General features: G+C 56.7%; 120 protein-coding genes, 3 tRNA genes and 2 pseudogenes (1 of these 125 only partly in view). 82 read left to right on the forward strand and 43 right to left on the reverse strand.

Annotated elements, in window-relative coordinates; genetic code table 11:
• Positions 1-153 precede the first annotated feature (153 nt).
• The 11 genes from ACORQT_RS09585 to lysC all read left to right on the forward strand — a co-directional run bounded on the left by ACORQT_RS09585 (position 154) and on the right by lysC (position 4,633).
• A complete protein-coding gene (locus ACORQT_RS09585; protein WP_444859373.1) occupies positions 154-747 on the forward strand; it encodes a DUF1367 family protein in 594 nt (197 codons plus the stop codon).
• Positions 744-1,028 (forward strand): DUF1364 domain-containing protein, encoded by a 285-nt coding sequence (locus ACORQT_RS09590; RefSeq protein ID WP_060424662.1) that lies wholly within the window; start codon positions 744-746, stop codon positions 1,026-1,028. The genes ACORQT_RS09585 and ACORQT_RS09590 overlap by 4 nt, the downstream gene beginning before the upstream one ends.
• Entirely contained in the window at positions 1,028-1,426 is a 399-nt protein-coding gene (locus ACORQT_RS09595; protein ID WP_142075375.1) for an antiterminator Q family protein, read from the forward strand. The genes ACORQT_RS09590 and ACORQT_RS09595 overlap by 1 nt, the downstream gene beginning before the upstream one ends.
• A gap of 260 nt (positions 1,427-1,686) precedes the next feature.
• A tRNA-Ile gene (locus ACORQT_RS09600) sits at positions 1,687-1,763 on the forward strand.
• Between the two features lie 2 nt (positions 1,764-1,765).
• A tRNA-His gene (locus ACORQT_RS09605) sits at positions 1,766-1,846 on the forward strand.
• Between the two features lie 2 nt (positions 1,847-1,848).
• Positions 1,849-1,923 (forward strand) — tRNA-Gly (locus ACORQT_RS09610).
• A gap of 542 nt (positions 1,924-2,465) precedes the next feature.
• On the forward strand, positions 2,466-3,182 hold the full coding sequence (locus ACORQT_RS09615; protein WP_444859374.1) for a PACE efflux transporter: 717 nt from the start codon (positions 2,466-2,468) through the stop codon (positions 3,180-3,182).
• 123 nt (positions 3,183-3,305) lie between these two features.
• Positions 3,306-3,560 carry a phage holin gene (locus ACORQT_RS09620; RefSeq protein ID WP_197751875.1) on the forward strand — a complete coding sequence of 85 codons (255 nt, stop codon included), beginning with the start codon at positions 3,306-3,308 and terminating at the stop codon, positions 3,558-3,560.
• Positions 3,560-4,090, forward strand: a complete 531-nt coding sequence (locus tag ACORQT_RS09625) for a lysozyme (protein WP_213587103.1) — start codon at positions 3,560-3,562, stop codon at positions 4,088-4,090. The genes ACORQT_RS09620 and ACORQT_RS09625 overlap by 1 nt, the downstream gene beginning before the upstream one ends.
• Positions 4,087-4,473, forward strand: a complete 387-nt coding sequence (locus tag ACORQT_RS09630) for a hypothetical protein (protein ID WP_196018485.1) — start codon at positions 4,087-4,089, stop codon at positions 4,471-4,473. Before ACORQT_RS09625 ends, ACORQT_RS09630 begins: the two co-directional genes overlap by 4 nt.
• The gene (lysC, locus tag ACORQT_RS09635) at positions 4,373-4,633 is read left to right on the forward strand and encodes an Rz1-like lysis system protein LysC (RefSeq protein WP_422066967.1); all 261 of its coding nucleotides are present in this window, start codon (positions 4,373-4,375) and stop codon (positions 4,631-4,633) included. Before ACORQT_RS09630 ends, lysC begins: the two co-directional genes overlap by 101 nt.
• Positions 4,634-4,703: 70 nt before the next feature.
• Here lysC and ACORQT_RS09640 read toward each other — a convergent pair whose 3' ends face one another.
• Together ACORQT_RS09640 and ACORQT_RS09645 are read right to left on the reverse strand one after the other, a co-directional pair.
• A complete protein-coding gene (locus ACORQT_RS09640; protein ID WP_185742228.1) occupies positions 4,704-4,859 on the reverse strand; it encodes a hypothetical protein in 156 nt (51 codons plus the stop codon).
• Positions 4,860-4,940: 81 nt separating this feature from the next.
• Positions 4,941-5,174 carry a YnfU family zinc-binding protein gene (locus ACORQT_RS09645; RefSeq protein WP_311771921.1) on the reverse strand — a complete coding sequence of 78 codons (234 nt, stop codon included), beginning with the start codon at positions 5,172-5,174 and terminating at the stop codon, positions 4,941-4,943.
• Positions 5,175-5,380: 206 nt separating this feature from the next.
• Here ACORQT_RS09645 and ACORQT_RS09650 point away from each other — a divergent pair, with 206 nt between their 5' ends.
• Positions 5,381-6,403: a terminase small subunit gene (locus tag ACORQT_RS09650; protein ID WP_444859375.1), complete on the forward strand. Its 1,023-nt coding sequence runs from the start codon at positions 5,381-5,383 to the stop codon at positions 6,401-6,403.
• A gap of 208 nt (positions 6,404-6,611) precedes the next feature.
• Here ACORQT_RS09650 and ACORQT_RS09655 read toward each other — a convergent pair whose 3' ends face one another.
• Entirely contained in the window at positions 6,612-6,812 is a 201-nt protein-coding gene (locus ACORQT_RS09655) for a YegP family protein (RefSeq protein WP_286653145.1), read from the reverse strand.
• Between the two features lie 100 nt (positions 6,813-6,912).
• Between ACORQT_RS09655 and ACORQT_RS09660 the strand changes: the two are divergent.
• The 25 genes and pseudogenes from ACORQT_RS09660 to ACORQT_RS09780 all read left to right on the forward strand — a co-directional run bounded on the left by ACORQT_RS09660 (position 6,913) and on the right by ACORQT_RS09780 (position 26,991).
• Positions 6,913-8,531: pseudogene (locus ACORQT_RS09660) on the forward strand (TerL protein).
• On the forward strand, positions 8,531-10,075 hold the full coding sequence (locus ACORQT_RS09665) for a DUF1073 domain-containing protein (RefSeq protein ID WP_444859376.1): 1,545 nt from the start codon (positions 8,531-8,533) through the stop codon (positions 10,073-10,075). Before ACORQT_RS09660 ends, ACORQT_RS09665 begins: the two are co-directional and overlap by 1 nt.
• 40 nt (positions 10,076-10,115) lie before the next feature.
• A complete protein-coding gene (locus ACORQT_RS09670; protein ID WP_444859426.1) occupies positions 10,116-10,799 on the forward strand; it encodes a phage head morphogenesis protein in 684 nt (227 codons plus the stop codon).
• 3 nt (positions 10,800-10,802) lie between these two features.
• The gene (locus ACORQT_RS09675) at positions 10,803-12,128 is read left to right on the forward strand and encodes a DUF2213 domain-containing protein (RefSeq protein WP_444859377.1); all 1,326 of its coding nucleotides are present in this window, start codon (positions 10,803-10,805) and stop codon (positions 12,126-12,128) included.
• Position 12,129: 1 nt separating this feature from the next.
• Positions 12,130-12,612, forward strand: coding sequence for a structural cement protein Gp24 (locus ACORQT_RS09680; protein ID WP_444859378.1), 483 nt, complete (start codon positions 12,130-12,132; stop codon positions 12,610-12,612).
• Positions 12,612-13,640, forward strand: coding sequence for a DUF2184 domain-containing protein (locus ACORQT_RS09685; protein ID WP_444859379.1), 1,029 nt, complete (start codon positions 12,612-12,614; stop codon positions 13,638-13,640). The genes ACORQT_RS09680 and ACORQT_RS09685 overlap by 1 nt, the downstream gene beginning before the upstream one ends.
• A gap of 3 nt (positions 13,641-13,643) precedes the next feature.
• Entirely contained in the window at positions 13,644-13,988 is a 345-nt protein-coding gene (locus ACORQT_RS09690; RefSeq protein WP_164144117.1) for a hypothetical protein, read from the forward strand.
• A 3-nt stretch (positions 13,989-13,991) separates the two neighbouring features.
• Complete coding sequence (locus tag ACORQT_RS09695) at positions 13,992-14,462, forward strand: DUF4054 domain-containing protein (RefSeq protein ID WP_038875751.1); 471 nt, start codon at positions 13,992-13,994, stop codon at positions 14,460-14,462.
• Positions 14,463-14,942, forward strand: coding sequence for a hypothetical protein (locus ACORQT_RS09700; protein ID WP_142075392.1), 480 nt, complete (start codon positions 14,463-14,465; stop codon positions 14,940-14,942).
• Positions 14,939-15,304 (forward strand): hypothetical protein, encoded by a 366-nt coding sequence (locus ACORQT_RS09705; protein WP_195879960.1) that lies wholly within the window; start codon positions 14,939-14,941, stop codon positions 15,302-15,304. Before ACORQT_RS09700 ends, ACORQT_RS09705 begins: the two co-directional genes overlap by 4 nt.
• Positions 15,289-15,840, forward strand: coding sequence for a phage neck terminator protein (locus ACORQT_RS09710; protein WP_047730616.1), 552 nt, complete (start codon positions 15,289-15,291; stop codon positions 15,838-15,840). The genes ACORQT_RS09705 and ACORQT_RS09710 overlap by 16 nt, the downstream gene beginning before the upstream one ends.
• Complete coding sequence (locus ACORQT_RS09715; RefSeq protein WP_444859380.1) at positions 15,821-17,305, forward strand: DUF3383 domain-containing protein; 1,485 nt, start codon at positions 15,821-15,823, stop codon at positions 17,303-17,305. Before ACORQT_RS09710 ends, ACORQT_RS09715 begins: the two co-directional genes overlap by 20 nt.
• On the forward strand, positions 17,305-17,742 hold the full coding sequence (locus ACORQT_RS09720) for a phage tail fiber protein (protein ID WP_038875737.1): 438 nt from the start codon (positions 17,305-17,307) through the stop codon (positions 17,740-17,742). The genes ACORQT_RS09715 and ACORQT_RS09720 overlap by 1 nt, the downstream gene beginning before the upstream one ends.
• On the forward strand, positions 17,742-17,993 hold the full coding sequence (locus tag ACORQT_RS09725; RefSeq protein ID WP_444859381.1) for a hypothetical protein: 252 nt from the start codon (positions 17,742-17,744) through the stop codon (positions 17,991-17,993). The genes ACORQT_RS09720 and ACORQT_RS09725 overlap by 1 nt, the downstream gene beginning before the upstream one ends.
• A complete protein-coding gene (locus ACORQT_RS09730) occupies positions 17,993-18,145 on the forward strand; it encodes a hypothetical protein (RefSeq protein ID WP_444859382.1) in 153 nt (50 codons plus the stop codon). The genes ACORQT_RS09725 and ACORQT_RS09730 overlap by 1 nt, the downstream gene beginning before the upstream one ends.
• A 208-nt stretch (positions 18,146-18,353) precedes the next feature.
• On the forward strand, positions 18,354-20,288 hold the full coding sequence (locus ACORQT_RS09735) for a transglycosylase SLT domain-containing protein (protein ID WP_444859383.1): 1,935 nt from the start codon (positions 18,354-18,356) through the stop codon (positions 20,286-20,288).
• Positions 20,285-21,091, forward strand: coding sequence for a phage baseplate protein (locus ACORQT_RS09740; protein ID WP_444859384.1), 807 nt, complete (start codon positions 20,285-20,287; stop codon positions 21,089-21,091). Before ACORQT_RS09735 ends, ACORQT_RS09740 begins: the two co-directional genes overlap by 4 nt.
• Entirely contained in the window at positions 21,091-21,393 is a 303-nt protein-coding gene (locus ACORQT_RS09745; RefSeq protein ID WP_047730622.1) for a phage baseplate plug family protein, read from the forward strand. Before ACORQT_RS09740 ends, ACORQT_RS09745 begins: the two co-directional genes overlap by 1 nt.
• Positions 21,390-22,235, forward strand: coding sequence for a baseplate hub protein (locus ACORQT_RS09750; protein ID WP_444859385.1), 846 nt, complete (start codon positions 21,390-21,392; stop codon positions 22,233-22,235). Before ACORQT_RS09745 ends, ACORQT_RS09750 begins: the two co-directional genes overlap by 4 nt.
• Before the next feature lies 1 nt (position 22,236).
• Positions 22,237-22,923 carry a Gp138 family membrane-puncturing spike protein gene (locus tag ACORQT_RS09755; RefSeq protein WP_369783542.1) on the forward strand — a complete coding sequence of 229 codons (687 nt, stop codon included), beginning with the start codon at positions 22,237-22,239 and terminating at the stop codon, positions 22,921-22,923.
• Positions 22,923-23,279: a hypothetical protein gene (locus ACORQT_RS09760; RefSeq protein ID WP_369783541.1), complete on the forward strand. Its 357-nt coding sequence runs from the start codon at positions 22,923-22,925 to the stop codon at positions 23,277-23,279. The genes ACORQT_RS09755 and ACORQT_RS09760 overlap by 1 nt, the downstream gene beginning before the upstream one ends.
• Positions 23,276-24,523, forward strand: coding sequence for a baseplate J/gp47 family protein (locus tag ACORQT_RS09765; RefSeq protein ID WP_444859386.1), 1,248 nt, complete (start codon positions 23,276-23,278; stop codon positions 24,521-24,523). The genes ACORQT_RS09760 and ACORQT_RS09765 overlap by 4 nt, the downstream gene beginning before the upstream one ends.
• Position 24,524: 1 nt before the next feature.
• Positions 24,525-25,112 (forward strand): DUF2612 domain-containing protein, encoded by a 588-nt coding sequence (locus tag ACORQT_RS09770; RefSeq protein ID WP_442537101.1) that lies wholly within the window; start codon positions 24,525-24,527, stop codon positions 25,110-25,112.
• Between the two features lies 1 nt (position 25,113).
• Positions 25,114-26,586 (forward strand): hypothetical protein, encoded by a 1,473-nt coding sequence (locus ACORQT_RS09775; protein WP_442537100.1) that lies wholly within the window; start codon positions 25,114-25,116, stop codon positions 26,584-26,586.
• 3 nt (positions 26,587-26,589) lie between these two features.
• Positions 26,590-26,991, forward strand: coding sequence for a tail fiber assembly protein (locus tag ACORQT_RS09780; RefSeq protein WP_444859387.1), 402 nt, complete (start codon positions 26,590-26,592; stop codon positions 26,989-26,991).
• A gap of 36 nt (positions 26,992-27,027) precedes the next feature.
• On the opposite strand, the gene ACORQT_RS09785 is transcribed toward ACORQT_RS09780, so the two are convergent.
• Genes ACORQT_RS09785 through ACORQT_RS09795 form a run of 3 tightly spaced genes read right to left on the reverse strand, consistent with a single transcriptional unit; the run spans position 27,028 to position 28,567 of the window.
• Positions 27,028-28,080, reverse strand: coding sequence for an acyltransferase family protein (locus tag ACORQT_RS09785; RefSeq protein WP_444859388.1), 1,053 nt, complete (start codon positions 28,078-28,080; stop codon positions 27,028-27,030).
• 13 nt (positions 28,081-28,093) lie between these two features.
• The gene (locus ACORQT_RS09790) at positions 28,094-28,357 is read right to left on the reverse strand and encodes a helix-turn-helix domain-containing protein (protein ID WP_099782366.1); all 264 of its coding nucleotides are present in this window, start codon (positions 28,355-28,357) and stop codon (positions 28,094-28,096) included.
• 36 nt (positions 28,358-28,393) lie between these two features.
• A complete protein-coding gene (locus ACORQT_RS09795; RefSeq protein ID WP_153860755.1) occupies positions 28,394-28,567 on the reverse strand; it encodes a hypothetical protein in 174 nt (57 codons plus the stop codon).
• Positions 28,568-28,675: 108 nt separating this feature from the next.
• Here ACORQT_RS09795 and ACORQT_RS09800 point away from each other — a divergent pair, with 108 nt between their 5' ends.
• From ACORQT_RS09800 to umuC, 4 genes are all read left to right on the forward strand, one after another.
• A complete protein-coding gene (locus ACORQT_RS09800) occupies positions 28,676-31,102 on the forward strand; it encodes a prophage tail fiber N-terminal domain-containing protein (protein WP_444859389.1) in 2,427 nt (808 codons plus the stop codon).
• On the forward strand, positions 31,102-31,929 hold the full coding sequence (locus tag ACORQT_RS09805; RefSeq protein WP_444859390.1) for a hypothetical protein: 828 nt from the start codon (positions 31,102-31,104) through the stop codon (positions 31,927-31,929). The genes ACORQT_RS09800 and ACORQT_RS09805 overlap by 1 nt, the downstream gene beginning before the upstream one ends.
• 145 nt (positions 31,930-32,074) lie before the next feature.
• Entirely contained in the window at positions 32,075-32,497 is a 423-nt protein-coding gene (gene umuD / locus ACORQT_RS09810) for a translesion error-prone DNA polymerase V autoproteolytic subunit (RefSeq protein WP_033637997.1), read from the forward strand.
• Positions 32,497-33,765 carry a translesion error-prone DNA polymerase V subunit UmuC gene (gene umuC, locus ACORQT_RS09815; RefSeq protein ID WP_444859391.1) on the forward strand — a complete coding sequence of 423 codons (1,269 nt, stop codon included), beginning with the start codon at positions 32,497-32,499 and terminating at the stop codon, positions 33,763-33,765. The genes umuD and umuC overlap by 1 nt, the downstream gene beginning before the upstream one ends.
• Positions 33,766-33,836: 71 nt before the next feature.
• On the opposite strand, the gene ACORQT_RS09820 is transcribed toward umuC, so the two are convergent.
• Complete coding sequence (locus ACORQT_RS09820) at positions 33,837-34,310, reverse strand: hypothetical protein (protein ID WP_444859392.1); 474 nt, start codon at positions 34,308-34,310, stop codon at positions 33,837-33,839.
• A 250-nt stretch (positions 34,311-34,560) separates the two neighbouring features.
• Here ACORQT_RS09820 and ACORQT_RS09825 point away from each other — a divergent pair, with 250 nt between their 5' ends.
• On the forward strand, positions 34,561-35,463 hold the full coding sequence (locus ACORQT_RS09825) for a hypothetical protein (RefSeq protein WP_164057144.1): 903 nt from the start codon (positions 34,561-34,563) through the stop codon (positions 35,461-35,463).
• A 607-nt stretch (positions 35,464-36,070) separates the two neighbouring features.
• Here ACORQT_RS09825 and ACORQT_RS09830 read toward each other — a convergent pair.
• Positions 36,071-36,724, reverse strand: a complete 654-nt coding sequence (locus ACORQT_RS09830; RefSeq protein WP_042784228.1) for a hypothetical protein — start codon at positions 36,722-36,724, stop codon at positions 36,071-36,073.
• A gap of 282 nt (positions 36,725-37,006) precedes the next feature.
• On the opposite strand from ACORQT_RS09830, the gene ACORQT_RS09835 reads away from it, so the two are divergent.
• Positions 37,007-37,411: a hypothetical protein gene (locus ACORQT_RS09835; RefSeq protein WP_164057143.1), complete on the forward strand. Its 405-nt coding sequence runs from the start codon at positions 37,007-37,009 to the stop codon at positions 37,409-37,411.
• Here the strand turns inward: ACORQT_RS09835 and ACORQT_RS09840 are convergent.
• On the reverse strand, positions 37,408-37,626 hold the full coding sequence (locus ACORQT_RS09840) for a hypothetical protein (protein WP_033640661.1): 219 nt from the start codon (positions 37,624-37,626) through the stop codon (positions 37,408-37,410). The genes ACORQT_RS09835 and ACORQT_RS09840 overlap by 4 nt on opposite strands.
• A gap of 74 nt (positions 37,627-37,700) precedes the next feature.
• Positions 37,701-38,045 carry a hypothetical protein gene (locus tag ACORQT_RS09845; RefSeq protein ID WP_033642719.1) on the reverse strand — a complete coding sequence of 115 codons (345 nt, stop codon included), beginning with the start codon at positions 38,043-38,045 and terminating at the stop codon, positions 37,701-37,703.
• Between the two features lie 248 nt (positions 38,046-38,293).
• Between ACORQT_RS09845 and ACORQT_RS09850 the strand changes: the two genes are divergently transcribed.
• Positions 38,294-38,644, forward strand: a complete 351-nt coding sequence (locus ACORQT_RS09850) for a DUF4377 domain-containing protein (RefSeq protein WP_004940949.1) — start codon at positions 38,294-38,296, stop codon at positions 38,642-38,644.
• A 50-nt stretch (positions 38,645-38,694) separates the two neighbouring features.
• Here ACORQT_RS09850 and ACORQT_RS09855 read toward each other — a convergent pair whose 3' ends face one another.
• Both ACORQT_RS09855 and ACORQT_RS09860 read right to left on the reverse strand, forming a co-directional pair.
• Positions 38,695-38,997, reverse strand: a complete 303-nt coding sequence (locus ACORQT_RS09855) for a hypothetical protein (protein ID WP_042784229.1) — start codon at positions 38,995-38,997, stop codon at positions 38,695-38,697.
• Entirely contained in the window at positions 38,997-39,611 is a 615-nt protein-coding gene (locus ACORQT_RS09860; protein WP_164057142.1) for a DUF4225 domain-containing protein, read from the reverse strand. The genes ACORQT_RS09855 and ACORQT_RS09860 overlap by 1 nt, the downstream gene beginning before the upstream one ends.
• Before the next feature lie 442 nt (positions 39,612-40,053).
• Here ACORQT_RS09860 and fabV point away from each other — a divergent pair, with 442 nt between their 5' ends.
• The 6 genes from fabV to ACORQT_RS09890 all read left to right on the forward strand — a co-directional run bounded on the left by fabV (position 40,054) and on the right by ACORQT_RS09890 (position 43,990).
• A complete protein-coding gene (gene fabV, locus ACORQT_RS09865; protein ID WP_033642722.1) occupies positions 40,054-41,253 on the forward strand; it encodes an enoyl-ACP reductase FabV in 1,200 nt (399 codons plus the stop codon).
• A 157-nt stretch (positions 41,254-41,410) separates the two neighbouring features.
• Positions 41,411-41,974 (forward strand): DUF2975 domain-containing protein, encoded by a 564-nt coding sequence (locus ACORQT_RS09870; protein ID WP_033642723.1) that lies wholly within the window; start codon positions 41,411-41,413, stop codon positions 41,972-41,974.
• Between the two features lie 7 nt (positions 41,975-41,981).
• Complete coding sequence (locus tag ACORQT_RS09875) at positions 41,982-42,197, forward strand: helix-turn-helix domain-containing protein (protein WP_025302459.1); 216 nt, start codon at positions 41,982-41,984, stop codon at positions 42,195-42,197.
• A gap of 637 nt (positions 42,198-42,834) precedes the next feature.
• Entirely contained in the window at positions 42,835-43,134 is a 300-nt protein-coding gene (locus ACORQT_RS09880; protein ID WP_033642724.1) for a hypothetical protein, read from the forward strand.
• Between the two features lie 61 nt (positions 43,135-43,195).
• Positions 43,196-43,621, forward strand: coding sequence for a hypothetical protein (locus tag ACORQT_RS09885; RefSeq protein ID WP_089191557.1), 426 nt, complete (start codon positions 43,196-43,198; stop codon positions 43,619-43,621).
• A 33-nt stretch (positions 43,622-43,654) separates the two neighbouring features.
• On the forward strand, positions 43,655-43,990 hold the full coding sequence (locus ACORQT_RS09890; protein WP_047575793.1) for a hypothetical protein: 336 nt from the start codon (positions 43,655-43,657) through the stop codon (positions 43,988-43,990).
• 37 nt (positions 43,991-44,027) lie between these two features.
• Here the strand turns inward: ACORQT_RS09890 and dcuR are convergent, their stop codons facing one another.
• The 3 genes from dcuR to ACORQT_RS09905 all read right to left on the reverse strand — a co-directional run bounded on the left by dcuR (position 44,028) and on the right by ACORQT_RS09905 (position 47,321).
• Positions 44,028-44,747 carry a two-component system response regulator DcuR gene (gene dcuR / locus ACORQT_RS09895; protein WP_033642727.1) on the reverse strand — a complete coding sequence of 240 codons (720 nt, stop codon included), beginning with the start codon at positions 44,745-44,747 and terminating at the stop codon, positions 44,028-44,030.
• Complete coding sequence (locus tag ACORQT_RS09900) at positions 44,740-46,353, reverse strand: sensor histidine kinase (RefSeq protein ID WP_164057140.1); 1,614 nt, start codon at positions 46,351-46,353, stop codon at positions 44,740-44,742. Before ACORQT_RS09900 ends, dcuR begins: the two co-directional genes overlap by 8 nt.
• A 125-nt stretch (positions 46,354-46,478) precedes the next feature.
• A complete protein-coding gene (locus ACORQT_RS09905; RefSeq protein WP_033642729.1) occupies positions 46,479-47,321 on the reverse strand; it encodes a class I fructose-bisphosphate aldolase in 843 nt (280 codons plus the stop codon).
• Positions 47,322-47,817: 496 nt separating this feature from the next.
• Here ACORQT_RS09905 and ACORQT_RS09910 point away from each other — a divergent pair, with 496 nt between their 5' ends.
• The 5 genes from ACORQT_RS09910 (at position 47,818) to ACORQT_RS09930 (ending at position 53,251) form a co-directional block, all read left to right on the forward strand.
• Positions 47,818-48,747, forward strand: a complete 930-nt coding sequence (locus tag ACORQT_RS09910) for a sugar ABC transporter substrate-binding protein (protein WP_033652022.1) — start codon at positions 47,818-47,820, stop codon at positions 48,745-48,747.
• Positions 48,748-48,822: 75 nt separating this feature from the next.
• Positions 48,823-50,307, forward strand: a complete 1,485-nt coding sequence (locus tag ACORQT_RS09915; RefSeq protein ID WP_033642731.1) for a sugar ABC transporter ATP-binding protein — start codon at positions 48,823-48,825, stop codon at positions 50,305-50,307.
• Positions 50,308-50,322: 15 nt separating this feature from the next.
• Positions 50,323-51,363, forward strand: a complete 1,041-nt coding sequence (locus tag ACORQT_RS09920) for an ABC transporter permease (RefSeq protein ID WP_033652114.1) — start codon at positions 50,323-50,325, stop codon at positions 51,361-51,363.
• Between the two features lie 65 nt (positions 51,364-51,428).
• On the forward strand, positions 51,429-52,349 hold the full coding sequence (locus ACORQT_RS09925; RefSeq protein ID WP_033642732.1) for a sugar ABC transporter substrate-binding protein: 921 nt from the start codon (positions 51,429-51,431) through the stop codon (positions 52,347-52,349).
• Positions 52,350-52,486: 137 nt separating this feature from the next.
• Positions 52,487-53,251: an SDR family oxidoreductase gene (locus tag ACORQT_RS09930; protein WP_089196937.1), complete on the forward strand. Its 765-nt coding sequence runs from the start codon at positions 52,487-52,489 to the stop codon at positions 53,249-53,251.
• Between the two features lie 46 nt (positions 53,252-53,297).
• Here the strand turns inward: ACORQT_RS09930 and metQ are convergent, their stop codons facing one another.
• Positions 53,298-54,113 (reverse strand): methionine ABC transporter substrate-binding lipoprotein MetQ, encoded by an 816-nt coding sequence (gene metQ / locus ACORQT_RS09935; protein ID WP_015377546.1) that lies wholly within the window; start codon positions 54,111-54,113, stop codon positions 53,298-53,300.
• Between the two features lie 236 nt (positions 54,114-54,349).
• Between metQ and ACORQT_RS09940 the strand changes: the two genes are divergently transcribed.
• The 5 genes from ACORQT_RS09940 to ACORQT_RS09960 all read left to right on the forward strand — a co-directional run bounded on the left by ACORQT_RS09940 (position 54,350) and on the right by ACORQT_RS09960 (position 56,831).
• On the forward strand, positions 54,350-54,868 hold the full coding sequence (locus ACORQT_RS09940) for a hypothetical protein (protein ID WP_033652024.1): 519 nt from the start codon (positions 54,350-54,352) through the stop codon (positions 54,866-54,868).
• Between the two features lie 147 nt (positions 54,869-55,015).
• Entirely contained in the window at positions 55,016-55,441 is a 426-nt protein-coding gene (locus ACORQT_RS09945; RefSeq protein WP_033642735.1) for a universal stress protein, read from the forward strand.
• A gap of 110 nt (positions 55,442-55,551) precedes the next feature.
• A complete protein-coding gene (locus tag ACORQT_RS09950) occupies positions 55,552-55,866 on the forward strand; it encodes an ArsR/SmtB family transcription factor (protein ID WP_033642736.1) in 315 nt (104 codons plus the stop codon).
• On the forward strand, positions 55,863-56,192 hold the full coding sequence (locus ACORQT_RS09955) for an SRPBCC family protein (RefSeq protein WP_164057139.1): 330 nt from the start codon (positions 55,863-55,865) through the stop codon (positions 56,190-56,192). Before ACORQT_RS09950 ends, ACORQT_RS09955 begins: the two co-directional genes overlap by 4 nt.
• Positions 56,193-56,237: 45 nt before the next feature.
• A complete protein-coding gene (locus tag ACORQT_RS09960; RefSeq protein WP_033642740.1) occupies positions 56,238-56,831 on the forward strand; it encodes an ATP-dependent Clp protease proteolytic subunit in 594 nt (197 codons plus the stop codon).
• A gap of 5 nt (positions 56,832-56,836) precedes the next feature.
• Here the strand turns inward: ACORQT_RS09960 and ACORQT_RS09965 are convergent, their stop codons facing one another.
• From ACORQT_RS09965 to ACORQT_RS09990, 6 genes are all read right to left on the reverse strand, one after another.
• The gene (locus tag ACORQT_RS09965) at positions 56,837-57,703 is read right to left on the reverse strand and encodes a hypothetical protein (RefSeq protein ID WP_089191561.1); all 867 of its coding nucleotides are present in this window, start codon (positions 57,701-57,703) and stop codon (positions 56,837-56,839) included.
• A gap of 44 nt (positions 57,704-57,747) precedes the next feature.
• Positions 57,748-58,500: a fimbrial biogenesis chaperone gene (locus ACORQT_RS09970; protein ID WP_239507467.1), complete on the reverse strand. Its 753-nt coding sequence runs from the start codon at positions 58,498-58,500 to the stop codon at positions 57,748-57,750.
• Positions 58,497-59,837 carry a fimbrial protein gene (locus ACORQT_RS09975; RefSeq protein WP_444859393.1) on the reverse strand — a complete coding sequence of 447 codons (1,341 nt, stop codon included), beginning with the start codon at positions 59,835-59,837 and terminating at the stop codon, positions 58,497-58,499. Before ACORQT_RS09975 ends, ACORQT_RS09970 begins: the two co-directional genes overlap by 4 nt.
• 27 nt (positions 59,838-59,864) lie before the next feature.
• Entirely contained in the window at positions 59,865-62,396 is a 2,532-nt protein-coding gene (locus ACORQT_RS09980) for a fimbria/pilus outer membrane usher protein (protein ID WP_444859394.1), read from the reverse strand.
• Positions 62,397-62,416: 20 nt separating this feature from the next.
• Positions 62,417-63,139 (reverse strand): fimbrial biogenesis chaperone, encoded by a 723-nt coding sequence (locus tag ACORQT_RS09985; protein WP_033642746.1) that lies wholly within the window; start codon positions 63,137-63,139, stop codon positions 62,417-62,419.
• Positions 63,140-63,228: 89 nt separating this feature from the next.
• The gene (locus ACORQT_RS09990; protein ID WP_042784243.1) at positions 63,229-63,762 is read right to left on the reverse strand and encodes a fimbrial protein; all 534 of its coding nucleotides are present in this window, start codon (positions 63,760-63,762) and stop codon (positions 63,229-63,231) included.
• 525 nt (positions 63,763-64,287) lie between these two features.
• On the opposite strand from ACORQT_RS09990, the gene ACORQT_RS09995 reads away from it, so the two are divergent.
• Positions 64,288-64,821, forward strand: a complete 534-nt coding sequence (locus ACORQT_RS09995) for a helix-turn-helix transcriptional regulator (protein ID WP_046688465.1) — start codon at positions 64,288-64,290, stop codon at positions 64,819-64,821.
• 1 nt (position 64,822) lies between these two features.
• Here the strand turns inward: ACORQT_RS09995 and ACORQT_RS10000 are convergent, their stop codons facing one another.
• The gene (locus ACORQT_RS10000; RefSeq protein ID WP_069100075.1) at positions 64,823-65,323 is read right to left on the reverse strand and encodes a winged helix-turn-helix transcriptional regulator; all 501 of its coding nucleotides are present in this window, start codon (positions 65,321-65,323) and stop codon (positions 64,823-64,825) included.
• A 166-nt stretch (positions 65,324-65,489) separates the two neighbouring features.
• On the opposite strand from ACORQT_RS10000, the gene ACORQT_RS10005 reads away from it, so the two are divergent.
• Positions 65,490-65,918, forward strand: a complete 429-nt coding sequence (locus ACORQT_RS10005; RefSeq protein WP_033642750.1) for a tautomerase family protein — start codon at positions 65,490-65,492, stop codon at positions 65,916-65,918.
• Positions 65,919-65,972: 54 nt separating this feature from the next.
• Here the strand turns inward: ACORQT_RS10005 and ACORQT_RS10010 are convergent, their stop codons facing one another.
• The 5 genes from ACORQT_RS10010 to pth all read right to left on the reverse strand — a co-directional run bounded on the left by ACORQT_RS10010 (position 65,973) and on the right by pth (position 74,183).
• The gene (locus ACORQT_RS10010; RefSeq protein WP_164057137.1) at positions 65,973-69,299 is read right to left on the reverse strand and encodes an efflux RND transporter permease subunit; all 3,327 of its coding nucleotides are present in this window, start codon (positions 69,297-69,299) and stop codon (positions 65,973-65,975) included.
• Between the two features lie 10 nt (positions 69,300-69,309).
• Positions 69,310-70,476, reverse strand: coding sequence for an efflux RND transporter periplasmic adaptor subunit (locus ACORQT_RS10015; RefSeq protein WP_239507466.1), 1,167 nt, complete (start codon positions 70,474-70,476; stop codon positions 69,310-69,312).
• A 918-nt stretch (positions 70,477-71,394) separates the two neighbouring features.
• The gene (locus ACORQT_RS10020; protein WP_042784251.1) at positions 71,395-71,979 is read right to left on the reverse strand and encodes a TetR/AcrR family transcriptional regulator; all 585 of its coding nucleotides are present in this window, start codon (positions 71,977-71,979) and stop codon (positions 71,395-71,397) included.
• Positions 71,980-72,277: 298 nt separating this feature from the next.
• Positions 72,278-73,369 (reverse strand): redox-regulated ATPase YchF, encoded by a 1,092-nt coding sequence (gene ychF / locus ACORQT_RS10025; RefSeq protein ID WP_025302489.1) that lies wholly within the window; start codon positions 73,367-73,369, stop codon positions 72,278-72,280.
• Positions 73,370-73,592: 223 nt separating this feature from the next.
• Positions 73,593-74,183 (reverse strand): aminoacyl-tRNA hydrolase, encoded by a 591-nt coding sequence (gene pth, locus ACORQT_RS10030; RefSeq protein ID WP_033652046.1) that lies wholly within the window; start codon positions 74,181-74,183, stop codon positions 73,593-73,595.
• 301 nt (positions 74,184-74,484) lie between these two features.
• Between pth and ychH the strand changes: the two genes are divergently transcribed.
• Complete coding sequence (gene ychH / locus ACORQT_RS10035; protein WP_108680531.1) at positions 74,485-74,763, forward strand: stress-induced protein YchH; 279 nt, start codon at positions 74,485-74,487, stop codon at positions 74,761-74,763.
• A 185-nt stretch (positions 74,764-74,948) separates the two neighbouring features.
• Here ychH and prs read toward each other — a convergent pair whose 3' ends face one another.
• The 3 genes and pseudogenes from prs to lolB all read right to left on the reverse strand — a co-directional run bounded on the left by prs (position 74,949) and on the right by lolB (position 77,556).
• Entirely contained in the window at positions 74,949-75,896 is a 948-nt protein-coding gene (prs, locus tag ACORQT_RS10040; RefSeq protein ID WP_004941061.1) for a ribose-phosphate diphosphokinase, read from the reverse strand.
• A 174-nt stretch (positions 75,897-76,070) separates the two neighbouring features.
• Positions 76,071-76,937, reverse strand: coding sequence for a 4-(cytidine 5'-diphospho)-2-C-methyl-D-erythritol kinase (gene ispE / locus ACORQT_RS10045; protein WP_164057136.1), 867 nt, complete (start codon positions 76,935-76,937; stop codon positions 76,071-76,073).
• Positions 76,934-77,556 (reverse strand): annotated as a pseudogene (gene lolB / locus ACORQT_RS10050) (lipoprotein insertase outer membrane protein LolB). The gene ispE and the pseudogene lolB overlap by 4 nt, the downstream one beginning before the upstream one ends.
• A 468-nt stretch (positions 77,557-78,024) precedes the next feature.
• On the opposite strand from lolB, the gene hemA reads away from it, so the two are divergent.
• Genes hemA through kdsA form a run of 6 tightly spaced genes read left to right on the forward strand, consistent with a single transcriptional unit; the run spans position 78,025 to position 83,399 of the window.
• Positions 78,025-79,287: a glutamyl-tRNA reductase gene (gene hemA / locus ACORQT_RS10055; RefSeq protein ID WP_019454778.1), complete on the forward strand. Its 1,263-nt coding sequence runs from the start codon at positions 78,025-78,027 to the stop codon at positions 79,285-79,287.
• Positions 79,288-79,318: 31 nt separating this feature from the next.
• The gene (prfA, locus tag ACORQT_RS10060) at positions 79,319-80,404 is read left to right on the forward strand and encodes a peptide chain release factor 1 (RefSeq protein WP_033652048.1); all 1,086 of its coding nucleotides are present in this window, start codon (positions 79,319-79,321) and stop codon (positions 80,402-80,404) included.
• Positions 80,404-81,237: a peptide chain release factor N(5)-glutamine methyltransferase gene (gene prmC / locus ACORQT_RS10065; protein ID WP_444859395.1), complete on the forward strand. Its 834-nt coding sequence runs from the start codon at positions 80,404-80,406 to the stop codon at positions 81,235-81,237. The genes prfA and prmC overlap by 1 nt, the downstream gene beginning before the upstream one ends.
• Positions 81,238-81,281: 44 nt before the next feature.
• The gene (locus ACORQT_RS10070) at positions 81,282-81,680 is read left to right on the forward strand and encodes a SirB2 family protein (RefSeq protein WP_033642758.1); all 399 of its coding nucleotides are present in this window, start codon (positions 81,282-81,284) and stop codon (positions 81,678-81,680) included.
• The gene (sirB1, locus tag ACORQT_RS10075) at positions 81,677-82,486 is read left to right on the forward strand and encodes an invasion regulator SirB1 (RefSeq protein ID WP_033642759.1); all 810 of its coding nucleotides are present in this window, start codon (positions 81,677-81,679) and stop codon (positions 82,484-82,486) included. Before ACORQT_RS10070 ends, sirB1 begins: the two co-directional genes overlap by 4 nt.
• A gap of 58 nt (positions 82,487-82,544) precedes the next feature.
• Positions 82,545-83,399, forward strand: coding sequence for a 3-deoxy-8-phosphooctulonate synthase (kdsA, locus tag ACORQT_RS10080; RefSeq protein WP_004941087.1), 855 nt, complete (start codon positions 82,545-82,547; stop codon positions 83,397-83,399).
• A gap of 45 nt (positions 83,400-83,444) precedes the next feature.
• Here the strand turns inward: kdsA and dauA are convergent, their stop codons facing one another.
• Complete coding sequence (dauA, locus tag ACORQT_RS10085) at positions 83,445-85,133, reverse strand: C4-dicarboxylic acid transporter DauA (RefSeq protein WP_147839163.1); 1,689 nt, start codon at positions 85,131-85,133, stop codon at positions 83,445-83,447.
• A 232-nt stretch (positions 85,134-85,365) separates the two neighbouring features.
• Complete coding sequence (locus ACORQT_RS10090) at positions 85,366-85,851, reverse strand: heme-degrading domain-containing protein (protein WP_164057135.1); 486 nt, start codon at positions 85,849-85,851, stop codon at positions 85,366-85,368.
• Positions 85,852-86,051: 200 nt separating this feature from the next.
• Between ACORQT_RS10090 and ACORQT_RS10095 the strand changes: the two genes are divergently transcribed.
• A complete protein-coding gene (locus tag ACORQT_RS10095; protein WP_444859396.1) occupies positions 86,052-87,152 on the forward strand; it encodes a GGDEF domain-containing protein in 1,101 nt (366 codons plus the stop codon).
• Between the two features lie 31 nt (positions 87,153-87,183).
• Here ACORQT_RS10095 and mfd read toward each other — a convergent pair whose 3' ends face one another.
• Together mfd and ACORQT_RS10105 are read right to left on the reverse strand one after the other, a co-directional pair.
• The gene (mfd, locus tag ACORQT_RS10100) at positions 87,184-90,657 is read right to left on the reverse strand and encodes a transcription-repair coupling factor (protein WP_164057133.1); all 3,474 of its coding nucleotides are present in this window, start codon (positions 90,655-90,657) and stop codon (positions 87,184-87,186) included.
• 192 nt (positions 90,658-90,849) lie between these two features.
• Positions 90,850-91,455, reverse strand: a complete 606-nt coding sequence (locus tag ACORQT_RS10105; protein ID WP_025302502.1) for a serine O-acetyltransferase — start codon at positions 91,453-91,455, stop codon at positions 90,850-90,852.
• A 136-nt stretch (positions 91,456-91,591) separates the two neighbouring features.
• Here ACORQT_RS10105 and ACORQT_RS10110 point away from each other — a divergent pair, with 136 nt between their 5' ends.
• From ACORQT_RS10110 to cobB, 6 genes are all read left to right on the forward strand, one after another.
• Positions 91,592-91,789, forward strand: a complete 198-nt coding sequence (locus ACORQT_RS10110; protein ID WP_139276940.1) for a hypothetical protein — start codon at positions 91,592-91,594, stop codon at positions 91,787-91,789.
• An 87-nt stretch (positions 91,790-91,876) separates the two neighbouring features.
• The gene (gene lolC / locus ACORQT_RS10115; RefSeq protein WP_004941116.1) at positions 91,877-93,079 is read left to right on the forward strand and encodes a lipoprotein-releasing ABC transporter permease subunit LolC; all 1,203 of its coding nucleotides are present in this window, start codon (positions 91,877-91,879) and stop codon (positions 93,077-93,079) included.
• Positions 93,072-93,776 carry a lipoprotein-releasing ABC transporter ATP-binding protein LolD gene (lolD, locus tag ACORQT_RS10120; protein ID WP_004941120.1) on the forward strand — a complete coding sequence of 235 codons (705 nt, stop codon included), beginning with the start codon at positions 93,072-93,074 and terminating at the stop codon, positions 93,774-93,776. The genes lolC and lolD overlap by 8 nt, the downstream gene beginning before the upstream one ends.
• Positions 93,776-95,023: a lipoprotein-releasing ABC transporter permease subunit LolE gene (lolE, locus tag ACORQT_RS10125; protein ID WP_004941124.1), complete on the forward strand. Its 1,248-nt coding sequence runs from the start codon at positions 93,776-93,778 to the stop codon at positions 95,021-95,023. The genes lolD and lolE overlap by 1 nt, the downstream gene beginning before the upstream one ends.
• A 53-nt stretch (positions 95,024-95,076) precedes the next feature.
• A complete protein-coding gene (gene nagK / locus ACORQT_RS10130) occupies positions 95,077-95,994 on the forward strand; it encodes an N-acetylglucosamine kinase (protein WP_164057132.1) in 918 nt (305 codons plus the stop codon).
• 91 nt (positions 95,995-96,085) lie between these two features.
• Positions 96,086-96,922 (forward strand): Sir2 family NAD+-dependent deacetylase, encoded by an 837-nt coding sequence (gene cobB, locus ACORQT_RS10135; protein WP_046899329.1) that lies wholly within the window; start codon positions 96,086-96,088, stop codon positions 96,920-96,922.
• Positions 96,923-96,966: 44 nt separating this feature from the next.
• On the opposite strand, the gene potD is transcribed toward cobB, so the two are convergent.
• The 5 genes from potD to ACORQT_RS10160 form a co-directional block, all read right to left on the reverse strand.
• The gene (gene potD / locus ACORQT_RS10140) at positions 96,967-98,010 is read right to left on the reverse strand and encodes a spermidine/putrescine ABC transporter substrate-binding protein PotD (RefSeq protein ID WP_096242159.1); all 1,044 of its coding nucleotides are present in this window, start codon (positions 98,008-98,010) and stop codon (positions 96,967-96,969) included.
• Positions 98,011-98,236: 226 nt separating this feature from the next.
• Positions 98,237-99,019, reverse strand: a complete 783-nt coding sequence (gene potC / locus ACORQT_RS10145; protein WP_033642769.1) for a spermidine/putrescine ABC transporter permease PotC — start codon at positions 99,017-99,019, stop codon at positions 98,237-98,239.
• A complete protein-coding gene (gene potB, locus ACORQT_RS10150; protein ID WP_164057131.1) occupies positions 99,016-99,876 on the reverse strand; it encodes a spermidine/putrescine ABC transporter permease PotB in 861 nt (286 codons plus the stop codon). The genes potC and potB overlap by 4 nt, the downstream gene beginning before the upstream one ends.
• The gene (potA, locus tag ACORQT_RS10155) at positions 99,860-100,975 is read right to left on the reverse strand and encodes a spermidine/putrescine ABC transporter ATP-binding protein PotA (protein WP_164057130.1); all 1,116 of its coding nucleotides are present in this window, start codon (positions 100,973-100,975) and stop codon (positions 99,860-99,862) included. Before potA ends, potB begins: the two co-directional genes overlap by 17 nt.
• Positions 100,976-100,983: 8 nt before the next feature.
• Positions 100,984-101,274: a hypothetical protein gene (locus tag ACORQT_RS10160; protein WP_127897190.1), complete on the reverse strand. Its 291-nt coding sequence runs from the start codon at positions 101,272-101,274 to the stop codon at positions 100,984-100,986.
• Positions 101,275-101,331: 57 nt separating this feature from the next.
• Between ACORQT_RS10160 and pepT the strand changes: the two genes are divergently transcribed.
• From pepT to ACORQT_RS10190, 6 genes are all read left to right on the forward strand, one after another.
• Complete coding sequence (pepT, locus tag ACORQT_RS10165; RefSeq protein ID WP_033642773.1) at positions 101,332-102,561, forward strand: peptidase T; 1,230 nt, start codon at positions 101,332-101,334, stop codon at positions 102,559-102,561.
• Positions 102,562-102,874: 313 nt separating this feature from the next.
• Positions 102,875-104,017 carry a phage tail fiber protein gene (locus ACORQT_RS10170; RefSeq protein ID WP_444859397.1) on the forward strand — a complete coding sequence of 381 codons (1,143 nt, stop codon included), beginning with the start codon at positions 102,875-102,877 and terminating at the stop codon, positions 104,015-104,017.
• 107 nt (positions 104,018-104,124) lie between these two features.
• Complete coding sequence (locus ACORQT_RS10175) at positions 104,125-106,275, forward strand: S-type pyocin domain-containing protein (protein ID WP_164057128.1); 2,151 nt, start codon at positions 104,125-104,127, stop codon at positions 106,273-106,275.
• Between the two features lie 2 nt (positions 106,276-106,277).
• Positions 106,278-106,535, forward strand: coding sequence for a bacteriocin immunity protein (locus ACORQT_RS10180; protein WP_042784274.1), 258 nt, complete (start codon positions 106,278-106,280; stop codon positions 106,533-106,535).
• A gap of 216 nt (positions 106,536-106,751) precedes the next feature.
• Positions 106,752-107,240 carry a colicin D domain-containing protein gene (locus tag ACORQT_RS10185; protein WP_239507465.1) on the forward strand — a complete coding sequence of 163 codons (489 nt, stop codon included), beginning with the start codon at positions 106,752-106,754 and terminating at the stop codon, positions 107,238-107,240.
• Positions 107,237-107,518 carry a colicin immunity domain-containing protein gene (locus tag ACORQT_RS10190; protein WP_033640608.1) on the forward strand — a complete coding sequence of 94 codons (282 nt, stop codon included), beginning with the start codon at positions 107,237-107,239 and terminating at the stop codon, positions 107,516-107,518. The genes ACORQT_RS10185 and ACORQT_RS10190 overlap by 4 nt, the downstream gene beginning before the upstream one ends.
• Positions 107,519-107,934: 416 nt before the next feature.
• Here ACORQT_RS10190 and ACORQT_RS10195 read toward each other — a convergent pair whose 3' ends face one another.
• The 3 genes from ACORQT_RS10195 to phoQ all read right to left on the reverse strand — a co-directional run.
• The gene (locus ACORQT_RS10195; RefSeq protein ID WP_147880708.1) at positions 107,935-108,720 is read right to left on the reverse strand and encodes an ATP-grasp domain-containing protein; all 786 of its coding nucleotides are present in this window, start codon (positions 108,718-108,720) and stop codon (positions 107,935-107,937) included.
• 271 nt (positions 108,721-108,991) lie between these two features.
• Complete coding sequence (locus tag ACORQT_RS10200; RefSeq protein ID WP_004941161.1) at positions 108,992-110,113, reverse strand: ribosomal protein uL16 3-hydroxylase; 1,122 nt, start codon at positions 110,111-110,113, stop codon at positions 108,992-108,994.
• 84 nt (positions 110,114-110,197) lie between these two features.
• Positions 110,198-111,226: the 3' portion of a two-component system sensor histidine kinase PhoQ gene (phoQ, locus tag ACORQT_RS10205; protein WP_033652118.1), read on the reverse strand. It continues 429 nt past the right edge of the window; only the last 1,029 of its 1,458 coding nucleotides appear in the window; its start codon lies beyond the right edge, outside the window — the gene reads right to left on this strand; it ends in the stop codon at positions 110,198-110,200.

Raw genomic sequence — 111,226 nt, forward strand, 5'->3', positions numbered from 1 at the left:
ACATAGCATCACTTAACGCGTTGATTGATTTAGCAAAATCCGCCGGTTATTCGATTGTAAGACCTGATGGAAACGCGCTATAATTAACGGGCTGGACTGAACACCCAGCCCGTTCGAATTCTGAGCAACTGCTGCGCTACTGGAGAACATTCAATGGCGCAGTATTCGTACATCAAAGCAGCAGGTGATCTGCTGGTACCCGCAACCCGGCATGCCAGGGATTTTTTACGATCAAAAAAAGTCGGCTCTGTTCTCTACGCCGATTTCAAACAGACCCGAAACCCTGCGTTTCATCGCAAACTGTTCTCACTGCTGAATCTCGGCTTCGACTACTGGCAGCCGACCGGTGGTGCCATATCGCCGACCGACAAAGAGCTGGTTACCGGTTACGTGAAATTCCTCGCATATTACGCCGGCGGTGAAGATGCGTTGCAGGCCGCTGCCGATGAATATTTTGCGGATTTAGCAGAAAAGCGAGCCGGGAATATCAGCGCCGCAAAGTCATTCGAAGCGTTTCGCGCCTGGGTAACCATTCAGGCCGGCTTCTACACCGAATTCATCCTGCCTGACGGAACCATTCGTAACGAGCCAAAGTCAATCTCTTTCGCAAAAATGGACGACATCGAATTCGGCGAATTTTACAAAGCTGTCCTAGATGTGCTCTGGAACTACATCCTGTTTCGCACTTTCCCCGATCAACAGTCTGCAGAAAACGCTGCCGCCCGGCTGATGGGGTACACGTCATGAGCAAATTAACCAAAGAGGCCCGCGGCCGAGAGTGTCAGGTGCGGATCCCCGGCGTATGCAATTTCAACCCAGAAACCACTGTGTTGGCGCATTACCGGTTGGCCGGAACCTGCGGCACGGCAATAAAGCCAGATGACACGCAGGCCGCTTGGGCCTGCAGCGCCTGTCACGATGAAGTAGACCGTCGCACACGGCTTATCGACGCGAACGACGCCCGGCTTATGCACGCCGAAGGCGTCATGCGCACTCAAGAAATTTTGAGAAAGGAAGGAAAATTATAATGCGCGATATACAGATGGTTTTAGAACGCTGGGGGCAGTGGGCGCAGGACAATAGCGGAGTGGACTACTCCCCAATCGCAGCCGGTTTTAAAGGACTGCTTCCGGATACCCGTAAGAGCAAACCCTCATGCTGCGATAATGACGGACTGATCATCGATGGTGCTGTCGGTAGGTTAAAGAAAGTTCGCGATGAGAGAGAGCTTGGCGTCATCATGCTGCATTATCGCTATGGGGTTTCCAAGTCAGCCATAGCTCGTCGTTGGAAGATTTCAGAGGGCAGTGTGCGGCAAAAACTAATGATGGCGGAAAGTTTTATTGAAGGCTGTCTGGCTATGACTGGGGCAGCGCTTGAGATGGATGCATGGACGAGCAGAACAGTAATTTCGGCAGTCGCATAGATTTCCGCTTTTCGTTACGAATTTTACTGGCTATTGTGATAAGAGTGGTTACGCAGTGACGTAGCTTATCAACTCTCAAAACCTCGCTCCGGCGGGGTTTTTTATTTCTGGTTTGTGAAGTGGGCGGCGGAGAGGGTATCGGTGAACTTCACTAGTAGTTGTCGGCGATGTAGGATACTCTCCGGTTGTGGTGAATTGCAGTCCTCCGAGACAAGCCGAAGATAAGCGCCGGCCGCCACTCAACATTTTATCCTCGCATCAGCCCTTTAGCTCAGTTGGTTAGAGCAGTCGGCTCATAACTGATTAGTCGCTGGTTCAAGCCTAGCAAGGGCCACCAAACCGCCATTAGCTCAACGTGGCAAGAGCATTGCTTCGTGACAGGAAGTAAGAGCCGGGGTTCGAGACCTCGATGGCGGACCAACGCAGTCATTGTATAATGGCTATTACCTCAGCCTTCCAAGCTGATGATGCGGGTTCGATTCCCGCTGGCTGCTCCAATATCAACGTCTTAATGCAGGCTGATTTTTTCAGGCGCCACACCTGGGCAGCGGACAGCGCAGTAAAGACTATGCTGTCACTTCACTCACTTTCCACCTTTATATCGAGACTAATATTGGTTATCACCATAAAGCGCTGGTGGCAAATTCGAACGCTTAAGCGTCAATGGAGCGATGATCGGTCGCTGCGTAAGGCGGCTATTAAAAAAGACTGGTTCGGTGTGTTGGAGGTATTTCACTTTGAAAGAAGCTACATGGAAATCAAGCGGGGAGCGCGTCTCATTGCCTTGAGCTGAAAATGAAATTTCTGGAAATCGCCAGGCTTTTTTGATCACAACAGTTAAGAGCATTGCAAGCGCTGGGTTTTATACAGAGCGGGAGCATGAGAAGCTATCGGGCGGGCCTGAGAAACCTAATTTGCTTGATAGCTGTTGAATAATGCAGTGTTCTTATCTGTGTGGTGCAACTCAATTCCCGTTTGCGGGTTAGATGGATAGAGTAAAGCATCAACCGGGCTATCTGGCAGGGAAGGCATGATGCTAATGCTGATCCTGAATGCGGGTTCGAGTCCCGCTACCACACCACATTCAAACCTCGCCATAGTGCGGGGCTTTTTGCATTTCAGCCCCAGCCAACGGACGACACACACGGCTCCCCCTCTTACCGGCTGTGTTTACGGCTGCTGGCTGAACTCTTTCAACTGTGGCACTCCCAATAAAAAAAACACGCTTCATAGTAATTCGTTATTAAGAAGTTTAATCATAGTCGTCTACAATGCGCGCCCATACTTCTTGAGAAACATAAAGTTAGGTAAAATGAAGATTGAGCTGAATAAAAGTCGTAGAGAAAGAGTTTTTCATGCAGTTCTATTCGAACTGTTAGCAAATGTTCTAACTGCTTGTTTTGTCGCATTTGCCCTACAAGTTCCCCTGATCCAGTCCGCATTGCTTTCTGTAACCTCTGCTTTGACAGCAACCATCTGGAACTACATTTTCAACAAATTTTTTGATGAGTTTCAGAATAGATATGGGTTTGAGCGGAGCTTCATGGTGCGTGTAGCGCATGCAGTGACATTTGAGGTTGGGCTGATTGTTTTGTTAACGCCGATGGCAATGATTCTGCTTGGGCTGCCTTTAGTTCAGGCTTTCGTTGTTGAGATTGGATTAGTCCTCTTTTTCCTGCCTTATACGATCATCTTCAACTGGTGTTACGACTACGCTCGTTGGATTTTGGTGACTAAGCGCGAGCCTACTAGCTAAGAGTATCGTATTTAAATTTCCGCACATTTTTCAATGTGCAATTGAAAGCCACCGGAAGGTGGTTTTTTTGTTTTTATCACCCGGTACCGGGACAGATCCCCGGAAGGGGGAAAGGTGAGATCCATGCCGGAAAAAATCGCAGATAGCGCCACGCATGGCGGCTGGCTGGTAGGCCTGCTGCTCGGGGCAATAAATTATTTCTCGCCCAGTGAGTGGATGGTGATCGGCATTTTTGTCGGCATCCTCAGTTCCGTTATTGGGTGCATCGTGGGTATTTGGTTCAGGTGCCGGCGAGAAAGGTTACTGAAAATGTACCTCATTGACCGCTCAAACAAGAACATCAGCGCGCGGGACGTTGACCTGTTAGGGGGCGAGTAGTGGCTTCGATAAAAACCAAACTCAGCGCCGCTATGCTGGCGTTGATTGCTGCCGGCGCATCGGCCCCGGTCATGATGTCGCAGTTTCAGGAAGAAAAAGAAGGTCAGCGCCTGACTGCATACCAGGACGGTGTCGGCATCTGGACAATTTGCGGCGGTGTGACGATGGTCAACGGCCAAAAGGTCGTTAAGGGGCAGCGCCTGAGCGCTGAGCAGTGCAAGCAGATTGACGCAGTCGAGCAGAAAAAGGCGCTCGATTGGGTGGATCGCAACGTCAAGGTAACGCTGACCGAACCGCAAAAAGTCGGGATCGCCTCGTTCTGTCCGTGGAATATCGGCCCTGCTAAGTGCTTCACATCCACCTTTTACAGAAAACTGAATGCCGGCGACCGCATCGGCGCCTGCAGAGAAATCCGTGGCTGGATTTACGATGGCGGCCGAGATTGCCGTATCCGTTCGAATAACTGCTACGGGCAGATCGTAAGGCGCGATCAGGAAGCCGAGCTGGCTTGCTGGGGATTAGACAAATGAGCGCCTGGCTCTTAAAACTGGCTGGCGGGGTAATGCTACTCCTGCTGGTGGCGTCAATTTGCCTCGGCGGTTACAGCTCGCTGTTGTCGCACCAGTTGGCGCTGGCGCGCCTGCAGACTGCTGAGCAGGAAAAGACGCTGGCGCAACAGGCAGGACTGATCACCACACTGCGCGCGGATGACGCCCGTAATCGCGCAATGATGGTCGAACAGCAACGGAGAGAGCAGCAGCTGCGCCAGCAGGGCGAAAACTACCAGAGAAAATATCAGGATGCCATTAAAAATGACGAGTGCGCCCGCCGCACTGCTCCTGGTGCTGTTATTGGCCTCTTGCGCGGAACGGACACCGCCGCCGCCGGCGCCGATCGTGTTGTTTCCCCCTGAGTCGGTGTTCACTCCCTGCGAGCAACCAAAATTGCAGGGTGATACCTGGGGGGATATCGGCAGCCACGCGCTGGCGCTTCAAACAGCTTTATCAATTTGCGTCGGCCAGGTGGCTACACTGAACCAGTGGCGGGATAGAATTGAAGGTACTAATCATTGAATGCCATCGATAGAATGAAAAAGCACCTCCGTGAGGTGAAAATAAACCAAAACACGCACAAAATAGTTTGTTAGGTTAACTTTTCATATTCTTGCGCCAAAAGTTCATACACTTTGCTAAAACGCTGCTGGATGATTAGTGGCTGACCCTCTCTGGCGGCTAAAACTCCAGAAAGAATCACGCATGTTTGGGCAAACAAAAAGATTTTCAGCTCATCATCAGACATTTTGAATGGTTCCGTATTTGCAGCTTTAAGTCCTAAACGATAAGGTCTTGAAAATAAGATAGGGAAGGGTAAAACGTCTTTTTACTCTTCCTCTGGTAAGAAGTAATGGCCACATTCAGGGCAGATTAGAGTGATGTTCTTACGAAGCTTTTGTGAACTTTGCTCAGTGACATAGGAACATTTTGGACAAGCAACTTTCACGGACGAGTCACTGAACATCTTTAGGGCATCGAAGATAGACATATCTTTCACCGGGTATGATGCATGGGTAATAACTATACTCCTCAAAAGTGGTAATAGCTCACGATAGTTCATTTTTTGCGCTATCGACGTTGGTTGTCTGAGGCCAACGGCAAGAATTAACAGAACATCGATAACGACCCGCTCCGGCGGGTTTTTTATTGCCCATCACAGAAGCATCTATCCAGGTGCTGCGTAATGCGCAAGCAAAGCCACAGGCGACACCCACCGATCACTCAGATCATGGTTGCCCGTGGCTTTTTTTATTCACGGAGAACGTTATGCCACAACCGGAAGAAAGATGCCTCGAGCGCGATTACTGTGCCGGTCAACTTTCACTCCGCGACCTGGCAGAGATATACGGCATCAGTGAAGGGGCAATCAGAAAGCGCGCTAAAAAGCATGGTTGGGTACGCAAAGGAAAGAGCGGTACGCAAAAAAGTACGCAGGTACGCAAAAGCGGTACGCAAAAAGGAAAGGTGCGTACCATCCTCAAAGCCAACATTGAAGCAGTCGCCCCGGATAATGACACCAATCCTTATGCCGATTATGGGGATGGCGGTACGCCAGGCCTAGAGCCGCGCAAATACGGGTTAAACGATATGCAGTGGCGTTTCGTGAATGAGTACCTCATCGATCTGAACAGGACGGCGGCATACAAACGCGCGGGTGGGAAGGGCGAAGGCAACACGGCCTATGTCAGCGCCAGCCGCATGTATAGAAACGCTAAGGTGAACAGGGCAATCAGCGACGCGCTGGCTGCTCGCGAACGTCGCACCCAGATCACCCAAGATGCTGTCCTGAAAATGTGGTGGGACATTGCCACGGCGGACGTCAACCAGATCACTGAGTACCGCCGGTTATGCTGCCGTTATTGTTGGGGCTTCGGCCACCAGTATCAGTGGATGGATGCGGTGGAGCACGAGGAGGCGGCGGTGAAGGCTAAAGCCGCGAATAAGCCTGAGCCATCCGACAGAGGTGGTTACGGCTTTGATGCGATGCTGGATCCCAATCCTGAATGCCCTCGCTGCAATGGCGCTGGCGTAGGCCGCGCGCACTTCCACGACTCCCGAGATTTGACCGGCGCCGCCCGGCGGCTTTTCGCTGGCATTAAGGAGGGCAAGTTCGGAATTGAAGTGATCACCCGAAATCAGGATGACGCGCTGAAGATGGTGGCGCAGCACCTGGGTATGGTGAGAAACAAGACTGAACTGAGTGGTCCGGATGGAGGCCCTGTCAAAACCGAAAGCGTCAATCTGACACCGGAAGAAGCTGCAGAGGCCTACCGCAAGCTGATGGGGTAAAACTGCCAGAAACAGCCCGAAAATCCAATTTTGGCACTATGCAAAAACACCCGTGTTTTATGCGCTGTTTATGCAGTCCGTTTTCAACGGATCTGGCTCGAAGATTGGCGGAAATAGGCGGTTGAAGGGGATTTGGTGATGAGTGCTATTACGGCGGTGCGGGTAACCATCATTATGTTAAAAAGGCTCCGAAGAGCCTAATTTTCTACTAACCAAACAAGCCAGGCGTTTCATCTCGAATATCTGTAGTTGGTCCATTTAACTGCACAGAAGCGATGCCGGCTTGTGCACCCTGTTTGGTGGCATACATTTCGCTCGTTGCAATCGTCTGGCCATTGTTAGCATGCAAGACGAAATAATAAGGCTGAGGTGTTTGTTTCTCTGATTTTCTAATGACGTAATAACCCATCGTAACCTCCTATCTTTTAGTGATTGAGCAAGCGGATTAATAATTATCCAGTCTGAAGATTTAAACAATAGCAAGTGTAAATAATGAGTTAGGTATTAATATGCCCATTCCATTCCCGTTCGACTTCAAAAATCCGGATTACACCCAGGTGTTCGAATGGAGGATGGAGCGCCTACAGCGCATCAGGGCTAATCCTGAATCGCTCCCAATCATGAAGGCATTTTATAAGGACAACCCGGCTCAGTTCATCATTGATTGGGGAATGACGGTTGACCCGCGCAACGTCGAGCGTGGCTTACCGGCGCGCATCCCATTTCTGCTGTTCCCAAAGCAGGAGGAGTGGATCCAGTGGTTTGTAGAGCACTGGCGGGCATCAAAACCCGGTATCACGGAGAAAACCCGCGACATGGGGATGTCATGGCTGACGGTAGGGATGGCGTCGTCGCTCTGCCTGTTTAACCGGGGCGTTTTCGCCGGCTTCGGCTCTCGCAAAGAAGAATACGTTGATAAAATCGGCTCACCGAAGTCGCTGTTCGACAAAGCCCGTAACTTCATTAGCCTGTTGCCGGTAGAGTTTCGCGGCGGCTGGAGTGCCAAACAGCACGCGCCGCACATGCGCATCCTATTCCCGGAAACCGAATCAGCAATGACCGGTGAGGCCGGCGACGGCATCGGGCGCGGTGACCGCACCAGTTTCTACATCGTGGACGAATCCGCGTTCCTGGAGCGGCCTTATCTGGTTGATGCGTCGCTGTCTGCCACCACCAACTGCCGGCAGGACATTTCAACGCCGAACGGCATGGCCAACTCCTTCGCTGAGCGCCGTCATAGCGGCAAGATCGACGTGTTTACGTTCCACTGGCGTGATGACCCTCGCAAAGACCAGACTTGGTACGACAAGCAGGTAGAGGAGCTCGACGCGGTCACCGTGGCACAAGAAATCGACATCAACTACAGCGCATCCGTCGAGGGCGTGCTGATCCCGTCTGCATGGGTGCAGGCGGCGATCGACGCTCACATCGCGCTTGGCATCGAGCCAACGGGCGTGCGCATGGGGGCTCTGGATGTTGCCGATGAGGGCAAGGACACCAACGCCTTTACGTCCCGTCACGGTTTCCTCCTAGAGGATATCGACGAGTGGTCGGGGAAGGGCGACGACATTTTTGGAACCGTTCAGAAAGCTTTTAACATTTGCGATCAGCAACTGCTTGATCACTTCAGGTTTGACTCAGACGGTCTGGGGGCCGGGGCGCGCGGCGACGCACGGGTAATAAACGAAAACCGTGAAGCTGAAGACATACCGACAATTGTCGCTGTCCCATTCCGCGGTAGCGGCGCGGTATTCGATCCCGAAGGCGAGGCCGTTCGTGGCGATAACGGACGGCCAGCCCGCCTTAACAAGGACTTTTTCGCCAATGCCAAAGCACAGGGGTGGTGGTCACTGCGTACCCGGTTCCAAAAAACCTACCGCGCAGTGACTGAAGGCATGGAATTTGATCCTGACGAAATTATTTCCATCTCTGGGACGATGAAAAAAAGGACAAGCTGGTTATTGAATTATCCCAGCCCACTTACACGGTGAATGGTGTGGGGAAAATCGTGGTTGATAAAAAGCCTGACGGCACCAAATCACCGAACCTCGCCGACTCGGCAATGATCGCCTACGCCCCAATGGAAATGCCAATGCTCATTTCCGACGACTTTTTGGAGAGTATTTGATGTGGCCCTTTAAGCGAAAAAAAACGAGTGACGAGGCGCCGCCAGTGCAGGAGGCGCCAAAATCGCCAGGGATTGCGATCAGCGACGAGATGCTCGCAGAGGTCGGACACAAAAAGCGGCGTGAGTTCGAGAAGTACGAACCGCCGGCCGGTGTTATCCCTGACGGTATCCGCAGTGCGATTCTTGCGATGGATGCAACGCCATACGATTCACTGAACGGCAGCTACCCCGATTACGTTTTCGGCGGCTTCCCTGGCTATCCCTATTTGGCGCAACTCGCCCAGTTGCCGGAATATCGCCGGATGGTGAGCGTGATCGCCGAGGAAATGACCCGCAAATGGATCAAGGTTAAAGCGGCCAGTGACGGGGATGAAAGCAAGGCTGACCGCATCGCGCTACTCGTTAAGGCGATGGAGCGCTACAAGGTGCAGGATGTTTTCCGCCTGGCTATTGAGCACGACGGATTTTTCGGCCGCGGCCAGATATACATCGATGTGCGTTCCCCGCGCGGTTTGTCCGCATGGACGGATCCGGAGGAGCTGCAATCCCGGCTGTTTCTGTCCAACAAAAAAATCACGCCCGGCTCGCTGGTGGGCTTTCGCGTGATTGAGCCGGTATGGACCTACCCAGGCATCTACAACGCCGATAACCCGCTGAGCGATGATTTCTACAAGCCGGCGGAGTGGTTCGTGATGGGTAAGACCGTACACGCCAGCCGCATGTTGGATCTGATTTCCCGGCCGGTGCCTGACATGTTGAAGCCGGCCTATAACTTCGGCGGCTTGTCGCTGACACAAATCGCCGAGCCCTACGTCAATAACTGGCTGCGTACCCGCGATAGCGTCGGCGATGTGCTTCATTCCTTTTCCCTGAGCGGCATCAGCACGAACATGACGAATGCGTTAAGCGGAAAGAACGATCCCAACTATGCCAAGCGCGCGGAGCTGTATAACCGCACGCGAGACACGCGCGGCTTGTTGATACTGGACAAGGCACAGGAAGAATTCTTCCAGTTCAACACGCCACTGAGCGGGCTGGACACGCTTCAGGCGCAGGCACAAGAGCACATGTTCTTTGTCAGTGCGATCCCGTCGGTGAAGTTCGCCGGCCTGAGCCCCACGGGGTTGAATGCCTCGAGCGAGGGCGAGATCAAGGTGTTCTACGACACGATAGCGGCCAGCGCGTCCAGGTTACTCAAGCACCCGATAAAGCGCGTGATGGACATTATCCAGCTGTCGGAGTTTGGCGACATCGATCCGGATATCACCTTTGAATTCGAATCCCTGCACGAAATGACGCGTGAACAGCAGGCCGCCATCCGCAAAACAGAAGCGGAGACGGACCAGATTTACGAGGCCATTGGCTCAGTGACGAATAACGAGGTGCGCGAAAAACTGGCATCTGATTCTAACAGCCCCTACAGCGGTCTGGATTTAAGCGGGGAGATCGAGATTGACGACGACGAAGACGACGAAAACTTCAACCTCGAGGAAAGTGCGCCGGAAAAAGACCCTCCGTCAGATCCGACCCAACGCGGGGATTGAGGCTTGGTACCGCCGGCAGCTGGATAGGGCGGTGCAGGAGCTGCACATCAGTACGCTTTATTGGCTGCGCGCCGAATACCGGCAGACCGGGCTGGCGCAGGATGCCTCACCGGCGATCATGATGCGCGATGCCATGCGTAAATTGTCGCGGCGCTGGCGAAAAAAATTCGATGTGCTGGCCGGGAAACTGGCTGAGCGTTTCGCTTCTGATGTGATGAAGAATAGCGATGCGTCGCTTTTCACTGCATTGCAGCAGGCCGGTTTCACGGTGCCATTCAAAATGACGGCGGAAATGAACAACGCGCTGCAGGCGACCATCACCGAGAACGTCAATCTGATCCGCTCCATTCCGCAGCAGTACCTCACGCAGGTCGAAACGCTGGTAATGCAGTCGGTATCCCGCGGGCGTGATCTCGGCACCCTTACCAAAGAGCTGCAACAGCGCTATGGCGTCACCCGGCGCCGGGCGGCTTTTATCGCGCTGGATCAGAACAACAAGGCAACGTCTGCCATGCAGTCGGCGCGCCAGCGTGCGCTTGGCATCCGCCGAGGGCGCTGGCGCCATTCCCACGCAGGGAAAGAACCGCGCATCTCCCATGTGAAAGCCGACGGAAAAGAATTCGATCTGGACAAAGGCATGTTTATCGATGGCGAATGGATCATGCCAGGGGAAAAAATTCATTGCAGGTGTGGATGGGAGGCGATTTTACCGGGACTGGAGTAATGAATGACGACTGAACGACTGGCATTTGACAGGGGTTCGGTGCGGCAAGTTGATAAGGTCGGACGGCTGCAGGTAGAACGCAGCAACATCAGCAAGGCCAACGTGTGCGGCTATTACGGGCGAGAAATCCCGAATTCCGAGGCGCTGGGACTTGAACCCGATCGGCTGTACATGCTGTACCGCGACCCCGACGAGCTGCGCAAGGCAGCGAAAACCTTCAATAACATCCCCATCCTTTGCCGACACAAGCCTGATTACCCAGGCGCGCCCGCGCGTGAGCTTCGGGTGGGGACAACGCACGCCAACAGTGATTTTGATGGCACCTACCTAACAAACGGATTGTCGATTTGGGACAACTCCGCCATCGCCGGTATCGAGACCGACGAGCAACGAGAACTGTCATCGTCGTATGCGTACGTCGCTGACATGACCCCAGGCGTTACCCCGGATGGCGTCAAATTTGACGGCGTGATGCGGGATATCGTCGGTAACCACGTGGCGCTGGTCGGTGACGGCCGGGCCGGATCCGATGTGCTGGTATTTGATTGTCTCCCGAAGGAGTTACAAAACATGAAATTAAATCGTAAGGGTGTCGCCATGCGCGCAGCGCTGGGCGCCTATCTTAAACCTCGCCTGGCGCAAGACGCCTCGCCGAAAGACCTCACGCAATTGGTGGGCCAGCATAAACGCCCCAACGCGATCGCGAATGCGGTCAAATCCGCGTTTTCCGGCCGCCTGGCGCAGGATATGGAAATCGAGCCGGCCGAGCTTGCCGAACTGATGGAGGCCGCCGAAGAAGTGGTCGAGCCGGAAGAGAACGGACCAGCGTTTGATACGGAAAACCCACTGGAAAGCATCCTGGCGCTGTTGTCCGACAAAGTGCCGGAGGAAGTGCTGGAAAAAATCAAAGCGGTACTGATGCCGGCTGCGGATGACACCCCGGCCGATCCAGCAAAAGACCCGGTAAAAACGAATCCCGATACGGTCAGCAAACCGGCGATGGATGCGGCTATCAGGCTGGCGGCTGACAACGCCACCAAGGCGGCTGCGAAAAACTTCCAGGCGGTTCGCACCGCTGAAAGTGAGGTGCGTCCTCTGATTGGTGACGTGGTGGCGATGGACTCCGCCGAGGAGGTTTACCGCACTGCTCTCGAACAGGCCGGGATCGATATCACCGACGTACACCCAAGCGCTTACCGCAGCATGGTGAAGTATGCCGTAGAGCAAAAACAGGCCGTCAAGGCGCCGAAACTGGCGCATGACTCCGCGGCTGCATCGTCTTTCGCTGCCGATTTCCCTACCGCCGGCAAACTTAAAAAAGGTTATTAACATGTCAAGATTTCAGATGAGCATTAACCAATACCCGGCTCCGGGTATTGAGGGGGCTTTTGCCAGTAACAACCCGTACACCAGCTATGTGGCCGGTGATGGGGCATTGGTCACCGGCGCCGACGGGTTAACCATTGGGCGATTTGCCTGGGTGGTGAAGGGCGTGGCATCGAACAAAGGCACTGGCGCGCCGTCGGGGTTTGTTCCTCGCGATGGCCAGGCGTCAATCGTTGAATGGCTGGGCGCGGCGTCTAATGTGATCCAGCCGGGGCGAGAGTGCACGCTGCACACCGGCGGTGATTACTGGGCGGTTACCACGACGGCAGCCACTGTCGGCCAAAAAGTGTTTGCGTCACTGACCACCGGCGAGATTGCTACCGGTGCCGCCGGCGCGACCATTGAAGGCTTTGCGGAAACGGCATTCTCGGTGGCCAGCGCCGCGGCGGCCAAAGAACGTATCAAAATCAGCACCTGGAGCAAGTGATGAATAAATTTAAGCAGCATTACGCTACCGCTAGCCGCGATTACGGCATCATCCTGCCGGGCGCGCAGGCTTACCTGCCGCCGGAGTACGCGAGCGATTTCGCGCTGGCGATGGATGCGCAGCCTAATCTGGTAACGGTCTCAAACTCCGGCGTGCCGGCCTATTTCACCAACTACGTTGATCCAGAATTAATTCGCGTGCTGGTGACACCGATGAAAGCAGCCCAAATCCTGGGCGAAACCAAAAAGGGCGACTGGACGACGCTGACCACTCAATTCCCGATCGTGGAATCAGCCGGTGACACCAGCTCTTACGGCGACTACAACAACAACGGCATGGTAACCGCGAACGCAAACTGGGTGCCGCGCCAGAGCTACCACTACCAGACGCACACCCGCTGGGGTGAACGCGAACTGGATATGTACGGCGCGGCGCGCATTGGCTGGGCGGCGGAGTTGAATGTCGCGTCTGCCTTGGTGCTGAACAAGTTCCAGAATAAATCCTACTTCTACGGCATCGAGGGCTTGCAGAACTACGGCCTGCTGAACGATCCATCGCTGTCGGCGCCGATTACCCCGATTGACGTCGGCGGTAAGTTGAAATGGGACGATAAGGACGCCGAGGCGATTTATAACGACATCGTCAAGCTGTACAAGCAGCTCGTCAGTCAGACCAAAGGGCATGTCGAGCGAACCGACGCGATGAAACTGAATATGTCTCCGTTGTCGGAAGCCAACCTGACGAAGACCAACCAATACAAGGTCAACGTTTCTGATCTTCTGCAGAAAAACTTCCCGGGGATGACCATCGAAACGGCGGTGGAGTATTCCAGCGCCGCGGGTGAAGTGGTTCAGCTGATTGCCGAGCGTCTGGGGGAGAACGACACCGGTTACTGTGCGTTCACCGAGAAAATGCGCGCGCACGCCGTGGTGACGGAGTCTTCAGCCTGGCACCAGAAAAAATCCGCCGGTACCTGGGGGGCGATCATTCGCCAACCGCTGGCTTACGTACAAATGTTGGGGGTTTAAAAGATGGCAGAGCAAGTAACAGTTGGCTGCAAATTGCCGAACGGTTTGGTGTTGGAAGTCGACGGCCATCAGCAGGCGGTCGCGGGTTACCGCGGCGAAGATGTACGCATTATCGGCGGCTATGGCCTCACACCGGTCGATAAGGAACTGTGGGACGCCTGGCTGAAGATCCACAAAGATCAGCCGTATGTAAAAAACGGTGTGATCTTCGCGCAGGACAATGGCAACAGCGCCCGTGCGCAGGCCAAAGAGCAGGAAAAGTTGAAGTCAGGCCTTGACCCATTGCCGCAAAACAACCCGGCACCGGGGATCAAGCGTGATGATGAAGCGATGAATAAAAAGGAGTAATGCATGGGCGCCGTGGTTTTCAACATCAAGGCATTTCGGGCGCTTTACCCGGCGTTTGCAACGGGATGCGGATCGGCGCCAAGTGATGACCTGCTCGAGGCGCTGTTCAATCAGGCCTCGACCCTCTACCTCGATAATACCGATGAAAGCAAAGTGCAGGATCTGAAAGAGCGCGAGCAGTTATTTTTCCTGCTTGTTGCTCATCTCTGTGCGTTGCGCGGATTTGGTTCAGGACAGTCGGGCGGTCAGGGAAGCGGCCTTGTTGGCCGCATTACCAGTGCCTCAGAGGGATCGGTTTCTGTATCGGTGGACAGCGCCGGCAGTAACGATCAGTCGTGGTGGTATCTGCAGACTCCCTATGGCGCGGATTATTGGCAAGCGACCGCGCCCTACAGGACGATGGTTTATCACCCGGGCTCATCGCCATCGCGCTACCCAGATCACTACTATCGGCCGGTCAGACGGGGGCGCTAAATGGGATCCAGTGTTCGCGGCGGTGCCGCGTTTAAAGCGCGCCTGGCGCAAATTGCCGACGGACTGTCTTCGGGCAAGAGCCTCAAGGTGGGTTTTTTGGCCGATGCGACCTATGAAGACGGGACCCCGGTTGCGCTGGTGGCCGCCGCGAACGAGTTCGGAAAAATGGTGATGACCAAGGCCGGGGAGTCCTATTTTCAGCTACCGCGGCCTTTTTTCCGCAACATGATTTCAGCCAACAGTACGCAGTGGCCCGGTGAGTTTTCGCAGCTTATCCGTTCATCAAATTATGACGCTCGGTTAGCGCTTGGATTGATGGGGGAGCGGATAAAAAGCCAGCTGCAGGATTCTATCCGGGAGCTCAATTCTCCGCCGTTGGCGGAATCGACCATTAAGCGCAAAGGGTTCGATAAACCGCTGGTCGACACTGGCCACATGCAGAACAGCGTCGATTATGCCGTTGATGGAGGTGATGAGTGAATTTGCACGGTATTGTTTCGCGCGCCGTCGGCGCAGTTAATCCCTTCGTTGAGGCGCAGATTTATCGATCGCTCGGTGCCGAAAAACGTGAGGATTATTCCCGGGCGCCGGCCTATGACGCGCCCATTTCGATGATGGTACAAAAACAGGCTGTTACCCAGGGCGATATCCGCCACCTGGACAACCTGAATATTCAGGGGGTGTTCACGTCCATCTATACGAACGGGAACTGGTGCGGTGTGAGCCGACCGAAGCAGGTCGGCGGTGACAAATTCGTCATCGCGGGCGAAACGTGGCTTGTGGTGGCGGTGCCGGAGAACTGGCCGGATTGGACGAGGGTTGTTGCATGTCTGCAAACGTAACGCTCTCGATCACTGAAAGCGATCTCTATAAAGCCCTTGGCGATTTTCTCCAGGGGCTTTTTGTTGATGCGCAGATCGAGCGCACTCAGCAAAACGGGGTGCCGATGCCACAGGGCGAATTTATCGCGATGACTTCGCTGAATTCCGCCGGTTTGTCTACGGCGGTGGTGAAGTACACGCCGCCACCGGCGGCCGGAATGGGTACGCAACACATCACGCGCACCACGCGCTGGGAATGTCAGCTTGATTTCTTTGGCGACAGCGCGGAGCGAAATTCCCTGATGTTCGCCACGCTGATCCGCTCGGAGTTTGGCACCTCCGCTTTTCGCTGCTCCGGGGGCGTCTTAACGCCGCTCTACTGTAGCGATCCCCGTCAGACCACGATGATTAACGGCGAGTGGCAATACGAACCGCGCTGGACGCTGGAATTCATCGCGCAAATCAAACCGGTGGTCAGTGCGCCTCTGGCGTTCTTCGACAACGTGACCATCAAAACGACCACAACGGAGTCCATCGATGGCAATTCCAATCAGTAAAGACATAAAAATCAAACCGGGCGTGCTATCCGCCGTGGGTAATGCGGTCGACCTCAACGGCCTGCTTTTAACCGACAGCCCTTACGTACCGATCGGCGACGTCCCTTCGTTTTCGTCACCCTCGAGCGTGGCCGATTATTTCGGTGGTGACTCTGACGAATACGTTATGGCATCCATGTATTTTCAGGGCTACAACAACGCGACAAAATCTCCGGGGGCGTTGCTGTTCGCCCGATTCAACCGCGCGCCGGCGGCAGCATGGTTGCGCAGCGGATCGTTCAAAGGGGTGACGGTCGAGGAGCTGAAAAAAATCTCCGGTACGCTTACGATCAGCATCAGCGGGAAGAATGCCAGTGCGGAAGTCAATTTCAGCGCGGTAACCAGTTTTGCGGAGGCGGCCGCCGCGTTGCAAACCTCATTGACGGCCGCCGTGGCGACGGTGGTATATGACACCACGCACAATGCCTTCATCATCACTGCTGCCGGCGCCAAGCCGGAAGCGACGACTATCGCGTATGCTACCGGCACCGCAGCGGCACCCATGAAGATGACCAGCGATCTCGGCGCCAAGATCTCCCAGGGGGCGCCGGCGGCAGTGGTTCCCGCGCTGTTCACGGCAATCATCGCCAAGTCGCAGCAGTGGGCCTCATTTTCGACCGTTTTCGAGTGCAAGGATGATGAACACCTGGCGTTGTCCGCATGGGCCAGCGCGCAGGAGGAGCGCTTTTTCTATGTGGCGTGGACCACCAACGAAAAAGCCCGAATTACGGGCAATCAGGATCACATCGCGTACAAGATCATCACCGTGAATAATTACGGGAGTGTCGTGCCGGTGTTCTGCACTGACGTGAAAAAACCTGCATCCGTATTGGGATATGCCGCTGCGCTGGACTTTACCCGCACAGAAGGGCGCGTGCCGTTCAAATTCCGCGAATACAACGGGCTGGCGGCCGATGTGACCAGCGGGGATGAGTACGACGTGCTGATCGCCAATGGCTATAACTTCTACGGCAAGTACGCCGCCAATAACATCGTCGAGGATTATTGGGCAGATGGCTCGATCACCGGCGATTTCAAATGGCTGGACAGCTTCGCCGGGCAAATTTGGCTGAACGCCAACCTGCAGGGCGCGGTGCTGGCGCTGTTCAAATCCAACAAGACGATCCCTTACAACAACGCCGGGCGCGCGCTGGTTGCAACCTCGATGACCGATGTGATCGAGCAGTTTAAAGCATGGGGCGGCATTCGTGCCGGGGTGACACTGTCCGCGGCGCAAAAACTGGAGATCAGCAACGCAGTAGGGGAAGACGTGTCGGCGACAATTTTCGCGACGGGGTACTACCTCTATGTCGGTGAAATGCTGCCGGCTCTTCGACCAGGTCGCACCAGCCCGAACTGCGCGTTGTGGTACAGCGACGGCGGCAGCATCCAGAAATTGAATATTGCATCGACGGAGGTTCAATAATGTCCAACACCATCACTTCTGCCGACGCCATCATTACGCTGTCGGTAATGAACCTGTACCCGTCAGGCGTGCAGCTGCAGGGATTCGCTGCGGATAATATCTACGGGACCGACGCGCTGAGCCTGGCAGAAACGGTGCGCGGCGCCGACGGCAAGTTATCGGCCGGCTTCATTTACGGCAACATCAACCAGACGATCTACATTATGCCGGATTCGGAAAGTCGGGACGTGTTCGATACCTGGGCTACCACATCGCGCGCCAGCGTGGCGGTGTTCCGCTGCAATGCAACGGTTATTTTGCCGGCGCTCAAGCGCAAATATAAATGCGTGAACGGCGTGCTGAAGCAGTGGAAGGCGCTACCGGATGCCGGCCGCATTCTGCAGGCCAGCCAGGCGATCATCGAATGGGAATCCATCACTCCGGAGGCGTTTAACTGATGGCACGTAAAGAGACGTTTATCACTATCGACGCCGCCGGGCGCGATCAGGGCAAGGTTTTCTATATCAAGGAAATGTCGGCTTCACAGGCTGAATGGTGGGCTTTGCGGGCGCTCATGGCGATGGGGCGCGGCGGCGTCGAGATCCCCGATAATTTACGCAGCATGGGGATCGCGGCGATGGCTGTTGAGGGCTTAAAGGCGATTTCGAAGATCCCCCGGATGAGGCCAAGCCGCTGCTTGATGAGTTGATGACCTGTGTTCAGGCCGTGCCGAATCCAGCGGATAAAACCGTGGTTCGCCCTTTGATTGAAGCCGATATCGATGAAGTGGCCACACGCCTTAACCTGCGCGCGGAGGTGTTCAAACTGCACGTGGATTTTTTCGCTACCGCCGGCCGCTAGATATCCCGCCTCGTTTTGCCAATCCTGACAGGCCGTTTGGGCTTGTCGATTACACCAATGTCCCGCACACCATCGCCACCGTGATTTCCGCCGGCAAAGCCTCCAAGGCTGAGCTGGATGCGGTGCTTGGTGTGCAGGACCTGTGGGATTTGTTGGAAATCATCCAGGTGGACGCCCATAACGCACGCGTAATGCAGGAGGGGAAATAGTGGCAATGGTACTTGACGAGCTCGTCCTCGCCCTGGGTATTGACGACAAAAATTTCAGCGCTGGCGAGCAGGCGGTAGTGGCCGGGCTTGACCGCCTGACAGCGGTCATGGAGAACGTTGCGCAGGCGTTCGACACCGGCGAGAAGAAAAGCAGCGAGGCGCTGGATAAAACCGGGAAAAAAGCCGACAAAACAGCCAAAGACATGGAAGCCAGCGGCAAAAAAGCGGCGTCGTTCTTTTCCAGTATTCGCGCCCAGGTGCTGGCGCTGGCCGGCGTCACGTTGTCGCTGGGCGGCCTCAAAAGCTTTGTTACCGGATTCACCAGTAACCTGAACCAATTGGCGACGGCGGCCGATGCCTTTGGCATGTCGGCCAAATCGCTGGATGGCTGGACCAAGGCGGGCGAGGCGTTCGGTGTCAGTGCCAACGAGATCGTGGGCGCGTTCTCTCGCATCAACGATGCAAAGGCACGCTTAAAATCTGGCCTTGGGCTGGATCCTCAACTTCAAAGTCTGCTGCTGGCCGCTAACCAGGCGGGCGCTAATATCGATCTGGGCCGGGATGGGACTGAAGATATTGTCCGCAAATTGGCAGCCGCGTTTCCAAACCTGAATAAGGATCAGCAGCAGGCCTATGGCAGTGAGCTGGGGTATGGCTACGCCGCGCAGCAATGGTTCGGCTCTGGCCATGCGTTGCGCGATGTTGACCGATTTACAGCGCGCTCAGGCGTTGACGATCAGTCCATCGCAGCGGCGCGGAAGTTTCGCCAGCAGTGGGCAGAGATCAGCCAGGCCTTTGAGAAAACGGGATACATCCTCTTTAACGCGCTGCTGCCTTACATCAAACAGTTCAACGCGTGGCTGAATGATCTGGCGAACTGGATGGCACAGCACCCGGATGAAATCAAAGCCGCGGTGCAGGGCGTGTTCGATGTTCTGTCGAGCATTGTCGGTATCGCCGGTGAAGCCGCCAATGCGGTAGGAGGCTGGCAGAACGCCATTCTGCTGCTGGTTAGCGCATCGGTGGGTGGCAAGCTGCTTTCCCTGTTTAAAGGGCTCAGCGGGGCGCTGATGGGGCCTGCCGGCCTTATTGCAGCTCTGGTGGCGCTTGAGGAGTTTGTCATTAAACCCCTCGAGGAAAAATACCCTGCGCTGAAAAATAACCCCGTTGCGGATGCCCTGAACAATCTGCCATTCAGTGACAAGGTAGAGGGGTGGGGAAAATCCGCTCACGATTGGGTTAAGGATACATTCGGGATCAATCTTCCGCGTGGTGATGGTTACGGGCAAGACCAGGCTCCGACGCAGTTTGCTCAATCTGTACGCCGCCCACAGCCAACAAAGGCCGGTGAGGAAATGCTGGCGTGGCTGCAGCCGAAACTCAGCAAGCTGGAGGAAACGTTTGGGCTCCCTGCCGGGCTGCTGCGCAGCATGGTGATCACGGAGTCAGGCGGCGATACTCAGGCTGTATCGAAAGCGGGCGCCAAAGGGCCGTTTCAGTTCATGCCAGGCACGGCGAAGGACTTCGGGCTGGTCGGCGATGACGTTTTTGATCCGGAGAAATCAGCCCATGCCGCAGCGCGCTACATGTCGCAGCTGCTGAAAATGTTCGATGGTGATCTGGGTAAGGCGCTGGCGGCGTATAACTGGGGCCAGGGTAATGTTGAGCGCAAAGGGCTCGGCGCGGCCCCGCAGGAAACGCGGGAATACGTGCCGAAGGTGTTGTCGAATTTGCCTCAGCCGGGCGCAGGCATGGCGGCGCAGGCGCGCCAGCCGGTCGGCGGTTCGCAATCCACGATCACCGAAACAACCCATATCGGCACTCTGCAGGTGAATTCGCCGGCGGACAGCACGAAAGGGATCATCGACGACGCAAGGCAAAAAATTAATCGCTCCAGCCTTGTGGGCGCGTATGCATCGGGAGTATCGACATGAGGTTTTCCCTGAATCAGGCCACTGTACTGAATGCTGTGCGGGGCGGTGGCCTGCTGTCTGTCGTTAACAGCGTGCTGGCACCGGGATACGGAATTTATTATGCCTCCGGCGCCAGTGTTGGCACGAAGCCCTTTTCGCCAACGTCATTTGTCGTTATCGAAGTGGGGGGCGAAGCGTCGATCACTACTGCACCGATCGAGCGAGGTGGTTACACGTCGTTCAACAAGGTGCAGCGGCCGGCAGAATTACACATTACGTTTACCGTGGAGGGCTGGACTGGGTTTTCAGGCGGGCTTCCGAACCTGACCAATCTCACGCTGACATCCCGCTCGGACGTGCTGGCCACCCTGGAGACGATGCGAACAACGGCGGAGGTTTATGACATCGAAACCCCCGACAAAACCTATTCGTCCTATGACCTGACCAAATACGATTATCGGATCCGAAGCGACGGCGGCCCGACGTTGCTTACGGTAACGGCGGTTTTTCAGGACGTGCAGGACGTGGCCGAGGTGACCGTCAGCAGCGAGACATCGCAGGCCGACACTACCAATAATCAAATCACCCAGGGAGCGAGCGCCAAAACGGAGCTCGTTACCTCTTCAACGAGTGGTTCCACCCTTTCTGATGTGAAGAAAGCGATCTCCGGCGTGCAGCGCTCGGCGTCGGAATTGGTTGGGAACATTGCCGATAAGGTTTCGTCAGCGGTCGAGGATGTGACCAAACCTCTCGGAGAGGTCACCGTCAGCGCGACGCAAAAGTTGGAAGCGGCGGTTAAGCAATTGGCGGGGAGTTTAACCTGATGCTGGAAATTGTACTCAAGCCCCTCAAGTCTCAACGATTCACCGTCTCCCTGAATAATCAGGCCTGTGAAATTCGTCTGGCACAGCGTACCACGGGGCTATATATCGATCTGACCGTTAACGGCACTCCCTGCCTGCAGGGGGTGTTGTGCCTGAACGGCAACAAGATCGTGCGTTACGGCTATCTGCCATTCGCCGGCGAATTATTTTTCGCTGACCTGGCGGGAAACGCGGATCCTGAATGGTCCGGCCTGGGTGAGCGTTTCAAACTTTACTACCTTGCGCCGGAGGAAATGCCGTGAGCTATCAACAACGGGATATCAGGGTGGAGTTTACCCTGGCAGAGGGGCGAACGTTTGACGATCGGGGTAACGTGCTTACCGTCAAGAATGCGCGCTGCTATATAAGCCTGGCGGCGTATGGCGGGATTGCCGGCACGCAAATTACCCTTTATCTGTGGGGGCTCGTGGCCCAGCAGATGGCGGCGCTGAGCTTCAAAGGGATTTGGATTGATGGGGCCAAGCCTAATCGGATCCGCGTATGGGCTGCTGACCGTCTGATTTTCGAAGGGTTTATCAGCGATGCATATGCGGATTACAACCAGGTTCCGGATGTGCCGCTGATTATTACGGCGAACATGATGTTTTATCTGCGGGCGAAAAAGGTGTCGCCATTCAGCGCGAAAGGCCCCGTCCCGATCGATGACATTTTGATGCCAATGGCATCATCAGTGGGGCTGAAATATGAGAATCAGGGCGTTAAACGCACGCTGCCCGATCCGTATTTCCAGGGAGATATCACGCAGCAGATGATCGAGGCGGCACGGGCTGTTGATGCCGAGATCGATATCAACGTGGAGAAGGTGACGATCTGGCCAAAGGGAGTATCCCGAAAAGAGCCGGCATTGCTCGTTTCTCCCGACCACGGATTAATCGGGTATCCCATTTTTACCAATGTTGGGCTGAGCATTTCGTGTCTGTTCTGTCCTGATATTTTTATTGGTCGCAAATTGTCGTTGGTGACTTCGCTCCCGAACGCCAGCGGCCGCTATGCGGTGCTCGGTGCAATGCACACGTTAACCTCATGGATTGAGGGCGGCCAATGTTCAACATCCTGCGAATTGTTGCGGCAACCCGGGGGCTGATATGGAAAATTTTCATGTAAACGGCTCCGATCTGAATGGTGATATCAACGCGCAGGACTTCGTTATGCGCCAGTTTCTTGGGCGTCATGCGTTTATCACGTTGGGTAGGGTGATCAATGCCAACGGGGAGCACGTGGACATTCGCCCTATGGTGATGGCCGTCGCTGGCGACGGCTCACCTATCCCGCATGAGGTAATTTACAACGTGCCGGTGTGGCGTCTACAGGGTGGTCAAAGTGCGGTGATCATGCCACCGAAAGCCGGTGATATTGGGTTCATAGCGATTTGCGATCGGGATATCAGCGGGATTAAAGCCACGCGCCAGCCCGCTATGCCGGGATCAAGGCGCACGCACAGCCTGTCAGACGCGATCTATCTGGGTGGTGTGCTGAATGGCGACCCGGTGCAATTTGTCGAGTTTGCTGATCAGCAGATCAATGTAACTTCACCCTGGAAAATCACGCTGAATGCGCCGGATGTTGAAACCAATGCATCGAAGCGCTTTGCCGTTAACTCGCCGGAAATCGCACTGAACGGCGCGACCGAGGTGAGCCAGAAGTTTACAGCCAAAGGCAAAGCGGACCTGTCCGCCGGCGCCATGATTGGTGGCATCGAGTTTGGTGACCACTTGCATGGTGGCGTGCAATCAGGCAGCGCGCAGACAAATAAACCGCAACAGGGGGCATGATGCAAACTCGCTCACTTCTTCTCGATACGAATACCTGGGATCTGATGCTGGACGACAAAGGCAACCTGGCGGTCACGGACAACCCTTATGCGGTGGCGCAGGATGTGGCGTGCGCCTGCAGCACTTTCCTTGGCGAGTGTTGGTATGACAACACGCTCGGGATTCCTTATTACCCGCGGATCCTCGGCCATTGGCCCGGCACGCAGCTGATTAACACCAAAATGCAGCAGGAGGCGATGAAACTGCCGACGGTCTCCAGCGCGCTGTGTACGGCAGTCTCAGGTGGCGATCGCCGCATTGGTGGCGTAATGACGATCACCGATACCAATTTCAACGATTACACGGTGCTGTTATGACGGATGAAAACACCAATTACACAACTGCGGTACCGGCGGTTACGTTTTCAAAAACGGGGCTGCTGGTGCCGGATGAGGTGGACATACTAAACGGCCGGTTAACCGATTTCTCCACCGCGCTGGGGAGCTCGATGGGGACCAGCCTGACAAGCCCACAGGGGCAGCTGGCGATGAGCGATTCGGCCATCATCGCCGATAAGAATGATCAGTTGCTGGCGATCGCGAACCAGGTGAACGCGGACTACAGCAGCGGCAGGTTTCAGGATGCGATTGGCCGGGTTTATTTCCTCGACCGCATCGGTGCCACCGGCACGACAGTAACCGGGACGTGCTCAGGGCTGGTGGATACGCTGATCCCTGCTGTAAGCCTGGCACAGGATGAAGCAGGGTATCTCTACGCCAGCCTGTCCGACGCCACGATCGGCGCCGCCGGTAGCGTTGATGTGGTTTTCCAGAACCTCACGACAGGCCCGATCGGTTGCCCCATTGGTGCGCTCAGCAAGGTCTACAAAGCGATCCCTGGCTGGTCTGGTGTGACGAACCGCGCCGCCGGGGTGCCGGGCAACAATGAGGAGAGCAGAGCCGACTTTGAGCACCGCCGACGCAATTCCGTTGCCAACAATGCCCGGAATACATTGAACGCGATCCGCGGCGAGATCCTCGCAAAAGTTCCCAACGTAGTGGATGTATACGTTACGCATAACCCGACCCCGGTAGACAGACAAGTCGGCTCATCCAAATATACATTGAAGAAAAACACGTTCTACGTTGGCGTATATGGCGGAAAGGCTGAGGATATCGCGGATGCTATCTGGCGCAAGGCGCCGCCCGGTGTCGACATGAACGGTGATTCCTCATACACGATTGCAGATACCGACGGCTATGAGCCGCCATACCCGGAGTATGTGATCACCTGGCAGGGGTTGAAGCCGGTGAGCGTGTCAGTGAGGGTTATCCTGAAAAAAAGCGAATATTTACCATCGGACATTACCGATCAGGTAAAGGGTAAAGTGATCGCGGCATTCAATGGCGCTGATGGTGGCAATCGTGCGCGTGCAGCGGCTGCGCTGGCCGCCGGGCGATTCTATGCGGGCATTTACAGCATTGACCCTTCAAACATCGATATTCTCAGCCTGGCGCTGAGCAGGGATGGTAACGCTTTTTCCTCATCCCTCCAGTTTGGAATCGACGAAATTCCGACGCTGGATCCGAACAATATCAGCGTAGAGCTGCAGGAGGTCTAAATTGCAGAATGTGGCCGCCACTGTGCTCGCACAGTACGCCGCCAGCCCCCGCCTTAACGCCCTGATTGGCAGCTTCAACGAAGCCGTTTCCCCCGACAAGTTCGTCGATGATTTTTACGATCTGATCTGGAACATCGAAACCGCAGAGACCTATGGCCTCGATGTGTGGGGAAAAATTGTGGACGTAAGCCGGCGGCTAACGGTCGACGATGACTTTAATTATTTGGGGTTCAGTGAGGCGCGGCTGGATACGCCAACGCGGACAGATCCCCGGCCATTTGACCAGGCGCCGTTCTATAGCGGTGAGAGCTCAACGCAGACCATTGAACTTGCGGACCCGATTTACCGCCGTCTGATCATGATGAAAGCCATGAGCAATATCACCGATTGCTCAATACCGAATATCAATCGGATGTTGCGTTACATGTTCGGCGATCGGGGGCGCGCCTATATCCAGAACGATGGCGGAATGAAGATGAGCTATGTGTTCGAGTTTGAACTGTCGACCGCAGAGCTGGCTATCGTCCAGTCCTCCGGCGCGCTGCCGGCGCCCCCAGGTATTAACGTTTCAATAATTCAGAAGGCATAAAATGAAACTGACAGATAAACCGCGTCAGATTGCAGTGCCGTTCGCCAGCGGTACGGCTGACAAAAACACGATCCCCAATAATGCCACGCAGGAAACCAAGGAGAAGGGCAACGCAGCCTATGACTCTGGTTTTCCTCCGCTGACTATGACGGCGATCGCGGCCGGCGGCATCCCGCCGCACGGGAAGGATTTCAACGGGGTGCTGAACGATATCACCGTGGCTATCCGCTTTTCTCAAGCCGGTGGTCATTACACCTTTGATTCGGCATTTGCCTCGGTGATCGGCGGTTATCCCCGTGGCGCGATGGTGTTGAGTGCTGATGGTTCGAAAATCTGGTGGAATACGGTTGATTCAAACACCACAGATCCGGATGGCACCAGTGCTGCAGGTTGGAAAAATCTATTGGCGGATCCGAATGGGCTGTTTCTTCAAAAGTCGCAGAACCTGGCGGATTTGCAAAATAAAGCGGAAGGGCGGAAAAACCTTGAGCTCGGTACTGCAGCAACAAAAGACGTTGGCGTCGCAGATGGAAACGTGATGGCCGTTGGCGCCTTCGGTTTGGGGATCGGACCTCAACATAAAGCCGATGCGTTCAGTAACATTGCGCAGATTTACCGTTTGAGCAACACCAGCACTGGTGCGCCAGGCAGCAGCACATATGGTGTAATTTGTCTGCCGTGCTCAGGCGAGCCATCTGCAACTTATCTTGCGGCCGGCAATAACGGTGAGTTTCACGTTGGTCGATCGTTTACTCCATCGGCGGGGGTGGCGTGGAATCGTGTTTACACCACGGCATTTAAGCCGACTGCGCAGGATGTAGGGGCGCTGCCGCTGACTGGCGGAACGCTAAGCGGCAATCTTAACGTAGACGGTGTCGACTTCATCAATAAGCGCAAATATGTTGAATTTAACGATGGTAGTGCGAACCACCGGCAAACGAGCGGGATCCATCTTCAGGGTGCGGGAGACCAATATGCAGACGTATTGTTTGATGAGGTTATCGGGCAATATGCGGCTCTACGAGTCCACACGCGCAGTGCTGGAAACGATGGATGGTATGAATTTCGGAATGATGGAACATTTAATGCCAGCGGCACAGTTGGGGCTGGTGGCGGAAACGGTTCAAAAATGCATCCCGACGGGAATATATGGGGAACAGCGTGGGGCGGATACCTGAAAGACTTTTTGAATAACAAGGTCAACAGGGATGAATTCCTATCAGGGGTTAATGGTAATGGGGCATGGACCAGGCTTCCGGGAGGGGGGCAATGGTGTAGAAAAAACTTTAGCATACCAGCGAAGCAGGCTTTAACATGGGTATTCCCACTATCATTTCCTGACACACCTGCTGTATTTGTTACAACAATAAACGGCGCCCCTACGGTATGGCTTAATGGTGCTGGAAATGAAAATGCCTCTTTTTATAATGACAGCACTAGCCCTGTAAACGTGAACGTCTTGGCTATATGGTGATTTATGACTAAATACTTTATTTCAGTTGATGCGGATGGGTATATTAGTGGTATGTATATCCCAAGAAATGAAAAGGATATGGCGCTACTTGATTCGGATGGTTTTTATGAGGTATCTGAAAGCGAATTTAAAAGCATAGGGAGTGGAAGTAAATACATTGGGGGAGCCATTGTTGATGGTGCTCCCAATCCACCAAGTTTAAATCATGATTTAAGAAAGCACTTGCACTCTTCAATGATTAGATCGGCAAGTGAAAAGATAAACTATCTCCAGGATGCGATAGATTTTGGCGTGGCAACGGATGAAGAAATCTATAGCATTGGAATGTGGCGTAAATACAGGATTGAACTCAACAGAATCGACCCTTCAGACAAAGATATAACGGAATGGCCTATTTCCCCATAAAAAGCAGTTACCACCTAATACAGGTGGTAACGTGGTTCATAATTTCTTTGAGATTTTTATGAATGGTTTTTCTATGTACTTTAGCGTGTACTTAGAGACGGAGATAGTTATCAAAATTGACAATATTGCCATGAATGAATTCAGAAGATTGTTTGATGACTTCAAGAATAAAAATAGATATATAACAGGAGTGTGCATTAAATAAATTGAAAAAGACCGCTGCCCGAGAATAGAAAGAATCTTGGAGTCTAAGAATTTAAATTCCGGAAGATCCATTAACCCAATTGTTGAGATGGCGAGGGCGATTAACGGGGTTGCAATTATATACTCTGTGACACTTAAATTAATAAATATGACTATTAAAACGATGGCTGCAAAGCCAAATGAAGATATGCAAATTGACAATTTCTTGTGTGACTTTAAGAAATCTAAATTTGCCACTGTGAGCTTGTAGGCCATAATCCCTATAGACATAGAAAAAAGACATCTAACAATCCCACCATTCACAAGAAATGCGTGATACTGAGGCCCTTCTGGAGGCGCGATATTAAATATAAAGAACAAGGTGGCAGAAATAAACACAAACAAAATAGGCATGGCCATAGTTAGGCAACTAACGTATATTAATATGGTTCCAATATACATTTCCACAGAAATCGACCAGCTTGGTTGGTTGCTAGAAAAATCAAAGCCAATCCCAATGGCATTCATTAGTAAAGAGTCACCAAAAATATTTTGGATCGTGGATTTACCTAGCCATTCGGGGTAGGGGGTTCCAATGCTGATAAAAAGACACAATGGCACAAGCAGTATTGTGAATAAATGTAATGGATACAACCTTAGCAATCTTTTAAGAAAAAATGATTGAGGACTTAGGGAGCCGTTTTTAATGTCAATAGCATGCGCATGGTAAAGAACCATGCCTGACAAGATAAAAAATACGTCCACAGAGAATGATACGTTCTTAAAAGGGTATAAACCTGATTCCCAGCCAGTAAAATGTCCGAATGAATGGGATAACGCGACGATAATAGCAAGCGCTCCTCTTATACCGTCTAATCCGGACAATCGAAAATTTTTATTCACCATGTACGAGTCCATTCTATTTTATTGTGGCTCCAATTGAGGCCATTTTATCGATGATTTTATCAAGCTCCTGCGGAGACAATGAAAGTTGCGCCGCCATAAAAAATAGAATGTGCGGTGACATTGCTCGCGGTTCGGCACCGCCAGTGTATTTTCGCCACTGACTATTGCTTGCCACACCCGCCAGATCTGCCATTTGCGTTCCGGTATATCCGAGCTCTGATTTTAGCTGCTCCAGATCCTCAGGGGTGGGAGGGGTGTATTCGTTTATCAGTCTCATTTTTTACCTGCGAAAAAGCCCCTTTCGGGGCTTCTCTTAAATAAATTTGATGATGATGGTTGTTACCGTAGCCACCGCACCGATTAAACCGGTTGCTACGGCTACCGGATACCACATTGTTTCCCGGTTAATCTTCGCCGTCTCAGCCATCAGCTTGGCGATTTCGGCGTGGATCTTTTCAAGCTCTGCGGTGGTCATGTCGTTTGTCATCTCTCTCTTCCTTTCGGGTTCGGGCTGCGGCCTTTCCGCTACCTCATGTAGTAAATGGTAGCCCCAATGGTGCTATCTGTCAATCGTTAGTCTGAGGTTATTCACCATATGATCAAAATATCCGGCGTATACCGCGATCCGGCCGGCGTAGCCATGCCTGGCGCTTTGATAGCTGTAAAGTCGAAAAACAACACACTTGAAACGTTCAAATGCTTGTGTGTAGAAACCGTGACAGGTCGCGGCGGAGAGTATGAATTCTCGGTCGTTCCCGATGATTATGAAGTATTCATCACCTATGACAATGGGATCCGCCAGCGGCTGGGCTTCATGCGCATCGAAGATGGAGCGGCGGATGGTTCCCTTAATGATTATCTGATTTATGCAGATCCGGAGCTGGCCCGGCCGCCGGTTTATTCTGACATTAAACGGATGTCCGAACGGGCAAGGAATGCAGAAATTGTATCCTCAGAATCAGCGCGTGCATCTGCGGGATATCGCGATGCTGCAATGGATGCCAGGGATGTTGCTGTAGCAGAAAGTAAAACGGCGAAAGCGAGCGCGCAATCGGCCATTGCCAGTGAAAAGGGTGCTACAGAATCAGCCGCATCAGCGGCAAATTCAGCTAAGGAGTCCAAAGCAGCAGAAGGTATGTCAAAAAAATATTCGGATGATGCCCGGGATTATTCGGAGATAACACAATCAGTATCTGATGCCTATCCAGATGAAATTGCCGCACAAAAAGCAGTAGATGACGGAAAGGAAACTCGTAAATATTTTTGGGTGCATTCGCAATCAACGAATGAATTAGCGCTGGAATACACAGTTTCGAACGGGAGGATTGTCCCAACTGGCAGATGGTCGATGGCTGGCGGGGCGGTAACTGACGCACTGAACGAAATGAAAACGCGGGTTAGCACTGTTCCCAACGCGCCAGCAGGGATCGCCGATAATATTGCTGCTGGGGTTGAGTTCGCAGATGGTCATTTTGCGCCGCTGATGCTGGATGACGGCCGACATGCCTTTATCGATAGCAATGGAATGCTGCGAGTTGTTGCTGCTGATTCTGACGTCGTGGTGCGGCCATACATCGAGGCGCAGCCGTATACCTTACCTGATGGTGCGGTGTGCACGAAAATTATTGTCGATCCCTATGAAAATATCACAGAGGCATGGACAGAGGATGGTGGATATTATTTTGCTACCCCAGACGGCCTAAAGCGTGTCGGTGATTTAAAACCAGCCGCCCAACAGATAAAACAGGCAACTGCCGTAAGCGACCTGGTGATGAATTACGGCGCAACACGTATCTCTGTTTCCGATGATCTGCGCCCTGTAATGTACATCCTGCCGACATTCGGCCAGTCGCTTGCAGAAGGCTGGAGCACTTACGATGATGACGTGTTGATCGCTACTACACAGCTATATCCAGAAAATGCGTGGATGTTCAAATCTGATCGCGGAGCAGGTAAAGAAAATCCAAACCGTGGCCCAAATCCGATTGATGAAATCGTGTCACTGAAAGACACCGTAAATGGAAACTGGAAAGAGACGTCGTGCTCATCGTCTGCTTCACACATTATCAGCGAAGTTGAGAAAATGACGGGTAAGCGGATCCATATTCTACGCTACGTGGCCGCGCAGGGAAGTATGGCGTACCGCAATTTGACAAAGGGAACTTACGCATGGTCTGTGTTGATTCAAGGATTGATTGACGCTAAACGGATTTGCGAGCGAATGGGGTTTAAACCGATTGTGCTGGGGATTGATGTAAAAGCAGGTGAATCAGATATTGATAAAACTGGTGGGATTTTCGCAGACCTTTACACTCGATTTCTGAAGAATTTTGACCGTAATATTAATTCTGAGGTTAAGCGTATATTTGGCGGTGACCATCCTGCTGTATCTATTTTCGTAGAGCAATGTAGCTGGTGGCCGTTCACAGAATGGGACATTAAAAATGTGCGACAGGGACAGCTAAGCGCCGATGGACATGGCAATATTCGATTCACCGGCCCCGGTTATCAATACCCGCACGTGGGCGATATTATTCATATCAACTCGAAAGGGCAAAATCAGCGAGGTGTATCACTAGCACGCGCAGTGGTTTTCGAATGCTTTGGTACAGGTTTTATTCCTGTTAAACCAATGGAGGTCTACTGGTCAGGTGCAAACACTATCGATATTATCTGTTCGTCATCTGTAGAGATTATCAAAGATACATCTGATGTAATTGTTAGCTCTATCGCTCTTGGCCCTGGTGCTGGGTTTGGTATCCGTGCGCGAGATAGTTCACCTATTAGCATCACCAGTGCTACCCCGTTTGGTAAAATTGGTATCCGTCTGAACGTGGACAATCCAACGAATACACGCAATGTGCAAATTAGCTATGCGCAGCGACGTACTGGAAGTGATAACCAATCCGGCCCGATTTATGGCGCACGCGGATTATTCCGTACAAAAGACGGCATAACAAATCTCTATACCGGTGAAATTGAATATCAATGGTTGCCAGCCTTTATATGGGAGCTAAATTAATGGCTAATGCTATGGTTGTTTTTAAAGCCGACCGACCGGCGAATAACCCAAATCTTCCGAAACTCGAAATAACTCAGCAAGAAATTGACATCCTGAATATGAACCCTTCAGCTTGGCTCGAAGCCAAAAGTGGAGTGGTTTCAAGCGGTGGTGATGTTTCTCTTGTTCGCGACAAAACCGGCCGCGCACGTTGGGTGCCGGTGGCTGCTCTGGCACCGCGAATTATTTCGGTGGGGAAAGGCTTTGCGCTTCGGTTTGGTCGTGCTGCTTCAAACTCAGGCACGCTAATCGCGCAGGGCGGTTACGAGTCCCTGCCAGCTGATGGGATTTACTCGCAGTTTATTTTGTACCGCATTCCGCTCCCTAACACAGAGGGATACGGCGGTACGGGCGGTAATATCTGCGGGAACTACACGACCGTGCCGGACTGGCTGCGCGTCAGGTTCGGGAATGATTCATTCCAGACGGATGCTGTTTGGATTAACCACGGCGGGACGGCGGTCAGTGACCCAAGCAACTACCCGATCAACACTGTTATTACGGGGTTCCGTGATAATCAGTGGCATATTGCGGCAATCGAGGCGACGAGCTCGCATCATCGCTGGGAACATGACGGCGCGCTGTTGCAGCAGAAAGATATCCCGGCCAAGCCGTTCGCAACGGCTGCATCGCGCCAGCTGATCGTCGGCGGTGCAGGCAACCCGTTGAGTAATGGTTTTCAGGGAGACATCGCCGCGAAAATTATCATCCCTGGCGTTCTGTCGGTTGACGCAAAAAACACGCTCTATGCGCGATTCAACGCGTTGAAAGCAGAACTGCAATCGTAAGCGGTCGCCGGGAGGGAACCCGTCCATTCATCAAAACTATCTTTCTTTACCGATCAATATCCTATCGTTCTAACAAAATTCCGAACTTTCCCCCGTCAAAATCTTGCGCATATACTGTATAAAAACACAGTAACAAGGCAACATTATGACTTTCTTTTATCCAACACCAAACCCAACCAAGCTCAAAATCCCGCTGTTCGCTGACAAGGTGCCGGCGGGGTTTCCCAGTCCAGCAGCAGATTACGTCAGCTCGCGCATCGATCTGAACGAGTATTGTATCAGCCATCCGAATGCGACCTATTTTCTCTATGCGACAGGTGACTCCATGCTTGAGGCCGGGATCACTGAGGGTTCTATGCTTGTGGTTGACCGCAGCATCAGTCCGGCCCATGGCGATATAGTGATTGCCAGCATAGCCGGCGAGTTCACCGTAAAACGCCTCTGTTTGCATCCTCGCGCGCAACTGGAACCTATGAACCCGAAGTATGAGCCGATCCTGCTCCATGATGGTGGCGACGACCTGGAGGTTATGGGCGTTGTTGTGTCGTCGATAACGAGGCTCAAGTGATGTACGCGCTTGCTGATGTGAACAGCTTCTACGCGAGCTGCGAAACGTTGTGGCGCCCAGATCTGCGAGGGCGCCCTGTTGTCGTTCTGTCGAATAACGACGGATGTGTCGTAGCCAGGAGCAAGGAAGCGAAGGCGTTAGGGCTAAAGATGGGAGAACCATATTTCAAAATTAAGCGGGAATTTGAGCGCGCAGGGGGCATCGCGTTCAGCAGCAACTATGAGTTATACGCAGACATGTCTCAGCGTGTGATGGCTGTTTTAGAAGAGATGGCGCCTCGCGTGGAAGTGTATTCAATTGACGAAAGTTTCCTTGATCTGACTGGCGTTCGTAACTGCATTGATCTGGATACTTTCGGTCGTCAGGTGAGGGCCAAGGTACTGCGCAACACAGGGCTAACTGTGGGCGTTGGCATTGCCCAAACCAAGACGTTAGCCAAGCTGGCAAACTTCGCGGCGAAGAAGTGGGACAAGACCGGCGGAGTAGTGGATCTATCAAATGAAGGGCGCCAGCGCAAATTGATGGGCCTCGTGCCGGTCGATGAGGTCTGGGGTATCGGACGCCGGATATCGAAAAAGCTCAACATGATGGGGATTGAAACAGCACTACAACTGGCCGATGCAAGCACTACGATGATCCGCAAGCATTTCAGCGTTGTGATAGAGCGAACGGTGCGAGAGTTGCGCGGCCAGCCTTGTCTCGAGTTGGAGGAGTTTGCGCCGACAAAACAACAGATCATCTGCAGCCGCAGCTTTGGTGACCGGATCACCGAGTATGACCAGATGCATCAGGCTATTTGCATGTATGCGACGCGTGCCGCTGAGAAGTTGAGGGAGGAACACCAGTATTGCCGGCACGTCAGTGCGTGGCTCAAAACCAGCCCATTTGCCATCAATGAGGAATACTACGGCAACACCGCAAGCATAAAACTGAGCACGCCCACACAGGATACTCGCGACATTATCGCCGCGGCTATGCGTTGTCTGGATGCGATTTGGCAACCCGGTCATCGGTATCAAAAAGGCGGCGTGATGCTGCAGGATTTTTACAGTCAGGGCGTGGCTCAGTTGGGGTTGTTCGACGAGTACAAACCACGGCATAACAGTGAGCAACTGATGGGGGTGCTTGATCGAATCAATAACTCTGGCAGGACAAAACTGTGGTTCGCAGGACAAGGGGCGCATCAGGTGTGGTCAATGAAGCGTGAGCTGCTGTCACCGGCATACACGACACGGTTGAGTGATCTGCCGCGTGCGCGCGTATATTAGCCTTTGTGATTGGGAGTGTTAGTACCTAAATTATTCCGAATTGTTCCGAGGGTTCTGGTAACTATCTGAAATTAAAAGCATGGAATGCAAGGTATAGCAAGGGATTGCAAAGACCAAAGGTTTGATAACACGTTGTTAAAAAAGGATATTTTCATTCTTATTCTTATAAAGGAATCGTATTCGGTCTTTTTTTGAGTTTTTGATTTTGAAGGATTTATTTTCGTTTGTCCGAAAATGTCCGAAATATGTCCGAATTTTGATATTCGGTCTTTTACAGCATCACGTACTCTTTCCCCCTCGTTTTGAGATATTTCAGCGTCATCATTTCCGTTGTATGCCCCAGCAGCTTTTTGAGCAAGTGCCTTGTCGTTCTGCTTTTCGTACAGGCGGCCGGACAGGCTTCGGAGCTCGTGGAACGTCGGCGGGCTTTCCTGAAATTCCAAACCTGATGCTTTCCGCGCGGCGACAAATTTTTTCGTTAGCCCGTCGGGATGGATCGAACTATCAGGGGGGTTTTTGCGGGTGGGGTGTTCTCCTGAAAGCATCGAGCTGGTGCTCCGCATGCTCCTCGATCGGGGGCTGCTTATCCTGAAGTCTCTGACGGTCGAATCGTGGGCATAAACCATGGCCGAGCAATTGTCATTGTTAAACTTGGATTTTCTACTTGCCAGTATAAACTCCGAGAGTATTTATTCTCTTCAGAAACTATGCTTTGGATGATTGATTGTTAACTAACTTAAAATTAAGATGTACCAAACATATGCATTTTATTGAGATAATTATTGAGGTAATAAAATGGTAAAAGAGAAGCGGGCTAATAATTCGAGTAATATAGAAGAAGTTGATTCGGATGACCAAGGGGTTAATGGTCAACCTATTTGCGGAATAATCATGCCAATAGCTAGCACTCCTGGTTATCCTGATAGGCATTGGGGGGATGTGTACGATATTTTATGCGAGGTCGCATCTAAGGCTAATTTCAACCCAAGAATGGTTAGCTTTGATGATGACATTGGCGTTATCCACAAAAGAATAGTTCAAAATATATACAGCAACCCAATTGTGATTTGTGATATCAGTTCACGAAACGCTAATGTCATGTTTGAGTTGGGTATGAGGCTTGCGTTCGATAAAGCGACCATAATTGTAAAGGATAATCAAACCCCATTCTCATTTGATATATCTGCAATTGAACATCTAGAATACCCATCTGATCTTAGATATCAATCTATTAACGATTTTAAGAAGAAGTTGGAAGGTAAAATATTGGAGACATATCGACGTTCTGTTGAAGATGCAGAGTATTCGACCTTCCTAAAACAATTCGGAACATTCAAAGTTTCAAAGCTTGACGAAAGGGAAGCGGGGTTTAATGAGGTATTACTTGAAGAGTTCAAAGATCTCAAGAAATCGATAGCTATGCAGTTAAATAAAAGTAGCAATAGTAAAATTACTGTCGGGGATAACGTAGGTAGATGGAATAAGCATGAAGGTAATAAAAACATCTACTTTAAAAGACCAGGGATAGGTAATAAAGGAAAGGCTGTTTTAGATATGTTTCTCGATCTAAGTGATTCATCTGGTATAGAAATACCTTCTATTCGTACTATGGATGAGAATATCATAGGGCTTCAATTCACGGTCACCCCGTCAGATGAAGAAATGGAAATAATAAAATCTTCGATAGAAAAACTGTGAGTGATTGAAATAGACCCGGATTATATTTAAAATTTATTGGGGTATTTGATTTTTCGCCTGTGAATGATGTAAATGTGAGTTATCTTAGTCAATGTGAAATTTACTACGAGACAAATGAATTTGTATTTAACATGAGGGCGCTATAGATTGACTTTTTTAACTGGGAGTGACGGTCGGGATAGATGTTGGCTTAAGTGGCCAGCGCATCTACCCAGAGGCTGTAGTTGCACGCTAAAGTGTTTCGAGCAGAGGTGATGTTGGTACGTGCTGCCAGGTGTATATGCCGTACAACTCAACGATTGAACACCGGCGCTACGTATTCGGCGACCCGCTGAGGTTCTCTACATAGAAGGCCCATTGATGAATTATGGCCAGCACTCGTCGGCCTGATAGCATCAATAACCTCGTAGCTTTTTGATGAGGCTGTCGCCGAGCCAGCAAATGATACAAAATATTGCTATTGTCGATAAAATGGCAACGACGCGCTGAGTTATCGTGTCGAAGCTAAAGAAAAAATAGATACACAATAAAAAACCAATTCCTCCGATTAACTGATAGAAAAATTCAAAGAAAAAAGAGAATATGCGGATATGGATGCTATCTTTTCTCATTTCATTTTTTCCTCAATGTTTTTCAGCAATCTATTAAACTCTGCATCACCTTGGTTTTTACGTACAGCCAAAGCCTCTATGAATGGATCAACATAGGGTTGAACTAAAAAGTATATAAAGTCCAAATTCCCGGCACTTCTAAGCTTGTAGTAAACGACACTATGCATACGTTCGAGACCGATTGATTTGTATATGCTTCGTTCTATCATTCCGCCAGCCATCAGCGTGAAGCTTGTAGCAACGCCTGCACCTCGGGTAATCATGGCCGCACCACCTGCTGATATGATGCTATTCACTATTCTGGATGAAATCAGAGAGGTGGTAAGCATTCTGCCGGCGGATGCGGAGCCTACGGCCCTAAATATTTTGTCTTGCGTCTCTTGTGGGATGTGCGCGGTGAATGCATCGATGATGATTTTAGTCGTCCTGATAACTTGATGATAGTTCAATAAACCGGACTTTATTGCCCGCATCATGCGAATGCGTTCGTCTTCCATCTTGCGACGATTGCTTGTGTCAAAAATGCCCAGAGCTAGATAGCCAAAATCGACAGGCACAGACATTGCGCCGTCAAGCAGCCCCACAACTGTCTCTGGGGAGGCAATGACTTTTACTATCCGTTCCACTATCTCTGTGTTGTTCACTTCCATCCCTCGAAATTTTTATGGTTGTAACATAACGGACATGGGGAGATGTTTCAATGCTTGGCCAGTGTGGTCGCCAGAGCGAAAATCACACTTTTGATCTGGCGATTACATCCCAACCCGATCTCCATTCCCCCCAACCGCACCTATCGCTAATTTGGCCGCACCAAAAGTCATTACGTCATCTATGGCGCTGATAAGCTTCGGCCATTGCTCCCATCAACGGTTTAACGAGAGTGTCATTATGGGAAATATCCCGGCATCAGGCGCTATAAAAGGTAACCCGCAGTGAACGAGCAACTGAGTCAATTAAAGATGATGTTGCCCGGCTATCTCGAGGCGTGGCGTGAGGGGGCCTTACCCTCTGACTGGGAGCAGGTGGCTAATCCTGAAGTGATCGCCGCCCTGTTGGCGGAGTGGGAGGCGCTCAGCGAGTTGGCCTCTCGGTTCGACACCGCCACTGAAACACGCGCCGATGCCACCGCGTTTTGGCAGTCGCGCGCCGAGCTGATGGCGCAGCGCAATCGTGATCTTATGGCCCAACTGGCGACGCCAATCCGTTTGCCCAGCGCACGGGTGGCCTTTTTTGGCTATGTGAAAACGGCCGTGATGGACGCCAGGCAGGTTAAGGCGGCGATTCGCGATGCCGGTTTTATCGTTGCGGGCGGCGCTCCCAATAAGAACACGGCTTAGCGCGGTTTCTTCTCAAATTTTTCGGCAAAAAAGAACCGCAGCAATTTATGGATCCACAGCAGGATGGCGCCGACCACCACCAGCGAGACGACGAAATGCGACAGATTTTTAGGCGCGGCGTAGCCGTGGGTAAAGGAGACCCCCGCGCCGCTGAGCAGCAGGGTGGCGATCCAGAAGCCGAGCAGCAGGCATAAGGTACGAAACAGTTTAAACATGGTTATCACCAAAAATACGGAAAGCACCGACCGAACGGAGAGGTTCAGCCGGGGCTTTGATTAATTAAAACCGCTTAGCGCGAACAGGTATTGCCGCCTTTATTGCTATTGCAGTTGCTGCCGCTGTTTTTGTTGCCGCCTTTCCCCATACCGACGTTGCCGCCGCCTTTGCTGCCTTCCTTGAAGCAGCCGCCGTTGAGCGCGCCCACCGCCAGGCCGCCAAGGCCGCCCAGAGAACCGGTGATCACGCCGTTAACGCAATCCGGCGAGGTGTGCTTGCCGTAGAATCCCTGATTGGATGACCCGCCCCCGTTCTTGTTGCCGCCGTTGTTGTTGACGCGGCCATTGCTGCCGCGGTTGTCGGCAAAGTTACCGGCGCCGGCGATCAGGTGAAAGTGTTTGGCATCGATCTCTTGCATAAAATTCCCTCTTTATCGATTCAGTTAAATTCAGTAAAGCTTGCGCAAGCCAGCTGTTTTTAACAGAAAAAATAGCGGGGGTAATTACCGGTTCGGATAAGAACAGGGGGTTTATTTTGCGATATTTTCCAGACTGATAGAGCACCGAGGAATGATATTTTGGGCGTGTGGATCCGTATCGCTATCCGTTCTCTTGAGCCGGTTAATTTGTTAGCATGGCGCCCCTGGATGACTATTGGTGCAGTACATTGAAAATTAAAGCGTTGTTATTTGTTGCGTTGGCCGCGCTGGCCGGCTGCAGCCAGGAGGGAACCTCGATGAATCAGCCCGCAAACGAGAAAGGCGGCCAAACGGAAGTGTTGTTGGTCAACAGCGCGCTGGTGGACTGCGTGGGCGTCGGCCCGATGAAGTGCATGCAGGTGCGCCGCTCCGCGCAGCAGCCGTGGGAGTTGTTCTATACCGGCATCGAGGGTTTCACCTTCGAACCAGGCTATCAGTATCGGCTGAAAGTGCGCGTCACCCCGGTGGAGAACGTACCGGCCGACGCCTCATCGCTGCGTTACACGCTGATCGAGCAGTTGGAAAAGAACAAAGCGTAATGGATCTACCTTGTCACCACCAAATGGCGTTTCATTTGGTGGTGACGTTTTCAGGAAAGTTTGTCTTTTTTCTTTCTTTTGGAGGATTCGAAAGTGGCGAAGGCATGTGCAAGAGCAAACCCCAGCGCACAGTAGCGTAGAGGCCAATTTTCTTTGGCCCATGTTTCAGAGTCAGCAATAAACATCGTGTTGCCGTTGGCAAAAAGGGTAAATTGCCAGCAAAGGATTAAAAAGCATATCGTAACCAGAACGACATAACCCTTGGAACCCAGAGACGGTCTGAAGACGTATTTCACGGCCAGACAGGCCGCGGCAGCGAGAGTAGAAAAAATATAATATAAAGTCGGTTCCATCACTGTTCCTGGCTGCTTTTATAAATGGAATTAAGGGTTGAGACATCTGCGCCACCTTCAAGCATCAAGCTGGCTCTTCCCATGTTCCTCCAACCGCGAATATAGTCTGTATTGATGTAACGAAATAATCGCCAGGCTTCGGGTTTCAGCGACAGTTTTAGTAAACCATAGCCTGATAACAGTAAGTCTACGCCACCTAACGCCATGTCTGCTGCGGAATGAGAATAGCCTAGCGTTGAAGCCGCAGAGCGGTACATCATTCGGCCTGGACCAATAGTATTCTTGCCAAATAATAGCGTATAACCGTTTTCGTAGACATTATTGATGCCATTGATTAAAAGTAACGTTCCTGGAATGGCACCGACGCCAGTCCAATCCAAGCCCTCGCCGAGTAAAATTTGTGCTATTCCCGAGAGGAAGCCAACGCCGGCTAACACGTAGGTCACTACGGCGTCATGATTGACTTTCTTTCTCATTACGGCATAAGGCGTCACGGCGTCAGTTCGCAATAAGCGCTCTTGCTCAGAAAGCGATTGATATTCTTGCTTCATTTCTCTCATTGCAACATTCGCCGCTTCACCTACTTGTTGGCATTTTTGCAATTTATCATTCACAAAGCAGTGCATCTCATGTCTGAAGGCATTACCGACTGTCCGATCTTTTAAAAAGTCCCTATTTATTAACGCGCTCTGAGAGTTCTAAAAGCATACGTCCTTGTTGACGAGCCATCGTTTGCGAGTAGGTATTTAAACGTTCCTTTAGTAACAGTGGATTATCCATTTTTCTTTGTTCCTCCCTGGATTTCGACCGAAAAACAGCCACACCATAACGCAACGCCAGAAGCATGATCAACTTTTGCTGATTTTAAGAGGGAAGGCTTGAACGCGCTGAGGGTGCGAAGCGTGGCGCGTGGAGGCATCACGATGCGGAGTTGGGCAACCCTGATCCCTCGACTAAACTGGTCTGTTCACTGCGCTTGTTTTCGCACTTTCTTAAGTATATCGAGAAAATCAGGTATATTGTCCTTCGGTTTTTAGCTACCAAGAAAAAATTACTATGATTATCAAACCTAAAATTCGTGGTTTTATCTGCACCACCGCTCACCCGGCAGGCTGTGAAGCCAACGTCCGTGAGCAAATCGCTTACGTTAAGTCGCGCGGCGAACTGAAAAACGGGCCTAAAAAGGTGCTGGTCATTGGTGCATCCACCGGTTACGGTCTGGCCTCGCGCATCAATGCCGCTTTCGGCAGCGGTGCGGCCACCATCGGCGTATTTTTCGAGAAGCCTGGCAGCGAAGGCAAAACCGGTTCCGCCGGTTGGTACAACTCCGCCGGTTTCGACAAGGCAGCTAAAGAAGAAGGCCTGTACGCGAAAAGCATCAACGGCGACGCATTTTCCAACGAGTGCCGTCAGACCGTTATCGATCTGATCAAGAAAGACCTGGGTCAGGTTGACCTGGTGGTTTACTCGCTGGCTTCGCCGGTGCGTAAGATGCCGGAAACGGGCGAAGTGGTGCGTTCCGCACTGAAGCCGATCGGCGAGCCGTACAAATCCGTCGCGCTGGACACCAACAAAGACGTGCTGGTTGAGGCCGTGGTCGAGCCGGCCAACGAGCAAGAAATCGCCGACACCGTGAAGGTGATGGGCGGCCAGGACTGGCAGCTGTGGATGGACGCGCTGGACGAAGCGGGCGTGTTGGCGGATAACGCGCAGTCTGTCGCTTACTCCTACATCGGTACCGATCTGACCTGGCCAATCTATTGGCACGGTACGCTGGGCAAGGCGAAAGAAGATCTGGATCGCGCGGCGCACGCCATCAACCAGAAGCTGCAGGCCAAAGGCGGCGCGGCTTACGTTGCGGTGCTCAAGTCGGTGGTGACACAGGCTTCTTCCGCCATTCCGGTGATGCCGCTGTATATCTCCATCGTGTTCAAGATCATGAAGGAGCAGGGCATTCACGAAGGCTGCATCGAGCAGATCCAGCGTCTGTTCGCCACCAAGCTGTACAGCGGTGCGGCGCCGGATACCGACGAGAAACACCGTCTGCGCCTGGATGACTGGGAACTGCGTGACGAAGTGCAGGAAACCTGCCGTGAAATCTGGAAGCAGCTGAACGACAGCAACATCAACGAACTGACGGATTACCAGGGCTACAAGGCGGAATTCCTGCGCCTGTTCGGCTTCGGTCTGCAGGGCGTTGATTACGATGCCGATCTGAGCGGCGAAGCCAACTTCGACGTGATCGAACTGGTCTAAGCGCGTCGAGCGGTCAAACAAGGTCGGGTTAGCCCGGCCTTTTTTATTGTGCGCGCGTTGGCGACCACTGCCTGACTCATCAGTCCACTTGATCATTGACAGCAATAAATTATCGTTTTACGATAATTTATTGCTGTTGATTAAGGGATAGAAAATTATGGGCGCTGCGCCAAGGATCCATCTGCCGCTGTATGTGCGTTGTCTGTGTTTGCTCATTATGGCGATGCTGATCGTCAGCACCGGCGTTGAGATGTTCATCATCGTGCGGGACTGGCTGCAGGGCGTAGCCTATCGCGATATCGTCGCCTCTTACCGGGAATATTACCCGGAGCTGCTCGCCTACGCGATCCCGCAGCAACGCTGGGCGCTGTTCGCCACGCTGGTTATCGACATGCTTGGTTATTTGCCCTATTACAGCGCGCTGCTGTGCGGCGCCGGGCTGTTTTATCAATTCTTCCGCGGCAACGTGTGGCATCGCAACAATATGGTGCTGTTGCAGATCATTGGCATCTTGCTGATCGTCGATGTGTTGTTCCCGTCGTTAGCCGGTCTGCTGCAGGTAATGGTATTGACCGCCGATGAAAAAATGCTGTTTATCCTTTATTATGGCGTCAATAGCGAGTCGGTGCGCTCGCTGATCGTAGGCTGCGCAATCCTGGTATTTAGCCGGGTATTTCTGGAAGCGTTGCGGCTGAATGAAGAACAGCTTTCTTTCGTGTGAGAATAGAGTGGCAATAATCGTAAGTCTTGATGTCATGTTGGCCAAAAGGAAGATGCGTTCAAAGGAGCTGGCGGAGCAGGTGGGGATCACCGAGCAAAACCTGTCTCTGTTGAAAAACGGCAAGGTCAAGGGAGTCAGGCTGGAAACGCTGGACAAGATCTGCCGCATTCTCGACTGCCAGCCTGGCGATCTGCTGGCCTGGCAGCCGGACGGCGAAGAGTAAGATCCCAGCGCACTCGGAAGTGCGCTGAGCCTGCTGGCCCATTTCTGCGATTAGCGTTGTCTTATTGAACGATATTTGTTTGATTCAGGTTAATTAAAATAACGGGTGATTAACACTTGCGTATTCTTTTTGTCGCAGGCGATTGCATGCGGCGAAAGTTATTAAACTAAATAAACTCGTTTTTCATTTACCGTCACTACCAATAGCGTTATTTTAAGGGAAATAGTATGACATGGCGTAATTCTCTTCTGGCATTGTGTCTTGTATTAAACGGATGCAGTGCCATTCACCCCACTGTTTCATCCTCATCCTCCTCCACGCACTGGGGGAATTGGGGAACACCGCAGCCCGCAACGCGAGAACAGAAACAGCGCATTATCGCCGGCGAATCCGCCGCTGCCGTGCTGAATGAAGGCCGGGTCGGTATCGGCGGTACGCTGGACTGGTCGAAAATAGGGGGGCGCTAACCGCCGCTCTTTATTCGGCGGGGCGGCAGACGTTATCTCAAAGATATTGTGGAACGGTTTATTATTAATTCGCTACTCTGTTTTTCCGATGCGTTATTTATCTTTAAACGATGAATCTCTGCTTGTTGAATATATATCAACATACCCAGACATCCTTACAGGAGTTTTCAATGGCAAAGCGTATTGTCGCCATGTTGATAATGTCGTTGTTGAGTCTGCAAGCAAATGCGGCCCGTTACGATCGGCAATGCGAGGGAATTTCTCCCGTGCTGTTTCAGAAGAAATTGAAAGAGCTGGCGCATGGCCTGCGACAAGAGATGGCTGAGCCGACCCCGCCCACGGAGAATGAGGCCGAAACCTTGGCGCGTCTGGCGGAATGCGATGCCGAAAACGCGAAAGCGCCGGCGACGGGAGGGCAACATGCGCCCGATCCCGCGGAGCCTCAGGTGTCTTCACTCAACGGCTGTTGAACGGTTCTCTGCGTCGTTTTTCGCGGCGCGCCCCAGTCGGCTTATTCATGGAGCTTGTGTATTGAAACTACCTTCGTTAATCGCTGCGGCGCTGGCGCTGCTGGCCTCATTTTGCAGTCAGGCGTTCATCGATCGCCATTCCTCGCCCGGCGCCTCGACGGAAAGTCCCTCTGCGGCGGGGTGTCCGGCGCGGCTGGATGGCTTGTTGCAGCATATTTGGTTGGCTGAACAGATTCAGGCGGAGCGCATGCAGCTGGCGCTGCTGCGTGCGGAGCGGGAAGCGTTGGAAATCCGGTTGCAAACGCAGGAAGCGGCGAGACCTTCCGCGCAGGGGCATCAGAGCGCCCGAACGGCCTGTGAGCAGGGTGCCGATATCGTCCGTTGCCTGTCGCTGCGTCTGCGGCGGACGTCTCTGACGGGGCCGCATCGGCCGTTTGTCGGCGTTTATTGCCGCGCCTGGCTGAATGGCCGGCCGCTGAATTGCTAAAGATGAGAACAGGGATTTGTCAGGAGTTTATCGATGAAAAGGCTAGTGTTGGCCGGCGTGGCCCTGTGTTGCGCCTGCTTTGCGCAGGCGCGGGTGGATTTGGAATACCACGCGGCGCCGCCGAAGGACAATAAAGTCCCCGAGGAGTACCAGAAAAAACGCAGCGCGCTGCGCCACAAGGTGTGGAATGTCGACAGCCTGACGCAGGCCAATGAGCAGGCGATTGCACGCGAACAGCAGCGCGAGGCCGCAGAAGCCGCCAAGCGGCAGCAGCGTCACCTGGAGCAACAGCAGAAAAAGCGGCGCTGCCTGCGGATACACTCGAAAGATCCTCACCGCGAGGCGAGGTGTTACATGTACAACTTCTAGCTTTCAACGTCCGGGCGCTTGCAGCGCCCGGCGTCGTTTATGCCGGGCGGCAATGCTCTTTCAGCATGGCGATCGCATCCGGCTTCAGCTGATACAGATAGACCGGGCGGCCCGTCGCGCCGTACAGAATGCGGGTGCCGAGAATGCCGCTTTCCGCCAGGTAGATGAGGTACTTGCGGCAGGACACCCGCGAAATGCCGATGGCGTTGGCCAGGTTGTCGGTGGAGAATTCGCTGTCGTGCTGCTGTTCTATCCACTCGCAGACCGTGCTCAGGGTGATGCTGGTCAGGCCCTTCGGCAGCTTTTTGCTCTCCTGGCCGCCGGGCTGGCGGCGCAGCAGGCTGTCGACGTCGGCCTGCGAGAACTCGCGCTGCGCCAGCAGCTGCGACTGTTGCCGATAGTGGCTGAGCGCCTCCTTGAAGCGGCTGAACTGGAACGGTTTGATCAGGTAATCCACCACGCCGTAGTGCAGCGCCTTTTGCACTGTGTTCACATCGCTGGCGGAAGAGATGATGATCACATCGGTCTTCTCGCCGAGCTCGCGCAGGCCGGGCAGCAGATCCAGCCCGTTCTCCTGCTGCATGTAGATATCCAGCAGCACCAGATCGATGCTGACGCTGGCGTCGGCCAGCAGGGCGCGCGCCTGGCCCAGGGTGGCGACCGTCGCCTGGCAGTGAAAACCGCCGATCTGGCTCAGGTAATATTTGTTCAGCTCCGCCACCATCGGGTCGTCGTCGACAATCAGTACGTTAATCATGGGTTCCGCTCTTGGCCTGATAGGGAAGGTGCACGAAAAATTGGGTCAGCTCGCCCGGTTCGGACTCGAAATCGATGCCGCCGCCCAGTTTCTCCAGATGGCTGCGGATCAGCGCCAGGCCGATGCCGCGTCCCGTTCCCTTGGTGGAAAATCCGTGTTCAAAGATGTGCGCGGCGATCTCCGGATCGATGCCGGGGCCGTCGTCGCTGACGATACAGTGTAATTGATCGTCGTGGTGATGGAAGCTCAGGCCGATCTCGTGGCCTTCAACGCCGTCGATGGCGTCGATGGCGTTTTCGATCAGGTTGCCGAGCACGCTGATCAGCACGTGCGTGGTTTCCGCGTCGTCGGTTTCCGGCAGCAGGCTGGTTTCCTCGATGGTCAGTTCGATGCCGGCTTCGTGGGCGCGGCTGATCTTGCCGATGAAGAAGCCCGCCACTTCCGGCGAGTGGATCTTGCGCAGCAGCGCACCGATCTCTTCCTGGTAGTTGCTGGCGGTATTGATGATGTAGTTTTCCAACTGCTGATAAGCCTTCATGTGCAGCATGCCGAGTATCACGTGCAGCTTGTTCATAAATTCGTGCGACTGCACCCGTAGGGCATCGGCGTAGTGCGCCATGCCGCTCAGGCGCTGCAGCAGCCGGCTGACCTCGGTCTTGTCGCGGAAGGTGGCGATGGCGCCGGTCACCTGGCCGTTGACGATCACCGGCACGGTATTGGTCAGCAGTTCGCTGCCGTTGAAGCTGATCTGTCGATCGCGCAGCGGCTTGCCGCTGGCCAGCACTTCCGCCAGATGCAGCTGCGCCGGCCAATGCTTGCTGGCGGCGTCCAGCAGCAGGTTTTCCACCGGGCCGCTCTGGCGCAGCAGGCGCTTGGCCTCGTCGTTGACGATGGTGATGCGGGAATCATTATCGACCGCGATCACGCCTTCTTTAATCGACTGCAGCATGGCGTTGCGCTGCTCGAACAGGGTGGAGATTTCGTAAGGCTCGAAACCCAGCATGATGCGTTTGAGCGCGGAGACCAGGAAAAAAGTGCCCAGGCTGCCGACCAGCGCGGCGAAGGCGATGGTCCAATAGATGATCCAGCGGCTTTCCGCCACCACCCGCTGCACGGTGTCCAGCGCGATGCCGAGCGCCACCACGCCGATTTGCCGCCGTTGCTCGTCATACACCGGCACGAACACCCGTAGCGCCGGGGCCAGCGTGCCGCGGTTGATAGCGCTGTTGACGTTGCCCTGCAGCGCCGGCGCCAGATCTTCGCCGATGAAATGTTTGCCGATCAGCCAGGGTTTGGGATGCGAATAGCGGATGCCCTGCATATCCACCACCACCACGAACAGCAGCTCGTTTTGATGGCGCACCTGCTCGGCGAAGCGCTGCACGGCGCCGCTTTGATCGCGTCGCTGCAGGCCGTCTATCACGGTGCTCGAGAGCGCCAGCGTGTTGGCGATAGCGATGGCTTTTTGCTGCAGCTGATCTTGCCCTTCGCGGCTCATCTGCACGAAAAACAGCGCGAACACCACCAGCAGCACCGAAGCGATGATGGCGGACACCATCAGCGTGATGGAGGTGCTCAGCTTGAGCGGCACCCGTTGTTTTGGCATGGCGGTTCTCCGAATGGCGATATCACGGTGTATTCTAGCGAGGAATGAGGCAAGCTGCAGTTACCGGCAGCAGGTTATAGCATGCTGCCGGGTCGCGAAGGGGTTATTTTAGTTACAAAAGCGGGTCACTGTTGGTGGTAGATCTCCAGCGCCTGTTGGCCGCTGGCGCCTTGATGGATGATCGCCATCAGGGCGCGCACCACCTGCGACGGATTGCTGTGTTGATAGACGTTGCGGCCATAGACCATGCCGGACGCGCCCTGGGCCATCAGCGCCGCGGATTTCTCCAGCACCGGGCCCAGCTCCCCCTTGCCGCCGCCGCGCACCAGCGTCGGGCAGCGCGCCGCTTCCACCACGCGGTGGAAATCTTCCACCCGTTCGGTCGGGTCGGCCTTGATGATGTCGGCGCCCAGTTCGCGCGCCAGCCGCACCAGCGGCACGATCTTTTCCACGTCGCCGAGCGACCCGTAGGCGGCGCCCTGGCCGGCCGGGGCCATCACCAGCGGTTCGATCATCAGCGGCATGGCGTAGCGATCGCAGGCGTGGCGCAGGCGGCCGATGTTCTCTACGCACTGGCGGAAAATGCCGGGTTCATCCGGGATCATATACAGATTGACCACCACCGCGGCGGCGTCCATTTGCAGCGCGGCGAGGATCGGCGCTTCCGGGTTGTGCAACACCGCCCACATCTCACGGTGGCGTGCTGCGTTATAGGCGTTGCCGACGTCGGTGCGCATCACCAGCGCCGGCTTTTCGCGCTGCGGCGCGCGCTGCAGCAGCTCCGCCTGGCCGTAGTTGACCTGAATGGCGTCGGGGCGCGCGGCGATCAGGTTGCCCATCACCCGTTCGATATCTTCCAGACCGATTAAGAAATCCGGTTCGTTGGCGATGCCGTGATCGATCGCCACATCCAGGCACTTGCCGTTATTGAACAGGCGGTTCATCCGCACCTTACTGCTGAGCTGCATGTCAGGTCCTCCTGAGATAGGGATATGTCCATTATTGCCGAGTAAGGATGGTCGGGAAACGCGGAAACCGCAAACTGCGCGCCCGCTCGCAGTTTTTGCCGACGCCCGGCGTGGCGCACGCGCGGGGCGCGTTACCCGATGGCTTTCACTGCATTTGTTAGATCCGTGTCATGTTTTTGTTAATAAGCCATTCCAAAACGCATGTTTCGCTTGTTTGGGTTAAAAAGTTTCAATAATCTCAATTATGAAATAAACATTTAAAAAAGCGGCGAAGACGCGGCTTGCTCTGCCAGGGGTTTATTTCAATTGATTGTTTTTAATCTGTTTTGAGATATCGATCACCATTTTGTTCACGGCCTTAATACGGGGATAACGCGGTAATTTCGCCGTATCAAAGGGATAATACCGACCGTAATGTTGTTTGAATGTAAAAAATATCTTTCATTAGCTGTCAATCAACAGACCACTTCATTCTAACGATTAAAGGGTAACGAACATGAAGCTGAAGAAACTGATCGCCGCCTCCGTACTGATGTGCATGCTGCCGGCCAGCGTGTTGGCGAAAGACATCAAGATCGGCGTTTCCATGGCTTACTTCGATGACAACTTCCTCACCATTCTGCGCCAGTCGATGCAAAACAAAATGAAAGCCGACGGCAACGTCAGCGGCCAGTTCGAAGACGCCAAGGGCGACATCGCGCAGCAAATTCAACAAATCGAAAACTTCGTCAGCCAGGGCGTCGACGCCATCATCCTCAACCCGGTGGATACCCAGGGCGTCAAGCCGATGATCAAATTGGCCGAGAACGCCAAGATCCCGCTGGTGTTCGTCAACCGCAAGCCGGAAGTGACGCTCCCGGCCGGCATGGCCTACGTCGGCTCCGATTCCAAGCTGGCCGGCAAACTGCAGATGGAAGCGTTGGCCAAGCTGATGAACGGCAAGGGCAACGTGATGATCCTGATGGGAGAACTGTCGAATGAATCGACCCGCGACCGCACCCGCGGCGTGGAAGAGGTGGCGGCCAACTATCCCGGCATCAAGATTGTCGATAAGCAAACCGCCAAGTGGACGCGTAAAGATGCGGTGGATATCACCACTGACTGGGTGCTGACCGGCCAGCAGATCGACGCCATCGCCTCCAACAACGATGAAATGGCCATCGGCGCCATCCTGGCGCTCAAGCAGGCTAAAAAGTCCGGCGTGCGGGTGGCCGGCGTGGATGGCACGCCCGATGCGCTGGAATTCATCAGAAAAGGCGATCTGGCGCTGAGCGTGTTCCAGGACGCCAAAGGCCAGGGCGAAGGCGCGGTGCAAACCGCCGTTCAGTTGGTGAAAGGCGAGAAGGTGGAGAGCAACGTGCTGATCCCTTATCAGTTGATCACCCAGGCCAATTACCAGCAATTCGCCGATAAAAACAAAAAATAAGCCTTGAAGCCTGCCGCAGGCGCTCCACCTGAGCGCCCGCGGCAGAAAACGTGGGTCAGTGCGGAGGTAAGCGGTATGTACCCTTATGTTCTTGAGGCCGAAGGCATCAGCAAGCAGTTCCCCGGCGTCAAAGCGCTGGATAAGGTCTCGATTAAAATCAAACCCGGCAGCGTGCATGCGCTGATGGGCGAAAACGGCGCGGGCAAGTCGACGCTGATGAAATGCCTTATCGGCATCTATCACCCGGATGAGGGCTCGATCAAAATCAAAGGCCGGCCGGTGACCTTCAGCGACACGTTGCAGGCGCTGCATTCGGGCATTTCCATGATTCACCAGGAGCTGAACCTGGTGCCCTACATGACGGTGGCGGAAAACATCTGGCTGGGGCGTGAGCCGGCGCGGCTGGGGTTCGTCAACCACGAACAGCTGAATGAACAAACCCGCGAGCTGCTGGCGCGGCTGAACATCAAACTGCGGCCGGAAACGCTGGTGGGCGAACTGAGCATCGCCAGCCAGCAGATGGTGGAGATCGCCAAGGCCGTATCCTACAACGCCGACGTGCTGATCATGGATGAGCCGACCTCGGCGCTGACCGAAGGTGAAGTGGTGCACCTGTTCGCCATCATTCGCGAGCTGCGCGAGCAGGGCAAGGGCATCATTTACATCAGCCACAAGATGGACGAAATCTTCGCCATCACCGACGAAGTGAGCATTTTCCGCGACGGCACCTTCATCGCCTGCGACAAAACCGAAAATCTGACCAAACAGTCGCTGATCACCATGATGGTGGGGCGCGAGCTGACGCAGATGTTTCCCAAATTCAACAACAACATCGGCGAGGAAGTGCTGCGGGTGGCCGGGTTGCGCCGCAGCGGCTGGTTCCACGACGTCTCGTTCAGCGTCAAACGCGGCGAGATCCTCGGCGTCGCCGGGCTGGTGGGCGCCGGACGCAGCGAAGTGATGGAAAGCCTGTTCGGCATGCACCCGGCGGACGGCGGCGAGATCTTTATCGAAGGCCAGGCGGTGAAGGTGGATTCCCCGGCGAAGGCGATCGAGAGCGGGCTGGCGTTTCTCACCGAAGATCGCAAGAAGTCCGGCCTGTTTCTGGTGCTGTCGGTGGTCGAAAACATGAGCATCGTCAACCTGTCGGAATACATCGGCAAGAACGGCTTCGTCAGCCATGTGCAGATGGCCAAAGACTGCATGGCGCAGATCAAGAAGCTCAACATTAAAACGCCGACCATGGATCAGATCATCAATAACCTCAGCGGCGGCAACCAGCAGAAGGTGCTGATCGCGCGCTGGCTGCTGGCGCAGCCGAAAATCCTGATCCTCGACGAACCGACGCGCGGCATCGACGTGGGAGCCAAAGCGGAAATCTACCGCCTGATCAGCGAGCTGGCCAACCGCGGCGTCGCCATCATTCTGGTGTCTTCGGAGCTGCCGGAGATCCTCGGCATGAGCGATCGGGTGATGGTGATGCACGGCGGCCGCATCACCGGCATTTTGGACAAAGACGACGCGGACCAGGAGAAGATCCTGGCGCTGGCCTCAGAATAACGAAGGGTGAACATCATGAGTAACGTAAAGATTGAGAAGCCGCTCTCCGCCGATTCAACGGGCAAGGGATCGCTGTTCTCCGGGCTGAGCGGCAAAATGCCGAAAGACACCGGTATTTTCATCGTGATGCTCGGCATTGCGCTGATCTTCGAAATCCTCGGCTGGTACATGCGCGATCAGTCGTTCCTGCTTAACCCGAACCGCCTGCTGCTGATCGTGCTGCAGGTGGCGATCATCGGCATCATCGCGGTGGGCGTCACCCAGGTCATCATCACCACCGGCATCGATCTCTCATCCGGTTCGCTGATTGCGTTGACCGCGGTGGTGGCGGCCAGCCTGGCGCAGACCTCGGACAGCATTTCGCCGATGTATCCGGGGCTGCTCGATCTGCCGGCGGCGATCCCGATCGGTGCGGGGATCGGGGTTGGCATCGTCTGCGGCTTTATCAACGGCTTCCTGATCACCCGCACCGGCATTCCGCCGTTCATCGCCACGCTGGGGATGATGGTATCGGCGCGCGGTCTGGCGCAGTACTACACCAAGGGCAACCCGGTCAGCTTCCTGTCGGATGGCTTCACGGCGATCGGCCAGGGCGCAATGCCGGTGATCATCTTCCTGGTGATCGCGGTGATCTTCCACATCGCGCTGAAGCACACCCGTTATGGCAAATACATCTACGCCATCGGCGGCAACATGACCTCGGCGCGGGTTTCCGGCATCAACGTCAATAAGTACCTGGTGACGGTTTACACCATCGCCGGCGGGTTGGCGGGGCTGGCGGGCGTGGTGCTGGCGGCGCGCGTCAGCAGCGGCCAGTCGAGCATGGGCATGTCCTATGAGCTGGACGCCATCGCCGCGGCGGTGATCGGCGGCAGCAGCCTGATGGGCGGCGTCGGGCGCATTACCGGCACGCTGATCGGCGCGGTGATCCTCGGCCTTATCAAAAGCGGCTTCACCTTTATCGGCGTCGATTCTTACATTCAGGACATCATCAAAGGCGTGATTATCGTCGCCGCCGTGTCGATCGACATGCGTCGCAACCGCAAAAAACACTGATTGCCGTGAATTGCCGCCGGCGCCAAGGTTGGCCGGCGGCGTTTTTTTACCCGGGGGGACACATCATGAACTTTCTGAAAGGGCTGTGGCTGGCGGCGGCGCTGTGCGCTTCTGCGCCGGCATGGGCGCAAACCATCGGCGTATCGATGGCCTATTTCGACCAGAACTTCCTCACCATTATCCGCCAGGCGATCGACAAGGAGGCCAAAGCGCGCGGCATTACCGTGCAGTTCGAGGACGCGCGCGGCGACGTCGGCCGCCAGACCGATCAGGTGCAGAGCTTTATCAGCGCCGGGGTGGACGCGATTATCGTCGATCCGGTCAACTCGGCCAGCACGCCGGTGATGACCAAAATGGTGCAGGCCGCCGGCGTGCCGCTGGTGTACGTGAACCGCACGCCGGGCGACGCCAGGCTGCCGCAGGGAGTGGTGTTCGTCGGTTCCGACGAGCGGGAGTCCGGCACGCTGCAGATGGAAGAACTGGCGCGGCTGGCTAACTATCAGGGCAATGTGGCGGTGATGATCGGCAACCTGACCGACGCCGGCGCGCTGCAGCGCACCAAAGACGTGGAGCAGGTGGTGGCCAAATACCCGAAGATGAAGGTGGTGCAGAAACAGAGCGCCAACTATTCACGCAGTGAAGGTATGGACCTGATGATGAACTGGCTGACCAACGGCGAAACGATCGACATCGTCGCCGCCAACAATGACGAGATGGCGATCGGCGCGATCATGGCGCTGCAGCAGGCCGGCAAAGCGGACAAGAACGTGCTGATCGGCGGCATCGACGCCACGCCCGACGGCCTCAAGGCGCTGGCCTCCGGCAAGATGCAGGTCACGGTGTTCCAGGATGCGGTCGGCCAGGGCAAGGCGTCGGTCGATGTGGCGCAGCGCATGATCAACGGCGAAAAGCTTGAGCCGTATTACTGGATCCCGTTCGAGTTGGTGACGCCGGCCAATCAGGAGAAATACGCGGCCAAACCGTGAGTTCGCCGTCGGATCCGCGTTGCCGGGGCGCTGCTTGCAGCGCCTTTTTCATGGCGCCAATTGCATGTCCGCTTGCGGCCAGCGCTGCGCCGGATGTTGCGTCACACTGAGGCTCTTTTACGGTGTGAGGATAAGAGATGAACGCATTGAACGGTAAGGTGGCGGTGATTGGCGGCGCCAGTTCGGGGATCGGGCGGGCGGCGGCGCTGTTGTTCGCCCGGCAGGGGGCGACGCTGGTGTTGGGCGCCCGGCGCGAGCGGCTGCTGGCTGAACTGGTGGAGGACATTCGGCGCGAGGGCGGCCGGGCGTTGGCGGTAGCCGGTGACGTGCGCGACGAAGCCTTCGCCGAACGGTTGACGGCGACGGCCGTCGATGAATTCGGCGGGCTGGATATCGCCTTCAACAACGCCGGCACGTTGGGGCCGCTGGGGCCGTCGCTGGCGCTCAGCGCGTCAGAATGGCGCGACGTGCTGGAAACCAATCTGTCCAGCGCTTACTACAGCGCCAAATATCAAATCCCCGCCATGCAGGCGCGCGGCGCGGGCTCGGTGATCTTCACCTCTACGTTCGTCGGCCACACCGCGGCGTTTCCCGGTACGGCGGCCTATGCGGCCAGCAAATCGGGGCTGATCGGCCTGACGCAGGCGCTGGCGGTGGAATTTGGCGGACACGGCATTCGGGTGAACGCGCTGCTGCCGGGGGGCACCGACACGGCGATGGGGCGGCAGATGAGCAATACCCCGGAAGCATTGGCGCAGGTGGCCCAGCTGCACGCGCTGAAGCGGTTGGCGATGCCGGAGGAGATCGCGCAGGCGGCGCTGTATTTGGCGTCTGACGCTTCCTCGTTCGTCACCGGCACCGCAATGCTGGTGGACGGCGGCGTTTCCATCCAGCGCGGCTGAGGCTGTCATCGCCCGTGGCCAGGCGCCACGGGCCCTACGCGCGGCGTTACCAGCCTTTGACGGCGTCGCCCTTGTAGATTTCGGCGGCGCTGGCCGCCACTTCATCGGTCTGATAGGCCTTGACCAGATCCTTCACTTTCTCGCTGTCTTTGTTGTCGATGCGGCTGGCGAAGATGTTGACGTAAGGCGAGTTTTTGTCCTCGACAAACAGCCCGTCCTTCGCCGGCGACAGACCGATCTGGCTGGAATAGTTGGTGTTGATGATCGCCAGCGTCACCTGCTGGTCGTCCAGCGCGCGCGGCAGCTGCGGCGCTTCAATCTCGACGATTTTCAGCTTTTTCGGGTTGCTGACGATGTCCAACGCGGTCGGCAGCAGGCCGACGCCGTCTTTCAGCGTAATCAGCCCCTGTTTTTGCAACAGCAGCAGCGAGCGGCCCAGGTTGGTCGGATCGTTCGGCACCGCCACCTGCGCGCCGTCCGGCAGTTGGCTGAGCGCGGTGATTTTCTTCGAATAGCCGGCGATCGGGTAGACGAAGGTGTTGCCTACCGCCGCCAGTTTGTAGCCGCGCTCCTGCATCTGTTTGTCCAGATACGGCTTGTGTTGGAAGGCGTTGACGTCCAGATCGCCGTTGTTCAGCGCTTCGTTCGGCAGCACGTAATCGTTGAAGGTCACCACCTCCACGTCCAGATCGTATTTCTGCTTGGCCACTTTCTGCACCACCGCCCACAGCGACTGATCGATGCCGGCGCTGATGCCGACCTTGATGTGGTGATCGTCCTGTGCGGTCGGGCCGCAGGCGGTCAGCAACAGCGTGCCGGCGGCGGCCAGCGCCAGCGTGAGGTTTTTCAGCGTAAATGTCATTTTCCCAGGGTCCTTGTCAACATTTCCTGCTAATTTAGGCGGGCAGAATAGTGGCAGTGACTGTAGGTAATCGCTGAGCTAAAACAAAATACTGATTCACTATGACTAATAGCGATTGGCTATGAGTAGCCGCCGCCCGGCGCGATGCGGATTGCTTTGACGGCGAATCGGCGGGCTTATTATGATAGCCGCTGGCCCGCGAGGGCAGACTGGGTACTGAAACGAAGGAAAAGACAATGCGATTGAACACTTGGAGCAAGGCGCTGCTGCCGCTGGTGGTGTTGGCCTGCGTCTCGGCGACTCAGGTTCGGGCGGCGGAGAGCGATACCGGGCCGATCCCTAAACAGCTGCTGGGCAACTGGCGCGTCAGCAAAATCGTGCCAACCCAAACCACCGGTTGCTGGGATCAGCAGCAGGCGCAGAGCCTGATTGGCGGCAAGATCAGCTATAAAGCGGATGCGTTCAGCTGGAACGGCACGGCGCTGAAAAGCGAGGGGGCTACCGTCAGCACCGTAGAGGCGCAGGAGTTTGTCGAGGACAACGCCGGCAGCAGTTCCTACATCGATTTCCCGATGCTGGGCATCAGCACGCCGTCGGTCGAGCGCGTGGCCATTCAGCATGCCGATACCGCCATCAAAGGCATCACCGATCAAGGCACCGAAGGGGTGCCCGGCGACAACGTGCTGGTGAAAGACGCCAACACGCTGATCCTGTCGTTGTGCAACGTCTGGTTTGAGGCGCAGCGCGAGAAGTAATTTCTGCTTTCAGCCCCGGCAACGGGGCTTTCCCACCGCATCACCTCCCGCCACAAGCGCCATTTCTGAACTAAAATTAACCATAACGATATGACCCCGGCGTGATATCGGAGCCTCGGCTCTACCGAGTCCATGACAGGAGGCGCTATGTGTTACCACCATATTGTCATCGCCACCGATCTGAGCGATGACGGCAAACGGCTGGTCGAAAAGGGGGCGCTGCTGGCGGAAGCGCTGAAGGCCAAACTCTCGCTGATCTATGTGGACGTTCATTACGACACCTACCACGCGGCGATCGGCTTTTCTGAGCGCAGCGACGACGGCGTGCCGTTCGAAGAGAAGATCCGCAAAGAGCTGGAACCCACCACGCAAAACGTCAATTACCCGATCGCGGAAGTGATTATCGGGCGCGGCGGCTTCGTTGACGAACTGCGCACGGCGATCGTGGATAAAGACATCGATCTGCTGGTGTTCGGCCATCACCACGATCTGTGGAGCAATCTGTTTTCTTCCACCCGCAACGCCATCAACCAGTTGAATATCGACGTGCTGGTGATCCCGATCCGTTCATAAGCGCGATCATGCCTCGTCCATTCACTCCGCGCTGCGGCGCGGAGTTTCTTTTGCAGCAAAAAATGCCTTGCTCGGTTGCATAATACATAAGTGAATACTAATGTATTTGTATGAACGAAAATGACATCTTCAAGGCGTTGGCCGATCCGACCCGCCGCTGCATCTTCGACAAACTCGCCGCCGGCAGCATGAACGCCAGCGCGCTGCGCGAAGGGCTGACCATCAGCCAGTCGGCGATGTCGCAACACCTGGCGGTGCTGCGCAATGCCGGACTGGTGCGCGAGGCGAAACAGGGGCGCTTCGTCAATTACCAGGTCGACCCGGAGGGGCTGGCGCAGATCGCGCAGTGGCTGGCGAAGTACCGTGCTTACTGGCCGGCGCGCATCGACGCGCTGCAAACCTTGCTGAAGGACATGGATCAATGAACAAACAGGCCGAGCCGCCGCCGCAGGAACGGCTGGTATTGGAATATTCGCTTGATGCGCCGCCGGAAAAAGTGTGGCGAGCGCTCAGCGTGCCCGAATTGCGCGAGCAGTGGCTGCCGACGGGAGATCTGGCGCAGGCAGAACCGTTGGCCGCCACGCCGGGCGAAGCGGTGAGCTATCGCCTGCGCGACGACCAACCGCCGTTTCTCGAAAGCGTCGTCACCCTGCAGATAGTGCCGGACGCCGGCGGCGGCAGCCTGCTGCGGATTATCCACCAGCTCGACGCCGCCAACGATGGCCCGACGACGGTAATGCGCGCCGCCTGACGCGTTAAACACCTTTCTCTTTGTTGCCAACCCAGGAGTTCACCGATGCGTGAGAAGATGATGCTCGTCCCGATGGTGGTGGAGCAGACCAGCCGGGGAGAACGTTCCTTTGACATTTACTCGCGCCTGCTGCGCGATCGGATCGTGTTCCTCAACGGCGAAGTCAACGACGACGTGGCCGAAATGCTGTGCGCCCAGCTGCTGTTTCTGGAAGCGGAAAACCCGGAAAAACCGGTCCACCTGTACATCAACTCGCCGGGCGGGGCGATCACCAGCGGGCTGGCGATTTACGACACCATGCAGTATATCCGCGCCCCGGTGCATACGCTGTGCATGGGCACCGCGCGCTCGATGGGGTCGTTCCTGCTGATGGCCGGTGAACCGGGGCACCGCATGGCGCTGCCCAACGCCAGCCTGCATGTGCACCAACCGCTGGGCGGCTTTCAGGGGCAGGCGTCCGACATTCTGATCCAGGCAGAGGAAATGAAACGCACCAAAGACCGGGTGATCCGGCTGTATGCCCAACATTGCGGCCTGAACGAAGAGGAAGTGGAGCGGGTGTTGGATCGCGATCGCTTTATGACCGCCGACGAAGCGGCGGCCTGGGGATTGATCGATCGGGTATTGCGGGCGCGGTAGAGGGCTCAGGAGTGCGTGGCGGATTGTTGCGTTTGCCAAACGTGTTCAAGCCCGAATTCGACCATCGCGAAATAGAGACTGAAATAACGCTCCGCCATGATAAAGAACGAGCTGTTGAGTTCGATTACCACGTTATTGGTGGTGGTCAGCAGGCCGGATTTTTCCGCCGCCTGCAGAATGCGGTTCACGTGAGCGCGAGAGACGGAACACGACTTGGCGATTTTCGCCGAGGAGAGCAGCAGAAAGGGGGAGTCCTGTCGGATGCTTTCGATAAACAGCATCAACAACACCATGTGACCTGCGTCTTTGCTGATAAACAGCCCGGACTGTTGCACCAGATCGATCAGGTAGATCTCCTTGAGCATCAGTTGCCCGTAGGCGGCGAAAAAGGTGGGCAGAAAGTCGGGCGCCGCCAGCAGCGCCGCGATGGGCATCTGTGGCGCCAGCGCCTGATAAGGCCGTGCCATTGAGGCGATCAGCGCCTGGGTTTCCGCCAGCGCGTGCGGCGTAGGCTTATAGCGCAACTGGCGTTTGTCATGCTCGCAGGGTTTGACCTCCAGCCGGCGCCCGACCCGTAAAAAGAACAGAAAGGAATCCAGGGAGTTCTCACTGATCATATTCTTCCCTTTGAAAAAGGCTTTGATGTCTTTCAGCGCGGCGGCGGGCTGGTGGTAATAAATGGACAGGATGGTGGAGCAGATGATGAACCGGCTGTTCCTGAAAATGATTTTGTAAAACAGCGGATGCTTCTTGTAGGTCTCCCTCAATAATTCCCCGTGTTTGACGATAGCGGTGTGAAACGCCGCTGACTGCCTGATGTTGTTGGCCTGTTTCTCCAGATGAAACTGTAGCTGGAATCTGCTTAGACTCATTTTCCCTATTTCCTGTACTTAAAAAAATGCGCTGCTTTTTATCGTTATGGGTTTGCTGTGTATGGCTTGACGATCTGCTGGCCCTGGTCGTTGATGAGGGTGGCCTGAACGGTGGCCCGAGAAGGGAACTCGGATGCCGAAACGCCGTCGAGGTGATAATCCCGCGAGCTGAATGGCGCGGTCATCATGTCGCTTTCTTGCCGCACCGGGTAATCGCGCCTGTCGGCGTGCACGGCGATGCGCGCGAACGAGAGATAAAACGCCGATCGGTTTTGACAGCGCAGCAGATAACCGTCCGGCGATTTTTGCAGCGTGAATGAGACGGCCTCGGCCGCGTTTTCGGCTTTCCCCTTCAGCGCCCTGGGCCGGTAGAAGATTTTCATCTGGGTGTTCATCGCCAGCGTCACGCGCGACGCCAGCGGCGGCGTGGTCGGCCGGGTGGGCGGGATCTCATACAGGTTAAGCCAGAACACCGACTCTCTGTCGGCGGGCAGGTTCGCGCCGGCAAACAGGATCCGCAGCCCTTTCAGCGACGAAGGCTGCAGGGCGAATACGCTGGGCAGGGCGACAAACGGCGCGCGAGACAGTTCGGGGGCGGCGTTGACGTCACCGTTATCGACCCAGGTTTGCGCCACGATCGGGTAGCCGTTGGTGTTGAGCAGCATCAGGGTTTTTTCCGTCTCGCCCTCGTGAAAGATCACCCGCGTGGCGGAGGCGATGATGCCCGCCTGCGCGCCGATGGAGGCCAGCGCCAGCAGCAGGGCGCATCCCATAATCAGGTATTTCTTTCTCATCATTGCACCTTAACCCAGACGTAGGCCCTGGCATCCACCTTGCCGGCGGTGACGGTTTGGCCAGGCAGCCGGGCGAGCGTGGCGGTGAGCTGGGTGGTGTAGTGGGTAAACCCCGCTGCGGTGCTGCCGCCGCCGCTGGCGCCGTTGAGCACCGGATACCAGCCGGCGTCGCTACCCTGCGGGCATTGCCCGGCGCTGCAGCGCGCCCAGCCGACAAAGTTCATCGGCGCGCCGTTGCCGGCGTTGGCGAGCGCGATGCCCACGCCGGTGGCGACGCTGCTGTCGGTGCCGTAGCCGCTGGATAGCAGGTAACTTACGCCGCCGTTGGCGCTGACCAACCCGAGCCGCTGCGCCGCGACATAGCTTTCATACGGCACCTGCAGGCCGAGGGCGGTATTGTTGCTGCTGACGCCGGACACGGCGGCGTTGTCGCATTCGATATTGAGGGTGAACTGCGCCTGCGAGGTTTGCCCGGCGGTCAGTTGGCTGACGGAGAGGGTCGGCAGGATCACCAGCGGCGTGACGTTGCGCGCCACGCAGGTGGCGGTATAGGTCAGCGAAGAGATCGGTGCGGTGCCCATGCCCATCGCGTTCCAGCGCCCGGTGCCCCAGGTGGCGTAGTTGGTGGCGGAGTCGCTGCCGATAGGATCCGAGGCGATGCCGGGTCCCTGAAAGGTGACATAGCCGTTCGGCTGCGTGCAGGTATAGGTCGAATTGCCGGTGGTCGACGCCATGCCCACCAGCGGGTTGCCGGCGCTGTAGCCGCAGTAGTTGCTGGCGCCCGCGCCCGGCAGCGAGCTGATGCGGATCAGATCGGCGCGGATGGCGCTGAAGTCTTTCACCCGGATCTGGATTTTGTTGCCGACGGTGGCGTAGCGGGTAATCGGCGCCGACTGCCAGTAACGGGTAAAAACCTTGCCGGAATCCAGATGGGTCAAACGAATGCCGACGTAAGGGAAGTAGGTGGCGTAATAGTTGGGGTTGCCGTCCCTGGCGCCCAGATCGTAATAGCCGCCGACGCGATCGTCGCCGTTGGTGGCGAAGACTTCATAAATTTGCCCAACATCGCCGGCATCGCATTCATACAGCACCTTGTTTGGGTCGGGATAGCGGGTGCCGGAGGTCAGATCGAACACGCTGGTGCCCAGCGGCGTGCCGACGGGCTGCAGATAGGTGCTGGTCAGGTTGACCCGACCCAGCGCCGTGCCCACCCCGCAAGGATCGCAGCCGGAGTCGATCCAGGGGGCGACGCGCGTGCATTGCGCCAGCGCCGCGGGCGCGCCGAACAGCGACAGGGCGAACAGCGCCGGGGCGGCGACCAGATAAGAAATGCGTTTCATCGTCTCTCCTGAGATAAGTTAAACGGGTTAGCGGCACGGAGCGCTGAGCCGCTGAATCGGGCTGTCTTCCGCGGCGGGCAGGCGATAGTGCAGCGTGCACTGCTGGCCGGGTGCGTCGCCCCAGTTCAGCGTCAGCGTGCCGGCATTCCGGTCGCTGCGCAGATACACCTGATTGGCCTGGCCAACCATGCCCACGCTGTTGCCCGCGTTGTCCAACACGTTGGCGCCCATCGGGATCGGCGCGTTGTCGGGACGCTGTGCGGTAATCAGCAGCGCCTGGCCGCGCACGGTGTTGAAGCGCAGGCGCACCGTGGCGCCGGCGTACGGGGCGACGCGTTGCTGGCCGTCCTCCAGTTCCGCTTTATCATTCATGCCCTCGGGGTTCAGCGCGACGGTGTTGTAGTGATAGGGCACCAGCGCCGGCGCCAGCGCATAGCCGAAGCGATCGACGCGCGCGCCTTGGCCGCCCATCACCTGCGCGCCGTTGGCGCCGGGCGCCTCTATCAGGGCGAAGGTATCACCGACATACGGCCCTAATGTCACGCCGCCGCGGTGCGCCACCACCGCGCCCTGCAGCGACAGTGAGCCTTGTCGATACTGGCGCGCGGTGGAGAACGAGCCGGTGACGTTGGCGTAAGGCAGGCGGGTTTGCAGGTTGCCGCCCCAGATGCTTTGTTGGCGATCGTCGTCGGTGGTGAAGTTCAGACCGTAGCTGACCGGCTGTTCGTCGCCGACGCTGCCCGACAGCGCAGCCTGATAGTTGCCGCCCTGACCCTGGCTGTGGTTGGCCAGCAGCGAGACGCTGGGGGCGGATGACGAACGCCCGAGCGGGAAGCTGAGCGACAGGGCAGTGACGGTTTGCGTGTTCTGCGCCAGCGGCGCGCTGTAGACGTTATCCAACGGCCCGTAGCCGCGATAGTCGCCGTTGCTGTAGCCCAGACTGCGGGTGCGGGTGACGGAGAGGTTAAGCGCCACGCCGTTGCCGAAGGTTTTCCCCCAGCCCAGCTGGAGCTGATTGTCGCGGCCGCGCTGATCGCGGTAGTCCTGGGTCGAGCCGGACATCGTCAAGCTGCCGAACGCGCCCATGCCCTGATTGACGGCCACCTCGAAACGCGAACGCTGGCGGTAGGAATCGGACTGCCAGCGTTGGCCGGTGACGGCGGCGCGCCGCACGCCGAGCACGTCGCTGAGATCGCGGAAGCCTTCGGTGGAGTAACGGTAGCCGGCGATGGATAAGGTGGTGTCCGTCGGGCTGAAGGTTCGGCTGTAAGAGAGATGCAGCATCCAGCCTGAGGCGCCGCCGTCCGGCAGGCTGGCGTGGGAATAGGTGGTGTCCATGCCGAAGGCGCCCAGTTCGCTGCTGTACACGCCGCCCAGCATCATCGCCTGATAGCCGTCCGCCAGCTGGTTGCCGATGTTGAAGGTCAGGGCGTTGGTCAGGCCGTGCTGCCAGGTCACTTCGCTGAACAGATCGTTATCGCCGACGTAGCGGGAACGGCCGACGATGGCGGAGTAGCGCGACTGGCCGGGGCGGATGGATTCCGGCACCGCGGCGAACGGCACGGTGAAGGTGCTGACGCTGCCGTCGGCCTCGGTCACCACCACGGTCAGATCGCCGGCGTAGTTGGTGGCGTACAGATCGTTGATGGCGAACGGCCCCGGCGCCACGGTGGTTTCGTACAGCGTGCTTTTACCCTGCAGCACCGTCACGCGCGCGTTGGTCGTCGCCACACCGCGCACCACCGGCGCATAGCCGCGCTGTGAATCCGGCAGCATGCGATCGTCCGAGCTGAGCTGAATGCCGCGAAAGCCCAGGCCGGAAAAGAAGTGCCCGTCGGTAAAGCCTTCGCCCAGCAGCATTTCGCTGCGCCAGGGCAAGATCGCGCGCTGCACGTAGCGGCGGCTGGTGTCCAGGTGGCCGCCGAACTCCCGATCGTAGCGGTAGCTGGATTGCTGGCGGTAGCGCCAGAGCCCGAGGTTGAACCCGCCGTTCAGGTTGGCGTAGGTCGAGTCGAGGTCGCGGGTTTGCCCCTGTCGGTAGCTGACGTGGTACTGGTTGAGGTTGTAATTGACGAAGACCATCGATTCGCCGCCGTCCAGGCTGGCGGGATTGACGCTGCCGCGCGGCTGGCCGTTCAACAGCGCCTGCGGAATGCTCAGATCCAGGCGCAGCCGCGAGATATCGGCGTTCACCGTGATGTCCTTCAGATCCCGGCCGGGCAGCAGGCATGCCGTTTCGGCCGCCGGCGGATTTTTCAGCCCGAAGCGCGTCAGCTGCGCGCGATCGAAACAGGGCAGTACCTGCTTGCCATCGCGCACGAAACGAATTTGATCGCGCTCGAGAAACTGGCCGTTGAGGTACAGATCGATCTGATAGCTGCCGGGGGCGACGGCGTCCTGTTGGTTGAATTGACTCAGGGCGCTGTTGCTCAGCACGCTGTCGCGCAGCAGCGCGGGATCGAAGGTGTAGCCATCGGCGGCGGCGCAGCCCAGCGGCAGCGCCAGCAGCGCGCAACACCAGCGTGCGGGAAGCGGCGTCGCCTTGCGAGCATCGAACATGAAAACCTCCCTGTCTGGTTTCAGCGCGCGACGTTCAGGGTGCGTGTGATTTCCACCCCATAGTCATTGATGACGCGCAGCGCGATCTGCCGCACCTCACCGTTCACCGGCCAGCTGGCCTGCGAAAACGGCGGGATCAGGTCCGCCTGCGGGATCGCGGTGCGTTTCGCGCCGCTGAGGATCGCGGCCTGGCTGACGTTGGCGTAGTAGCCGGTCGGGTTGTCGACGCGCAGCGCGTTGCCGACCTGGCGCAGGCTGAGCTTATCGATGACGTGGTTGGCGTCGCCGGCCAGCCCGGCCGGGCGATAGAACACTTTCAGGCGATTGGTGACCACCAGCAGCAGTTTGTTCTTGTCGCTGTCCGTCTGACGCACGGCGGGCACCTGCAGGAAGTTGAGGTAGAACAGCGATTCGCGATCGCGCGGCAGCGGCTGGCCGACGAACGACAGCCGCACCATCTGCCCGCTGTGCGGATTCATGCGGAAGATTTGCGGCGAGGCGACAAAAGGCGCGTCGGCGTTTTCCGGCGTGGACTTGGGGTTATTGATATCGAGCCAGATCTGCATCAGCGCCGGGGCGCCGTCGTCATTGGTGAATTGCAGCGTTTTTTCCCGCGCCTCGGCGGGGTAGATCACGCGATTGCCGAGCAGCGTGACGCTGGCCGACGCGTAGCTGGCGGCAAAACTCATCAGGCAAAACGATAGGGCGGCCCAACGGCGGGCGTAACGGGTTATCTGCTGCATAAACGTGAACCGATAAAGGGAGCGAGTCATTCAGCGCCGTCCGCTAAGGAACGGCGCTGTCATCAACAGGTATGGCGCCTGACGCCGGCTTATCTGTAGGTAATGGCGAACTGTGCGGTGGCGATCACCGAACCGGCCGCTACGCCGGTATCTTCCGCGTAGTAGCGAGCCACCAGGTTCTGCGAGGTGGACGTGGCGTCTTTCGCCAGCGTCATCGCCGACGTGGTGACGGTAGAGCCGCTGGCGAATGACAACGGCGTAGTGGCGTCGCTGTCCAGCAGTTGAATGGAAACCTTGGCCGCATCGCCCGCGTTGCCCAGGTTGCCGTTAACTGTCGGGTTGTTGCCCGCCAGCACGGTTTTGATCGCCGTATCGCTGGTTGCCGCCGCACAGCCCGTGACGTTAACGGTAAAGGTGGTGTCGCCGGCGGTGGCGCCTTTGGTGGCGAGCTGGCTGGCGGCGACGGTCGGCAGCAGAACAACCGGGTTGGATTGGTTGCCGTTAATATTCACCGAACAGGTTTGCGTGCTGACTTCGCCTTTAAATTGCACCGTATTGGACGAGGCGGCCGCACAGGCGCCGGAGAGAGCCAGCATGGATAATGCGACTAATTTAACATTCATGTGAAATGCCCTTTAATTTACTTTAGAGAAAAGCTTTCCTGACAGTAATAATTTACTGACGTGCGGTTGTTGATTAATCATGTTGCGCAATTGTTTTTTAAACGCGTCGGCAAACATGGATTTTCATCCTAACAAACTAAGAATTTTCCCTATAGATATTTTGAATAAGGCAATAAGGCGATGGCTCCTGTTGTTACATTTGCTTTCATTTTCGCTTATATCATACAAAATAGAAAATAGATCTATATCATTGCGTTGCATTTTTATTGAATTGTCAGTTTTTGCGAATGAAATAATTTGAAACATTCATGCCTTTTTTGCGTATTAATCAAAGCGCTGGCTGTTGCGTGATTATTTGAAAAACATGTTATCAAGATGTTTTATATCGGTGTGCTTTGCAGGCGAATTACCCCAAAAAAGAGCAGCGACAAGCCGCCTGAGGTGTGGAAGCATACTTTTACGCTGATAAGGAGAATTAAAGTGAGAGTGATTTATATCGACGGTTCACCGCTGTGCCGTTAGGGGATGAAAACATTATTGGGAGAAGGAGTGATAACCTTATCCTCGCCTAATATTAATATTATTAAAAATATAAGCCCTGCGCCTGATTTAATTATCATGGATTTTCCCCATGAAATTTATCGGTTCGAAGCGTATTTGCGATTTATTCACGCCTCACGTGCTGAATATGAAGGCGTCCGGATACTGTTCTTCGTCGATAAGACTTCGCCGCTGATCCTGGCGTTTATCGCAGCGGCGCAGCCGGATGCGATTTTGCACAAACGGGAAGCGTTGCAGGTGGTGCGGGAGACCTGCGCGGCGCTGAGCCGCCGGGAAAAGGCGGGCGAACGGCGCGCGCTGAACAGGCATCGGGCGGCGGCGATCACGCCCGGCGAGGCGGCGGTGCTGTGTGAAACGGCCCGTACGGAAGATATCCGCCTGACCGCGCGGCGGCTGAATTTGCACCCGAAAACCGTTTATTCGCACCTCAACAATGCCGGCAAGAAGTTCGGCATCCGCAATCGGGTGGAATTGCTGAAGATGATTGCGCTGCTGTAGATCACAACGAACGGGCTTGGCCGACGGCCAGCCGCCATTGCGTCATTTCGTCGGCGCCCGGCCCGGCCGCCAGCGCCAGGTTTTGCGCCGGCAGCGATTCGCCGGTCACGGCATCCACCGCGCGCAGGGTGGCAGGGTGGCCGGTTACGCGGTCAACCACGCGCAGCGGCGGCCCGGCCAGCTCGGACAGATTCCATTTGTCGCCAATCTGAATCATCGCCATCACCAGCAGCCCGAGATCTTTTCCTTTCTCCGTCGGCAGATACTCATAACGAGCGGGGCGCGTTTGGTATTGCCGCTTTTCGATAAGGCCGTGGCTTTCCAGGGCCTTGAGCCGGTCGGCCAGCGTATTGTTGGTGATGCCGGTCGAGTGGCGCAGATCGTCATAGCGCGAGAGCCCCAGCAGCAGATCGCGCATGAGAATAGCGCCCCAGCGATCGCCCAATGCCGACAGCACGTGCGCCACCGAGCACGTCATGCCTTCAAACCCTTTTGCTTTCACGTTGCTTTACCTCCGCTTGCCGCCTGATTGCCGAGAATGTTATCGCCTCGGCTTGATAACTTCAATAATTGGAGTTATTACTCTTATTATTGGAGTTTATCATTAACAGCGGCTGATGGCCTGAGCGCCGGCCGGAAACCCGCGCCTTCACCGAGGAGAAAACGTTATGCCACTGTGGCAGATTTACCACCCTGAGCCGGCCTTCAGCGCCGCCGATAAACGCGCGATTGCGCAGAAGGTCACCGCCCTGTACCAGGACTTTTTGCCGCGCTTTTACGTCAACGTGTTCTTCCACGCGCTGCCGCCAGGTTCGGCCTATCTCGGCGGCGAACCGGCCGATGATTTCGTGCGGGTGACCATCGACCATATCGCGCGCGCCATGGACAACGACGCAGAGCAGCAGCAATTCCTGGCGGCCTGCACCCGCATCCTGCACCCCTACATCGCCGCCCGCGGGCTGCGCTGGGAATTGCACGTCGACGAAACGCCGTTCTCGCTGTGGACGATAGACGGATTGAAACCCCCGTTGCCGGGGACGGCGGCGGGGGAGAGGTGGCGCAAGGAGAACCGGCCTTCGGCGTGGGAGGGAAGTTGATGGGGGAGCGGCGGCGGCAAAACGCTATTCGCCACCGCGAACCGTTATCAGCGCTTAGTCTTTTCGCTTAAAGACCTTCTGCCGCAGCCAGTGTTTGATCTGGCCCCAATACTCTTTGCCCAGCAGGGCGATGGCAATGACAAACAAGGTTTCACCGACCACAACAAGCGTAGAGACAACGACAATCTTGTACGGGATGTCGAGGAACGGAATGACAGGAAATGCCAGCCAATACAGCAGAACTACGATAAGCATGGCAAACCCGGCTTTTTTCCTCCCGCTCAGGTTCTTGCTGCGTGCCAGCAGGCTGGGCAACTTGCGCAGCCAGTTTTCAAGATCGTCAATCAGGGTATAAACGACAGGGATAACCAGCAGGCTCAGCACGGTGGAGGTGATCAATCCTCCGATGACGGCCACCGCCATCGGGCTGCGGAAGCTGGGGTCGGCACTGCCGAAACCCAGAGCCACGGGCAACATGCCCGCCCCCATCGCTAACGTCGTCATGATGACGGGGCGGGAACGTTTGTGGCAGGCATCAATCAGCGCCTCTGTCCGGCTCATGGGTTTATTCAGCACTTCGCCATTCGGGCCGTAATGGCCGCGCCGTGACTCGATCGCATAATCGACCAGCAGTATCGAGTTTTTGGTCGCAATCCCCATCAACATGATTAACCCGATCAGGGATGACATCGTGAACGACTGGCCCGCCAGCAGTAACCCAACGAATGCGCCGCCCAATGACAGCGGGAGCGCGGCCAGGATGGTGATCGGTTGGAAGAAGTCTTTGAACAGCAGAACCAGCACGACATAGATGGCCAGGATGCCGGCGACCATAGCCGTGCCGAAACCGGCAAACAGTTCCTTCATCATTTCGTCATCACCCTGCACAACCTGGTGCACGCCGACCGGCAGATTCTGGATTGACGGCAGCTTCGCCACCTGAGCGGCCAGATCCCCGAGTTGGGTGCCCGACAGTTCCACGTCAAGGGTCACGCTGCGTGTGCGATTGATGCGATTAATCTGCGCCGGCCCACTGCCTTGCTCAATATTGACGATCTGATTGAGCAGCACCGGGCCTCTGGCGCCGGGTACGGTCAAACGTTCAAGTAGCCCCATATCTTCACGGATGTCCTTTGACAGCTTGACGACGATCGGGATCTGGCGCTGCTCCACGTTGAATTTAGACAGAAACTGATCGTAGTCACCTACAGTTGCAATACGCAAAGTATCGGCAATCGCGACGCCCGATACCCCCAGATCGGCCGCTTTGGCGAAATTGGGTTGCATGAGGATTTCGCTGCGCGCCAGCCCGGCACTGGAGGTAATGTTACCGAGGCCGGGGAGCTGCCGCAGGTCACTTAATACTGAATCGGCCGCCTTAGCCAGCCGCTGAGGATCATCACCGGCCAACACCAACTGGTATTTCTCACCTGAGCCGCCAAACCCCACTTTGCTGCGAACCCCCGGAAGTGCTGCCATTGCCGTGCGTATCTCGCCTTCGATGACCTGCTTCTTCGGGCGCGCTTGACGCGCATCCAACAACACCGTCAGCGTTGCCATGCGAACGTCGGTTTTCCCATCGGAAGCCATGACATCGCCGCCCGTTGCACCGCCACCGATGGTGGTATAGATGTTACGGATATGCGGGATGGGCGCCAGGCGATGCCGAGCGAGTTCTGCCATGGCCTGGGTTTGTTCCAGCGTGCTCCCTGGCGGCAGCTCCAACGTCACCTGCGTCTGGGAGTTGTCATCTGCAGGGAAAAAGCCCTGGGGCAGCAGAGGGATAAGCATCAGAGAGCCAATAAAGAACCCGCCGGCCAGCGCCAGGGTGAGCCCGCGGTGCCGCAGCGTCCACCGGCAGGCGCGCAGGTAGATCGCCATCCAGAAAGGATCGCGCTGAGGGCGCACATGCGGTTTCATCAGGTAGGCGGCCATCATCGGCGTCAGCAAACGCGCCACAACCAGCGAGGCAAACACCGCCAGCGCCGCCGTCCATCCAAACTGCGTGAAGAATCTTCCGGCAACGCCGGACATGAAGGCCGTCGGCAGGAAAACGGCGATCAAGGCAAACGTCGTGGCGACGACGGCCAGGCCGATTTCCGATGCGGCATCCATCGCGGCCTGGTACGGCGGTTTACCCATGCCGATGTGGCGTTCGATGTTCTCCACTTCGACGATGGCGTCATCCACCAACAGGCCAATCACCAGCGACAGCGCCAGCAGCGTGACGATACTGAGCGAAAAGCCCATCATGTCCATACCGATGAAGGCCGGTAAAATCGACAGAGGCAACGCCGCCGCCGAGATCAACGTCGCCCGGATATCGCGCAGAAACATGAAGACCACCAGGATAGCGAGAATGGCGCCTTCATAGATCATGTGCATGGAGGCGTCGAACTCCTCCTGCACAGGCCGGACAAAGTCGAAGACCTGCGTGATGTGCAAATCAGGCCGCTCTGTGCGCAACTGCGCCAGAACTTTCTCCACCTTGTTGCCGACCTCGACTTCACCGGCGCCTTTGGCGCGCGTGATCTCAAAGCCCACCACCTTCTTGCCGTTGAGGAGCGCAAGTGCACTGCGTTCCGCAATGGTGTCTTTCAGCGTCGCCACGTCGTCCAGGCGAAAACGTTGCCCGCCGGGCAACGACAGTTCCACCGCGGCTAGTTCATCCACGTTCTTGACGCGGGCGACCAAACGCAGCGGTTGTTTTCCCCGCCCCAGATCGACTCGTCCGCCCGTCGCGTCTATCTGTACATCGCGCAACTGACGGGAAACTTCGGCGGCGGTGGCGCCAATCGCCTCCAGTTTGACCGGATCGAGTTCGACTTGAATCTCGCGGTTCACGCCGCCCACACGGGTGACCGACCCTACGCCGGCGACGCCTCTCAGACGCCGCGACAGGGTATTGTCCACGAACCAGGACAGCTCATTCTCATCCATTTTGTTGGCGCTGATGGAAAAGGCCAGAATAGGTTTTCCCGTAATGTTGAGTTTGCGAATGATAGGGTCACGCAAATCCGTCGGCAACTCGGTGCGAATGCTTTGCACGGCTGACCGGACTTCATCCACCGCTTCCTGAACGGGTTTTTCCAGACGAAACTCCGCTGAGATATCGACTAGCCCATCCTGGATCGTGGTGCGCAGGTTCTTCAATCCCTGCACCGAAGAGACGGTGTCCTCCAGCTTGCGCGCCACCTCCGTTTCGAGTTGGGGCGGCGCCGCGCCCGGAAGCGAGGCGGACACGGTGACCGTAGGCACATCCATGTCCGGGAAGCTCTGGATCTTCATCAACTTGAAAGAATAAAAGCCGGCAACGCTCAAGATGACAAAGAGCAAGATAGACGGAATGGGGTTGCGAATGGACCAGGTAGAGATATTCATGATGGGCCTCTTAGCGCGCTTCCGATGAGTGGGAAGCATCGGTGGTGTTGGCCAACTGGACTTTATCGCCCTCATTGAGGAACACGCCGCCGCTGGCGACGATGCGTTCCGCGCCTTGAAGACCGGACAGGATCTCCTGCTGGTCATTCACCAGACGGCCTACCGCGACTTTAAGCGAATGTGCACGCAGCTCGTCATCTACGGTGAACACCAGGTGAAAACCGTCGCGCGCTATGACGGCGGATTGCGGCACGGTCAGCCCTTGCCGATCGCCGACCGTAATCAGGCCGCTGGCATACGTGCCGGGCCGAATGGGAGAGGCGTTCTTCGCTGTCGATGGGAGGATGTCCACATAGGCAATCCCGCGGCGCGAGGTCGAATTGACCGTCGGTGCGGCCAGGCGCACGACGCCTTCCCAGGTGTTACCGCCAGGTGAGGCGATCTGCGCTTTTTGCCCCGGCTGGATTTGTTCCAGCTGCTGCGCCGACAATTCCGCTCGCCATTCAAATTTTCCCTGGCGGATCAGACGGAACATCTCGGTGCTTTGCATAGGAACTGAACCGATCGTGGCCGATCGCGCGGAGATGATGCCGTCATCGGGGGCGCGCAATATCGTCTGGTCCAGTCGCAACTGCTGGGCCGCCATGCGTGCTTTCGCCGGTTCCAGACGCGCCTGCGCCGTCTTTTCCTGGGTTAACAGTTTTTGGATATCCTGTTCACTCAGGCTGCCGACACCGCGCAACAACCGCGCTCGTTTTCCATCCGCTTGCGCATTCAGAGTGACCGCTTTCGCTTCGTTGAGATCGGCTTTCGCCAGCAGCCAGTCATTCATCACGGAGTCGGGTGTAAATTCCGCCAGAGGTTGGCCCTGGCGCACCATATCCCCTTCCTGCACCAACAGTTTTTGCACGCGCAGCCCATTGGCTTCCGGGCTGATGATCGCCTCTTGCCAGGCTGCAACAGAGCCATTGGCCGTGACGGTGCGGGAAAGGGACTGTCTTGCCGGCGTTGTCAGGGTCACTGTCAGCGTCGGTTTATCTGCCGGTGGGGCAACCTTGTCCGCCGGCGCATCGCAGGCCGATAAGGCGGCGGCAATCGGCATTGCCAGCACGGCTGCATGCAGGGTCCGCAAAGACCAAAAGCGGGGACGCGTGTTTTTAGCTATCAGTTGTGTCATCGGGAGAACCCATAAGGTGAATGATTTGTCGAACCTGTCGCCAGCGGCGCGGCGATGTATTGCTCTGTATTGAATTTCAAACGAATACGGCGCTGTCCTGCAGCGGTTCAGCCTGGCGTTGAATCCTTGTTCGCTCTGACGCAGTGAACAAACGCCGTATCCACTTCCGCACTGTCGATCGCACGCGGCTATGATGCTCATGCGGTTCAGCCTGCCAATCCGCCGCGCTTTCGCCGGGATCGGTATCCACGCGCGATAGATCCAACGTCCTGGGAACCGAATGCTTGGTTGTGTGGCGGTTGATCCCGTTTCCATCGGCAGCGGTCTTGCCACGCTCGGCGACTTCCTTCTGACCAGATTGAGACGCCTGGCGAGGGGGCGTTTGTATCGCCCATTCGAAGGATTCAGGCAATGGCGCGCTTTGGGTAGAGAACGCGTGTTGTCGCCGGCAGGTACGCGAGGCGTAATAGAGGGCCGCAGCCTCTGCCGCAACCAGTTTGCGGGCGTCATTCCATAACGCTTGAACGCACTCCAAATTTGCGCGCGCAACCGGCGTTTTTGCTGTGCGCTCATTCTCTACGTGACTGGGCTTGCCGGCCGGAGCGCGCAAGCGCCGGGCGCCGGATTCATTTCGGGCGGGGGGCCATGCATTCCACACAGACACGTGCGCCGAGCCAGGCAGGGAGGCCCGCCATTTTGTTGGAACATGCTGGGTTCCTGACAAACGGTCTGATGCAGGTGCGGTTGCGCAAGCGCAGAGGATCAAAGACACGCTGAGAATAAGAGAAACGAATATGAGTCGGCGGAGCCTTGGATAGGGCCGTGTTCGCAGCATTTTTAGTTTTGAAACGGGTGGCATGATTGTCGTGTCTTTTTAATGCGTGAGTACGCACTCATTATATAATTAAAAAAAAGAAGCTAGATGGCTGTATGAGCGTCAGGAAGCTCAATGGCTCGCATCATGGCTTCATAACCTGCGCGTTTGTAAATATCCAGCAGGTGAGGTTTTTGAACGGCCATATCGATAACGCCATTGGCCATTACCGTGCAAATCATGCCCTGAAACTCGCTCGACTGCGGTAAATCCAGCCCCTGGACCAACGGAATACCCAGTTGGGAAATATCACCGAACCGTACGCTTCTTTCCCTCTGTGCGCTGGATAACTTGCCGGAGACCATCAATTTGTTTCCTGTCGCATACGCGGCGGGATTGGCGAGCGCCCAGTCAATGTAGGCATCCCAGGCGGCCTGCATGTGATCTTTACCAGGCGAAACGTCCTGCAAGCTTTGCGTCAGCAGGCACTCCATTTCATCAAGCAGGTAATCGCAGACTGCGCTCAGTAGTACGTCCTTATTTTCAAAGTAGCGGAACAGCGTACCCTCCGAGACGCCAGCCTTCCTGGCGATGGCCGATGTGGGCGCCGCTAATCCTTGTTCGGCAAAAATGTCGGTGGCGGCCTGCAAGAGCGCCTGCTGCTTTTCTTCACTGCGGGGACGGGCCACTTTGAGGCTCCTTTAATAAGTGAGTAAACACTCATTATAAGACTGCAACGGAAGATGACAAGCTTTTTCCTGTAGGACAAAGTATCAACACGAGAGCCATTTTTCGTGCAGCGATGCGGATAATGCCGTCATGAAGGGCGTAATAAAACGTACGGCGAAGATCGTTCAGTGGGAAAGAACCGGGAGGGTGAGACGGCGTCCTGGTTGCCAAAACGCAGGCCCTGGAGACAAAAAAATCCACGCCGAAGCGTGGATTTTTCTGTTTCCGGCAGCGGAGAAAAGCGCTGCGGAGAGAGGCTTAGACGTTGAACAAGAAGTTCATCACGTCGCCGTCTTTGACGATGTAGTCTTTACCTTCGGAGCGCATTTTGCCGGCTTCTTTGGCGCCTTGCTCACCCTTGTAGGTGATGAAATCGTCATAGGAGATGGTTTGGGCGCGGATAAAGCCTTTCTCGAAGTCGGTGTGGATCTTGCCGGCCGCCTGCGGGGCGGTGGCACCTACCGGGATGGTCCAGGCGCGCACTTCTTTCACGCCGGCGGTGAAGTAGGTTTGCAGGTTCAGCAGTTCATAACCGGCGCGGATCACGCGGTTCAGGCCCGGCTCTTCCAGGCCCAGTTCGGCCATGAACTCGTCGCGCTCTTCGTCTTCCAGCTCGGCGATGTCGGATTCCACGGCGGCGCACACGGCAACCACCACGGAGCCTTCGGCGTCGGCGATTTTACGCACGGTGTCCAGGTACGGGTTGTTCTCGAAGCCGTCTTCGTTGACGTTGGCGATGTACATGGTCGGCTTCAGCGTCAGGAAGCTCAGATATTTGATCGCCGCCTTGTCTTCATCGGTCAGATCCAGTGCGCGCAGCATGCCGGCGTTTTCCAGGTGCGGCAGGCATTTCTCCAGCGCCGCCAGCTCGGCCTTGGCGTCTTTGTCGCCGCCTTTGGCTTTCTTCTGCACGCGGTGGATGGCGCGCTCGCAGGTGTCCAGGTCGGACAGCGCCAGCTCGGTGTTGATCACGTCGATGTCTTCGGCCGGATCGACCTTGTTGTTGACGTGGATGATGTTGTCGTTTTCGAAGCAGCGCACTACGTGGCCGATGGCTTCGGTTTCGCGAATGTTGGTCAGGAACTGGTTGCCCAGGCCTTCACCTTTGGACGCGCCTTTCACCAGGCCGGCGATGTCGACGAATTCCATGGTGGTCGGCAGAATGCGCTGCGGCTTGACGATCTCGGCCAGCTTATCCAGACGCGGATCGGGCATCGGCACCACACCGGTGTTCGGTTCAATGGTGCAGAACGGGAAGTTGGCTGCTTCAATGCCCGCTTTGGTCAACGCGTTGAACAGGGTGGATTTGCCTACGTTAGGCAGGCCGACGATACCGCATTTGAATCCCATGTTGTAATCACCTTAAATATCTTAACTATCAGCTGGTTAGGTTTAACCGACTGCATAAAGGGCAAAATAATGCCGCCATTATACACGTAATGGGCGTTTATCTCGATCAGACTTGTTTGGCGGGGCGATCCGCAGCAGGAGAGGAGACGCCGCGTGAGCGAGGAGACCTTCAACCCACGCGGCTAGAAGCCGGCAGCGGGCAGGGCGCCCGCTGCGGCAAAGTTCAGGCCTGCGCCTTGAAGCTGTGCAGGCGCTGAACGGTTTTTTCCAGCCCGTCCTTCATCAGCATCTCGGTGCAGCGCAGCGATTCGTCGATCGCTTCGTCGATCATCTTCTGCTCGCCGGCCGGCGGTTTGCCGAGCACGAAGCCCACCACCTTGTTCTTGTCGCCCGGATGGCCGATGCCGATGCGCAGGCGGTAGAAGTTCGGGTTGTTGCCGAACTTGTTCTGGATGTCCTTCAGGCCGTTGTGTCCGCCGTTGCCGCCGCCGAGCTTGATTTTGGCTACGCCGGGCGGCAGATCCAGCTCGTCGTGCGCCACCAGGATCTCGCTTGGTTCGATGCGGTAGAAGTTGGCCATTGCCAGCACCGCTTTGCCGCTCAGGTTCATGAAGGTGGTCGGCACCAGCAGGCGCACGTCGTTGCCCGCCAGGTTCAAACGGGCGGTATAACCGAAGAACTTGCTCTCTTCTTTCAGCTGCTGATTGTGGCGCTGGGCCAGCAGATCGACGTACCAGGCGCCGGCGTTGTGGCGCGTCTGGGCGTATTCCGCGCCCGGGTTAGCCAGGCCGACTATCAATTTAATACTGCTCACTGAGTGATTCGCTATGATCAGGGTAATGGAAAGGGAGTTAGTCTACCTGTCGGGGCGGCGAATGACAAAATCCGATCTCCGCCGTCGTCGCAGGTAACAAAGACGAATGATTCATTAGCTGAATAATTCAATTTGTCCGCTAATTTTCAGCCGAGTGTTAAGAAGTGTCAATAATTCTTTACCATTTGTGATCGCCTCCGCAATCCCCTTGCCGCAGCAAGGGCTATACTTAACTTATCAAAGTGGGTTAACAAGTTGCAGCGTTATCCCGGTTGGCACATGGCAATCATGGAGGTGGCATATGAAACGTAGAAACGCGGACAGAGTGGGCAACTTTTTTATGGGGCTGGGCCTGGTCGTGATGATCGGCGGCGTCGGATACTCCATTCTTGCTGAAGTATCGCAGTTCAATTTACCGCAATTTTTCGCCCACGGCGCCATCATGAGCATCTTCGTCGGCGCGCTGTTGTGGCTGGTGGGCGCGCGTATCGGCGGCCGCGAGCAGGTGGCGGATCGCTACTGGTGGGTAAAACACTTTGATAAACGGTGCCGCAACGATCAACATCGTTCGTCGCATTGATTAAAAAAGCAGAAGGGAAGCAAGAGCAGGGCAAGGGAACATCTGCCGTGCATTAAGGTTTGAGGTCATGTCGGACTACAAGTAGAAAACCCGTTGTTGCTCGCGCACCAACGGGTTTTTCTTTTTCTGCTGTCGGGCTCGCTATCTTTCCGGCACGGTGGGCGCCGCACCGGAAAGACGACGAATCAATGCTCGAACATCGCAGAGATCGACTCTTCGTTGCTGATGCGGCGGATGGCTTCAGCCAGCATGCCGGACAGGGTCAGAGTGCGAACGTTTTTCAGTGCCTTGATTTCCGGCGACAGCGGAATGGTGTCGCAGACGATCACTTCATCAATCACCGAGTTCTTGATGTTGTCCACGGCGTTGCCGGAGAAGATCGGGTGCGTCGCGTAGGCGAATACGCGCTTGGCACCGCGTTCTTTCAACGCTTCAGCCGCTTTACACAAGGTTCCGCCGGTGTCGATCATGTCGTCGACCAGCACGCAGTCGCGGCCTGCCACGTCACCGATGATGTGCATCACCTGAGAAACGTTCGCGCGCGGGCGACGTTTGTCGATGATGGCCATGTCGGTGTCGTTCAGCAGTTTGGCGATAGCGCGGGCACGCACCACGCCGCCGATATCCGGAGAAACCACGATCGGGTTTTCCAGATTTTGCTGCAGCATGTCTTCCAGCAGGATCGGGCTGCCGAACACGTTGTCTACCGGTACGTCGAAGAAGCCTTGAATCTGCTCAGCATGCAGATCCACCGTCAGAACGCGGTCAACCCCTACGCTGGAGAGGAAATCGGCGACAACCTTGGCGGTGATTGGCACACGCGCGGAACGCACGCGGCGATCCTGGCGGGCATAGCCGAAGTAAGGGATAACGGCGGTAATACGACCTGCGGAGGCGCGACGCAGGGCGTCGACCATCACAACCAGTTCCATCAGGTTGTCGTTGGTCGGGGCACAGGTGGACTGGATGATGAAAATATCACCGCCGCGTACATTTTCGTTGATTTGCACGCTCACTTCGCCGTCGCTAAAACGACCTACAGCGGCGTCACCAAGGCTGGTGTACAAACGGTTGGCAATACGTTGTGCTAGTTCCGGGGTGGCGTTACCAGCAAAAAGCTTCATATCAGGCACGAGAAGAACCTCAGGCTTGCGTCCAGAGAAGATATTGTCATGCGACATCGCCAAGGGGCAGTCGGCGACGCCGGCGCAATATACATACGGGTATGTAAAACTAAAATTGAGACCGCAGGCAGCGCAGGGATAACAGGGCCAGGTGTGCATGACCCTGCGCAGCGAAACGTTGAGCTACGACTCAAACCGCCCGGAACGGATGCGATGTAGTGGGGAGACGTTAACGCCGCGCGCTACAAAACCACACAACCACTCCGGGGCTTGATTTAACACCTGACGGGCGGCTATTTCTGTGTCGAATTCAGCAAACACACAAGCACCTGTGCCAGTCAGGCGTGACGGGGCGTATTCTAACAGCCATGAAAGAAGCTGTTCAACCTCGCGAAAACGTTTTCTTGCGATCGGTTCGCAATCATTTGCGTACGGCGCCTGCAACAGCTCACTTAAGGAGCGAACCGGGGTGTTTCTTTTCAATTCGGCGTCGCCGAAGATAACCGGCGTCGGGATGCCGACGCCGGGATGCGCCACCAGATACCATTTTTCCTGCGGCTCGGCCGGCTGCAAGCGCTCGCCGATGCCTTCGGCGAAGGCGGCGTGGCCGCGCACGAACACCGGCACGTCGGCGCCGAGGCTGAGCCCCAGCTCTGCCAGTTGGTCGTCGCCAAGACCGCAGCGCCACAATTCGTTCAGCGCCACCAGCACGGTGGCGGCGTTGGAGGAACCGCCGCCCAAACCGCCGCCCATCGGCAGGCGTTTGTCGATGCTGATGTCGGCGCCGCGCGGCGCGGTCAGCAGGCCGCGTTCATCGCAATAGCGTTGCAGCATGCGGGCGGCGCGCACGATCAGGTTCTGCTCGTCCGGCACGCCCTCGACCGGCGTCAGCAGGTGAATGCGGTCGTCCTGGCGTGGGTCGATGGTCAGGGTGTCGCCGTAGTCCAAAAACTGGAACAGCGTCTGCAGCAGGTGATAGCCGTCTTCACGACGGCCGGTGATGTACAGAAACAGGTTGAGTTTCGCGGGGGAGGGCCACTGGCGGATCATTTGAGCGTCCAGTTATCCATCTTCAGCTTGATGCGCTGGTCGCCCTGCTGCAGCTCCAGGCGGTTCGGCAGCGTCGGCTGCACCTCGTTGCTGTAGCCCTGGTAATCCACTTTCCAGGTCTGGCCGCCTTGCTGGTAGGTCAGTTTGCTCAGACGATATTGGTCATCCAGCGCAAAATCGCTGGCTTCGCCCGGCAGGCCGAGCATCCACTGGCGCAGGTTGTTCAGCGGGATCGCCATGCCGGTCAGCTTGCGGATCATCTCTTCCGGGTTGTCGCTGACGTAGCGTTTGCCCTGGTTGTCGGTCAGCTGCACCACGTTTTTCTGCACGTTGAGATCCATTTCCGTGCTGCCCAGCGGGTTGGTCAGCAGTAGGCGGTAGCGCTCCGGCGAGAACTGCTGCCAGAAGAAGCGGGCGTAGACTTTTTCTGATCAGACAAGTAGGCGAAGGAGCCGCGGGTCTGATAGGTGCTGAGCTGTTGCACCGCCTGCTCATGGGCGCGCCACTGCGGTGAGGTTGGGCTGGTGGCCGGGCCGGTCGGCTTGGTGGTGGTACAGGCGGCCAGCACCAGGCTGGCCAGCGGGATCAGACGGAGCAAACTAACTTTGCGTATTGGCATAACTTTCTCTTGTCCTTTTGTCCTTGCGGGCATGCGCGACGAAACCCGGATTCAGCGCTCACGCTAACGGGGCGGCGGCGACGCGTCAATTTTTTGCTGCATCGCGTTGAATCTTGCCGCTTTTGCCGGCGCAATGCCAACCCGGCGCGCGCGTCGGGGTCGCCATTAAGATTAACACAATCGGCCGAAGGCGGGGGAGGCGCGCCCGATAAGCGGTGCCGGAGTTGCGCAAACGCCGCCGCTGCGTACGCCGAATAGCGTGCGCGTTATCGCAAACTGCGCTAAAATTTAAGCAATTAACCTACCCTATGACTATTTATCCTGCTGTATTTATTGCTTATTCATTAATTGATGTCATCTATGACAGCGATTGAACGGAAGATGCGGTTGTTACTTTTATTGATCCCGCGCATCAAGTAGAATGCCGTTCAACGAGAACCCGTACCAAGATAAGTATTACTCGAAGCAATGACCCTGCTGGCGTTAGGTATAAATCACAAAACCGCTCCGGTTTCTCTGCGTGAAAGGGTGACCTTCTCGCCAGAGTCCATCGATGAGGCGCTAACCAGCTTGCTCCAACAACCGTTGGTGCAGGGCGGCGTCGTGTTGTCCACCTGCAACCGCACCGAGCTGTACCTCAGCGTAGAGCAGCAGGAACACATGCACGAGCAGCTGGTCGCCTGGCTGTGCGCGTACCACAACCTGCGCCCGGAAGAGGTGAAGAAAAGCCTGTACTGGCATCAGGGTAACGACGCGGTCAGCCATCTGATGCGGGTGGCCAGCGGGTTGGACTCACTGGTGCTGGGCGAACCGCAGATCCTCGGCCAGGTGAAAAAGGCCTTCGCCGAGTCGCAACGCGGCCAGTCGCTGTCCGGCGAGCTGGAGCGGCTGTTCCAGAAATCCTTCTCCGTCGCCAAGCGCGTGCGCACCGAAACCGAAATCGGCGCCAGCGCGGTCTCCGTGGCTTTCGCCGCCTGTACGCTGGCGCGGCAGATCTTCGAATCGCTGGCCGATCTCAACGTATTGCTGGTGGGCGCCGGTGAAACCATCGAGCTGGTGGCGCGCCACCTGCGCGAACACAAAGTGCGGCACATGATCATCGCCAACCGCACCCGCGAGCGCGCGCAGCTGCTGGCGGACGAGGTCGGCGCTGAGGTGATCACCCTGCCGGAGATCGACGAACGCCTGGCGGACGCCGACATCATCATCAGTTCCACCGCCAGCCCGCTGCCGATCATCGGCAAGGGGATGGTGGAGCGCGCGCTGAAGGCGCGCCGCAACCAGCCGATGCTGCTGGTGGATATCGCCGTACCGCGCGATATCGAGCCGGAGGTCGGCAAACTGGCCAACGCCTATCTGTACAGCGTGGACGATCTGCACGCCATCATTCAAAGCAACCTGGCGCAGCGCAAAGCGGCGGCGGTGCAGGCGGAGTCGATCGTGCAGCAGGAAAGCACCAACTTCATGGCCTGGCTGCGTTCGCAGGGCGCGGTGGAAACCATCCGCGACTACCGTTCGCAGGCCGACCAGATCCGCGCAGAAATGGAGGCCAAAGCGCTGGCCGCCATCGCGCAGGGCGCCAACGTGGAGCAGGTTATTCACGAGCTGGCCCATAAACTGACCAACCGTCTTATTCATGCCCCCACCAAATCCCTCCAGCAGGCCGCCGGCGACGGCGACGTGGAGCGGTTGCAGTTATTACGCGACAGCCTCGGGCTGGATCAGCATTAGTTTTCTCTATTAACAGGGTTTATTACCACGCATGAAGCCTTCTATTGTTGCCAAACTGGAAGCGTTACAAGAGCGCCATGAAGAAGTGCAGGCGCTGCTCGGCGATGCCGGCGTCATCGCCGACCAAGACCGGTTCCGCGCGCTGTCGCGAGAATACGCGCAGCTGACCGATGTCAGCCGCTGCTTCCTGGAATGGCGTCAGGTGCAGGAGGATCTGGAGACGGCGGAAATGATGCTGGACGATCCGGAGATGCGCGAGATGGCGCAGGAAGAGCTGAAACAGGCGCGGGCGAGCAGCGAAGAGCTGGAACAGCAGCTGCAGGTGTTGCTGCTGCCGAAAGATCCGGATGATGAGCGCAGCTGCTTCCTCGAAGTGCGCGCTGGCACCGGCGGCGATGAGGCGGCGATCTTCGCCGGCGATCTGTTCCGCATGTACAGCCGTTACGCCGAAGGCCGCCGCTGGCGCGTCGAGGTGATGAGCGCCAACGAAGGCGAGCACGGCGGCTTCAAAGAAGTGATCGCCAAAGTTTCCGGCGACGGCGTGTACGGCCAGCTGAAGTTTGAATCCGGCGGCCATCGCGTGCAGCGCGTGCCGGAAACCGAATCCCAGGGGCGCATCCACACTTCCGCCTGCACCGTGGCGGTGATGCCGGAAGTGCCGGAAGCCGAGCTGCCGGACATCAACCCGGGCGATCTGAAAATCGACACCTTCCGCTCCTCCGGCGCCGGCGGCCAGCACGTTAACACCACCGACTCGGCGATCCGCATTACCCACCTGCCGACCGGCATCGTGGTGGAGTGTCAGGACGAACGTTCTCAACACAAAAACAAAGCCAAGGCGATGTCGGTGCTGGGCGCGCGCATTCGCGCCGCCGAGATGGCCAAGCGCCAGCAGGCCGAGGCGTCCACTCGCCGCAACCTGCTGGGCAGCGGCGATCGTTCCGATCGCAACCGCACCTACAACTTCCCGCAGGGGCGGGTGACCGACCACCGCATCAACCTGACGCTTTACCGCCTGGATGAAGTGATGGAAGGCAAACTGGACATGCTGATCCAGCCGATCGTGCAGGAGTATCAGGCCGATCAGCTGGCTGCGCTGTCCGCCGAGCAAGAGTGATGGATTATCAACACTGGCTGAAAGCCGCCGCCGCGCGTTTGCCCCACAGCGACAGCGCCCGGCGCGACGCGGAAATCCTGTTGGGTTTCGTGACCGGCAAGGCCAGAACCTTCCTGATGGCGTTCGGGGAAACCCTGCTGACGCCGCCGCAGCAACAGCAGCTGGAGACGCTGCTGGCGCGCCGCGAACGCGGTGAGCCGGTGGCCTATCTGGTGGGCGAGCGCGAGTTTTGGTCGTTGCCGCTGTCGGTCTCGCCCGCGACGCTGATCCCGCGCCCGGATACCGAATGCCTGGTGGAACTGGCGCTGGCGCGCCTGCCGCCGCAACCCTGCCACTTCCTCGATCTCGGCACCGGCACCGGCGCCATCGCGCTGGCGCTGGCCAGCGAGCGCCCGGATTGTTCGGCAATCGGCGTCGATGTGCAGCCGGACGCGGTCGCGCTGGCGCAGCACAATGCGCGCAAGCTGAAGATCGACAACGTTCGATTTTTACAGGGCAGCTGGTTTGCGCCCGTGGCCGGGCAACGCTTTGCGCTGATCGCCAGCAATCCGCCCTATATCGACGCCGCCGATCCGCATTTGTCGCAGGGCGATGTGCGCTTCGAGCCGGGCAGCGCGCTGGTGGCCGCCGAGCACGGGCTGGCCGATCTGGCCGCCATCGTGCGCCAGGCGCCGCACTATCTGCAGCCACAGGGCTGGCTGCTGTTGGAACATGGCTGGCAGCAGGGCGAGAGCGTGCGCGCGCTGCTGCAGGCCGCCGGATTTTCCGCTGTCGCCACCCACCATGATTACGGCGACAACGATCGTGTGACGCTCGGCCAATGGCCGGGATAAGCGCCCCTCATAATAACGATGTCCGGGCCATCTAAGGGAGCATCATGACTGCATACACCGCGTTGAAACATTTCCATTTGCTGACGGTCGCCATCAGTATTACCTTGTTTGTGCTGCGTTTTTACTGGCAGTGGCGCCGCTCGCCGATCGTGGGGCGCCGCTGGGTCAAGATAGCGCCGCACCTGAACGACACGCTGCTGTTCGTCAGCGGCATCGCGCTGGTGGTGACGTTCGGGTTTTATCCGCTGCTGGGTATGGACTCATGGCTGACCGAGAAGCTGTTTGGCGTTATTATCTATATCCTGCTTGGCTACGTCGCATTGGGCAAGAAGACCAAAAGTCAGCGGCTGCGAACCGTGGCGTTCGTGCTGGCGTTGGGCTGTCTGTATCTGATAATTAAACTTGCCACGACGAAAATACCGTTTCTGATGGGATACCTATGAGTAGCATTGCTGATTTTGAATTTAACACCTCGCCACTGAGCGAAGGGGTGATCCTGGTGTCGCAGTCGGTAAGGCGTGATTTCCCCGCCGCCGACGTGGAGCGCAAGCTGCAACAGCTGGTGGACGAAGCGCGCGCGGCGGTGCCGGCCGACATCACACAGGAGCAGCAACTGGATGCGCTCATCGAACTGTTCTACAAAACCTGGGGATTCGGCGGCGCCAGCGGCGTCTATCGCCTGTCGGACGCCATCTGGCTGGACAAGGTGCTGGAGGGGCGGCAGGGCACGCCGGTTTCGCTCGGCACCATCTTCCTGCATATCGCCAACGCGCTGGATTTGCCGCTGCTGCCGGTGATTTTCCCCACTCAGCTGATCCTGCGCGCCGATTGGCTGGATGAAGAACTGTGGCTGATCAACCCGCTGAACGGCGAAACCCTGAGCGAACACCAGCTGGAAGTGTGGATCAAGGGCAACCTGGGGCTGGGTGCCGAGCTGGAAGACGACGATCTCGACGAATCCGAGAACATCATGGTGGTGCGCAAGATGCTGGATACGCTGAAGGCCGCCCTGATGGAAGAAAAGCAGCTGGAAATGGCGCTGCGCACCAGCGAAACGGTGCTGTGCTTCGATCCGGAAGATCCGTACGAGATCCGCGATCGCGGGCTGATTTACGCCCAGCTTGAGTGCAACCATATCGCGATTTCCGATCTCAACTATTTTGTCGAGCAGTGTCCTGAAGACCCGGTCAGCGAAGTGATCAAAGTGCAGATCCATTCGATTGAGCCGAAACAGGTGACGCTGCATTAATTCAATGACTCCGTGCAGTTTGCAAGGCGACGGTTACAACCTTAACAAAGGCGAAAGCATGAAACAGAAAGTGGTTAGCATTGGCGACATCGACGTAGCAAACGACCTGCCGTTTGTGCTGTTTGGCGGTATGAACGTGCTGGAATCGCGCGATCTGGCGATGAGCATCTGCGAGCACTACGTCACCGTGACGCAAAAACTGGGCATTCCTTACGTTTTCAAAGCCTCTTTCGACAAAGCCAACCGTTCTTCCATCCACTCGTACCGCGGTCCGGGCCTGGAAGAAGGGATGAAGATCTTCGAAGAGTTGAAGAAAACCTTCGGCGTGAAAATCATCACCGACGTTCACGAAGCGGCGCAGGCGCAGCCGGTTTCCGAAGTGGTTGACGTGATCCAACTGCCGGCCTTCCTGGCGCGTCAGACCGATCTGGTGGAAGCGATGGCGAAAACCGGCGCGGTAATCAACGTCAAGAAGCCGCAGTTCGTCAGCCCGGGGCAGATGGGCAACATCGTCGACAAATTCAAAGAAGGCGGCAACGACCAGGTGATCCTGTGCGATCGCGGCAGCAACTTTGGTTATGACAACCTGGTGGTCGACATGCTGGGCATCAACGTGATGAAGAACGTGACCGGCGGCCATCCGGTAATCTTCGACGTGACCCACGCGCTGCAGACCCGCGATCCGTTCGGCGCCGCGTCCGGCGGCCGTCGCGCTCAGGTGGCCGAGCTGGCGCGCGCCGGCATGGCGGTTGGCCTGGCAGGGCTGTTCCTCGAAGCGCACCCGGATCCGAACAACGCCAAGTGCGACGGCCCGTCCGCGCTGCCGCTGGACAAGCTGGAGCCGTTCCTGGCGCAGATGAAAGCCATCGACGACCTGGTGAAGAGCTTCCCGGAGCTGGATACCAGCAACTAAGCGCTCATCGCCAAAAAAAGCCCGACTCGTCGGGCTTTTTTACGTTTAGGCGCCGGTGTCCGCCAGCGCTTCCGGCAGCGTCGGGTAGAACTGCAGCCGGCCCTCGATCGGCTGCACCCGCGCGCGCGCCAGGGTTTTCAGCGGCTGGAACGGCACGTCGGTGATCACCAGCTTTTTATCCGCCGGCAGCGCGTCGATAAAGCGACGCAGGGCGCTCAGGCCGCCGGCGTCGAGCACCGGCACCGCATCCCATTGCAGCACGATCGTCCGATAGCCCTCGCTGCGCGCCAACAGTTCGGTAAAGATGCGCTCGGCGGCGGCGAAGAACAGCGGGCCATTCACTCGCAGCACCAGGCGGCCATCGTCGGCGCTCAGTTCGCTTAGCCGCGTCATGCGGGCGATACGGCGCATAAACAGCAGCGACGCCAGCACGATGCCCACGGTAATGGCGATCACCATGTCGAACAGCACCGTCAGCGACATGCACAGCAGCAGCACCAAAATATCGTCCTTCGGCGCCCGGCGCAGCAGGTAAACCACCTTGTGGGCCTCACTCATGTTCCAGGCGACCATCAACAGCAGCGCCGCCATCGCCGCCAGCGGCAGATAAGAGAGCCACGGCGCCAGGACCAGCAGCGCCAGCAGCACCAGCAGCGCGTGGATGATGGCGGATACCGGCGAGGTGGCGCCGGCGCGCACGTTGGCGGCCGAACGGGCAATCGCGGCGGTCGCGGTGATGCCGCCGAAGAACGGCGCGATGATGTTGCCCGCGCCCTGGCCGATCAGTTCGCTGTTCGAGTTATGCTTCTTGCCGGTCATGCCGTCGAGCACCACCGCGCACAGCAGCGATTCAATCGCCCCGAGCATCGCCATCGAAAACGCCGCCGGCAGCAGGGCGGAGACGGTTTGCCAGCTGAGGCTGAACGGCTGCCCGCCGCCGCCCGGCAGATCCCAGGGCAGCAGCAGCTGCGGCAAGATAGGCGGGATGCCCTGGCCGCTGCTGCCGTCGGCCAGCAGGTAGCTGAAACGGGAGCCGATGGTCGCCACCGGGTGGTCAAACAGCGTCAGCAGCCCCATCAGCGCAGTGCCCGCCAGCAGCGCCGGCAGGTGGCCGGGCACGCGCAGGCCGAGTTTGGGCCAGAAGATCAGGATCAAGAGCGTCACCGCGCCGATCAGGGTATCGCCGAGATCCAACGTCGGCAGCGCCTGCAGCAGGGCGTACAGCTTGCCGACGTAGTTTTCCGGCGTGTGCGCCAGCTGCAGACCGAAAAAGTCCTTAATCTGCATGGTGGCGATGGTGATGGCGATACCGGAGGTAAAACCGAGCGTCACCGGCAGCGGAATGTACTCGATCAGCCGGCCAAAGCGCGCCAGCCCCATCAGCAGCAGAAATACCCCGGAGATCAACGTGGCGACCAGCAGGCCGGCCAGGCCGAACTGCTGCGAGACCGGATAGAGGATCACCACGAAGGCGGCGGTGGGGCCGGAGACGCTGTAGCGCGAACCGCCGCTGACGGCGATGACGATACCGGCGATGGCGGCGGTATACAGGCCATACTGCGGCGGCACGCCGCTGGCGATCGCCAGCGCCATCGCCAGCGGAATGGCGATAATGCCGACCGTCACCCCGGCGATGGCGTCTTTCAGCAACCGCGCCAGGCTATAAGGTTCCCGCCAGCAGGCGTCTATCAGCGCGCTGAAGGGGCGAATTTTGTTTATTTCATGGGTTTTCATCTACGGTGCGTACCAAATCTTCAAAAGTGAAAGGAATGGCGGGCCCGATGAGGTCCGTCTTGTCACGTGACTGATACCATACGCCTTTTGCTCAGCGGATTACCAGACCTGTATCAATTTGGCGCAGGAAATCAAAGAGTCGCCGTTTTATCCGGTGCTAAATGCCGCTGATGAGTAAGTCAGCCGCAGAATCTGCGGCTGAAAAGGAAGTGAACAATCAAGATTTTGACGGTTAATGCGGGGTGGGCAGGGATAAGCCGAGAAAATGGGCTAAAGTGTTCACCAGCAGCTGATGATCTTCTTTCTGCGGCGCGCCGGAAATGCTGATGCTGCCGACGCAGCCGAGGCCGGTCAGGGTGAGCGGAAAGGCGCCGCCGTGCACCGAATAGTCGCGCACGCTCAGCCCGTAACGCTCCTCCAGCGACGTTTGGCGCTGCTGCAGGCGCAGGCCGATAGCGTAAGAGCTTTTGTGAAAATGGTTCACCAGGTTGCGCTTGCGCCGCACCCAGTCGGCGATATCCGGCGTGGCGCCCGGCATGGCGTAATAAAACAGCGTTTGCCCGGCCAGCTGGATCTCGATGGCGATGCTCAGGCCGCGCCGCTCGGCGGCGGTTTTCAGCGCCGCACCCAGTTCCCAGGCGGTCGCGGCGTCAAAATGCGCAAACGCCAGCGTCGCTTCCTGTTCGCTGAGTGCGTGCAGTTCATCGTCGATATTCATGCGGTTCTCCCCAGATAACCCAAAGCACAGAGTAGCCTGAAGCGTTCGCCATGAGATAGACGGCTTAGCGATAAGATAGAACTGCTACTCTATTAATAGACCGTGTAAAATGGCCGCCGCCGAAGCGGAGACGACAGGGATGCGTTATTCAACGTCTGCATATTACCCCCTGGCGACACCGAGGAGCGCGCTGACTATTTATGACTTACATTGCGTCCATTTCTACCCTTTGCAGCGACGCCTGCATCACCTACGCCACGCTGTCGATAAGCTATTTCCTGCTCAGCAAGAATGCCCCTTTTTCTTATCAATCCGCACGGTGGAAGCGCATCGTTTTCGGCCTGCTGGCCGGCGTGGCGGCGCTGTACTTAAGCCAGGACCGCCTGGAGCTGACCGATAAGGTTCACTACAGCTTTGCGATGATCCCGATGATTTTGGTGACGTTCTTCGGCGGCGGCGTCAGCGGGCTGGTAAGCTTTCTGTTCGCTATGGCACTGACCGGCGGCTTCACCGTCGATAACCTGTTCATCGCCTCGATTGTCGCGCCGCTGCTGCTGTCGCGGGTGTGGCTGAAGAAATCCCATCGGGTGTTTTACCTGACGATCGGCGTCATCGCGCTGTATCGCATCGTTGTGGTGTGGCTGTTGGTGGACCTAAGGGGGCTGTGGCCGGATGTATTGCTGTACCAGGCGGCTTCGGCGCTCTGTCTGGCGATTTGCTATCATGCGCTGAATTTCAAAGAGCGCCACATCTACGCCTATTTCGCGATGCGCGCGCGCGCCACGACCGACAGCGTGACCCACATCAACAACCGCGCCAGCGTCGATTATCACCTGATGCTGCAGCGCGCCGAACGTCGCCCGTGCGGGCTGATGATCCTCGATTTGGATAACTTCAAAAACATCAACGACACTTACGGTCACCCGGCCGGCGACGTGCTGCTGGCGAGCGTGGGGCGGCTGTTGCAAAACAGCGTGCGCAATGAGGACTTTGTCGGGCGCTACGGCGGCGAAGAGTTTATGGTGATCACCGCCAGCTACGATCCGCAGGTGATTGGCGGGGTGGCCGAGCGCATTCGCAGCGCGGTGGAAAGCTCGACGTTCTTGCTGAATGCGCACGACGAAGCGCACATCACAATGTCCATTGGTGTGTCGCTGTATCTGCCTGGCATGATGCTGGACAAGGCGATCGCCATGACCGACGAGGCCTTGTATGAGGCGAAGCGCAGCGGCAAAAACCGGGTGGTGACCAGCCGCGTGATGCAGCTGGCGCCGCTGGGCGCCGGATTCCCGCGCGAGTAAGCCGCCCCCGCCGTACGGCGGGGGCGTTGGCTCAGGCCGCCAGCGTGTGTTCGCGGAACGCGTTCAGCAGCTCTTCGGTGAACGTCAGGCGTTTCTGGCGATCGGCCAGATCGAGCGTGAACTTCAGCTTGCTCGGGCCATCCAGGCGGTAAACCTGCGGACTGCCCTGCAACAGGCCGATCAGATAACCCGGGTCGACGCGGTTATTGTCGCCGAACTCGATAAAGCCGCCGCGCTCATTGCTCTCGATGCGTTTGATCCCCAGCTTCTGCGCATGCAGCCGCAGCGCTGCGCACTGCAACAGGTTACGCGCCGCGTCCGGCAGTTGACCGAAGCGGTCGATCAGCTCGACCTTCAGCTCATCCAACTCACCGTCGTTCTTCGCGCTGGCGATGCGCTTATACAGCGACAGGCGGGTATTGACGTCGGGAATGAAATCTTCCGGCAGCAGCGCCGGCATGCGCAGCTCCACCTCGGTCTGGCTGTTGGTGAGATCTTCCAGCGACGGTTCGCGGCCGTTTTTCAACGCGTCGACGGCGCTTTCCAGCAGCTCCATGTAGAGCGAGAAGCCGACGGTGGTCATCTGGCCGCTCTGGTCTTCGCCCAGCAGCTCACCGGCGCCGCGGATCTCCAGATCGTGGGTCGCCAGCGCAAAACCGGCGCCGAGGTCTTCCAGCGAGGCGATGGCCTCGAGCCGTTTATGGGCGTCGGTGCCCATGGTTTTCGGGTTTGGCGTCAGCAGATAGGCGTAAGCCTGGTGGTGCGAACGCCCGACGCGGCCGCGCAATTGATGCAGCTGCGCCAGGCCGAAGCGATCGGCCCGCTCGATGATGATGGTGTTGGCGCTGGGAATATCGATGCCGGTTTCAATGATGGTGGTGCACACCAGCACGTTGAAGCGCTGGTGGTGGAAATCGTTCATCACCCGCTCCAGATCGCGTTCACGCATCTGGCCGTGGCCGATGGCGATGCGCGCTTCCGGCACCAGCTCAGCCAGGCGCTGCGCCGCTTTCTCGATGTTTTCCACGTCGTTGTAGAGGTAGTAAACCTGGCCGCCACGCAGCACTTCGCGCAGGATCGCCTCGCGCACCACCAGGCTGTCATATTCGCGCACGAAGGTCTTCACCGCCAGGCGTCGCGCTGGTGGGGTGGCAATGATCGACAGATCGCGCATGCCGCTCATCGCCATGTTCAACGTCCGCGGGATCGGCGTGGCGGTCAGCGTCAGGATATCGACATCGGCGCGCATCGCCTTGATGCGCTCCTTGTGGCGCACGCCAAAGCGGTGCTCTTCATCGACGATCAGCAGCCCCAAATCCTTCCAGCGCAGATCGCTCTGCAGCAGTTTGTGGGTGCCGATGATGATGTCCACTTTGCCTTCGGCCGCGTCGTCCAGCACCTGTTGCTGCTCTTTGGCGCTGCGGAAGCGCGACATCATCTCGATGCGGATCGGCCAGGTGGCGAAGCGATCGCGGAAGTTGTCGAAGTGCTGCTGCGCCAGCAGCGTCGTCGGCACCAGCACCGCCACCTGCTTGCCGTTTTCCACCGCCAGGAAGGCGGCGCGCATCGCCACTTCGGTTTTGCCGAAGCCGACGTCGCCGCACACCAGGCGGTCCATCGCCAGCGGCTGGCACATGTCGCTCAGCACCGCGTTGATCGCCTGTTCCTGATCCGGCGTGGTTTCGAACGGGAAGCTCTGGCAGAACAGCTGGTACTGCTCGCGGTTGTGTTTGAAGGCGAAACCGGCCTTGGCGGCGCGCTGGGCGTAAATATCCAGCAGCTCGGCCGCCACGTCGCGCACCCGCTCGGCGGCTTTCTGCCGCGCGCGCGTCCAGGCGTCGCCGCCCAGTTTGTGCAGCGGGGCGTTTTCGTCCGCGCCGCCGGCGTAGCGGCTGATCAGATGCAGCGATGACACCGGCACGTACAGTTTGTCCTCACCGGCATAAGACAGGATCAGGTACTCGGCCTTGATGCCGCCGGCCTCCAGCGTGGTCAGGCCGACATAGCGGCCAACGCCGTGCTCCAGGTGCACCACCGGCTGGCCGGGATGCAGCTCCGCCAGGTTGCGGATCAGGGTATCGGTGTTGATGGTGCGCCGGTTGTCCTGCCGGCGACGGCTGACGCGCTCGCCGAGCAGATCGCTTTCGCAGATCAGCGCCCGCCGGCGCAGGCCGTCGAGGAAGCCGTGTTCGGCGGCGCCGACCATCATGTAACGGCCCGCGGTTTCCGCCTGATCGAGTCGTTGGATCAAGGCAGGCGCCAGCTTGATGCGGCCGAGCAGATCCTGCAGCGTTTCACGCCGCCCCTCGCTCTCGACGGAGAAGATCACGCTGCCGTCAAAACTTTCAATAAAGCGGCGCAGATTATCCAGCGGGGATTTATGCTGCGCCTGCACCGCCAGATCGGGCAGGGCATGGTAATCCAGATTGGTATTGCCCGCTTTGGCCGGCAGCTCATCGGTTTTCAGCGCGATGCGCGGCCAGGCTTTCAGCTCGCCGAACAGTACGTCAACGCGCAGCCACAGCGTATCCGGCGCCAGCAGCGGGCGCATCGGATCGACGCGGCGGCTTTCGAAACGCTGGTTGACGTCCTGCCAGAAGCGCTCGGCGGCGCCCTCCAGATCGCCGGTGTTGACGATCAGCGTATTGGCTGGCAGGTAGCTGAACAGCGACGGCAGCGGCTGGCTGAAGAACAGCGGCTGCCAGTATTCGATGCCGGCGGGCCAGGCGCTTTTGCTGACCTGCTGATAGATGTGCTCGGCGTCGCGACGCACCTCAAACTGCTCGCGCCACTGGCTGCGGAACAGCTCGATGGCGTTTTTGTCGGTAGGGAACTCGTGGGCCGGCAACAGATTGATGGCCTCGACTTCGCTCAGCGTGCGCTGGGTGTCGACGTCGAAGATGCGCAGGCTGTCTATCTCGTCATCGAAGAAGTCGATGCGGTAAGGCTCATCGCTGCCCATTGGATACAGGTCGAGCAGCGCGCCGCGGGTGGCGAATTCGCCGTGCTCCATTACCTGATCGACGCTGCGGTAGCCGGCTTGTTCCAGCTGCGCGCGCAGTTTGTCGCGCGACAGGCGCTGGCCTTTTTTCATCACCAGCGCATGGCCGTGCAGGAATTCGTGCGGGCAGACGCGTTGCATCAGGGTATTGACCGGCAGAATGATCACGCCGCGCGCCATGGTCGGCAGGTGATACAGGCTCGACAAACGGTCGGAGATGATTTCCTGGTGCGGCGAGAAGCTGTCGTACGGCAGGGTTTCCCAGTCGGACAGGGTGGTCACCATCTGATCGGTGAACTGTTGGATCTCGTCGCGCAGCCGCAGGGCGTTTTGCATGTCCGGCGCGATCAGCATCACTGGGCCAAGGTGACGCTCGACGATCTCGGCGCACTCCACGGCGCAGGCCGCGCCGGTCAGTTGCCCCAGCTGGCGGAGATCGCCCGCGCGATCGGGCAGAGAATAACGGGGGGATGAGGAACGGTTACGGCTATCGGAAGTGCTCATTCAGGTATCTTTAATCAATGTGTTGGATGGCGTCCCGGCACGGATAACCCAGCGCCTTTATGCTGTTTATAGTAGCCCAGCGGCCGGCAAACTGACACCGATAAAAGTGCCCTGTCTCGCAAGTTATTGGGTTGGCATTGCATGCAAGCGCGACGCCAAACAGGCGTCGCGAGGGGCGGAAACAGTGCAAGATTAGCGCTTCTGATATTCGTCAAACGACAGGTAATCCGTATTCAGGACAATCGACGCTTTGCGCGAAATGATTTTAGCCGGTATGCCTGCCACGATGCAGTTGGGCTCGATATCGCTGGTGACTACGGAGTTGGCGCCAATCGTCACATTGTCACCGATGGTGACCGGGCCAACGATTTTTGCTCCGGCGGCAATGGTGACGTTATCACCGATAGTGGCAACGTCGTCCCGGCTTTTGAAGAGGTTGTTGCCGATGGTCACCCCTTGCAGGATGGTACAATTTTTACCAATTTTGACGTTGGGATGGATGACGATGCCACCGAAATGCGGGATAACCAGACCTTCACCGATGCTGGCCTGATGGGGAATTTCGATGCCATATTTTATTTGCAGGCGCTTCAGATTCTTTACCAGCAGGCGGAAGCAAATTCTCTCAACGATATTGCGTTTCCTGGAATGAAAATCACTGTGCAGCCTCAGCGTGAAAATATAGTTAAAGCCGATGTAGTTCTGTTGGAAAAGGGACTTGATTAGTCTTGCGACGCCGGACTTTCTGCTGGCGCGAAAGAAGTCGGCATAAATTTTATATTTTGTTTCCGTTCTCATTGATTGCCCTTGGGTTTAACCGATAACTATCATCAACTTCGTCAATGTTGGCAGATAGTAACATAGGCCGAAATCGCTGGCGATCCTGTGCGGGAGTCCCAGACTGAAACCCGTCGGATAACGGCATGTGCCAATAATGATGGAAAACGAGGGCGCGGCGGGTGCCCTGCGAGCGACAGGGGCAAATGCGATTTCGCAGGCGACACTGTCATTTTCAGAAGAAACTGAGGCGGACCGGCAAAAACATTTTCGGCGACTCACCAAAACAGTCAAGGGTAAACAAGGGGTTATCCGCGATGGAAATGCCACATGCACATCGATGCAAGAATCGTAAAAATCTTTATTTTTCATTTAATTGTTTTCACGGCGACGATATAATCCGTGATCACTTTGCTTAAGCCACGGCTATCAAACGGATTTCATGTATCAACCTGTCGCGTTATTCATTGGCCTGCGCTACATGCGCGGGCGAGCCTCAGACCGCTTCGGGCGGTTTGTTTCCTGGCTTTCCACCATCGGCATTACGCTGGGGGTGATGGCGTTGGTCACCGTGCTGTCGGTGATGAACGGTTTCGAAAAGGATCTGGAGAACAACATTCTCGGCCTGATGCCGCAGGCGTTGGTCACCAGTCCGCAAGGATCGGTCAACCCGCAGCAGCTGCCGGCCTCCGAGGTGCAGAAGCTGCAGGGTGTCACGCGCGTTGCGCCGCTGACCACCGGTGACGTGGTGCTGCAAAGCGCTCGCAGCGTGGCGGTCGGGGTGATGCTCGGCGTGAATCCCGACGAGGCCGATCCGCTGACCCCGTATCTGGTCAACGTCAAGCAGCAACAGCTGCAGCCGGGCCAATACAACATCATCATCGGCGAACAGCTGGCGGGGCAACTCGGCGTCAAGCGCGGCGATTCGCTGCGCGTGATGGTGCCGAGCGCCAGCCAGTTCACGCCGATGGGCCGCATTCCCAGCCAACGTTTGTTCACCCTCATCGGCACCTTCCACGCCAACAGCGAGGTGGACGGCTATCAGCTGCTGGTCAACCAACAGGATGCTTCGCGCCTGATGCGCTATCCGGCCGGCAACATCACCGGCTGGCGTCTGTTCCTGCAACAGCCGCTGACGGTCGATACCCTCAGCCAGCAGGCGCTGCCGGCGGGCACCGTCTGGAAAGACTGGCGCGATCGCAAGGGCGAGCTGTTCCAGGCGGTGCGCATGGAGAAGAACATGATGGGGCTGCTGCTCAGCCTGATCGTGGCGGTGGCGGCGTTTAACATCATTACCTCGCTCGGCCTGCTGGTGATGGAGAAGCAGGGCGAGGTCGCCATTCTGCAGACTCAAGGGCTGACCCGTCGCCAGATCATGTCGGTATTTATGGTGCAGGGCGCCAGTGCCGGCATCATCGGTTCGCTGCTCGGCACGCTGCTCGGCGTGCTGCTGGCCACCAATCTGAACAACCTGATGCCGATCCTCGGCGCATTGATCGACGGCGCTTCGCTGCCGGTGGCGGTCGATCCGCTACAGGTGACGATCATCGCCGTGGTGGCGATGGCGGTTTCCCTGTTGTCCACGCTCTATCCTTCATGGCGCGCTGCCGCCGTACAACCCGCTGAGGCTTTACGTTATGAGTAACCATCTTTTGCTGCAGTGTGACAACCTGTGCAAGACCTATCAGGAAGGCAACCTGCACACCGACGTGCTGCGCAACGTCAGCTTTGCCATGCAGCAGGGCGAGATGATGGCGATCGTCGGCAGCTCGGGTTCCGGCAAGAGCACCCTGTTGCACCTGCTGGGCGGGCTGGACTCGCCGACCTCCGGCGAAGTGATCTTCAAGGGCGAATCGCTGAACGCCATGTCTTCGGCGGCCAAGGCCGAGCTGCGCAACCGCCAGCTGGGCTTCATCTATCAGTTCCACCATCTGTTGCCGGACTTCACCGCGCTGGAAAACGCCGCCATGCCGCTCTTGATCGGCGGCGCCAAACCGGCGCAGGCACAGGAGAAAGCGCGGGAGATGCTGGCGGCGGTCGGGCTGGAAAAGCGCAGCAAACACCGCCCGTCCGAGCTTTCCGGCGGCGAGCGTCAGCGCGTGGCGATCGCGCGCGCGCTGGTCAATAACCCGGCGCTGGTGCTGGCGGACGAACCGACCGGCAACCTCGACAAGCGCACCGCGGACAGCATCTTCGATCTGCTCGGCGAGCTGAACGTGCGTCAGGGCACCGCTTTCCTGGTGGTAACGCACGATCTGCAGCTGGCCAAGCGCTTGAGCCGCCAGTTGGAAATGGCCGACGGCCACCTGCAGGCGCAGCTGACCCTGATGGGGGCCGAGTAATGGCGGGAGCCTCACTGTCCTTCCTGACGGCCCTGCGTTTCAGCCGCGGCCGTAAACGCGGCGGCATGGTGTCGCTGATCTCGGTCATCTCCACCATTGGCATCGCGCTGGGGGTGGCGGTGCTGATCGTCGGTCTGAGCGCGATGAACGGCTTTGAGCGCGAGCTGAAGAACCGCATTCTGGCGGTGGTGCCGCACGGCGAGCTCGAGCCGGTCAATCAGCCGTTCAGCGGCTGGCCGTCGATTCTGCAGCGGGTGGAAAAGGTGCCGGGCATCTTGGCCGCCGCGCCGTACATCAACTTTACCGGCCTGATGGAAAACGGTGCTCAGCTGCGCGCGGTGGAAGTCAAAGGCGTGGACCCGCAGCAGGAGAGCCGGCTGAGCGCGCTGCCGCAGTATGTGCAGGGCGACGCCTGGGCCAACTTCAAGCCCGGCGAGCAGCAGGTGATCCTCGGCAAGGGCGTGGCCGACGCGCTGGGCGTCAAGCAGGGCGCCTATGTCACGGTGATGATCCCCAACAGCGACCCTGAGATGAAGCTGCTGCAGCCAAAGCGTATTCGCCTGCACGTGACCGGCATTTTGCAGCTCAGCGGCCAGCTCGATCACAGCCTGGCGCTGGTGCCGCTGGCCGATGCGCAGCAGTATCTCGACATGGGTGACAGCGTCACGGGCATCGCTCTCAAGATGAACGACGTGTTCGCCGCCAACAAGCTGGTGCGCGACGCCGGCGAAGTGACCAACGCTTACATCTACATCAAGAGCTGGATCGGTAAGTACGGCTACATGTACCGCGACATCCAGATGATCCGCGCCATCATGTACCTGGCGATGGTGCTGGTGATCGGTGTGGCCTGCTTCAACATCGTCTCCACGCTGGTGATGGCGGTGAAAGACAAAAGCGCCGACATCGCGGTGCTGCGCACCCTGGGCGCCAAAGACGGCTTTATCCGTGCCATTTTCATCTGGTATGGGCTGCTAGCCGGGTTGCTGGGCAGCCTGAGCGGCGTGGTGATCGGGGTGATCGCCTCGCTGCAGCTGACCAACATCATCCGGGGCATCGAGAAATTGGTCGGCCACTCCTTCCTGTCGGGCGATATTTACTTCATCGACTTCCTGCCTTCCGAGCTGCACTGGCTGGACGTGCTGATCGTGCTGGCGACCGCTATCGTGCTGAGTCTGTTGGCCAGTTGGTATCCGGCGAGGCGCGCCAGCCGCATCGATCCGGCGCGGGTGCTGAGCGGACAATAAAACCCACGGGGAGGCAGCGATGCCGCCCCGTTTTTTTAGCCTGGGGATGGGTTATGTACTACGGTTTCGATATGGGCGGCACCAAGATTGAGCTGGGAGTGTTCGACGACAGCCTGCAGCGCATTTGGCAAAAGCGGGTGCCGACGCCGCGCGACGATTATCGGCAACTGCTGGCTACGCTGTGCGAGCTGACCCTTGAGGCGGATGCGTTTTGCGGCCGGCGCGGCAGCGTCGGCATCGGCATTCCGGGCCTGCCCAACGACGATGACGGCACGCTGTTTACCGCCAATGTGCCGGCGGCGATGGGGCGGCCGCTGCCGCGCGATCTGGCGGCGCTGATCGGGCGCGAGGTGCGGGTCGATAACGACGCCAACTGCTTTGCGCTGTCGGAGGCCTGGGACGACGAGTTCCGCCGCTACCCGACGGTGCTGGGCATCATCCTCGGCACCGGCGTAGGCGGCGGCCTGATCGTCGAGGGCAAGACGGTGCCCGGGCGCAACTATATCGCCGGCGAGTTCGGCCATTTGCGCCTGCCGGTGGACGCGCTCGAGGTGCTGGGGCGTGATGTGCCTCGCGTCGCCTGCGGGTGCGGCCATCAGGGTTGCATTGAAAATTACATATCGGGCCGCGGTTTCGAATGGATGTACGCCCATTTTTATGGCCGGCACTTGCCTGCCACCGAGATCATTGCGCATTATCAGGCGGGTGAGCCGCAGGCCGTGGCGCATGTCGATCGCTTTATGGACGTGCTGGCGATCTGCCTGGGGAACCTGCTGACGGTGCTGGATCCGCACCTGGTGGTGATCGGCGGCGGGCTGTCGAACTTCGACGCCATTTACCAGGCGTTGCCGCAGCGGCTGCCGGCGCACCTGCTGCGGGTGGCTCGGCTGCCGCGCATCGAGAAGGCGCGCTATGGCGACGCCGGCGGCGTGCGCGGCGCAGCGTTTCTCAATTTGACTCGCCCAACGTAATGGGCGTTGCGGCCAGGCGTGAATGTATACAGCCAACAACGCCGCAACGTTCAGTAAGAAGGGTAAACAGGGAAAAGTAAGGAGAGAGTTAATGCACACTCGCCATCGGCTGTGTCAGTTTCGCAAGAGTAAGCATGTGCTGCATCAGCGCTTTCGTTCACGCATTTTTCACCGTGACACCATGGCGGCGGCCGAGCTGAAAAAGCCGTTTGTGGTGGTGTTGACCGGGGCCGGCATTTCGGCCGAGTCGGGCATTCGCACCTTCCGCGCTGCGGATGGGCTGTGGGAAGAGCACCGGGTGGAGGACGTCGCCACGCCGGAAGGTTTTCAGCGCGATCCGGCGCTGGTGCAGGCGTTTTACAACGAACGCCGCCGCCAGCTGCAGACCGAGGACATCGCCCCGAACGCCGCGCACCGCGCGCTGGCGGATCTGGAAGAGTGGCTGGGGGACAACTTCCTGCTGGTCACGCAAAACATCGATAACCTGCATGAGCGCGCCGGCAGCAAGCGGGTGCTGCACATGCACGGCGAATTGCTGAAGGTGCGCTGCACCCAGTCGGGCCAGGTGTTCGAGTGGCCCGGCGATCTCAGCGTCGATGAGCGTTGCCACTGCTGCCAGTTCCCGGCGCCGCTGCGGCCGCACGTGGTGTGGTTCGGCGAGATGCCGCTGGGCATGGACGACATCTACCAGGCGCTGAGCAAGGCCGATTTCTTCGTCGCCATCGGCACCTCCGGCCACGTCTATCCGGCGGCCGGGTTCGTGCATGAGGCGCGGCTGGGCGGCGCCTACGCGATGGAGCTGAACCTGGAGCCGAGTCAGGTGGAAAGCCAGTTCGACGAGAAACACTACGGCCTGGCCAGCGAAGTGGTGCCGCGTTTTGTGCACAAATTCCTGGTGGGCAAGGTGGCGCGGGCCGATAAGCCCTAAAGACATCAGGGCGCAATGCGCGCCCTGATGGGATGGCGGGCGTGTTAGCGCCCGGCTTTCAGCTTTTGGAAGTAGCTTTCGTACAGCGTGCTGGCGTCGCCGACGTCGTTTTGCCACTCGCCGTGCTCAATCACCGTTTTATCCGGGTAGAGAGACGGATCGTTGGCGATCTCCGGCGACAGCAGCTTCTTCGCCGCCAGGTTCGGCGTCGGGTAACCGATGGTTTCCGCCACCTGCACCGCGATTTCCGGCCGCAGCAGGAAGTCGATCAGCTTCAGCGCCCCCTCGACGTTGCGCGCGTTGGCCGGAATGGCCAGGCTGTCCATCCAGAAGATCCCACCTTCCTTAGGCCAGACGATTTCCAGCGGCGTGCCGGCCTGGCGCGCCACGAAGGCCGAACCGTTCCACACCATGCCGACGTTGATTTCCCCTTCCATAAACGGGTTGCCCGGGTTGTCGGAGTTGAAGGCCAGCACGTTCGGCATCAATTTCTGCAGTTCGCGGTAGGCGGCTTCGATCTCTTTCGGATCGGTGGTGTTGCCGGAATAACCCAGCTTGAGCAGCGCCATCTGGAACACTTCGCGCGCGTCGTCGGTCAGCAGCAGGCGGCCTTTGTACTGCGGCTGCCACAGATCGGCCCAGGAGGTGACGGTGGACGGATCCTGCGCGTCGCTGTTAACGCCGATGGCGGTGGCGCCCCAGATGTAAGGGATAGAGTAGTCGTTGTTGGGATCGAACGGCTTGTTCAGCAGGGTAGGATCGAGATCCTTGAAGTGGCTGAGCTTGCTCTTATCGATTTTTTGCAGCATGCCTTCCTTGCTCATCTTGGCGATGAAGTAAGTGGAAGGCACCACCAGATCGTACGCGCCGTCCTTGTAGGTCTTCAGCTTGGCGTACATGCTTTCGTTGGATTCATAGGTGGAATAAATCACCTTGATGCCGGTTTCCTTGGTGAACTGCTCCAGCAGCCCCGGCGGGACGTATTCAGTCCAGTTATAGAAATACAGCGTTTTGCCGTCAGAGGCGTTTGCAGAGCAGAAACTCAGCGCCATCATCCCGGCTGCGAGCAGATGTGACCACTTTTTCATGCAGCGTATCCTTCAGCAGTAGTGAGCCGAACCCGTATGAGCCGCCGTTTTCGGCCGCGCCATACCCCAGAAAGGGGCCATTATAGGGGCCGGGGCGGGGTGGGTAAAGGCGGTTATCCCAGCGGCAAATCAGCGGGTTAACCGAGTCAGGGCCATCACCAAAGGCCGCTTTCATATCATTGTGGTCAATGAAAGAGACGGGCGCCGCAGCGCCCGGCGGGAAGGATTACTCGGCCTTGGGCGAGCGATCGCGCATCACCCACTGGCTGGCGATCACCAGCGTCAGCGACAGCAGCAGCAAAATGGTGGCCAGCGCGTTAACCTCAGGCGAGACGCCGACTTTCACCATCGAATAGATCTTCAGCGGCAAAATCTCGTAGCTCGGCCCGGTGACGAAGGAGGAGACGACCACGTCGTCCATCGACAGGGTGAAGCTCAGCAGCCAACCGGCCGCCACCGCCGGCATCGCCAGCGGCAGAATGATTTTGCGCAGGATGGTGAACTCGCTTGCGCCGAGATCGCGCGCGGCTTCCAGCATCTTCACGTCGAAGCCTTTTAGGCGCGCGTAGACGGTCACTACCACGAACGGCAGGCAGAAGGTGATGTGCGAGAACAGCAGCGACCAGAAGCCGAGCGAAATGCCCAGCAACATGAACAGCACTAGCAGCGAGATGGCCATCACGATGTCCGGCGACATCATCACCACAAACAGCATGCCGCCGACGAACGGTTTGCCGCGGAAGCGGTAGCGGTACAGCGCCACCGCGGTCAGCGAGCCGATCAGTGTGGCGAAGGTGGCGGAGAGCACCGCCATGGTCAGCGAGTGGCCCGCCGCCTGCAACAGGCTGTCGTTGTTGAGCAGCGTGCTGTACCACTTGGTGGTGAACCCTTGCCAGTTGATGCCGAAGCGCGAGGCGTTGAAGGAGTTGACGATCAGGATGACGATCGGGATATACAGATAGGCGTATACCAGCGTCATAAAGCCGCCGCGCAGCAGACGTCCGATCATGCCAGATCCTCCTTCTTGTTCAGCAGGCGGGCGGCCCGGTAATAGACCAGCAGCAACAGCCCCATCACCAGCGTCAGGCAGATGCTGGTGGCCGCGCCGAACGGCCAGTCGCGGATATTGAGGAACTGGCTTTTAATCACGTTGCCGATCAGCAGGTTTTTGGCGCCGCCCATCAGATCGGCGACGAAGAACAGCCCCATCGCCGGCAGCACCACCAGCAGGCAGCCGGCGATAATGCCCGGCATGGTCAGCGGCACAATGATGCGGATAAAGGTTTGGAGCTTGCTGGCGCCGAGATCGCGCGCCGCCTCCAGGCAGGATTTATCGAGCTTTTCGATGCTGGAGTAGAGCGGCATCACCATAAACGGCAGCAGGATATACACCAGGCCGAGGATCACCGCTTCCGAGGTGTACATGATGCGCAGCGGCTTGTCGATGACGCCGATCCACAGCAGCGCGTCGTTGAGATAGCCGCGGGTGCTGAGAAACAGCTTCAGGCCGTAGATGCGGATCAGCGAGTTGGTCCAGAAGGGCACGATCAGCAGAAACAGCAGCAGCGGCCGCGCCTTCTGCGGCAAGCGCGCCAGAATAAAGGCGAACGGATAGCCGATCACCAGGCAGCACAGGGTGGCGATCAGCGCCATGTTCAGCGAGTGCAGCAGCACCTGGGCATACAGCGGATCGAACAAACGCCGGTAGTTATCCAGCGTGAACACCATCTGCACCAGGTTGGCGTCATCACGGGTCAGGAAGCTGGCGCCGATGATCATCAGGTTCGGCATGAACACGAACAGCAACAGCCAGGCGACGACGCCGACGATCACCACATTCTGGAAGACTTTACGCGATTTCTTCATCGGCCAGCACCACCTCCCAGCTTTCGACCCAGGTCACCGCCATCTTCTGATTGAGCGAGTGATCGACGTCCGGATCGTCTTCGTTGAAGAACTCGCTGACCATCACCGTTTTGCCGTTCTCCAGCTCGACCACCGATTCCAGCGTCATGCCTTTGTAGTTGCGCTCACGCACGTAACCGATCAGCCCGTCGTGCTGCGCGCTGTCGTTCACTTCTTCCACCCGCAGATCTTCCGGGCGCAGCAGCACCTTCAGCTTTTGGCCCGGTTCTACCGGCAGATCGGCATAGATGTTGCACTCGCGGCCTTCCACGTTGGCGCGCACCCGCTGCGGATCGAGGCGTTGCAGGACCACCGCGTCGAAGATGTTGATCTCGCCGATGAAGCTGGCGACGAACAGGTTTTTCGGCTCTTCATAGATCTCACGCGGCGTGCCGTCTTGTTCGATGCGGCCTTCGCGCATCACCACGATGCGATCCGACATGGTCAACGCTTCTTCCTGATCGTGGGTGACGAACACGAAGGTGATGCCCAGCTTGCGCTGCAGCGCTTTCAGTTCGTTCTGCATCTGCTTGCGCAGCTTGTAGTCCAGCGCCGACAGCGATTCGTCCAGCAGAAGCACTTTCGGCTTGTTGACCACCGCGCGGGCGATGGCCACACGCTGCTGTTGGCCGCCGGAGAGCTGGCCCGGCCGCCGCTTGGCGAACGCATCCAGCTGCACCATGCGCAGCGCCTCTTCGACGCGCGGCGTCAGTTCGGCCGCCGGCACCTTTTGCATGCGCAGGCCGAAGGCGACGTTGTCGAACACCGACATGTGCGGAAACAGGGCATAACTCTGAAACACGGTGTTGACGTGGCGATGCTCGGCCGCAATGGCGGTGATGTCCTGGCCGTCGAGCGCGATGCGGCCCCGATCGGCGTCTTCCAGACCGGCGATCAGGCGCAGCACCGTGGTTTTGCCACAGCCGGAGGGGCCAAGAATGGTGAGGAATTCGCCGTGATTAATCGTCAGGTCCAGATCGGCAATGATGGTTTTGCCATCGAACGCTTTGCTCAGGGCATGCAGTTCAACAAGGGGGGCTCGAGAGGATGTCTCAGTCATTTATCGTCTTACTCTATCCCGTGGGCTAATGCAGATAGAACCGCAACTGGAAAAGACTGCCGGAGCTTGCGGGCATGCCCGCGATTCAAAAGAAGCTCAAACCAGTTGCGCCAATGGAAATTTTTCGAGCGCGCATGATAGACGCTGAATGCCGGAATTGAAAGCCGATCCGGCCCAGATGCCGCGTTTTTCATCATGATAGCGACAAATGACCCTGTGATGACAGCGTTATTTCCCTCTGAAATCATCACAAAGATTAATGATATTGGCGAATTCTGGTTAAAAATGACCTGACGCAATATTTGATCCTGATCGGTTCAGCATAATGAAACGCGATATTCTGAGGGGCCGCTACCATGGATAAATTACTTGACCGCTTTTTCAACTACGTCTCTTTCGACACCCAGTCCAAAGCGAACGTAAAGCATGTGCCGAGCACCGACGGGCAGTTGAAGCTGGCGCGCGCGTTGCAGCAGGAAATGATCGCGCTCGGCTTCGAGCGGGTGTCGCTCAGCGAGCACGGCTGCGTGATGGGCACCTGGCCGGGCAACGTCGCCTGGCCGGTGCCGGCGGTCGGTTTTATCGCCCATCTGGATACTTCGCCGGATTTCAGCGGCAAACACGTCAATCCGCAGATCGTCGAGAACTATCGCGGCGGCGACATTGCGCTTGGCATTGGCGATGAAGTGCTGTCGCCGGTGATGTTCCCGATCCTGCACCAGATGTTGGGGCAGACCCTGATCACCACCGACGGCAAAACGCTGCTGGGCGCCGACGACAAGGCCGGCATTGCCGAGATCCTCACCGCCATGGCGCGCCTGCGCGCGCGCAAAATCCCGCACGGCGACATCCGCGTGGCCTTCACCCCGGATGAAGAGGTGGGCAAGGGGGCACAGCTGTTCGACGTGGCGGCCTTCAATGCCGAATGGGCTTACACGGTGGATGGCGGCGGCGTCGGTGAGCTGGAGTGCGAAAACTTCAATGCCGCCTCGGTGACGATCAAAATCCTCGGCAACAGCGTGCACCCCGGCAGCGCCAAGGGCGTGATGGTCAACGCGCTGTCGCTGGCTACCCGCATTCATCAGGCGCTGCCGGCGGACGAAACGCCGGAGACCACCGAGGGTTACCAGGGCTTTTACCACCTCAGCAGCATCAAGGGCAGCGTGGAACGCGCCGAAATGCACTACATCCTGCGCGACTTCGAGCGCGAGGGATTCGAGGCGCGCAAACGCAAGATGGTGGAGATCGCCCGCGAGGTCGGCAAAGGCCTGCCGCGCGATTGTTATATTGAAGTCAGCATCGAAGACAGTTATTACAACATGCGCGAACAGGTGGCGGAGCATCCGCACGCGATCGCGCTGGCGCAGCAGGCAATGCGCGACTGCGACATTGAACCGGTGATGAAACCGATCCGCGGCGGCACCGACGGCGCGCAGCTGTCGTTCCGCGGCCTGCCGTGCCCGAACCTGTTCACCGGCGGCTACAACTACCACGGCAAGCACGAATTCGTGACGCTGGAAGGCATGGAGCAAGCGGTGGCGGTAATTATGCGCATTGCGGCGCTGGCCGCCGAGCGGGCGCGGTAAACACCTTCGTTCCCCGGCCGGCTTGCGCCGGCCCGCATTCCCTTTTCTGATACGCCCGGCGGGCTCTGCCTGCCCGCCGTTCTCTTCTTCTGCTCTCTTTATGGCTCCCAGTCTCATGGTTGTTTCGTTCACCACACAACCCGCGGTGAGGGAATCCCATTATCCTTCGAGATAAAGTGCTGTTTATGCATACAGCGTTGCTGTGTGCTTAACCGGTTTTACAGCTTCGGTGCGGTGAGCCCAGTGGCCAGGGGATGCTGGGGGAATGAGCGCTGTTAACCGCCATCAAACAGGACGTAAGAGGGTAACAATCATGGCAGAAGAAAAGAAAAATGCTCAGGTGATTAACGGCGTTAACGACGATATTGCCGAACTGAAATCACTGTCTACGCTGCGCCAGCGCGTGGTCAGCGACGGTGAAATCGTCTCCAAATCGGCCAACGGTTTTCGGCTGGCAAATGGCAATACCGGCGTGATGCTGCGCAACGACGGCGAAGCTTTTTACTTACTGACAACCCCTGCCGGGCAAGCTCAAAACGGACAATGGAACACCTTGCGTCCTTTCGCTTTCAGCCTGGCTTCCGGCAGGGTTGCACTCGGTAACGGCGTTGATATTTCCGGTGGGGCGATGGTATCGCACAACGCGGGCATTCGGGCGGTGATAACTGGGCCAGCGCCGCTGATCAATGGGCAAATGTACTCTGCGCCTCCGGTATATACCGATTTCACCAGCGGCAACAAAACCACCACCATGATGATGGGCTCACGGGTTGTCGCCGGTAAAGAAGACTACGGTTTGCTTTCGTACCGCGATTGGCAAGGGAACTGGAACGAGCTGCAGGTGAGAGCGAATAGTGAGCTTTCTGTCGGGCAGTTGGTAAAGCGTAACGCCAATGGTTGGATCGTGGCCGCAGGTAACTTCGACACTAATAATAATGCCGATCGTATTACCAACGCGATGCGTATACAGGGCAAGGGCGATCTGTTTGCCGACTTTTATCATTATGAACGCATCGGTCAGCACCACTTTGTGGGGCTGCACGTGGCTAACGGCGGGGCGCAAGGATGGTATGAATTCCGCAACGACGGCCACGCCTACGCCAACGGCGCATGGCACAGCAGCTCCGATGCCCGCATGAAAACGGACATCACCCAAATTGACGGCGCATTGGACAAGCTGGCTGGTATCGGCGGCTACACCTATCTCAAACAGGGCGTGCCGGAAGCCGGGGTGATCGCTCAGGAAGTGGAGAACGTATTGCCGCAGTCGGTAACCCAAACCGAATTGAAGCTTAACGACGGCAGCGTGCTGAAGGATGCCCGGGGCATCAATATCAACGGCGTGGTGGCGCTGCTGGTTGAGGCGCTTAAGGAAGAGCGCTCACTTCGAGATGCCGAGCGGGAAGCATTTGAAGCTCGATTGGTTGCTTTGGAAAAAGCGATTGTGAACGCCTGATTAATAAAATTTTTGTAGGTTGTGCAGAGTATTAATCGATGGTGCTGCTGGTAATAAGCACTTAAGAATTTACTCTGCTGCCGAATAACGAAATAAAGGACTGACACATGAGTGGCGGAGATGGAAAAGACAGCCGTGGCCCAACTGGCGGTGTTAAAGGTGGGGCTTCAGATCAGGGGCCCAATGTAGGGCACGGTGGATCTATGGATATAAATATTCCTGGCATGGGGGATGTGCATATCGATGGAGTACACGGTTTAAATCCCGGTAAAGATAACAGTACCAACTGGGATGGTGGTAATGGGAACGGTAATGGTGGCAGGGACAGTAGCAGCAGTGGAGATTCCCAAGGAGCGGCAATACGGCGACAGGTTAACGCTATCAAAAATGACCCTAAAGTTAGTAATATACTGAAGGAGTTACAAAAAAAAGTACGTACGGTTACAACTTATGCAAAGGTAGCGTTGAAAAGTGTTGAGGCTGACGGAAAAATACAGGTGCAAGTTGGTGAAATTCGTACAGCCGATGAAGCCGCCGTCAGCAAGGCTATTTCCTCTGTCCCACAAGTTAAAAATGTACTTGGCGTGGGGTTGCCTGCTCAAGGCGGAATCGTGTTCGCTGGCAATATCGATACCAATCATAGAATCGGTAATTATCAGAGCGTACCCAACGGCAACAATAACGGCAACAATTCTGCCGCAGAGGATAAGGCGCCATTAGCCACCTATTCCGAGGTGCTTAATGGAACAATTCCTCCGGGTTTCTGGCTTGATAATAATAGGGTGATGACCGAAGTTACGGAACAGTATGAGATCAACGGCGGCGGAAAAGGGAGCGATCGCACAGGCTACCGGCAACGTAATGTCGAAGTGCCTTCTTTAACCTCAGCCTATCAACAATTTAAACAGGTAGAACGAGAAGTGGCCGAAGAGGCTCGTAGAGCCGAGGAAGCCCGCAAAGCCGAAGAAGCTCGTAAGGCTGAAGAGGCTCGCAAAGCCGAGGAAGCCCGCAAAGCAGAAGAAGCCCGCAAGGCTGAAGCAGCAAGAAAAGCGTTGTTCGCTAAAGCGGGTATTATGGACGCTCCGGCGTATACGCCGGAAAAGCTAAAAGCGGCCAATGCGGCGCTGGCGGCGGCAGGCGCCATGGTGCTCAACCGGGCCCCCGCGATGCTGCAGACGTCGATGGTCGGACAAGGTGTGATGACGACCACAAGCGAACTGGCCGGCTGGGCAGCGAGCGCGTCGTGGCGGGCGGCCTCCGAAGTCGGCAGTATACGCGCTGGCACCGCGGTCGCCGCCGGATCGGTGCTGGGGGCTTTTGCCCTCGGCTTTTACCCGACGGAGGCCGGAGCCGGGAGTGCCCAGGTGCCCGGGCGGGATGTCAATCTGTTTGCCCTTCAGGCGAGCCTGGCGGCGGCGGGCAGGGCGACCATCCAGCCCGGCATGACCTCGGTCGATTTGCCGGTGCGCGGATTTATCACCACTGACGATGACGGGAGACAGAGCGTTAACTTCGTCAGAACGGGCGTCGGCGGCGTATCGCCGAGTGTGCCGGTATTCAGACCTGTTCGCGATGAGCTGACGGGGCTGGACAAAATCACGCTGCCGGCGGTGGCGGGCGCGCCGGCCAGAACGATACTGATCAACCCGGTGCCGACCGGGCCGGCAGCGCCGGCGCATACCGGCAACGGCTCACCGGGGCCTAAGTCGCCAGTGCATACCGGCACCGGCATCAGGCAGGCGGACAGCATCGTGGTCACCACCTTCCCGGCGGATGTGGTGCAGGATCTGCAAGACTTTATCCTGTGGCAGCCGGATGCGCTGGAAACCGGAGTTGAAGCTGTCTATGTGATGGTGCGCAGTCCGAGATATACTCCGGGTAAAGTGAGCGGCAAAGGACAGCAAGTGGGAGACGGCTGGTTGAATTCAGCAGGTCAGGAACTGGGTTCCCCGGTTCCCCGTCAGATTGCGGACAAACTGCGTGGGCGGGAGTTTGCGAGCTTTGACGCGTTTCGTAAGGCGTTCTGGACTGAGGTGGGGAAAGATCCTGAGCTGAGCAAACAATTTATTCCAGCTAATAAAAAACGAATGAGCCAAGGGTTGGCTCCACGTGCTAGAAATAAAGATACTGTTGGGGGGCGGCGTTCATTCGAACTTCATCATGATAAACTAATCAGTCAGGATGGTGGAGTCTATGATATGGACAATCTCCGTGTGCTTACACCTAAACACCATATTGACATTCATAGAGGTAAATAGTAATGGAACTGAAAAAAAACATCAGTGATTACACTGAAATTGAATTCAAAAAACTCATTGAAGCAATCATTAATTGTGACGGAGATGAGAAAACTCAAGATAACAACCTCGAGAGTTTTATCAATATTACTGAGCACCCTAGTGGTTCAGATCTAATTTATTATCCAGAAGGAAATAATAATGGAAGCCCTGAAGCCGTTATCGAAGAAATTAAGGAGTGGCGAACCAAAAATGGCAAGCCTTGCTTCAAACAAGGGTAACTACGTTTAATCATCTTATGATTAATAAATGGTGATGAGCATTTCATCTGCGTCCAGCAAACTAGCGTTTGTTGGGCGTTTTTTTCGCATTTCAATCAACTAATCTAGTTATCAGAAGGTGTTACGTAGTTTGAGTTAAACTCCGGGTAAAGTGAGCGCCAGAGGGCAGTAAGGGGGGCCGCTGGTTGCATAAAGCGGATCTGGAACTGGTTTCTCTTGTTCCAAGCCAAATCGCCAGTGCATACCGGCACCGGCATCAGGCAGGCGGACAGCATCGTGGTCATCACCTTCCCGGCGGATGTGGTGCAGGATCTGCAAGACTTTATCCTGTGGCAGCCGGATGCGCTGGAAACCGGAGTTGAAGCTGTCTATGTGATGGTCAGTGATCCGCTGGACTCGGGGTGTTTTACGCGTCAGCAACTGGATAAAAAGTACAAGCACGCGAGTGACTTTGGTGTTGCGGACACTAGAAAAAACAGAGAGACTCTGACTCAATATCGCGATGCGCTAGAGGCTCATTTGAATGATAGGGATACGGTAGAGAGAGGGACTTATATAAGAGAAAAAGACTCCAAAGTCTTTTTTAACTCAAGGACCAATAATGTTGTTGTAATTAGACGTGATGGATACTTCTCGACGGGAATGAAATTAAGCCCTGGGACGCCACAGTATAAAAACTATATGGAAAAAGGAGTACTGTTATGAGTATGAAGTTGATTGAAATAGCGCAGGCATTACTCGACTCTAAATTAACCGCTGATGAGTATGAGTCACAGTATCTTAATGTATGGAGGAAAGAACGCGATGACGGGACATTAAGAAATGATAGTAATGATGTTGGGTATTGTGCAGCAGAGCTTTTCAGCTTGGCGGATTGCTATACATCTTCCCCAAATCGGGATGGTAGCGATTTGGATGAGAATGAACTCAAGATAGAGGTAAAAAAAACGCTCGAGAAGTATAATTTTCTCAAAAAAGAGTAAGTTCTATATGTTTTATAAATGAATACGCACACTCTGCCATCACGACGATGAGAAAGAGGGGGGGGCTTCGCACCCAGTAAAGAAAATTTACTGGGTGTTTTTACCTACACATGTTTGCTTATGGTGAGCATCAGTATTGTAGTCAGATATTCTAATATTGCTGATTTAGATGTGTCGAGACGTTAGCTTATCTGGAAATCCGCTGCGATAGATGCTGTCAGGCCGGAAAGAATGCCCTTTTAACATAGCGCATTTTTTTGCACTAATACCCCCAGTGCATACTGGGGAGGTAGTGACATCACATATCGATAAGGTACAGCGATGCAGACGGCCAGCATCACCTGGTTATTCACACTATGGAGGTTTTTTGGAATACACTTGGTCTTACTTATAACCACTCGAATTTAATGGGGTGGTTAACCGCCTGCTATACAAAATGCAGTAACCAGGTCTGCAACGCTCCACTCTTTGGTATCTGATACCTGGCCATCGCCTATTTCGATTAGGCGCAATTCGCCATTGGCATTTTTGGCGATATCGATCGAATAAAAAGGCGTTTTAATACACGATGCGATCTGATGAACGATGTCAGGTATTTCACCATCGGCGGAAAAAACCTGGCCGTTAAGCGAAAAGTATCGGCGCTCACTGTCGTCAAACAAGTTTTCAAAGCGTCTTAAGCTAACGCCGCCTTCAAGTTCCCCTCTGTAATGCATAATCAGTTTAAGAACCTCTCTGATTTCAGCGGCATTGTGAGCTACCGAGCCTCGGGATGTGGTCAGCGATTTCACATAATCCTTAACAAAGTAGGCGGGCCAACAAAGTTGGGTGACCAGAGTGTCGAAATCTGTATCAGCCGTGGTGAGCACGGTCTCTGCGGTATATGACTTACATGGCTCATACCAGCCGGTTATATGGTGATTACGCAAATACTCATCCGGGGACTCAAGCATTTCCCCTCCATTAGCCGTTACCGCACGGTGCAACTGGCGATATTCCTCTGCATTCAACATCCAACCACGCCAGATTACCGGTACGCCTGGTTCAAAGCGGCCCGAAAAACGGGTTTTTCCTAATGCTGCGGCTTCTGAGGAAAGTAGAAAACAGCGTATTCCTCTATCTTTGGCGCAGGTAAATTCTTCGGCAAAATTTTCATCCGGTCTGCCTTGGTTTGAATAATCATCAGGATAAATAATTTGCATGGATAACACCTTGTATTAATTAGTATTGTACGTAATTCAGTGAATGGCCTTAAAAATAACGTCAGTGGGACTGAGAAGCAATGGTTTGTTTGATTTCATGTGGTATGTATTACTTTCAAAATAATAATGATAGGGGCATTCGTGTGGTGGATAAATTGAGGTCTCGATAGAAACGTATTGTTGAGGGCGGGCCAGCTTTTTCCACCCTAAAGAAAAGGCCCGCATAAGCGGGCCGGTAGACATGTTCAACAGAGGCCACAGTCCCGAGAACTCAGTCGTTAAAGTACCAATAGCCGCTGTTGACCAGCGCGGTCAGCAGCGCCAGGAATGACGGATCGTCCACCGCGTCGCCGAGCAGGGCAGCGTCGACGCTGAAGTGCTGGCACAGGGCGTCTGCGGCCTGCAGCTGGTCGGTGTCGATCAGTTCGCCGTTGACGAAGCAGCGATCGCCGACGCGCAGCACGCGCAACCCGCCCAGGCGCTGCAGCGCTTCACCCTGTTGCAGCAGTTCGTAGATTTCCCCAGCCTGATACGGCGGCTCCGGCGGCGCCAGATCCAGCTCGTGGCGCGATTGGGAGATAAACTCGCCGAACCAGTGCTGGAAGTGTTCCGGCTGTTGCACCAGATCCAGCATCATCTGCCGTAAGGCGTCCACTTCCTGCGGCAGGATCTCCGCCGGGTGTTCGCGCAGTTTAACGTCCGGATCGCCGTAGCGTTTGCTGCCCAGCTCGCGCGCCAGCACGTAATCGGCGAAGCCGCTCACCAGCTCGCGGCCGTTCGGCGCGCGGAAGCCCACCGAATAATTGAGCGCGTTTTCCAGCGCGTAGCCTTCATGCGGGAAGCCCGGCGGAATGTAGAGAATGTCGCCCGGTTCCATCTCTTCGTCGATGATGGCGTCGAACGGCTCTACCTGCAGCAGATCCGGATGCGGGCAGTGCTGTTTTAGCGGCGTTTTTTCCCCGACTCGCCAGCGGCGGCGGCCAGTGCCCTGAATGATGAACACGTCGTACTGATCGAGGTGCGGGCCGACGCCGCCGCCCGGCACCGAGAAGGAGATCATCAGGTCATCCATCCGCCAGTCCGGCAGTTGGCGGAATGGGCGCATCAGCGCTGCGGAAGGCTCATGCCAGTGGTCCACCGCCTGCACCAGCAGCGACCAGTTGTTTTCGCTCAGGTGATCGAAGCTCTCGAAGGGGCCGTGCGCGACCTGCCAACGGCCGTCCTGGTGGCTGACCAGGCGGCTGTCCACTTCGTTTTCCATCGCCAGCCCGGCCAGCTCATCCGGGGAGATCGGATCGATAAAGTTTTTGAAGCCGCGCTTCAGAATCACCGGACGCTTTTGCCAATAACGTTGCAAAAAATCGTTCCAGTCCAGGTCTAATTGATAATCCATGTTCTATTCCAGGATAGAGGAGTGAGCCTGAGTGCGATTATAACGGAAGTTTGGCCCCGTGGATCGGGGCCGCAGAGGCATAATTTACTCGTTGTGGTGGGTATCGTGCTGGCGGGCGAAGGTGACCTGCATGCGCGCGCCGCCGAGCGGGCTGTCGCTGATGACGATTTCGCCGTCGTATTGCTCGATGATCTCCGCCGCCACCGACAGGCCAAGGCCCTGACCGGGACGCAGGGTATCCACCCGCTGGCCGCGCTGGAAGATCAGCTGGCGCTTGCTTTCCGGGATGCCCGGGCCGTCGTCGTCGATGACGAGGATGAGGTTTTTCTCGGAGTGCAGCGAGGTGATTTCCACGAACTCGAGGCAGTATTTGCATGCGTTTTCCAACACGTTGCCCATCACTTCCATAAAGTCGTTCTTCTCGCCCATAAAGGTCACTTCCGGCGAGATGTCCAGCGTGATCACCACCCCTTTGCGCTGATAAACCTTGTTCAGCGCCACCACCAGGCTGTCGAGCAGCGCCGGCACCGAGTGGATCTCGCGCGTCAGCACCGTCTGGCCGGAGTTGATGCTGGCCCGATGCAGGTAGTAACCGATCTGCTGAGAGATGCGCCCGATCTGATCCAGCATGATCGGCTCGGCTTCTTCGATGGTGGTCTGCTTGCCGCTGCGCAGCGAACGCAGGGTGCTTTGCAGCACCGCCAGCGGCGTTTTCAGGCTGTGGGTCAGATCCGACAGGGTGGTGCGGTATTTGGTGTAGCGCTGGCGTTCGTTGCGCACCAGAATGTTCAAATTGCGCACCAGGCCGCGCAGTTCGCTGGGCGGGTTCTCATCCAACTGATCGCGTTCGCCGTTCTCCAGCTCGCCCACCTGATTGACCAGCGCCTTGATCGGTCTCAGGCTCCAGTAAGCCGCCAGCCACAGCAGCGGCACCACCAGCAGCAGGTTGGCCAGCAGCACGTAGCTGAACCACTCCCACACCACGTCGGAGCGCTGCAGCTCCTGCGGAATGCTGTCGACCACCACGATGGTCAACGCCGGCAGCCGCGCCGTGGCGGCATAGGTATTGACCGCCACCGAGTGCGTCAGCGCGTTCTGATCGGTATCGTCATA

Origin of the sequence: Serratia sp. (in: enterobacteria), from assembly GCF_052400455.1 — a bacterium.
GTDB classification, from domain to species: domain Bacteria; phylum Pseudomonadota; class Gammaproteobacteria; order Enterobacterales; family Enterobacteriaceae; genus Serratia; species Serratia ureilytica.

Bases quoted from the DNA above. Each gene is read 5' to 3' on its own strand.
- ACORQT_RS09630 (WP_196018485.1), top strand. From the start codon at position 4,087: ATGAGCGCCTGGCTCTTAAAACTGGCTGGCGGGGTAATGCTACTCCTG.
- ACORQT_RS10005 (WP_033642750.1), top strand. From the start codon at position 65,490: ATGCCACTGTGGCAGATTTACCACCCTGAGCCGGCCTTCAGCGCCGCC.
- ACORQT_RS09965 (WP_089191561.1), bottom strand. From the start codon at position 57,703: ATGAGTCTAAGCAGATTCCAGCTACAGTTTCATCTGGAGAAACAGGCC.
- ACORQT_RS09970 (WP_239507467.1), bottom strand. From the start codon at position 58,500: ATGATGAGAAAGAAATACCTGATTATGGGATGCGCCCTGCTGCTGGCG.
- ACORQT_RS10110 (WP_139276940.1), top strand. From the start codon at position 91,592: ATGATGGAAAACGAGGGCGCGGCGGGTGCCCTGCGAGCGACAGGGGCA.
- umuC (WP_444859391.1), top strand. From the start codon at position 32,497: ATGTACGCGCTTGCTGATGTGAACAGCTTCTACGCGAGCTGCGAAACG.
- ACORQT_RS10095 (WP_444859396.1), top strand. From the start codon at position 86,052: ATGACTTACATTGCGTCCATTTCTACCCTTTGCAGCGACGCCTGCATC.
- ispE (WP_164057136.1), bottom strand. From the start codon at position 76,937: ATGATCCGCCAGTGGCCCTCCCCCGCGAAACTCAACCTGTTTCTGTAC.
- ACORQT_RS10175 (WP_164057128.1), top strand. From the start codon at position 104,125: ATGAGTGGCGGAGATGGAAAAGACAGCCGTGGCCCAACTGGCGGTGTT.
- hemA (WP_019454778.1), top strand. From the start codon at position 78,025: ATGACCCTGCTGGCGTTAGGTATAAATCACAAAACCGCTCCGGTTTCT.
- potD (WP_096242159.1), bottom strand. From the start codon at position 98,010: ATGAAAAAGTGGTCACATCTGCTCGCAGCCGGGATGATGGCGCTGAGT.
- ACORQT_RS09730 (WP_444859382.1), top strand. From the start codon at position 17,993: ATGACCTGTGTTCAGGCCGTGCCGAATCCAGCGGATAAAACCGTGGTT.
- ACORQT_RS09995 (WP_046688465.1), top strand. From the start codon at position 64,288: ATGAAAACATTATTGGGAGAAGGAGTGATAACCTTATCCTCGCCTAAT.
- ACORQT_RS09675 (WP_444859377.1), top strand. From the start codon at position 10,803: ATGACGACTGAACGACTGGCATTTGACAGGGGTTCGGTGCGGCAAGTT.
- prfA (WP_033652048.1), top strand. From the start codon at position 79,319: ATGAAGCCTTCTATTGTTGCCAAACTGGAAGCGTTACAAGAGCGCCAT.
- mfd (WP_164057133.1), bottom strand. From the start codon at position 90,657: ATGAGCACTTCCGATAGCCGTAACCGTTCCTCATCCCCCCGTTATTCT.
- ychF (WP_025302489.1), bottom strand. From the start codon at position 73,369: ATGGGATTCAAATGCGGTATCGTCGGCCTGCCTAACGTAGGCAAATCC.
- ACORQT_RS09830 (WP_042784228.1), bottom strand. From the start codon at position 36,724: ATGGAAGTGAACAACACAGAGATAGTGGAACGGATAGTAAAAGTCATT.
- ACORQT_RS10015 (WP_239507466.1), bottom strand. From the start codon at position 70,476: ATGACACAACTGATAGCTAAAAACACGCGTCCCCGCTTTTGGTCTTTG.
- lolC (WP_004941116.1), top strand. From the start codon at position 91,877: ATGTATCAACCTGTCGCGTTATTCATTGGCCTGCGCTACATGCGCGGG.
- ACORQT_RS09595 (WP_142075375.1), top strand. From the start codon at position 1,028: ATGCGCGATATACAGATGGTTTTAGAACGCTGGGGGCAGTGGGCGCAG.
- ACORQT_RS09900 (WP_164057140.1), bottom strand. From the start codon at position 46,353: ATGCCAAAACAACGGGTGCCGCTCAAGCTGAGCACCTCCATCACGCTG.
- dcuR (WP_033642727.1), bottom strand. From the start codon at position 44,747: ATGATTAACGTACTGATTGTCGACGACGACCCGATGGTGGCGGAGCTG.
- lolD (WP_004941120.1), top strand. From the start codon at position 93,072: ATGAGTAACCATCTTTTGCTGCAGTGTGACAACCTGTGCAAGACCTAT.
- ACORQT_RS09790 (WP_099782366.1), bottom strand. From the start codon at position 28,357: ATGAGACTGATAAACGAATACACCCCTCCCACCCCTGAGGATCTGGAG.
- ychH (WP_108680531.1), top strand. From the start codon at position 74,485: ATGAAACGTAGAAACGCGGACAGAGTGGGCAACTTTTTTATGGGGCTG.
- ACORQT_RS09800 (WP_444859389.1), top strand. From the start codon at position 28,676: ATGATCAAAATATCCGGCGTATACCGCGATCCGGCCGGCGTAGCCATG.
- ACORQT_RS09980 (WP_444859394.1), bottom strand. From the start codon at position 62,396: ATGTTCGATGCTCGCAAGGCGACGCCGCTTCCCGCACGCTGGTGTTGC.
- ACORQT_RS09740 (WP_444859384.1), top strand. From the start codon at position 20,285: ATGAGGTTTTCCCTGAATCAGGCCACTGTACTGAATGCTGTGCGGGGC.
- ACORQT_RS09880 (WP_033642724.1), top strand. From the start codon at position 42,835: ATGGCAAAGCGTATTGTCGCCATGTTGATAATGTCGTTGTTGAGTCTG.
- pepT (WP_033642773.1), top strand. From the start codon at position 101,332: ATGGATAAATTACTTGACCGCTTTTTCAACTACGTCTCTTTCGACACC.
- ACORQT_RS09650 (WP_444859375.1), top strand. From the start codon at position 5,381: ATGCCACAACCGGAAGAAAGATGCCTCGAGCGCGATTACTGTGCCGGT.
- lolE (WP_004941124.1), top strand. From the start codon at position 93,776: ATGGCGGGAGCCTCACTGTCCTTCCTGACGGCCCTGCGTTTCAGCCGC.
- ACORQT_RS10195 (WP_147880708.1), bottom strand. From the start codon at position 108,720: ATGCAAATTATTTATCCTGATGATTATTCAAACCAAGGCAGACCGGAT.
- ACORQT_RS09695 (WP_038875751.1), top strand. From the start codon at position 13,992: ATGGGCGCCGTGGTTTTCAACATCAAGGCATTTCGGGCGCTTTACCCG.
- ACORQT_RS10105 (WP_025302502.1), bottom strand. From the start codon at position 91,455: ATGAGAACGGAAACAAAATATAAAATTTATGCCGACTTCTTTCGCGCC.
- umuD (WP_033637997.1), top strand. From the start codon at position 32,075: ATGACTTTCTTTTATCCAACACCAAACCCAACCAAGCTCAAAATCCCG.
- ACORQT_RS09615 (WP_444859374.1), top strand. From the start codon at position 2,466: ATGCTGATCCTGAATGCGGGTTCGAGTCCCGCTACCACACCACATTCA.
- ACORQT_RS09845 (WP_033642719.1), bottom strand. From the start codon at position 38,045: ATGCAAGAGATCGATGCCAAACACTTTCACCTGATCGCCGGCGCCGGT.
- ACORQT_RS09795 (WP_153860755.1), bottom strand. From the start codon at position 28,567: ATGACAAACGACATGACCACCGCAGAGCTTGAAAAGATCCACGCCGAA.
- ACORQT_RS09710 (WP_047730616.1), top strand. From the start codon at position 15,289: ATGTCTGCAAACGTAACGCTCTCGATCACTGAAAGCGATCTCTATAAA.
- ACORQT_RS09905 (WP_033642729.1), bottom strand. From the start codon at position 47,321: ATGCAGCTCAGCAGTAAGGTGCGGATGAACCGCCTGTTCAATAACGGC.
- ACORQT_RS09655 (WP_286653145.1), bottom strand. From the start codon at position 6,812: ATGGGTTATTACGTCATTAGAAAATCAGAGAAACAAACACCTCAGCCT.
- ACORQT_RS09820 (WP_444859392.1), bottom strand. From the start codon at position 34,310: ATGCTTTCAGGAGAACACCCCACCCGCAAAAACCCCCCTGATAGTTCG.
- prmC (WP_444859395.1), top strand. From the start codon at position 80,404: ATGGATTATCAACACTGGCTGAAAGCCGCCGCCGCGCGTTTGCCCCAC.
- potA (WP_164057130.1), bottom strand. From the start codon at position 100,975: ATGACTGAGACATCCTCTCGAGCCCCCCTTGTTGAACTGCATGCCCTG.
- ACORQT_RS10070 (WP_033642758.1), top strand. From the start codon at position 81,282: ATGACTGCATACACCGCGTTGAAACATTTCCATTTGCTGACGGTCGCC.
- ACORQT_RS09775 (WP_442537100.1), top strand. From the start codon at position 25,114: ATGAAACTGACAGATAAACCGCGTCAGATTGCAGTGCCGTTCGCCAGC.
- ACORQT_RS09940 (WP_033652024.1), top strand. From the start codon at position 54,350: ATGCGATTGAACACTTGGAGCAAGGCGCTGCTGCCGCTGGTGGTGTTG.
- dauA (WP_147839163.1), bottom strand. From the start codon at position 85,133: ATGAAAACCCATGAAATAAACAAAATTCGCCCCTTCAGCGCGCTGATA.
- ACORQT_RS09685 (WP_444859379.1), top strand. From the start codon at position 12,612: ATGAATAAATTTAAGCAGCATTACGCTACCGCTAGCCGCGATTACGGC.
- ACORQT_RS09620 (WP_197751875.1), top strand. From the start codon at position 3,306: ATGCCGGAAAAAATCGCAGATAGCGCCACGCATGGCGGCTGGCTGGTA.
- ACORQT_RS09755 (WP_369783542.1), top strand. From the start codon at position 22,237: ATGGAAAATTTTCATGTAAACGGCTCCGATCTGAATGGTGATATCAAC.
- ACORQT_RS09925 (WP_033642732.1), top strand. From the start codon at position 51,429: ATGAACTTTCTGAAAGGGCTGTGGCTGGCGGCGGCGCTGTGCGCTTCT.
- sirB1 (WP_033642759.1), top strand. From the start codon at position 81,677: ATGAGTAGCATTGCTGATTTTGAATTTAACACCTCGCCACTGAGCGAA.
- ACORQT_RS09690 (WP_164144117.1), top strand. From the start codon at position 13,644: ATGGCAGAGCAAGTAACAGTTGGCTGCAAATTGCCGAACGGTTTGGTG.
- ACORQT_RS10180 (WP_042784274.1), top strand. From the start codon at position 106,278: ATGGAACTGAAAAAAAACATCAGTGATTACACTGAAATTGAATTCAAA.
- ACORQT_RS09715 (WP_444859380.1), top strand. From the start codon at position 15,821: ATGGCAATTCCAATCAGTAAAGACATAAAAATCAAACCGGGCGTGCTA.
- ACORQT_RS09985 (WP_033642746.1), bottom strand. From the start codon at position 63,139: ATGCAGCAGATAACCCGTTACGCCCGCCGTTGGGCCGCCCTATCGTTT.
- ACORQT_RS09805 (WP_444859390.1), top strand. From the start codon at position 31,102: ATGGCTAATGCTATGGTTGTTTTTAAAGCCGACCGACCGGCGAATAAC.
- ACORQT_RS09780 (WP_444859387.1), top strand. From the start codon at position 26,590: ATGACTAAATACTTTATTTCAGTTGATGCGGATGGGTATATTAGTGGT.
- ACORQT_RS09760 (WP_369783541.1), top strand. From the start codon at position 22,923: ATGCAAACTCGCTCACTTCTTCTCGATACGAATACCTGGGATCTGATG.
- nagK (WP_164057132.1), top strand. From the start codon at position 95,077: ATGTACTACGGTTTCGATATGGGCGGCACCAAGATTGAGCTGGGAGTG.
- ACORQT_RS10090 (WP_164057135.1), bottom strand. From the start codon at position 85,851: ATGAATATCGACGATGAACTGCACGCACTCAGCGAACAGGAAGCGACG.
- ACORQT_RS09890 (WP_047575793.1), top strand. From the start codon at position 43,655: ATGAAAAGGCTAGTGTTGGCCGGCGTGGCCCTGTGTTGCGCCTGCTTT.
- ACORQT_RS09870 (WP_033642723.1), top strand. From the start codon at position 41,411: ATGGGCGCTGCGCCAAGGATCCATCTGCCGCTGTATGTGCGTTGTCTG.
- ACORQT_RS09785 (WP_444859388.1), bottom strand. From the start codon at position 28,080: ATGGTGAATAAAAATTTTCGATTGTCCGGATTAGACGGTATAAGAGGA.
- ACORQT_RS09665 (WP_444859376.1), top strand. From the start codon at position 8,531: ATGTGGCCCTTTAAGCGAAAAAAAACGAGTGACGAGGCGCCGCCAGTG.
- ACORQT_RS09680 (WP_444859378.1), top strand. From the start codon at position 12,130: ATGTCAAGATTTCAGATGAGCATTAACCAATACCCGGCTCCGGGTATT.
- ACORQT_RS09585 (WP_444859373.1), top strand. From the start codon at position 154: ATGGCGCAGTATTCGTACATCAAAGCAGCAGGTGATCTGCTGGTACCC.
- lysC (WP_422066967.1), top strand. From the start codon at position 4,373: ATGACGAGTGCGCCCGCCGCACTGCTCCTGGTGCTGTTATTGGCCTCT.
- ACORQT_RS09725 (WP_444859381.1), top strand. From the start codon at position 17,742: ATGGCACGTAAAGAGACGTTTATCACTATCGACGCCGCCGGGCGCGAT.
- ACORQT_RS09975 (WP_444859393.1), bottom strand. From the start codon at position 59,837: ATGAAACGCATTTCTTATCTGGTCGCCGCCCCGGCGCTGTTCGCCCTG.
- metQ (WP_015377546.1), bottom strand. From the start codon at position 54,113: ATGACATTTACGCTGAAAAACCTCACGCTGGCGCTGGCCGCCGCCGGC.
- ACORQT_RS09745 (WP_047730622.1), top strand. From the start codon at position 21,091: ATGCTGGAAATTGTACTCAAGCCCCTCAAGTCTCAACGATTCACCGTC.
- ACORQT_RS09950 (WP_033642736.1), top strand. From the start codon at position 55,552: ATGAACGAAAATGACATCTTCAAGGCGTTGGCCGATCCGACCCGCCGC.
- ACORQT_RS09955 (WP_164057139.1), top strand. From the start codon at position 55,863: ATGAACAAACAGGCCGAGCCGCCGCCGCAGGAACGGCTGGTATTGGAA.
- ACORQT_RS10170 (WP_444859397.1), top strand. From the start codon at position 102,875: ATGGCAGAAGAAAAGAAAAATGCTCAGGTGATTAACGGCGTTAACGAC.
- potC (WP_033642769.1), bottom strand. From the start codon at position 99,019: ATGATCGGACGTCTGCTGCGCGGCGGCTTTATGACGCTGGTATACGCC.
- ACORQT_RS09920 (WP_033652114.1), top strand. From the start codon at position 50,323: ATGAGTAACGTAAAGATTGAGAAGCCGCTCTCCGCCGATTCAACGGGC.
- ACORQT_RS09910 (WP_033652022.1), top strand. From the start codon at position 47,818: ATGAAGCTGAAGAAACTGATCGCCGCCTCCGTACTGATGTGCATGCTG.
- kdsA (WP_004941087.1), top strand. From the start codon at position 82,545: ATGAAACAGAAAGTGGTTAGCATTGGCGACATCGACGTAGCAAACGAC.
- cobB (WP_046899329.1), top strand. From the start codon at position 96,086: ATGCACACTCGCCATCGGCTGTGTCAGTTTCGCAAGAGTAAGCATGTG.
- ACORQT_RS09720 (WP_038875737.1), top strand. From the start codon at position 17,305: ATGTCCAACACCATCACTTCTGCCGACGCCATCATTACGCTGTCGGTA.
- ACORQT_RS09825 (WP_164057144.1), top strand. From the start codon at position 34,561: ATGGTAAAAGAGAAGCGGGCTAATAATTCGAGTAATATAGAAGAAGTT.
- ACORQT_RS10200 (WP_004941161.1), bottom strand. From the start codon at position 110,113: ATGGATTATCAATTAGACCTGGACTGGAACGATTTTTTGCAACGTTAT.
- ACORQT_RS09765 (WP_444859386.1), top strand. From the start codon at position 23,276: ATGACGGATGAAAACACCAATTACACAACTGCGGTACCGGCGGTTACG.
- ACORQT_RS09945 (WP_033642735.1), top strand. From the start codon at position 55,016: ATGTGTTACCACCATATTGTCATCGCCACCGATCTGAGCGATGACGGC.
- ACORQT_RS09640 (WP_185742228.1), bottom strand. From the start codon at position 4,859: ATGTCTGATGATGAGCTGAAAATCTTTTTGTTTGCCCAAACATGCGTG.
- ACORQT_RS09700 (WP_142075392.1), top strand. From the start codon at position 14,463: ATGGGATCCAGTGTTCGCGGCGGTGCCGCGTTTAAAGCGCGCCTGGCG.
- ACORQT_RS09990 (WP_042784243.1), bottom strand. From the start codon at position 63,762: ATGAATGTTAAATTAGTCGCATTATCCATGCTGGCTCTCTCCGGCGCC.
- ACORQT_RS09855 (WP_042784229.1), bottom strand. From the start codon at position 38,997: ATGGAACCGACTTTATATTATATTTTTTCTACTCTCGCTGCCGCGGCC.
- ACORQT_RS09645 (WP_311771921.1), bottom strand. From the start codon at position 5,174: ATGAACTATCGTGAGCTATTACCACTTTTGAGGAGTATAGTTATTACC.
- ACORQT_RS09960 (WP_033642740.1), top strand. From the start codon at position 56,238: ATGCGTGAGAAGATGATGCTCGTCCCGATGGTGGTGGAGCAGACCAGC.
- potB (WP_164057131.1), bottom strand. From the start codon at position 99,876: ATGAAGAAATCGCGTAAAGTCTTCCAGAATGTGGTGATCGTCGGCGTC.
- ACORQT_RS09840 (WP_033640661.1), bottom strand. From the start codon at position 37,626: ATGTTTAAACTGTTTCGTACCTTATGCCTGCTGCTCGGCTTCTGGATC.
- fabV (WP_033642722.1), top strand. From the start codon at position 40,054: ATGATTATCAAACCTAAAATTCGTGGTTTTATCTGCACCACCGCTCAC.
- ACORQT_RS09930 (WP_089196937.1), top strand. From the start codon at position 52,487: ATGAACGCATTGAACGGTAAGGTGGCGGTGATTGGCGGCGCCAGTTCG.
- ACORQT_RS10010 (WP_164057137.1), bottom strand. From the start codon at position 69,299: ATGAATATCTCTACCTGGTCCATTCGCAACCCCATTCCGTCTATCTTG.
- ACORQT_RS09915 (WP_033642731.1), top strand. From the start codon at position 48,823: ATGTACCCTTATGTTCTTGAGGCCGAAGGCATCAGCAAGCAGTTCCCC.
- ACORQT_RS09590 (WP_060424662.1), top strand. From the start codon at position 744: ATGAGCAAATTAACCAAAGAGGCCCGCGGCCGAGAGTGTCAGGTGCGG.
- ACORQT_RS10190 (WP_033640608.1), top strand. From the start codon at position 107,237: ATGAGTATGAAGTTGATTGAAATAGCGCAGGCATTACTCGACTCTAAA.